This is a genomic window from Streptococcus parasanguinis (assembly GCF_047465465.1).
GTDB classification, from domain to species: Bacteria; Bacillota; Bacilli; order Lactobacillales; family Streptococcaceae; genus Streptococcus; species Streptococcus parasanguinis_AI.
The window spans coordinates 230,687-346,029 of the sequence record NZ_JASGZU010000002.1; the positions used below are offsets into that span (position 1 = coordinate 230,687).

At 44.0% G+C, this 115,343-nt stretch carries 93 protein-coding genes, 1 pseudogene and 1 riboswitch (1 of these 95 cut by a window edge); of the genes and pseudogenes, 38 read left to right on the forward strand and 56 right to left on the reverse strand.

All coding sequences use genetic code 11. From position 1 onward, the window contains the following. The 3 genes in view from QM351_RS05540 to uvrA are tightly spaced (at most 56 nt apart) and all read right to left on the reverse strand, a layout consistent with a single transcriptional unit that may run on beyond the window. On the reverse strand, positions 1-33 hold the beginning of the coding sequence (locus tag QM351_RS05540) for a TIM44-like domain-containing protein (RefSeq protein WP_414326892.1). Its footprint begins 936 nt before the window's first position; 33 of the gene's 969 nt are visible here — the first part of the coding sequence; its start codon is at positions 31-33; its stop codon lies beyond the left edge, outside the window. Between the two features lie 56 nt (positions 34-89). Next, complete coding sequence (locus QM351_RS05545; RefSeq protein WP_414326894.1) at positions 90-1,157, reverse strand: M24 family metallopeptidase; 1,068 nt, start codon at positions 1,155-1,157, stop codon at positions 90-92. Beyond that, positions 1,154-3,979: an excinuclease ABC subunit UvrA gene (gene uvrA / locus QM351_RS05550; protein ID WP_414326896.1), complete on the reverse strand. Its 2,826-nt coding sequence runs from the start codon at positions 3,977-3,979 to the stop codon at positions 1,154-1,156. Before uvrA ends, QM351_RS05545 begins: the two co-directional genes overlap by 4 nt. Before the next feature lie 121 nt (positions 3,980-4,100). Here uvrA and QM351_RS05555 point away from each other — a divergent pair, with 121 nt between their 5' ends. Together QM351_RS05555 and QM351_RS05560 are read left to right on the forward strand one after the other, a co-directional pair. Further along, on the forward strand, positions 4,101-5,045 hold the full coding sequence (locus QM351_RS05555; RefSeq protein ID WP_031576884.1) for a magnesium transporter CorA family protein: 945 nt from the start codon (positions 4,101-4,103) through the stop codon (positions 5,043-5,045). A gap of 28 nt (positions 5,046-5,073) precedes the next feature. Next, the gene (locus tag QM351_RS05560) at positions 5,074-5,751 is read left to right on the forward strand and encodes a DUF1129 domain-containing protein (protein WP_414326898.1); all 678 of its coding nucleotides are present in this window, start codon (positions 5,074-5,076) and stop codon (positions 5,749-5,751) included. Between the two features lie 34 nt (positions 5,752-5,785). Here QM351_RS05560 and QM351_RS05565 read toward each other — a convergent pair whose 3' ends face one another. From QM351_RS05565 to rpsF, 4 genes are all read right to left on the reverse strand, one after another. Beyond that, positions 5,786-6,307, reverse strand: a complete 522-nt coding sequence (locus QM351_RS05565; RefSeq protein WP_315377429.1) for a GNAT family N-acetyltransferase — start codon at positions 6,305-6,307, stop codon at positions 5,786-5,788. 179 nt (positions 6,308-6,486) lie between these two features. Continuing rightward, positions 6,487-6,726, reverse strand: a complete 240-nt coding sequence (gene rpsR, locus QM351_RS05570; RefSeq protein WP_000068664.1) for a 30S ribosomal protein S18 — start codon at positions 6,724-6,726, stop codon at positions 6,487-6,489. Between the two features lie 41 nt (positions 6,727-6,767). Beyond that, complete coding sequence (locus QM351_RS05575; RefSeq protein ID WP_049515946.1) at positions 6,768-7,265, reverse strand: single-stranded DNA-binding protein; 498 nt, start codon at positions 7,263-7,265, stop codon at positions 6,768-6,770. Between the two features lie 20 nt (positions 7,266-7,285). Further along, positions 7,286-7,576 carry a 30S ribosomal protein S6 gene (gene rpsF, locus QM351_RS05580; RefSeq protein ID WP_003005040.1) on the reverse strand — a complete coding sequence of 97 codons (291 nt, stop codon included), beginning with the start codon at positions 7,574-7,576 and terminating at the stop codon, positions 7,286-7,288. A 302-nt stretch (positions 7,577-7,878) separates the two neighbouring features. On the opposite strand from rpsF, the gene QM351_RS05585 reads away from it, so the two are divergent. Genes QM351_RS05585 through QM351_RS05595 form a run of 3 tightly spaced genes read left to right on the forward strand, consistent with a single transcriptional unit; the run spans position 7,879 to position 10,208 of the window. Then, positions 7,879-8,931: a GtrA family protein gene (locus QM351_RS05585; RefSeq protein ID WP_414326901.1), complete on the forward strand. Its 1,053-nt coding sequence runs from the start codon at positions 7,879-7,881 to the stop codon at positions 8,929-8,931. Further along, on the forward strand, positions 8,918-9,820 hold the full coding sequence (locus tag QM351_RS05590) for a phosphodiester glycosidase family protein (RefSeq protein WP_414326903.1): 903 nt from the start codon (positions 8,918-8,920) through the stop codon (positions 9,818-9,820). The genes QM351_RS05585 and QM351_RS05590 overlap by 14 nt, the downstream gene beginning before the upstream one ends. Then, complete coding sequence (locus QM351_RS05595; RefSeq protein ID WP_414327022.1) at positions 9,801-10,208, forward strand: hypothetical protein; 408 nt, start codon at positions 9,801-9,803, stop codon at positions 10,206-10,208. The genes QM351_RS05590 and QM351_RS05595 overlap by 20 nt, the downstream gene beginning before the upstream one ends. Before the next feature lie 64 nt (positions 10,209-10,272). Here the strand turns inward: QM351_RS05595 and QM351_RS05600 are convergent, their stop codons facing one another. The 3 genes from QM351_RS05600 to hutI form a co-directional block, all read right to left on the reverse strand. Continuing rightward, entirely contained in the window at positions 10,273-12,384 is a 2,112-nt protein-coding gene (locus QM351_RS05600; RefSeq protein WP_414326905.1) for a surface-anchored 5'-nucleotidase, read from the reverse strand. A gap of 235 nt (positions 12,385-12,619) precedes the next feature. After that, positions 12,620-15,004 carry a phosphoketolase gene (locus tag QM351_RS05605; protein WP_414326907.1) on the reverse strand — a complete coding sequence of 795 codons (2,385 nt, stop codon included), beginning with the start codon at positions 15,002-15,004 and terminating at the stop codon, positions 12,620-12,622. Positions 15,005-15,296: 292 nt separating this feature from the next. Then, on the reverse strand, positions 15,297-16,544 hold the full coding sequence (gene hutI / locus QM351_RS05610) for an imidazolonepropionase (RefSeq protein WP_414326909.1): 1,248 nt from the start codon (positions 16,542-16,544) through the stop codon (positions 15,297-15,299). Between the two features lie 199 nt (positions 16,545-16,743). On the opposite strand from hutI, the gene QM351_RS05615 reads away from it, so the two are divergent. The 8 genes from QM351_RS05615 to hutG all read left to right on the forward strand — a co-directional run bounded on the left by QM351_RS05615 (position 16,744) and on the right by hutG (position 26,899). Continuing rightward, positions 16,744-18,774: a urocanate hydratase gene (locus QM351_RS05615; RefSeq protein WP_414326910.1), complete on the forward strand. Its 2,031-nt coding sequence runs from the start codon at positions 16,744-16,746 to the stop codon at positions 18,772-18,774. A gap of 83 nt (positions 18,775-18,857) precedes the next feature. Next, positions 18,858-19,757, forward strand: coding sequence for a glutamate formimidoyltransferase (gene ftcD, locus QM351_RS05620; protein ID WP_003008641.1), 900 nt, complete (start codon positions 18,858-18,860; stop codon positions 19,755-19,757). Positions 19,758-19,769: 12 nt separating this feature from the next. Continuing rightward, complete coding sequence (locus QM351_RS05625; RefSeq protein WP_023919035.1) at positions 19,770-20,399, forward strand: cyclodeaminase/cyclohydrolase family protein; 630 nt, start codon at positions 19,770-19,772, stop codon at positions 20,397-20,399. Between the two features lie 35 nt (positions 20,400-20,434). Beyond that, on the forward strand, positions 20,435-22,108 hold the full coding sequence (locus tag QM351_RS05630; RefSeq protein WP_023919037.1) for a formate--tetrahydrofolate ligase: 1,674 nt from the start codon (positions 20,435-20,437) through the stop codon (positions 22,106-22,108). A gap of 15 nt (positions 22,109-22,123) precedes the next feature. Next, positions 22,124-22,702, forward strand: a complete 579-nt coding sequence (locus QM351_RS05635) for a HutD family protein (protein WP_003013270.1) — start codon at positions 22,124-22,126, stop codon at positions 22,700-22,702. A gap of 21 nt (positions 22,703-22,723) precedes the next feature. Then, positions 22,724-24,067, forward strand: coding sequence for an APC family permease (locus QM351_RS05640; protein WP_003008649.1), 1,344 nt, complete (start codon positions 22,724-22,726; stop codon positions 24,065-24,067). Between the two features lie 215 nt (positions 24,068-24,282). Then, positions 24,283-25,824, forward strand: coding sequence for a histidine ammonia-lyase (gene hutH / locus QM351_RS05645; protein ID WP_414326912.1), 1,542 nt, complete (start codon positions 24,283-24,285; stop codon positions 25,822-25,824). Positions 25,825-25,906: 82 nt separating this feature from the next. Beyond that, entirely contained in the window at positions 25,907-26,899 is a 993-nt protein-coding gene (hutG, locus tag QM351_RS05650) for a formimidoylglutamase (protein ID WP_024054987.1), read from the forward strand. A gap of 143 nt (positions 26,900-27,042) precedes the next feature. Here the strand turns inward: hutG and QM351_RS05655 are convergent, their stop codons facing one another. The 10 genes and pseudogenes from QM351_RS05655 to QM351_RS05700 all read right to left on the reverse strand — a co-directional run bounded on the left by QM351_RS05655 (position 27,043) and on the right by QM351_RS05700 (position 42,294). Continuing rightward, positions 27,043-29,979 carry an AAA family ATPase gene (locus QM351_RS05655; RefSeq protein WP_414326915.1) on the reverse strand — a complete coding sequence of 979 codons (2,937 nt, stop codon included), beginning with the start codon at positions 29,977-29,979 and terminating at the stop codon, positions 27,043-27,045. A gap of 132 nt (positions 29,980-30,111) precedes the next feature. Further along, positions 30,112-30,987: a methylenetetrahydrofolate reductase [NAD(P)H] gene (gene metF, locus QM351_RS05660; RefSeq protein WP_049490369.1), complete on the reverse strand. Its 876-nt coding sequence runs from the start codon at positions 30,985-30,987 to the stop codon at positions 30,112-30,114. 113 nt (positions 30,988-31,100) lie between these two features. Next, a complete protein-coding gene (metE, locus tag QM351_RS05665) occupies positions 31,101-33,350 on the reverse strand; it encodes a 5-methyltetrahydropteroyltriglutamate--homocysteine S-methyltransferase (protein WP_414326917.1) in 2,250 nt (749 codons plus the stop codon). A 588-nt stretch (positions 33,351-33,938) separates the two neighbouring features. Continuing rightward, positions 33,939-35,546, reverse strand: a complete 1,608-nt coding sequence (locus tag QM351_RS05670) for an alpha-glucosidase (protein WP_414326918.1) — start codon at positions 35,544-35,546, stop codon at positions 33,939-33,941. Positions 35,547-35,614: 68 nt separating this feature from the next. Next, the gene (locus QM351_RS05675; RefSeq protein ID WP_414326920.1) at positions 35,615-37,846 is read right to left on the reverse strand and encodes a TIM-barrel domain-containing protein; all 2,232 of its coding nucleotides are present in this window, start codon (positions 37,844-37,846) and stop codon (positions 35,615-35,617) included. Positions 37,847-37,993: 147 nt separating this feature from the next. Next, positions 37,994-38,752, reverse strand: a pseudogene (locus tag QM351_RS05680) (CPBP family intramembrane glutamic endopeptidase). Between the two features lie 122 nt (positions 38,753-38,874). Next, positions 38,875-39,540, reverse strand: a complete 666-nt coding sequence (locus QM351_RS05685; protein WP_414326922.1) for a potassium channel family protein — start codon at positions 39,538-39,540, stop codon at positions 38,875-38,877. A gap of 9 nt (positions 39,541-39,549) precedes the next feature. Then, positions 39,550-40,932, reverse strand: coding sequence for a TrkH family potassium uptake protein (locus QM351_RS05690; RefSeq protein WP_414326924.1), 1,383 nt, complete (start codon positions 40,930-40,932; stop codon positions 39,550-39,552). A gap of 31 nt (positions 40,933-40,963) precedes the next feature. Further along, positions 40,964-41,728 (reverse strand): nucleoside phosphorylase, encoded by a 765-nt coding sequence (locus QM351_RS05695; RefSeq protein ID WP_049471858.1) that lies wholly within the window; start codon positions 41,726-41,728, stop codon positions 40,964-40,966. Further along, positions 41,725-42,294, reverse strand: coding sequence for a sugar O-acetyltransferase (locus QM351_RS05700; protein WP_024055061.1), 570 nt, complete (start codon positions 42,292-42,294; stop codon positions 41,725-41,727). The genes QM351_RS05695 and QM351_RS05700 overlap by 4 nt, the downstream gene beginning before the upstream one ends. A 177-nt stretch (positions 42,295-42,471) precedes the next feature. Between QM351_RS05700 and QM351_RS05705 the strand changes: the two genes are divergently transcribed. Both QM351_RS05705 and QM351_RS05710 read left to right on the forward strand, forming a co-directional pair. After that, positions 42,472-43,215 carry a DeoR/GlpR family DNA-binding transcription regulator gene (locus tag QM351_RS05705; RefSeq protein WP_414326926.1) on the forward strand — a complete coding sequence of 248 codons (744 nt, stop codon included), beginning with the start codon at positions 42,472-42,474 and terminating at the stop codon, positions 43,213-43,215. 11 nt (positions 43,216-43,226) lie between these two features. Further along, positions 43,227-44,036 (forward strand): Cof-type HAD-IIB family hydrolase, encoded by an 810-nt coding sequence (locus QM351_RS05710; protein WP_024055063.1) that lies wholly within the window; start codon positions 43,227-43,229, stop codon positions 44,034-44,036. A gap of 90 nt (positions 44,037-44,126) precedes the next feature. On the opposite strand, the gene QM351_RS05715 is transcribed toward QM351_RS05710, so the two are convergent. Both QM351_RS05715 and QM351_RS05720 read right to left on the reverse strand, forming a co-directional pair. After that, positions 44,127-45,074 (reverse strand): AEC family transporter, encoded by a 948-nt coding sequence (locus tag QM351_RS05715; RefSeq protein WP_003008680.1) that lies wholly within the window; start codon positions 45,072-45,074, stop codon positions 44,127-44,129. 83 nt (positions 45,075-45,157) lie between these two features. Beyond that, positions 45,158-46,783: a malolactic enzyme gene (locus QM351_RS05720; RefSeq protein ID WP_414327024.1), complete on the reverse strand. Its 1,626-nt coding sequence runs from the start codon at positions 46,781-46,783 to the stop codon at positions 45,158-45,160. A gap of 393 nt (positions 46,784-47,176) precedes the next feature. Here QM351_RS05720 and QM351_RS05725 point away from each other — a divergent pair, with 393 nt between their 5' ends. From QM351_RS05725 to QM351_RS05740, 4 genes are all read left to right on the forward strand, one after another. After that, on the forward strand, positions 47,177-47,527 hold the full coding sequence (locus tag QM351_RS05725) for a helix-turn-helix domain-containing protein (RefSeq protein WP_195424364.1): 351 nt from the start codon (positions 47,177-47,179) through the stop codon (positions 47,525-47,527). A 111-nt stretch (positions 47,528-47,638) separates the two neighbouring features. Continuing rightward, entirely contained in the window at positions 47,639-48,514 is an 876-nt protein-coding gene (locus tag QM351_RS05730) for a LysR family transcriptional regulator (RefSeq protein ID WP_049522532.1), read from the forward strand. A 301-nt stretch (positions 48,515-48,815) separates the two neighbouring features. Next, complete coding sequence (locus QM351_RS05735; RefSeq protein WP_414326928.1) at positions 48,816-50,240, forward strand: vWA domain-containing protein; 1,425 nt, start codon at positions 48,816-48,818, stop codon at positions 50,238-50,240. A 155-nt stretch (positions 50,241-50,395) separates the two neighbouring features. Beyond that, complete coding sequence (locus tag QM351_RS05740; protein ID WP_414326930.1) at positions 50,396-53,110, forward strand: DEAD/DEAH box helicase family protein; 2,715 nt, start codon at positions 50,396-50,398, stop codon at positions 53,108-53,110. Between the two features lie 58 nt (positions 53,111-53,168). Here the strand turns inward: QM351_RS05740 and QM351_RS05745 are convergent, their stop codons facing one another. After that, positions 53,169-54,206, reverse strand: a complete 1,038-nt coding sequence (locus QM351_RS05745) for a zinc-binding dehydrogenase (protein WP_118095536.1) — start codon at positions 54,204-54,206, stop codon at positions 53,169-53,171. A 78-nt stretch (positions 54,207-54,284) separates the two neighbouring features. Beyond that, positions 54,285-55,190 carry a cation diffusion facilitator family transporter gene (locus QM351_RS05750; RefSeq protein WP_049497949.1) on the reverse strand — a complete coding sequence of 302 codons (906 nt, stop codon included), beginning with the start codon at positions 55,188-55,190 and terminating at the stop codon, positions 54,285-54,287. 132 nt (positions 55,191-55,322) lie between these two features. Here QM351_RS05750 and QM351_RS05755 point away from each other — a divergent pair, with 132 nt between their 5' ends. From QM351_RS05755 to QM351_RS05765, 3 genes are read left to right on the forward strand one after another with little or no spacing between them, the layout of a single operon-like run. Further along, positions 55,323-55,862, forward strand: a complete 540-nt coding sequence (locus QM351_RS05755; RefSeq protein ID WP_049497948.1) for a TetR/AcrR family transcriptional regulator — start codon at positions 55,323-55,325, stop codon at positions 55,860-55,862. 15 nt (positions 55,863-55,877) lie between these two features. Next, positions 55,878-56,348 carry an HXXEE domain-containing protein gene (locus tag QM351_RS05760; protein WP_024054601.1) on the forward strand — a complete coding sequence of 157 codons (471 nt, stop codon included), beginning with the start codon at positions 55,878-55,880 and terminating at the stop codon, positions 56,346-56,348. Positions 56,349-56,382: 34 nt separating this feature from the next. Next, positions 56,383-56,715 (forward strand): hypothetical protein, encoded by a 333-nt coding sequence (locus tag QM351_RS05765; protein ID WP_049497946.1) that lies wholly within the window; start codon positions 56,383-56,385, stop codon positions 56,713-56,715. Positions 56,716-56,763: 48 nt separating this feature from the next. Here QM351_RS05765 and QM351_RS05770 read toward each other — a convergent pair whose 3' ends face one another. Continuing rightward, positions 56,764-57,702, reverse strand: coding sequence for an AEC family transporter (locus QM351_RS05770; protein ID WP_414326933.1), 939 nt, complete (start codon positions 57,700-57,702; stop codon positions 56,764-56,766). 214 nt (positions 57,703-57,916) lie between these two features. Between QM351_RS05770 and QM351_RS05775 the strand changes: the two genes are divergently transcribed. Both QM351_RS05775 and QM351_RS05780 read left to right on the forward strand, forming a co-directional pair. After that, positions 57,917-58,078 (forward strand): hypothetical protein, encoded by a 162-nt coding sequence (locus QM351_RS05775; RefSeq protein WP_021153829.1) that lies wholly within the window; start codon positions 57,917-57,919, stop codon positions 58,076-58,078. A 14-nt stretch (positions 58,079-58,092) separates the two neighbouring features. Beyond that, positions 58,093-58,221, forward strand: a complete 129-nt coding sequence (locus QM351_RS05780) for a hypothetical protein (protein WP_002878297.1) — start codon at positions 58,093-58,095, stop codon at positions 58,219-58,221. Positions 58,222-58,302: 81 nt separating this feature from the next. On the opposite strand, the gene QM351_RS05785 is transcribed toward QM351_RS05780, so the two are convergent. The 6 genes from QM351_RS05785 to QM351_RS05810 all read right to left on the reverse strand — a co-directional run bounded on the left by QM351_RS05785 (position 58,303) and on the right by QM351_RS05810 (position 68,385). After that, positions 58,303-59,103, reverse strand: a complete 801-nt coding sequence (locus tag QM351_RS05785) for an energy-coupling factor ABC transporter ATP-binding protein (protein ID WP_414326936.1) — start codon at positions 59,101-59,103, stop codon at positions 58,303-58,305. Next, on the reverse strand, positions 59,090-59,926 hold the full coding sequence (locus QM351_RS05790; RefSeq protein ID WP_024054604.1) for an ABC transporter ATP-binding protein: 837 nt from the start codon (positions 59,924-59,926) through the stop codon (positions 59,090-59,092). The genes QM351_RS05785 and QM351_RS05790 overlap by 14 nt, the downstream gene beginning before the upstream one ends. Next, positions 59,902-60,693, reverse strand: a complete 792-nt coding sequence (locus tag QM351_RS05795; RefSeq protein WP_173018717.1) for an energy-coupling factor transporter transmembrane component T — start codon at positions 60,691-60,693, stop codon at positions 59,902-59,904. Before QM351_RS05795 ends, QM351_RS05790 begins: the two co-directional genes overlap by 25 nt. After that, positions 60,693-61,295: an ECF transporter S component gene (locus QM351_RS05800; protein ID WP_414326939.1), complete on the reverse strand. Its 603-nt coding sequence runs from the start codon at positions 61,293-61,295 to the stop codon at positions 60,693-60,695. The genes QM351_RS05795 and QM351_RS05800 overlap by 1 nt, the downstream gene beginning before the upstream one ends. A 332-nt stretch (positions 61,296-61,627) precedes the next feature. Then, positions 61,628-67,027: a Cna B-type domain-containing protein gene (locus tag QM351_RS05805; RefSeq protein ID WP_414326941.1), complete on the reverse strand. Its 5,400-nt coding sequence runs from the start codon at positions 67,025-67,027 to the stop codon at positions 61,628-61,630. 302 nt (positions 67,028-67,329) lie between these two features. After that, on the reverse strand, positions 67,330-68,385 hold the full coding sequence (locus QM351_RS05810) for an acyltransferase family protein (protein ID WP_414326943.1): 1,056 nt from the start codon (positions 68,383-68,385) through the stop codon (positions 67,330-67,332). A gap of 119 nt (positions 68,386-68,504) precedes the next feature. Between QM351_RS05810 and pabB the strand changes: the two genes are divergently transcribed. The 4 genes from pabB (at position 68,505) to QM351_RS05830 (ending at position 72,850) form a co-directional block, all read left to right on the forward strand. Further along, positions 68,505-70,232 carry an aminodeoxychorismate synthase component I gene (gene pabB / locus QM351_RS05815; RefSeq protein WP_414326944.1) on the forward strand — a complete coding sequence of 576 codons (1,728 nt, stop codon included), beginning with the start codon at positions 68,505-68,507 and terminating at the stop codon, positions 70,230-70,232. Continuing rightward, complete coding sequence (locus QM351_RS05820; protein ID WP_049506328.1) at positions 70,232-70,846, forward strand: alpha/beta fold hydrolase; 615 nt, start codon at positions 70,232-70,234, stop codon at positions 70,844-70,846. Before pabB ends, QM351_RS05820 begins: the two co-directional genes overlap by 1 nt. A 285-nt stretch (positions 70,847-71,131) precedes the next feature. Further along, positions 71,132-72,040 carry an ABC transporter ATP-binding protein gene (locus QM351_RS05825; protein WP_070505273.1) on the forward strand — a complete coding sequence of 303 codons (909 nt, stop codon included), beginning with the start codon at positions 71,132-71,134 and terminating at the stop codon, positions 72,038-72,040. Positions 72,041-72,097: 57 nt separating this feature from the next. Next, complete coding sequence (locus tag QM351_RS05830; RefSeq protein WP_006595651.1) at positions 72,098-72,850, forward strand: ABC transporter permease; 753 nt, start codon at positions 72,098-72,100, stop codon at positions 72,848-72,850. Positions 72,851-72,870: 20 nt separating this feature from the next. Here QM351_RS05830 and QM351_RS05835 read toward each other — a convergent pair whose 3' ends face one another. Together QM351_RS05835 and QM351_RS05840 are read right to left on the reverse strand one after the other, a co-directional pair. Continuing rightward, on the reverse strand, positions 72,871-73,758 hold the full coding sequence (locus tag QM351_RS05835) for a sensor histidine kinase (protein ID WP_414326947.1): 888 nt from the start codon (positions 73,756-73,758) through the stop codon (positions 72,871-72,873). After that, positions 73,758-74,447, reverse strand: a complete 690-nt coding sequence (locus QM351_RS05840) for a response regulator transcription factor (RefSeq protein ID WP_070586883.1) — start codon at positions 74,445-74,447, stop codon at positions 73,758-73,760. The genes QM351_RS05835 and QM351_RS05840 overlap by 1 nt, the downstream gene beginning before the upstream one ends. 203 nt (positions 74,448-74,650) lie before the next feature. Here QM351_RS05840 and QM351_RS05845 point away from each other — a divergent pair, with 203 nt between their 5' ends. After that, positions 74,651-75,184, forward strand: coding sequence for a hypothetical protein (locus QM351_RS05845; protein ID WP_371496234.1), 534 nt, complete (start codon positions 74,651-74,653; stop codon positions 75,182-75,184). A 126-nt stretch (positions 75,185-75,310) separates the two neighbouring features. On the opposite strand, the gene QM351_RS05850 is transcribed toward QM351_RS05845, so the two are convergent. The 15 genes from QM351_RS05850 to QM351_RS05920 form a co-directional block, all read right to left on the reverse strand. Beyond that, entirely contained in the window at positions 75,311-76,750 is a 1,440-nt protein-coding gene (locus QM351_RS05850) for a 6-phospho-beta-glucosidase (RefSeq protein WP_414326950.1), read from the reverse strand. A 201-nt stretch (positions 76,751-76,951) separates the two neighbouring features. Continuing rightward, the gene (locus tag QM351_RS05855; protein WP_414326952.1) at positions 76,952-77,299 is read right to left on the reverse strand and encodes a VOC family protein; all 348 of its coding nucleotides are present in this window, start codon (positions 77,297-77,299) and stop codon (positions 76,952-76,954) included. Between the two features lie 153 nt (positions 77,300-77,452). Further along, complete coding sequence (gene spxB, locus QM351_RS05860; protein ID WP_414326954.1) at positions 77,453-79,228, reverse strand: pyruvate oxidase; 1,776 nt, start codon at positions 79,226-79,228, stop codon at positions 77,453-77,455. Between the two features lie 348 nt (positions 79,229-79,576). Beyond that, positions 79,577-81,799, reverse strand: a complete 2,223-nt coding sequence (locus tag QM351_RS05865) for a heavy metal translocating P-type ATPase (RefSeq protein WP_414326955.1) — start codon at positions 81,797-81,799, stop codon at positions 79,577-79,579. 10 nt (positions 81,800-81,809) lie between these two features. Then, positions 81,810-82,181, reverse strand: a complete 372-nt coding sequence (locus QM351_RS05870; RefSeq protein ID WP_118227837.1) for a cupredoxin domain-containing protein — start codon at positions 82,179-82,181, stop codon at positions 81,810-81,812. A gap of 18 nt (positions 82,182-82,199) precedes the next feature. Then, positions 82,200-82,595 (reverse strand): CopY/TcrY family copper transport repressor, encoded by a 396-nt coding sequence (locus tag QM351_RS05875; protein WP_118227836.1) that lies wholly within the window; start codon positions 82,593-82,595, stop codon positions 82,200-82,202. 147 nt (positions 82,596-82,742) lie between these two features. Continuing rightward, complete coding sequence (locus QM351_RS05880; protein ID WP_118227835.1) at positions 82,743-83,375, reverse strand: SGNH/GDSL hydrolase family protein; 633 nt, start codon at positions 83,373-83,375, stop codon at positions 82,743-82,745. Beyond that, a complete protein-coding gene (locus tag QM351_RS05885) occupies positions 83,376-84,224 on the reverse strand; it encodes a Cof-type HAD-IIB family hydrolase (protein ID WP_118227834.1) in 849 nt (282 codons plus the stop codon). 139 nt (positions 84,225-84,363) lie between these two features. Continuing rightward, a complete protein-coding gene (locus tag QM351_RS05890) occupies positions 84,364-84,942 on the reverse strand; it encodes an HD domain-containing protein (protein ID WP_070675435.1) in 579 nt (192 codons plus the stop codon). Positions 84,943-85,302: 360 nt separating this feature from the next. Further along, a complete protein-coding gene (locus QM351_RS05895; RefSeq protein ID WP_118227833.1) occupies positions 85,303-86,019 on the reverse strand; it encodes a DUF554 domain-containing protein in 717 nt (238 codons plus the stop codon). A 22-nt stretch (positions 86,020-86,041) separates the two neighbouring features. Next, positions 86,042-87,706 (reverse strand): MutS-related protein, encoded by a 1,665-nt coding sequence (locus QM351_RS05900; RefSeq protein ID WP_118227832.1) that lies wholly within the window; start codon positions 87,704-87,706, stop codon positions 86,042-86,044. Between the two features lie 3 nt (positions 87,707-87,709). Beyond that, the gene (locus QM351_RS05905) at positions 87,710-89,053 is read right to left on the reverse strand and encodes a CapA family protein (protein WP_414326959.1); all 1,344 of its coding nucleotides are present in this window, start codon (positions 89,051-89,053) and stop codon (positions 87,710-87,712) included. Between the two features lie 426 nt (positions 89,054-89,479). After that, positions 89,480-90,415: a peptide-methionine (R)-S-oxide reductase MsrB gene (msrB, locus tag QM351_RS05910; protein ID WP_414326961.1), complete on the reverse strand. Its 936-nt coding sequence runs from the start codon at positions 90,413-90,415 to the stop codon at positions 89,480-89,482. A 272-nt stretch (positions 90,416-90,687) separates the two neighbouring features. After that, a complete protein-coding gene (locus QM351_RS05915; RefSeq protein ID WP_045759864.1) occupies positions 90,688-91,044 on the reverse strand; it encodes a hypothetical protein in 357 nt (118 codons plus the stop codon). A gap of 122 nt (positions 91,045-91,166) precedes the next feature. Continuing rightward, positions 91,167-92,102: a dihydroorotate oxidase gene (locus QM351_RS05920; protein WP_003016837.1), complete on the reverse strand. Its 936-nt coding sequence runs from the start codon at positions 92,100-92,102 to the stop codon at positions 91,167-91,169. A gap of 299 nt (positions 92,103-92,401) precedes the next feature. Here QM351_RS05920 and gdhA point away from each other — a divergent pair, with 299 nt between their 5' ends. Then, complete coding sequence (gdhA, locus tag QM351_RS05925; protein ID WP_414326963.1) at positions 92,402-93,748, forward strand: NADP-specific glutamate dehydrogenase; 1,347 nt, start codon at positions 92,402-92,404, stop codon at positions 93,746-93,748. Between the two features lie 281 nt (positions 93,749-94,029). Then, complete coding sequence (locus QM351_RS05930) at positions 94,030-94,347, forward strand: hypothetical protein (RefSeq protein ID WP_003016835.1); 318 nt, start codon at positions 94,030-94,032, stop codon at positions 94,345-94,347. 193 nt (positions 94,348-94,540) lie between these two features. Here QM351_RS05930 and QM351_RS05935 read toward each other — a convergent pair whose 3' ends face one another. Beyond that, positions 94,541-95,389, reverse strand: a complete 849-nt coding sequence (locus tag QM351_RS05935; protein WP_414326965.1) for a mechanosensitive ion channel family protein — start codon at positions 95,387-95,389, stop codon at positions 94,541-94,543. Positions 95,390-95,526: 137 nt separating this feature from the next. Here QM351_RS05935 and sstT point away from each other — a divergent pair, with 137 nt between their 5' ends. Then, positions 95,527-96,744, forward strand: coding sequence for a serine/threonine transporter SstT (gene sstT, locus QM351_RS05940; protein ID WP_201037321.1), 1,218 nt, complete (start codon positions 95,527-95,529; stop codon positions 96,742-96,744). Positions 96,745-96,797: 53 nt separating this feature from the next. Here the strand turns inward: sstT and QM351_RS05945 are convergent, their stop codons facing one another. From QM351_RS05945 to QM351_RS05965, 5 genes are all read right to left on the reverse strand, one after another. Then, a complete protein-coding gene (locus QM351_RS05945; protein WP_414326967.1) occupies positions 96,798-98,129 on the reverse strand; it encodes an alanine/glycine:cation symporter family protein in 1,332 nt (443 codons plus the stop codon). 102 nt (positions 98,130-98,231) lie between these two features. After that, positions 98,232-98,326: riboswitch (glycine riboswitch) on the reverse strand. A 129-nt stretch (positions 98,327-98,455) separates the two neighbouring features. Further along, a complete protein-coding gene (locus QM351_RS05950) occupies positions 98,456-99,874 on the reverse strand; it encodes a C69 family dipeptidase (RefSeq protein WP_414326969.1) in 1,419 nt (472 codons plus the stop codon). A gap of 306 nt (positions 99,875-100,180) precedes the next feature. After that, positions 100,181-102,520, reverse strand: coding sequence for an endonuclease MutS2 (locus QM351_RS05955; protein ID WP_414326971.1), 2,340 nt, complete (start codon positions 102,518-102,520; stop codon positions 100,181-100,183). Positions 102,521-102,593: 73 nt separating this feature from the next. Continuing rightward, entirely contained in the window at positions 102,594-103,148 is a 555-nt protein-coding gene (locus QM351_RS05960) for a CvpA family protein (protein ID WP_021153876.1), read from the reverse strand. A gap of 10 nt (positions 103,149-103,158) precedes the next feature. Next, positions 103,159-103,449 carry a hypothetical protein gene (locus QM351_RS05965; RefSeq protein ID WP_003005477.1) on the reverse strand — a complete coding sequence of 97 codons (291 nt, stop codon included), beginning with the start codon at positions 103,447-103,449 and terminating at the stop codon, positions 103,159-103,161. Between the two features lie 136 nt (positions 103,450-103,585). Between QM351_RS05965 and rnhC the strand changes: the two genes are divergently transcribed. The 3 genes from rnhC to QM351_RS05980 all read left to right on the forward strand — a co-directional run bounded on the left by rnhC (position 103,586) and on the right by QM351_RS05980 (position 107,639). Beyond that, positions 103,586-104,485: a ribonuclease HIII gene (gene rnhC, locus QM351_RS05970; RefSeq protein ID WP_414326972.1), complete on the forward strand. Its 900-nt coding sequence runs from the start codon at positions 103,586-103,588 to the stop codon at positions 104,483-104,485. A 3-nt stretch (positions 104,486-104,488) separates the two neighbouring features. Continuing rightward, positions 104,489-105,139, forward strand: a complete 651-nt coding sequence (lepB, locus tag QM351_RS05975) for a signal peptidase I (protein ID WP_070590042.1) — start codon at positions 104,489-104,491, stop codon at positions 105,137-105,139. A 67-nt stretch (positions 105,140-105,206) separates the two neighbouring features. Continuing rightward, positions 105,207-107,639 carry an ATP-dependent RecD-like DNA helicase gene (locus QM351_RS05980; protein WP_414327025.1) on the forward strand — a complete coding sequence of 811 codons (2,433 nt, stop codon included), beginning with the start codon at positions 105,207-105,209 and terminating at the stop codon, positions 107,637-107,639. An 8-nt stretch (positions 107,640-107,647) separates the two neighbouring features. Here QM351_RS05980 and dinB read toward each other — a convergent pair whose 3' ends face one another. Beyond that, positions 107,648-108,754 (reverse strand): DNA polymerase IV, encoded by a 1,107-nt coding sequence (gene dinB, locus QM351_RS05985; protein WP_414326974.1) that lies wholly within the window; start codon positions 108,752-108,754, stop codon positions 107,648-107,650. 260 nt (positions 108,755-109,014) lie between these two features. Between dinB and pflB the strand changes: the two genes are divergently transcribed. From pflB to QM351_RS06000, 3 genes are all read left to right on the forward strand, one after another. Beyond that, positions 109,015-111,330 (forward strand): formate C-acetyltransferase, encoded by a 2,316-nt coding sequence (gene pflB / locus QM351_RS05990; protein WP_049471905.1) that lies wholly within the window; start codon positions 109,015-109,017, stop codon positions 111,328-111,330. A 420-nt stretch (positions 111,331-111,750) separates the two neighbouring features. After that, positions 111,751-112,509, forward strand: a complete 759-nt coding sequence (locus QM351_RS05995) for a threonine/serine exporter family protein (protein WP_023919150.1) — start codon at positions 111,751-111,753, stop codon at positions 112,507-112,509. 4 nt (positions 112,510-112,513) lie between these two features. Then, positions 112,514-112,981: a threonine/serine exporter family protein gene (locus tag QM351_RS06000; protein WP_003005049.1), complete on the forward strand. Its 468-nt coding sequence runs from the start codon at positions 112,514-112,516 to the stop codon at positions 112,979-112,981. Positions 112,982-114,207: 1,226 nt separating this feature from the next. Here QM351_RS06000 and QM351_RS06005 read toward each other — a convergent pair. Next, positions 114,208-114,414 (reverse strand): hypothetical protein, encoded by a 207-nt coding sequence (locus QM351_RS06005; RefSeq protein WP_037608378.1) that lies wholly within the window; start codon positions 114,412-114,414, stop codon positions 114,208-114,210. Between the last annotated feature and the right edge of the window lie 929 nt (positions 114,415-115,343).

Consider the following 115,343-nt stretch of genomic DNA (forward strand, 5'->3'; position numbering starts at 1 on the left):
AAGAATTCCCAATACTAAAATTCGTTTTTTCATAGGCCTCATTTCTTATCTTTGTTTGTTACACAGGGGTTAAGAAAATACTGTCTATTTTATAGGACAATCAATTCTTTAGGAGCAAGAGTCAAGACTTCACAGCCAGTTTCTGTAATCAAGAGGTCATCTTCGATCCGCACGCCAGAGAGACCTTCGATATAAATACCTGGCTCATCTGTTAAGACCATACCTGCTTGAATCGCTTCTTTAGACGTTTGGCTGAAGTATGGTTCTTCATGGATATCAAGACCAATGCCGTGACCGATTCCATGAGTAAAGTATTGGCCATAGCCGGCTCTTTCGATCACATCACGTGGGATTTTGTCAAAATCACGGAAGCCAAGTCCATCTTTTGCAGCAGTAATCAAGGCCTGATTGGCTTTTAAAACCGTTTCGTAAATTTCTCTTTCCTTGTCGCTGACATGTCCAGCATAGATGGTCCGTGTCATATCGCTGACATAGTGGTCATACAAGCAACCAAAATCAAGGGTCAAGGCATCTCCTGCTGAAATCACCCGATCACTTGGAGTCGCGTGAGGCATAGCAGAGCGTTCACCAGCTGCTGAAATAATGTCAAAAGATACACCAGAAGCTCCCAACTCCCGCATTCTAAAATCGAGGAAAGTTGCTGCTTCCAACTCTGTCGTTTTCCCTACCTTGATATAGTCTAAAATATCATGGAAGGCTTGGTCAGAGATGCTACAAGCTTTTTTAATGGCCGCAATCTCTGTTTCATCTTTAATCAAGCGCAATTCCATCACAAAGTTCGCTAGGGATTGAAGGTTGATGCCACTGAAAATAGAAGCCATACGGGCATGGTAGGCCACCGTCACTTCGTCCTCAAAACCAAGTTCTTTGATTCCAAGATCCTTGACGATCTCTGCCACTGCAGTCAACTCATCGCGGGTTTCCACAATTTCTACAGAGGGGAAACAAGTCGCATGAGCATGAATGGTGTAGCGCGAATCCGTAAAGAGGACCACGCGTTCTTCTGTCACCAAAGCAGTCCCATTTGAACCCCAGAAATTGGTCAAATAGTAAACATTTTTCAAATTGTTAATCAATACCGCCTTAAGGTTTTGGGCTTTCATTTTGTTTCTTAAGTTGCTGATCCGTTGATTCATTGTAATTTTCCTTTCAAATATTGTCCTGTGTAGCTAGCAGGATTGGCTGCCACTTCTTCTGGCGTTCCGGTCGCAATAATGGTTCCGCCACCGATACCACCTTCTGGTCCTAAATCGATGATATGGTCTGCTGTCTTAATGACATCCAAATTGTGCTCAATCACAAGGACCGTATTGCCATCATCCACAAATCGCTCTAAGACTTTGATCAAGCGAGAAATGTCTTCGGTATGAAGTCCTGTCGTTGGTTCATCCAAGATATAGAAGGATTTTCCTGTAGAGCGCTTGTGCAATTCAGAAGCCAACTTCATCCGCTGCGCTTCCCCACCTGAAAGGGTGGTCGCTGGTTGCCCCAGTGTTACATAGCCCAAGCCCACATCTTGGATGGTCTTGAGTTTGCGTTCAATTTTCGGAATGTGTTTGAAGAATTCGACTGCCTTATTGACGGTCATATCCAGCACTTCTGCGATATTTTTTTCCTTGTAGTGGACTTCGAGAGTCTCACTATTGTAGCGACGTCCATGGCAGACCTCACAAGGAACAAAGACATCTGGCAAGAAGTGCATTTCAATCTTGATGATGCCATCTCCTGAGCAGGCTTCACAACGCCCACCCTTGACATTGAAACTAAAGCGACCTTTCTTATAGCCCCGAATTTTGGCTTCATTGGTCTGAGCAAAGAGATCGCGAATGTCATCGAAGACGCCTGTATAAGTTGCTGGATTGGAACGAGGAGTCCGACCGATCGGGCTTTGATCAATGTCGATCAAGCGATCGATATGCTCAATCCCCTGAATGGTCTTGTATTTCCCTGGTTTTTCCGAATTGCGGTTGAGCTTTTGAGCGATGGCTTTTTTCAAGATGCCATTGATCAAGGTCGATTTTCCAGAACCGGAAACTCCAGTGACTGCGATAAATTTGCCCAGAGGAAAACGCGCTGTAATATCTTGTAAGTTGTTCTCACTGGCCCCTGTAATTTCAATAGAACGACCATTTCCTGAACGGCGCTCTGTTGGAACCGAAATCTTGCGTTTGCCGGACAAATACTGGCCAGTGATGGATTTGCTGTTGCGAGCTACCTGCTTTGGAGTTCCCGCAGCAACGATCTCTCCCCCAAAGACACCGGCACCTGGGCCAACGTCGATCAGGTAGTCTGCTTCTCTCATGGTATCTTCGTCGTGTTCGACGACGATCAAGGTGTTGCCTAAATCGCGCATCTTCTTGAGACTGGCAATCAGGCGGTCATTGTCCCTTTGATGGAGGCCGATTGACGGCTCATCCAAGATATAAAGGACTCCAGAGAGGTTGGAACCGATCTGGGTTGCCAAGCGAATGCGCTGGCTTTCTCCACCTGATAGTGTTCCTGCTGAGCGTGACAAGGTCAAGTAATTAAGGCCTACATTGTTTAAGAAGGTCAAACGATCTTTGATCTCTTTTAGGATCGGTCTTGCAATCGTAGCTTCATTGTCTGTTAAGACCAACTGATCCACAGCTTTTAAGTGGTCCGCAATCGATAGATCTGACACTTCCCCAATATGCATCCCCTTTTCTCCTCCGACACGAACAGAAAGAGCCTGGTCATTGAGACGGTAGCCATGGCAGGTCGCACAGGTCAATTCGTTCATATAAGAGCGCATTTGGTTGCGGGTGAAATCACTATTGGTCTCACGGAAACGGCGGTGAATATTGGTTACGACCCCTTCAAAAGGAATCTCAATATCCCGAACCCCACCAAACTCATTTTCATAGTGGAAGTGGAATTCTTTCCCGTTTGAACCATAGAGAACCAAGTCCTTTTCTTCTTGAGAAAGATCTGAGAAAGGCTGATCCATATCAATACCAAAATGGATCATGGCCTGCTCCAACATCTGAGGATAGTAGTTGGAAGAGATCGGATTCCAAGGAGCAAGAGCTCCTTCACGAAGAGTTAAGCGATCATCTGGCACCACCAAATCTAAGTCCACCTCCAGCTTAATGCCTAACCCATCACAGTCTGTACAGGAGCCGAAAGGCGCATTGAAAGAAAAGAGACGGGGCTCTAATTCAGGAACGGTAAAGCCACAGACTGGACAAGCATAATGCTCCGAAAAGAGCAGTTCCTTTCCATCCATGGTATCAATCACCACATAACCGTCCGCTATCCGAAGAGCTGCCTCAATCGAATCAAAGAGACGCGAGCGGATGCCCTCTTTGATCACGATCCGGTCTACCACCACTTCAATCGTGTGCTGTTTGCTTTTAGACAGTTCTGGAACCTCTGTCACATCATAGATCTCACCGTCAACTCGGACCCGAACATAGCCGTCTTTTTGCACCTTTTCAATGATATTCTTGTGCTGGCCTTTTTTCTTGCGGATAATGGGAGCTAGAATTTGCAGGCGTTGGCGCTCTGGTAATTCCAAGACTTGATCGACAATTTGCTCAACCGAAGAAGCGGTAATAGCGCCATGTCCATTGATACAATAAGGCGTCCCTACACGCGCATAGAGCAGGCGAAGGTAGTCATTGATCTCTGTTGCCGTCCCCACTGTAGAACGGGGGTTTTTACTGGTCGTTTTTTGGTCGATGGAAATGGCTGGACTCAAGCCGTCAATGGAGTCCACATCTGGTTTTTCCATATTTCCCAAAAACTGCCGGGCGTAGGCCGATAAGCTCTCCACGTAGCGGCGCTGGCCTTCTGCATAGAGGGTATCAAAGGCCAGACTGGACTTTCCAGAACCAGACAAACCCGTCACCACGACTAATTTGTCCCGTGGAATTTCCACGTCTATATTTTTTAAATTATGGGCGCGTGCCCCATGAATGACAATTTTATCTTGCATATTCTTACTCTAATCACCTTTTTGTTAACCTCCATTATAACAAATTTTTTAGTATTCTTTTATCCAAAACCGTCCTTTTTCTGATATAATGTTAAGGTGTAAAAAAACAAGGGGAGGCACCATGAAACAGGTCTTTTTATCGACAACGACTGAATTTAAAGAAATAGAGACGCTGGAACCCGGTAGCTGGATCAACCTTGTTAACCCTTCCCAAAGTGAATCGATGGAAATCGCCTCTGCCTTTAATATTGATATTGCAGACTTGCGGGCACCACTCGATGCGGAAGAAATGTCCCGTATGACCATCGAAGATGAGTATACCTTGATCATCGTCGACGTTCCCATCAAGGAAGAGCGGAACAATCAGACCTACTACGTGACCATTCCGCTAGGGATTATCCTGACAGAAGAGGCTATTATCACGACTTGCTTAGAGAAATTACCGCTTCTAGATATCTTTATCAACCGACGCTTGCGGAATTTCTATACCTTTATGCGGTCGCGCTTTATCTTTCAGATCCTCTATCGTAACGCCGAACTCTACTTGTCTGCGCTTCGTACCCTGGATCGAAAGAGTGAACAGATTGAAAGCCAATTGCACAAATCAACGCGTAATGAAGAACTGATTGAGTTGATGGAGTTAGAAAAAACCATCGTCTACTTTAAGGCCTCTCTGAAAACCAATGAGCGCGTGATCAAGAAATTGACCAGTGCCACTAGCAACATCAAGAAATACCTAGAAGACGAAGATCTACTGGAAGATACCTTGATCGAAACCCAGCAGGCCATCGAGATGGCAGATATTTATGGAAATATCCTGCACTCCATGACCGATACCTTCGCATCAATCATCTCCAACAACCAGAATAACATCATGAAGACCTTGGCCATGGTGACCATCGTCATGTCCATCCCAACCATGATTTTCTCGGCCTATGGGATGAACTTCAAAGACAATGAATTACCGCTCAATGGAGAACCAAACGCCTTCTGGCTCATCATTTTCATCGCTTTTGCCCTGACCGGGTCTCTCGTCGTCTATCTCATCCATAAAAAATGGTTCTAACACCTACTAATAACACTAAGGAGTATTTATGTCTCAATTTGATTTGAATCAACTCAGCAAGAAAAACCAAGAATTTATCCGCATCGCCAAACACCAATTGCTTGAAAACGGAAAAACTGCTGAAGAAGCAGAAAGCCTCATCCAAGAAATCCTTCCAGCTATCCATGAAAACCAAGGAAAAGGGATTCCGGCACGGACTCTTTTTGGAGCTCCAACTGTTTGGGCGAATTCTTTCAGCGAGAAAGAACGCTATGAAAAAGAGCATCCGAAATTAAACGATGCTCCCTCTCTTATGATTTTGGATTCCTTCCTCTTTATCCTTGGTGTCTTTGCTACGATTAGCGCCTTTATGAACTTGGTCGCACCGCGTCGTACTGGCTATGGGTTGATCACCTTGATCCTTGGAAGTTTGACAGGGGCTCTGCTCTTGTATCTCATGTACTACTTCTTCTATCAGTATATGGATGGCACAAAAGATCGCAGTGAGCGTCCCTCTCTTTGGAAATCCATGCCGATTCTTGTCGGCGTCATGTTCCTTTGGGTCATCGTCTTGTCCTTTACCTCCTTACTTCCACAAGTCCTCAACCCAACTATTCCAGATGTTTTTGCCATCGTTTTAGGAGCTCTAGCGCTTGTCCTTCGCTTCTACCTCAAGAAACGCTTTAATATTAAAAGTTCGAGCACAGCACCTGCAACTCGACGCTAAAAAGAAACGGATGAAGTTTTCATCCGTTTTTGTTTTACTGTATTTCCTTGTTCAACCTTTTTGAAAAATAGAGGACTAAATCATCATTGTTTTCACAAGAACTGTAAGGGGCCAAGGGGCGATCCCTAAACCAAATTCCAGATCCATCTGGGATATAGCCTCGTTTAACATACAGTCTTTGAGCTGGGCCATAACCCGAGTGTAAACCAACCCCTAAAGTAACAATCTCTGATAGTAGCCGGACTCTTTTTTCCGCCTCTTCTAAGAGTTGATTCCCAATTCCTCGACTTCTAAATGGCTCAAAAACATTAAAATCAGTTAGTTCAGGATAGACTCCCACGAAAGGGCCGTGCTTGGCAGCAGGCAATATAGTGATATAGCCTGCCACAAATCCATCCGACTCAGCTACTAATACGTCCCTCTCTCTATTCTCCTGCTCCTGAAAATAGCTAGTCAAGATATCCTCTCTACCCGGCCACCCTTGGTGGATAAAGGCTTGAGAGATGTGCTCAATATCTGCCTTTATCATCCTCCTGATGATTACACCTTCCTTCATAGTTCTCTCCTTGATACATTTCTTCCCACATTATAACACGATTAGAGCTAGGGAAAGGTCAAAGAGGTCCACCGGACCTGAAAAAAAGACCCACCCGGGTCTTACTCGCTTTCTTGTTTTCAAGCTCGTGAAAAAGAGGTCCACTGGACCTGAAAAAAAGACCCACCCGGGTCTTTTTTTTAATCTTCGTTTACGAAAGGCATCAAAGCCATTACGCGAGCGCGTTTGATAGCTGTTGTTACTTTACGTTGGTTCTTAGCTGAAGTTCCAGTTACACGACGAGGAAGGATTTTCCCACGTTCTGAAACGAAACGGCTAAGAAGCTCAGTATCTTTGTAATCAACATATTCAATTTTGTTTGCTGCGATGTAATCAACTTTTTTACGGCGTTTGAATCCGCCACGACGTTGTTGAGCCATGTTTAATTCTCCTTTATAGTTTTAATTCGTTAAACCCATTCTTAGAATGGAAGATCGTCGTCTGAGATGTCCATTGGATTAGCTCCAAATGGATTTTCTTCACGACCAAAGTTTGGCGCGGCATTGCTTGGTTCAGATCCACCAAAGCTTGGGGCTGCATTTCCAGCAAAACCACCGTTACCTGATGAATAGCCACCAGCTGCATGCCCTTCGCGTGCTGCACGGCTTTCCAATAATTGGAAGCTGTCTGCTACGACTTCAGTGACATAAACACGTTGACCTTGCTGGTTTTCGTAATTACGTGTTTGAATGCGACCGGTAATCCCAATCAAAGCACCTTTCTTAGCCCAGTTGGCTAAGTTTTCTGCTTGCTGACGCCAGATCACACAGTTGATGAAATCGGCTTCGCGCTCTCCATTCTGACTCTTGAAGTTGCGGTTGACAGCTAGGCTGAAAGTAGCAACTGCTTGATTGCTTGGAGTGTAACGAAGTTCAGCATCACGGGTCATACGACCGACAAGTACAACATTGTTAATCATAAGTCACCTCTGATGATTTCTTACGCGTCAACTTTTACGATCATGTGACGAAGAATGTCACCGTTGATTTTTGAAAGACGGTCAAACTCGTTAAGAGCTACAGCGTCGTTCGCTTCAACGTTTACGATGTGGTAAAGTCCTTCACGGAAATCTTGGATTTCGTATGCAAGACGACGTTTTTCCCAATCTTTTGATTCAACAACAGTTGCACCGTTGTCAGTCAAGATAGAATCGAAACGTGCTACCAAAGCGTTTTTAGCTTCTTCTTCAATGTTTGGACGAATAATATAAAGAATTTCGTATTTAGCCATTGATAATGTTCCTCCTTTTGGACTAATGACCCCAAGTCTTTGCAAGGGGTAAGTGAGGTTTACTCACAAGAAACTATTATACCAGACTTTTCGAACAAAGGCAAGGATTATCTTTAGGATTTGAAACATCATTTTTTACATACCCTACGATATTAAAGGAAAACTTCCCCTTTAAAATGGAAATTATAGAAGGAAAGAGACTCCTTTCCTGTCCCTTTTCCTTAAAGAAAACTGATATCAGTTAGCTTTAAGCTTGAGTCTTTATACTAGCTACAACAAATCTCAAGAAACGAGGAACGATTATGAACTATCTTATCATCCCCGCCTATCAACCGGATCTGAATCTTGTCAAATTGGTTCGCCTGGTTCACGCTAAGAGTGATCTCCACATCATCGTCGTCGACGATGGAAGTGGCGCCGACAAGAAAGTGATTTTTGACAAATTGGACGGTCTTGCGACAGTCCTGACCCACGAGCACAATCAAGGAAAAGGGCAATCTCTCAAGACTGCTTATGCATACATCCTAGAAAGAGGTACCTATGGAAGCATTGTTACAGCTGATGCAGACGGTCAGCACAAAATTTGGGATATTTTCAGGGTTGTTAACCAATCTCAAGAGCATCCTGGAGCACTTATTTTAGGAGCACGCGCCTTTTCTGGCCAAGTTCCTTTGCGTTCTGCTTTTGGAAACAAATTGACCCGTTTCCTCTTCAAACAACAAACCGGAGTGGCAGTCAGCGATACTCAGACTGGCTTACGGGCCTTCACTACAAATATGTTACCTTTCATGCTTAAGGTTGACGGACAGCGTTATGAATATGAGATGAATGTTCTGCTGGCAGCTAGTAAGGCCTATCCCATCCTAGAAGTTCCAATTGAAACAGTCTACATCAATGACAATGAAGGTTCCCACTTCCGTCCTGTTCGCGACGGCCTCATGATCTACAAGGACATGTTCAAGTTTGCCCTCTCCTCTCTAAGTAGTTTTATCGTGGACTACTTGGTCTATGCCTTCTTCCTTTTTGTAATGATGGCCGTGCCCATTAGTCTTCGCATTCTCCTAGCGAACGGGATCGCTCGTGTGACGAGTTCCATTTTTAACTACTCTACTAACAAGCACCTGGTCTTTAAGAATAAAGATAGCGTCGCTAAAACAGGAAGTGGCTACTTTGGTCTAGCCCTCGGCCTCTTTATTCTCGATACGCTCTTGATTCGACTCTTCTATACTGCTTTCGGGCTCAATCTCCTGATCAGTAAAATTGTCGTTGGCTTCCTCCTCTTTCTGGTCTCATGGGTGATCCAGAAAAAAGTAATCTTCAAAGAAAGGACAGCTCCCCACCATGAAATTCTTTAAAAAATCCTATACCTATGCTGCCTGCTTTGGCCTTCTTTTGACCAGCAGTTTTAGCTACTCGATGCTCAAGACCTTTGTCTTATCCGATGCCATCCAAACCGTAAAAGCTACGACTACGGACACTAAGGCAGCCAAAAAAGCAGCTGCTTCAGCTACAACGACCGATACTAGCTATTCAGATGACAATATCCAGGTGACTTTAACAGAAAAAACAGTTGAAAACACCCAGGTTTACATCGCAGATATCACAGTCAGCTCGGCAGATTATCTCAAAACAGCCTTTGCACAAAACACCTACGGGACAAATGTAACGGCTAAGACCTCCGTCACAGCCGCCAACAACAGTGCTATTCTAGCAGTGAACGGTGACTATTACGGGGCTAACAGTACAGGATACGTCATCCGAAATGGAGTGGTCTACCGCGATACCGTTCGGGAAGATGCAAGCAATGGTGACCTGGCCATTTACAAGGATGGATCCTTCAAAATTATCTATGAAGATGAGATCTCAGCGGATCAATTAGTCAAAGACGGGGTCGTCAATCTCCTCGCTTTCGGTCCTTCCTTAGTTGAAAATGGAGAAATTACCGTCGATACCAACTCAGAAGTTGGACAATCCATGGCGTCTAATCCACGGACTGCTATTGGGATCATCGATGAAAACCACTACATTATCGTCGTGTCAGACGGACGGACTTCAGAAAGCCAAGGCCTGTCTCTCTACCAATTAGCAGAAGTGATGAAGTCTTATGGCGTCAAAACAGCCTACAACCTTGATGGTGGCGGATCTTCTACCCTCTACTTTAACGGAAAAGTCATCAACAAACCAACAACAAATGGTACTATCTCAGAAAGGGCGGTGAGTGACATTGTCTACATCGGTTACTAATCCTATTAAACAACGCTTGAAAAAGACCATCCTATGGTACATTCTTATCTTGGCTTTCTTCTTTGTCGGAAGTCGTATCTACGAACACTTTAGTTTTGGCGAAACCTCTGCCTTCATGCACTACCTCTTCTTGATTCCTTTGATCGGTGGCGCCCTACTAGTGCTTCTACAGTTGATGGTGAAAGGCTTCTCTCGCCTGAGTCTCAATCTTTGGAATTCAGGAGTGGCTACGCTCACAGCTGGAGCCCTCTACCGAGGGATTGTCAACCTCTCTGGTCGATCTACCACAATGGATCAACCCTATTATTATCTGGGAGTTGCCTTTCTAGCACTAGCTCTGATCAGCCTCTTCTTTGTCCGCAGTGTCTGGGTGGAGAAAACAGCCTAAGATCAAAAACGTCCGTTTCTCAAAAGAACGGACGTTTTTTAGGGTCAGTTAACGGATGAACGACTTAGCCTTCACGTTTTTTGCTAGCTACAAAGCCTGCTAAAGCTAGTGAGGTCATGCCAAAGAGGCTAAGGACTGTCGAAGCCAATTCTTCTTGACCTGTTTTTGGAAGACCTGTTGCTGGTGTAGCAGCTACTTCTGTTTGTCCACCCGTATGATAAGTGACAGCAACTGGTTTGTTTGTTGCCACTTCTTTTGTTTCGCTTGCAGCTGGTTGAGCTGGAGTTACTGAGCTTTCAGGTTGTGGAGTTGGGGTAACAGGAGTTACTGGAGCTACAGGATGAACTGGACTTACTGGATCAACTGGCGCTGGCTGTGGTTGTGGAGTTGGTTCTGGAGTTGGTTGAGGGGTTGGTTGTGGTTCTGGAGTAGGTGTTTCTTCTTCCACTTTTTCCACAAAGGTCTTATTGCCCAAGATTGAAGCAGACAACTTCTTCCCTGCCTTATTCACATCTTCGATGTATTGGATAAAGACTTCAGTATCTGGATTAATGGCACCGATCAATTTTGTATCACGGAAGACTGAGAAGCCATCTCCGCCACCATACAAGAAGTCGTTGATAATTGCCTTGTAGGTCTTGTTGCGATCAATTTCGGTTCCGTCTGCCTTGTAAGCTTTCACGACCTTATATGGATTTTCTTCTGTTGCATCAGCCGGTTTTGTATAGGTGTACTTGATCCCTGCCATTTGCAAGAAGTAGAGCTCTTTTTCATCATATTGTTGGTCCAAAGCTTTGTAGATTTGGTCCCCAGTGATTTCTACTACTTGGAGGATATTTCCAAATGGTTGCACTGCTTGAGCTGCACCCCAAGTTACTGTTCCGTCTGGTTTCACCACGAGGTCTGCACGGATTCCTCCATTATTGGTGAAGGCAAAGTCAACATCTGGATAACCTGATTTTTTGGCAATATCTAGTTGGGCGGCTGTGACCAGATCCCCAACAGCACTTTCTTTTTGCTCATTCAATTCACGAGTGATATTTTCTGCTTTTTCTGCTGAACCAATTTTCGCTTCTGTTACCTTTTTAACAGTCTTGTTGGCTTCATTGATGATCGCTTGAACCTTGGCATCTTTTGCTTTGCCTTTCGATGGATCTACCGCAATAATTTTAGCAGTTGGAGCTTTGACAAAGTCAGCTGTATCTGTATCTAGGACTCCGCGGACATCAGAGTAGGCCTTTCCTTGAGAAGTTCCTTGCACAATCAAGGTATTTCCGACCATTCCATTTGTATATTGGTGGTTGTGACCTGCAAAGACGATATCCACTGAGTTTTCAGGATAGATTTGGTTTAATTTTTTGATCATGTCTGCAGCTGGGCCTTCTGCTACACCATTCTTACTAGTGGCAGCAACGTGGGCCAAGACAGCGATAGCATGAACTCCTTGGTCATTTAATTCACGCGCATATTTGGCAATCGATTCTGCTTCATCCAAAACGCGGTATTGTTCATGATTTTTACGCAAAACAAGATTTGGGAATTCTGTCGTAACAACCCCGATAAATCCGACTTTAACAGTCTTATCATTGACTGGGATTTCTTTGATGGTATAAGGCTTCCAGTCAAATGGGATTTTGTTAGTATCCTTGTCGACCAAGTTGGCAATCACGACTTCTTGTTTGGAAGCTTCATGAGGATACTCATCGACGATCTTATTGAATTGACCAGGTGTTGGGGCTTCTCCCTTCATGATCCGGTTGAATTCACCAAGTCCTTCGTCAAACTCGTGATTACCAAGAGTTCCGTATTCAAAGTTCATTTCATTGAAGACTTTAACAGTTGGTTCATCTTGAAGGAGGGCAGAATTGGCTGGACTAGCTCCGACCATATCTCCAGCTTGCACACGGATGCTGGCATTTGGCGTTCCGGCATTCTCCGTTTCAAAGTCTTTTTGCGAATCGTTCAAATAGGTTGCCAAAAGTGGGGCTGTTCCTGCGTTTTTCACAGTTTCGCCTTCTAAACGAGCTGTCCCCGTTTGTTCCAAGGCACCGTGGAAGTCATTGACTCCCATGAACTGCACTGGCAATTCATCTGCGAAAACGCTATTGATCGCAAAAACACTAAGACCGGCAGCGACCGCTAGGATACTGCTTTTCAAGATAACTTTTTTCTTCATTGAATACTCCATTTTCTAATGTCGGACACTTCTCCAAAGAGGAGAATGCAGAAAAGTTGATTTGCTGCAATCAGCTCTTCCATTTTACTATTTTTTCGGTTTCACTTCAATATTTCTTTGAAAACTCTTCCATCTTTCTCTAGAAAGCGCTTGATTCCCGAACTTTTATCCCTGTATCTTTTATTCCCTACTGCATTCAAATCACAAAAAAGCCGGAGTAATCCGGCTCTTTTTCTTATTTATTTACGTTTTCCCATTTCCAGTTTTGAACTTCTGGAATGTCGTCTCCATTTTCACGGATATAGGCGTTGTGGAAGGCTACTGTTTCATCCATTTGAGCTGCAAATTCAGCTGCTTCTGCTCCAAGAGCTGCATTAGCAGCATCTTGTGCCAAGTGGAAGCGATCCAACTCAGACATGACACGCATATCGAATGGTGTTGTGATATCTCCGTTTTCACGGTAACCATGCACACGCAAGTTGTGGTTGTGACGGTTGAAGAAGATGTCACGGATCATGCCTTCGTAACCATGGAAGGCAAAGATCACAGGTTTGTCAGCGGTGAAGACCTTGTCGAACTCTTCATCTGAAAGTCCACGCGCGTCGACTGATGGGTGACGCAATTTCAAGATGTCTACAACGTTAACAAAGCGGATCTTCAATTCTGGGAAGGCTTTGTGAAGAATCGTTACAGCTGCAAGTGCCTCTAAGTTTGGCTCTGTACCTGCTGCTGCAATAACTAGATCTGGTTCTTCATCTGCTGAAACAGTTGATGCCCAATCGATCACCTTGTATCCTTCACGAACCAATTCTTCTGCTTCAGCTGCTGAGTAGAATTGAGGTCGCGGGTGTTTAGAAGAAACGATCAAGTTGATCACATCTTCTGCCTTGAAGGCTTGGTCCATCACTGCAAGCAACGTATTGGTATCTGCTGGCAAGTACTCACGGATGTATTTAGGAGTTTTCTCAGCCAAGTGAGTCAAGATACCTGGATCTTGGTGAGTGTAGCCATTGTGGTCTTGTTGGAAAACAGTTGAAGTCGCAATCAAGTTCAAGGCTGGGTAGTTTTTACGCCATGTCGTGTGAGTCTTAGATTTACGCAACCATTTGAAGTGTTGAGTAATCATAGAGTCTACAACACGAAGGAATGATTCGTAAGATGCGAAGAATCCATGACGACCTGTCAAGACATATCCTTCGAGCATTCCTTCTGCTTGGTGTTCTGACAATTGAGAGTCAATCACACGTCCAGCAGGGCTCAAAGCTTCATCGTAGTCTGGTTTCATACGTCCTAACCATTGACGGCTTGTACGAGTAAAGACTTCTTGAAGACGGTTTGATTTGGTTTCATCTGGTCCAAAGATACGGAAGTTGTCTGGGTTCGCATCCACCAAGTCTGCTGCATACTTACCAAATTCGATCATATCTTGCGCCATGATAGCACCTGGTCTTTCAATCTTGAAGGCATGTTTCTTCCAATCAGCTGTGTTCATTGGTTTGATCACACCAGCATTTGTGATTGGGTTCATCGCCATGCGACGGTCACCTTTTGGTGCGATCTCAGCAATTTCAGGAAGTAATTTACCAGTTTCGTCAAACAACTCAGCTGGACGGTAAGATTCCAACCATGAAAGAAGGGCATCCACATGCTCCATGTGGTGAGCATCTACTGGGATTGGAACTTGGTGAGCACGGAAGCCACCCTCGATTGGTGTTCCTTCCCAAGCTTTTGGTCCAGTCCAACCTTTAGGAATACGAGCAATCAAGACAGGATATACTGGTTGAGTTGCTTCTTCAGCAGAACCTTTACGAGCTTCTGCTTGGACTTTCTTGATTTCTTCAATTGCTTCGTCCAATTTTTCAGCGAACATAGCGTGTGCAGCTTCGTGGTCATCAGAAATAGCGGTTACGTTTGCAAAGATTGGTTTCCAACCAAGACCTTCAAAGAAGAGGGCCAATTCTTCGTCTGTTTTGCGTTCGAAAATCGTTGGGTTGTGGATCTTTCCTCCGTTGAGGTAGAAGATTGGAAGAACAGCTCCATCATTGACTGGGTTCAAGAAGGTATTTGACAACCATCCTGCCATCAATGGACCCGTTTCTCCTTCACCGTCACCGATCACTGTGGCAGCAATCACATCTGGATTATCCAATACAGCACCTGCAGCGTGAGAAAGGGCATAACCAAGTTCTCCCCCTTCATGGATAGATCCTGGTGTTTCAGGCGCCGCGTGAGAGGCGATCCCTCCTGGGAATGAGAAGATCTTACACAAGTGTTTGAAACCTTCTTCGTTTTGAGGGATAGTTGGATTCAATTCAGTATATGAACCATCTAAGTAAGAGTTCGATACCATTACTTGTCCACCGTGACCTGGTCCTTCAATGTAGAACATATCCAAGTCGTATTTGTTGATGGTACGGTTCAAGTGAGCATAGATAAAGTTTTGCCCTGGTACAGTTCCCCAGTGCCCGATTGGGTGAGCCTTCAAGTCATTTTCAACGACTTCACGCTTCAACAATGGGTTATCTTTTAAGTACATTTGAGCAGCTGAAATGTAGTTGGCTGCACGCCACCAAGCGTCTACTTTATCCAAGTAAGCTTTGCTGTTATAATCGACAGTCATCTTGTCTCCTCACAATTTCTAGACAGGTCTGTTGATCAACCTGTTCGTTTGATGAATAGTTTAAACACTCTGTTTTCAAGATCAAACAGATGATATTGAAAAAAATATTCAATATTACTTCTATTCTATCAAGAATTTCTATTTTTGTACATCACAAAGTAAGAAAAATATTCTTTGATGATCAAATTTTTATTATCCGATAAAGCATTCCCATTTACTGTGGAGATCTGATAGAAAAAAAGACCTTGCTGATTTTCACAAACCAGCAAGGTCTCGACTGAAATGGAGTAGTTTAAATGACTTTTTGACCTTTCTTGTAGACATCTGTCACTAGATTGGTCGCAAAGAAATAGAAGAGATAGTCTAGATTTGGCGCATCAAAGATGGTAATGTCAGCCTGCTTGCCAGCATCGAAAGAACCGATCGTTTTGGCACGATCTACTGAGTAGGCTGCATTGATGGTCACTGCATTGAGAATTTCCACTGGAGTTAGGCGCATCATGAAGCAACCCAGATGCATGGCAAACTGAAGATTGGCTGTTGGACAAGATCCTGGATTGCTGTCCGTTGTTAGGGTAATGGCCATGCCAGCATCCAACATCTTACGAGCCGGTGCATAAGTATCTTCCATGAGGCTAAAGGTTGTTGCAGGCAACAGATTTCCAATGACTTTTGCTTTTGCTAGTTTTTCGATCCCCTCATCGGTAATGACCATCAGGTGTTCTGCGCTGGTGGATTGCAATTCAGCCGCTACGTCAACACCTCCAATAGACTCAATTTCATCCGCATGGATCCGTAACTTGAAGCCCATTTCCTTAGCTTTCGAAAGAAGATAGCGAGATTCATCTGCTGTAAAGACCCCTTTTTCACAGAAGATATCACAGAACTCAGCTAACTGTCCTTCTTTCACTTTCGGAAGCATTTGTTCCACAATAAGATCTAAATATTCTTGGGAACGGCCCTTGTACTCTGTAGGAATCGCATGGGCTGCCATAAAGGTAGAAACCAGATCAATTTCATGGTCACGGTTCAAGGCAGCTACTACATCTAGTTGGCGTTTCTCCGTTTCCCAATCCAAACCGTAACCGCTTTTCGCTTCAACGGTTGTCACCCCATGGCGCAACATGTAGTCCAACAGTCGTTTGGACTTGTCATAGAGGGTGTCAAAAGAAGCTTCCCGTGTCGCCCGAACGGTGCTTAGAATCCCTCCGCCTTGGGCGAGGATGTCTAAGTAAGAAACACCTGCTAATTTTTTAGCAAATTCATGCTCCCGACTGCCTCCATAGACTAAGTGGGTGTGGCAATCAATCAGGCCAGGGGTCGCAACTTTTCCTTCACAGGATTTTACTTCCGTATGGTCATCGATCAGTTCTGGGTCTGGTTGCCCTGTCCCAACTGCAAGAATCTTTCCATCTTTAATGGCGATATAAGCATCTGAAAGAATTTTTGCCTCTGCCATCTCCTTACCATAGAGAGGATGACCCAGATCATTCGGACAAAACAATTGGTTAAAGTGGGTTAATAGGATATCAGCTGACATATGAAACATTCCTTTCTATTTCCATCGTTATTCATTTTACAATTCTACAGAAAAAGCGTCAAAAAAAAGTCAAAAAGTTTTCCCCTCATTTTTTTTTGCTTTATTAAAAATTATATTTTTTTTTGACTCTTTATTGACGTTTCTTGGATACAATAAAGAAAATACAAATTCACAGTCCAACTATAAGGAGGGTTCTGCTATGTCATTTATAGACGAGAAAGAAATTGCAGCTGCTATGTCTGTCAAACTTGACTTTGATGTCCTGCCTGAAAAGGCGACTTTTCAAGAAGGCATTCGTCGTGCACCGGATAGAGGCTTCCGCTTAACGCAGGCTCAGACCGAAATTGCCCTTAAAAATGCTTTGCGTTACATTCCTAAAAAATTCCACCAAGAGTTGATCCCAGAATTCCTAGAAGAACTGAAAACTCGCGGTCGGATCTATGGCTATCGCTTCCGTCCAAAAGATCGCATCTATGGAAAACCAATTGATGAGTACAAAGGAAAATGCACTGCTGCTAAAGCTATGCAGGTCATGATCGACAACAACTTGAGCTTTGAGATTGCCCTTTATCCTTATGAATTGGTTACTTATGGAGAAACAGGATCTGTCTGTGCCAACTGGATGCAATACAACTTGATCAAAAAATACTTGGAAGTGATGACAGAAGACCAAACCTTGGTCGTTGAATCTGGTCACCCTCTAGGCCTCTTCAAATCGAAACCAGAAGCTCCTCGCGTCGTCATTACTAACGGTCTCTTGATTGGTGAGTATGACAATATGCACGACTGGGAAATCGCTGAAGAAATGGGAGTAACCAACTACGGTCAAATGACGGCTGGTGGCTGGATGTACATCGGCCCTCAAGGGATCGTTCACGGTACCTTCAACACCCTTCTCAATGCTGGTCGTCTCAAACTCGGTGTGGCTGATGATGGCGACTTGACCGGTAAACTCTTCATTTCATCTGGTCTCGGTGGGATGAGCGGTGCTCAAGGGAAAGCAGCTGAAATTGCAAAAGCGGTTGCCATTGTCGCTGAAGTCGACCGCTCTCGGATCGAAACCCGTCACTCTCAAGGCTGGATTAGTCAAGTGACAGACAGTGCCGAAGAAGCTGTGAAATTGGCTCAAGCAGCCCTGGAAGCTGGTGAATCAACTTCGATTGCCTACCATGGTAATATCGTAGACTTGCTTGAATATGTCAATGAACACCAAGTTCACGTTCATCTCTTGTCTGACCAAACCTCTTGCCACAACGTCTATGATGGAGGCTATTGCCCAGTTGGTATCAGCTTTGAAGAACGGACACGTTTGTTGGCAGAAGACAAAGAAACCTTCCATCGTTTGGTCGATGAAACCTTGGCTCGTCACTTCGCAGTGATCAAAGCCTTGACAGCTAAAGGTACTTACTTCTTCGACTACGGTAATGCCTTCATGAAATCTGTTTACGACTCAGGCATCAAGGAAATTTCTAAGAATGGCTTGGATGACAAAGACGGCTTCATTTGGCCATCTTATGTAGAAGATATCATGGGACCTATGCTCTTTGACTATGGTTATGGTCCATTCCGTTGGGTCTGCCTCAGCGGTAAACACGAAGACTTGATTGCAACTGACCATGCAGCCATGGAAGCGATCGATCCAACTCGTCGCTACCAAGACCGCGACAACTACAACTGGATTCGCGATGCGGAAAAGAACCAACTGGTGGTTGGTACACAAGCACGTATCCTCTATCAAGATTGTATGGGCCGTGTCAACATTGCTTTGAAATTCAATGAACTCATTCGCCAAGGCAAGATCGGACCGGTCATGATCGGACGTGACCACCACGACGTATCTGGTACAGATGCTCCATTCCGTGAAACATCAAACATCAAAGATGGTTCGAACGTCACTTGTGACATGGCGGTTCAATGTTACGCTGGTAACGCTGCTCGCGGTATGAGTCTCGTCGCTCTCCACAACGGTGGTGGTACTGGTATCGGTAAAGCTATCAACGGTGGATTTGGTCTCGTCCTAGACGGTAGCCACCGGATCGATGAAATCATCAAGTCTGCCATTGCCTGGGACACTATGGGTGGAGTTGCTCGTCGGAACTGGGCACGGAATAACCATGCCATTGAAACAGCGATCGAGTACAACCGTCTCCATGCAGGAACAGACCACATCACCATTCCGTATCTGGCAGATGAAGATTTGGTCAAAGAAGCCGTTCAAAAATTGTTTTAACATCAAAAAATAAAAACTGAGAAAGGGGAGGAAAATGCAAAGACTCCTCCTCCCCAACTTCTCCTATAAAAAGAGGTAATCATATGGCAAAAATTGTTGAGTGTATTCCAAACTTCTCTGAAGGACGCAATCAAGCTGTGATCGACGGATTAGCAGCAACAGCAAAAAGTATTCCAGGTGTCACTTTACTAGACTACTCGTCTGACGCCAGTCACAACCGCAGCGTCTTTACACTCGTTGGGGATGAAGAAAGCATTCAAGAAGTGGCTTTCCAATTGGTGAAATACGCTTCTGAAAACATTGATATGACCAAGCACGAAGGCGAACACCCTCGTATGGGGGCAACAGACGTTTGTCCATTCGTTCCCGTTAAAGATATCACTACAGCTGAATGCGTTGAGATTGCTAACAAAGTAGCCGAACGCATCAATCGTGAATTAGGTATTCCAATCTTCCTTTATGAAGATGCTGCAACTCGCCCAGAACGGAAGAACTTGGCGAAAGTGCGTAAAGGACAATTTGAAGGAATGCCAGAAAAATTGTTGGAAGAAGACTGGAAGCCAGACTACGGTGAACGCAAGATTCACCCAACTGCAGGGGTTACAGCTGTCGGTGTCCGGATGCCACTCGTTGCTTTCAATATCAACCTTGATACAGACGATCTAGAGATTGCCAATAAGATTTCTAAAATCATTCGTGGATCAAGCGGTGGATACAAATACTGTAAAGCGATCGGTGTCATGCTAGAAGATCGCAACATCGCCCAAGTCTCCATCAATATGGTCAACTTGGAACAATTCCCATTGTATCGTGTTGTGGAAACCGTTCGTTTCGAAGCGCAACGCTATGGTGTTCGCATCATCGGAACAGAACTCATTGGACTGGCTCCTGCTAAGGCTTTGATCGACTCTGCTGAATACTACTTACAATTAGAAGACTTTGACTACAGCAAACAAGTCTTGGAAAATCACTTGTTGGGTTAGAAAGGGAGTTCTATGAAACTAGTTGACTTAAGTATTACGGAGTTTGCCAAGGTCCTTGGTTCGGATGCTCCAGCTCCAGGTGGTGGTTCTGCTGCTGCCCTATCCGCTGCAAATGGGATTTCCCTTACAAAAATGGTCTGTGAACTGACCATTGGTAAGAAAAAATACGCTGAATTTGAAGACCACATCAAAGGGGTTCACGAAAAAAGCGCTCAACTCCAAGACCAATTACTAGAAGCCATCGACAAGGATACAGAAGCCTTCAACGTCGTATCAGCTGTCTTTGATCTTCCAAAAGAAACGGAAGAAGAGAAAGCCGCTCGTCGTGAAGCCATGCAAAAAGCTTTGAAACACGCGACAGTATCTCCTTTCTCTATGATGGAGCTCATCGTTGAGGCTCTTGAAACCACCAAAGAAGCTGTTGGCAAGTCCAACACCAATGCGGCTAGTGACCTAGGGGTAGCTGCTCTGAATCTTAAAGCTGGCCTTCAAGGTGCTTGGCTCAATGTCTTGATCAACATTTCAGGAATCAAGGACCAAGACTTCGTCCAAGAATACCATAGCAAGGGACTCGAACTCCTCCAAACCGGTTCTGATCTTGCAGATAACATTTACCAAACCATTTTAGAAAGTCTATCTTAAACCTAGCAAACAAATATAAAGAAAGAAGGGATTCTATGGTTTTATCGGATATTGAAATTGCCAATTCTGTCCAAATGAAGCCCATCACCGATATCGCTGCTGAACTTGGATTGACCGAAGACGATATTTCGCTCTACGGAAAATACAAGGCAAAAATTGATAGCAACCAACTGGAAAAACTCAAGGATAAGGAAGATGGAAAGCTGATCCTCGTGACAGCCATCTCTCCGACACCTGCTGGAGAAGGAAAGACAACCACCTCTGTTGGATTAGTCGATGCTCTCTCAGCTATTGGTGAAAAAGCCGTCATTGCTCTCCGCGAACCTTCTCTTGGCCCGGTCTTTGGGATCAAGGGTGGAGCTGCCGGTGGCGGGTACGCCCAAGTGGTTCCAATGGAAGATATCAACCTTCACTTTACCGGAGACTTCCATGCCATTGGGATTGCCAACAACTTGCTTGCAGCCTTGATTGACAACCATATCCATCACGGCAATGAGTTGGGCATCGATTCTCGTCGCATCACCTGGAAACGGGTGGTCGATATGAACGACCGTCAACTCCGTCATATTGTCGATGGTCTTCAAGGAAAAACAAACGGAGTTCCTCGTGAAGATGGCTTTGACATCACCGTGGCTTCTGAAATCATGGCCATTCTCTGTCTCTCAGAAAATATCCTTGATCTCAAAGAACGTCTTGATCGCATCATTATTGGGTACAACTACCAAGGACAACCGGTCACAGCCAAAGATCTCAAGGCTGGAGGTGCCATGGCAGCTGTCCTCAAAGATGCCATTCATCCAAACTTGGTGCAAACCTTGGAGCATACTCCTGCCATCATCCACGGCGGACCATTTGCCAATATTGCTCATGGCTGTAACAGTGTGCTGGCTACTAAACTAGCCCTCAAATATGCAGACTATGTCGTGACAGAAGCTGGTTTTGGAGCAGACCTCGGTGCTGAAAAATTCATCGATATCAAGTGCCGCATGGCCGGGCTCAAACCTGCTGCCGTTGTCCTCGTCGCAACCATCCGTGCCCTCAAAATGCATGGCGGGGTTGCCAAGGCAGACTTGGCTACTGAAAATGTCCAAGCCGTTATCGATGGTCTACCAAACCTAGACAAACACTTGGCCAACATCCAAGAAGTCTATGGCCTACCTGTGGTCGTCGCCATTAACAAATTCCCACTGGATACAGAGGCTGAACTAGAAGCTGTCTATGAATCTTGTAAGAAACGCCATGTAGATGTGGTCATTTCAGATGTCTGGGCAAATGGTGGAGCTGGCGGCCGTGACTTGGCTGAAAAAGTCATTCAACTGGCTCAAGAAGAAAACCACTTCTCTTATGTCTATGACGAAGAAGACAGCATTGAAACAAAATTGACCAAGATTGTTACCAAAGTCTATGGTGGTAAAGGCATCAGCTTAACACCAGCGGCCAAACGCGAACTGAAAGAATTGGAAGCACTTGGTTTCTCCAACTACCCAATCTGTATGGCCAAAACACAATATTCCTTCTCCGATGATGCCAAGAAGATTGGAGCACCGACAGATTTCACTGTAAAAATCAGTAACCTTAAGGTAGCAGCCGGAGCTGGCTTTATCGTCGCTCTCACTGGTACCATTATGACCATGCCTGGCCTACCTAAAGTTCCTGCCAGTGAAAAGATTGATATCGATGCCCACGGCAATATCACTGGTCTCTTTTAAGAAAGAAGGCGTCCTATGGTGACTCTCCTTCATCTTACCCCCGCAGATTATCAAATTTCTACCTGGTCCGGTGGCCAAACCACCCAACTCTTTCTCTCCCCAGAGGGAGGAAGCTATCCAGATCGGACCTTTGACTTCCGCCTCTCTACTGCAACGGTAGAGGTTGAAAAAAGTAACTTTACCGATCTCACGGGCTACCACCGAATCTTGATGCCCTTGAATGCCTCCATTAGGCTCACCCATCACCATAAAGAAGTGGTTTTGAACCCCTTTCAAAGCTACTTCTTTGATGGGGGAGATCCTGTATCTAGCCAAGGGACTTGTCAAGACTTTAATTTGATTTACAAACCTTCTTATCAGGGGCATATGAGTGCTATATCCCCAAAAGAGAGTGTCAAAAGTCAGAGTCGCTATCAATTGATCTACGCTCTCTGTCCACTAACACTCGAATGGGGAACCAATCATTCTCAAACTCTCCAAACTCACGAGCTCCTGGTGATCGAACAAGCATCTCCTCTTCAAGAGATGACAATCACGTTTTTACCCCATCAGTCTGGGGAGCAACCGATTGCTATCTGGACTGGACTACAATAATGTTCACAAAGGAGAAACATTATGAACGGAGCACATAAACAGTCAATTGAGGAACAAGAAAAAGCGAAATTCAGCTTTAGCGGTGCCACTCTTTACGGTATCAACGCCGTAATCGGATCTGGTATCTTCCTCCTCCCTCAAAAAATTTATTCTGGCCTCGGACCAGCTTCTCTAGCTGTCATGTTCGGGGTTGCCATTCTCGTCATGCTACTATCAGCCTGTCTGGCTGAAACAGCTGGCTACTTCGACAAAAATGGTGGAGCCATGCAATACTCAAAAGCCGCTTTCGGAGACTTCGTTGGCTTTAACGTTGGGATTCTCGGTTGGGCCGTTACTGTTATCGCTTGGGCTGCCATGTTAGCCGGCTTTGCTAAGATCTTCATCATCACCTTCCCAGCATTTGAAGGCTACAACCTTCCGATCAGTATCGGTATGCTGATTCTCTTGAGTCTGATGAACATTGCCGGTCTGAAAACCTCTAAGATGTTTACTCTGACAGCTACTGTTGCAAAATTAATTCCAATTGTCCTCTTCTCACTCTTTGCCATCTTCTTCATTTCCGGTGGCGTGAGCAAAGGCAACTTCACACCTTTCCTTCAATTGGAAAGTGGAACAAACCTCTTCAGTTCTATTTCTAGTACAGCCGTCTACATCTTCTACGGTTTCATCGGATTTGAAACCATGTCTATCGTTGCAGGGGAAATGCGCAACCCTGAAAAGAATGTTCCCCGCGCTATTCTAGGTTCTATTAGTATTGTATCTGTTCTCTACATGTTGATCATCGCTGGAACAATCGCCATGCTTGGTGGTCGCATTATGCAAACTGGTGCACCAGTACAAGACGCATTTGTCGAAATGATTGGCCCTATCGGAGCTCCACTCGTTTCTTACGGAGCCCTCATTTCAATCGCCGGTCTAAACATCGGTGAATCCATCATGGTCCCTCGTTTTGGTGCCGCATTAGCAACTGAAAAACTCTTGCCAGAAGGGCTTGGAAAAACAAACTCTAAGAATGCCCCTGTCATTGCCATTATCATCTCTGGTATCTTCGCTTTCTTACTCTTGTTATCTGGCTCTTTCGAATCATTAGCAACATTCAGTGTTGTCTTCCGTTTCTTCCAATACATTCCAACTGCTTTGGCAGCCATCAAACTCAGAAAAATGTACCCAGACAAAAAGGTTACCTTCCGAGTACCATTTGGTCCCGTTATCCCAGTTCTAGCTGTTGTCATTAGTATCTTGATGATCGCAGGGGACAACCTGATGAACTTTGTTTGGGGTGCCATCGGTCTCGTGATCGCAAGTGGACTCTACTTTGTTTTCCACGGCGATAAACTACATAAATCGAAAACCCTTCCTCACTAATTTTCTTTACACAGTAGATGGGAACAGAGGCGGGAGCGAAGCTCGGTTTTGCTCCCTATCCCATCTAGGACTCCACGAATGTCAAACCTGAGCCCTTTTCTCTATGACTCTTTTCAATTTTTATGATCAATAGACAATGGGCCCATGTTTGGTATTCAAATTGAAGTACACAAACATACTTCTACAGAACAACTATTCATAATCGGAGGTTTTATATGACTCAATTGATTCATTTAGACGGCAATAGCTTAACACTCGAAGACGTCATCGCTGTAGCTCGCCATGGTGCCCAATGTGAGCTTGACGAACAAGCAAAAGAAGCTGTCGTCGCATCCCGTAAAATTGTCGATGATATCGTCCGTGAAAAACGAGTTGTCTATGGTGTGACCACTGGCTTTGGTTCCCTCTGTAATGTCAGCATTTCTCCAGAAGATACAGTTCAACTGCAAGAAAACTTGATCCGAACACACTCATCTGGTTTCGGTGATCCACTTCCTGAAGATGCCGTTCGTGCCATCATGCTGATCCGTATCAACTCGCTCTTGAAAGGCTATTCTGGCATTCGTTTGTCAACTGTTGAAAAGCTGTTAGAATTACTTAATAAAGGAGTCACTCCTTATATTCCTGAAAAAGGCTCTCTCGGAGCTTCTGGAGACCTCGCTCCTCTATCTCACATGGTTTTACCAATGTTGGGACTTGGACAGGCCTACTACAAGGGGCAACTCTTAAGCGGTCAAGAAGCTCTCGACCAAGCTGGTATTGAAAAAATCCAATTGGCTGCCAAAGAAGGGCTTGCCTTGATCAATGGTACAACCGTTCTAACCGGTATCGGAGCTCTTGCAACCTACGACGGTATTCAATTGCTTAAACTGTCTGACATTGCCGGTGCTCTCTCAATGGAAGTCCACAATGGGATTACCAGTCCATTTGAAGAAGACCTTCATACCATCCGTCCTCAAAGTGGACAATTGGCAACTGCTCGCAACATCCGTAACCTCCTTGAAGGAAGCAAAAACACAACCGTTGCAACCCAACAACGGGTCCAAGACCCTTACACACTCCGTTGTATCCCTCAAATCCACGGAGCCAGCAAGGATTCTATTGCTTATGTAAAAGAAAAAGTTGAAATCGAAATCAACTCTGTGACAGATAATCCAATTATTACTAAAGAAGGCCACGTCATCTCCGGCGGGAACTTCCACGGAGAACCAATGGCACAACCATTTGACTTCCTAGGGATCGCCCTTTCTGAAATCGGAAACGTATCTGAACGTCGGGTGGAACGCTTGGTCAACAGCCAGCTTAGTAAATTACCATCCTTCTTGGTTAAACACCCTGGACTCAACTCAGGCTTCATGATTACCCAGTATGCGTGTGCATCCCTTGCATCTGAAAACAAAATCTTGTCTCACCCAGCTAGCGTCGATTCTATCCCATCTTGTGAAAACCAAGAAGACTTCGTCAGCATGGGAACAACAGCAGCTCGTAAAGCGGCTGAAATTCTTAAGAACTCCCGTCGCATCGTTGCTACTGAAATCATGGCAGCCTGCCAAGCCTTGGATCTCAAACCAGAAAATCATGAACTTGGTAAAGGTACAAAACCTGCCTATGACCTGATCCGCAACAAGGTTTCCTTCATTGAATTTGACAAAGACATCGAAATCTTTGAAGAACTTAATAAAGCATCTGCTGTTGTCGAAAGCGAAGAATTCTTAGCAACCATCGAAAAAGCAGTTGACTTAAGCATTCAATACTGATACAGTAAGAATAAAGCAAAACAGAGGCTGGCGATCTTCTCAGCCTCTGCCTGCTTTCAGAAAAATAAGGGAGGCGACAAGCTTGCTCACAAACTACTATCCAATGACCTACAGCTACTACCAAGGTAGCATCGAGGACAATCCCTACACGGCCAAATGGGGAATGGTCACCAAATTTTTAGACCTAAACGACGAGACCCTCACTCCATTTGAGGGGATGACCTTTGGGATCATCGGCTTTAAGAGCGACAAAGGAGTCTATATCAATAATGGGCGTGTGGGAGCAGTCGAGGGTCCTACAGCCATCCGTTCTCAAATCGCTAAACTTCCATGGCACTGGGGAACCAATGTGACAGTGTATGATGTGGGAAATATTGACGGGCCTAACCATTCACTAGAAGAACTCCAAGAAAGTCTCTCACAAGCGATCCAGCGCATGTACCAATTAGGGATCCAACCCATTGTCCTAGGAGGCGGTCACGGAACTGCTTACGGCCACTATCTAGGGATTCAATCCAGTTTAGAAAAAGATGAACAACTGGCTGTGATCAATCTGGATGCCCACTTTGATTTGCGACCTTACGACCAAACCGGTCCCAATTCTGGAACAGGTTTTCGTCAAATGGCTGATCATGCTAAAGAAAAAGGTCAGGACTTCCCTTACCTCATCCTGGGGATCCAAGAGCACAATAATAACCTCTTCCTCTTTAATTACGTTGCTAAAACACCAAGCATTGATTTTTTAACTGGCCAAGATCTCTTCCAGATGAGCCACCAAGCCATTCTGGATCGAATCGATCAATTTTTAGAAAACCAAACCGCGATCTATCTGTCTATTGATATGGATTGCTTTGCGGTCGGCTCTGCTCCTGGTGTTAGCGCCATCCAATCACTTGGTGTCGATCCTAAACTAGCCCTCCTGCTTCTCCAACACATTGCTGCTAGTGGTAAGCTAATCGGATTTGATGTCGTGGAAGTTTCTCCTCCTCATGACATTGACAATCATACTTCAAATCTTGCTGCGACCTTTATCTTTTACTTGACCCAAATATTGGCGCAACAAAAACTGAACTAAGAAGATTTCTACACACATAAAAAGCATAGAAACACCCATTACTAGGGTATTTCTATGCTTTTTCTTCGTTTTCAGACACAATGATCTTTGTCTGAAAGGAGGCATGGCCTCTTATCCTTCACTTATGATTTAGATAAGAGACACTACAGGTCTTTTAATTTCTTAAGAAACTGACGATCTCTGTAGGGATTCAAGTGTTGCTCTGCCACCTTCTTGTAGTAATTCTTATCTTCTTTCAAGAAGGTGCTCAGGGCAGGAGCGAGCTCTTCTCCTTTCTCCTTTTGATCAGATAAGTAAGCTAATAGATAATGAACCATTCCCTTATCCCGAGAATTAGCAGATGGTTTCATCGTCATTTCTTTTCGAGCCAGATAAGCCGCAACCTTTTCTTGATCTCCTTGCTGACAAGCAATTAAGGATTGGTAAAATTCGAGCAATTCTTCCTTCCAAGGGAAGCGAACACTGGACAAAATCTTCTGAGCTCTGTCAAAACAGCGGCGAGCTTGGATCAAATCTCCCTTCCAATAATAGGCGATCCCAAGATCAATATCAAAGACGACACGGACGGAATCAACAGCTTGATCTCCCACCAAACGCAGAACCTCTTCTAAGTGGGTGACAGCTACTTGGAAATGGCCCCTAATTTGCTCGATTTCAGCGAGATAGGCCAAAGAAGCCGCAATTTGAATGGCATACTTGGTCTGCATACTATTGGTCAAACTAAAGCAATCAATGGAGCGATACAGATGCCGGGTCGCCTGCTCCTCATCCCCAACCATCAGATGATACAAGCCTTTCAAGCGCAACTGGATCGCGATGATCTCATGATTGTTAGCTTGGATAGCATCTTCCAGAGCCAAATCTGTATAATAGGCCATCTCAGAAATATTTTCTGTTTGAATGCAATAATAAATGATTTGCCGATAACCCTCTAAGAGGAAGTCTGACTGTTTGAGTTCCCGCGCATAGGAGATGACTTTTTGGATATCATGAATCCCCTTTTGATACTCCCCACTTCGAATAAAATAGCGACCTTCTAGGTACAAGTAACGCAGTTGCAAATACTTGTATTCTCTATCTCTTTGGTGCCTTGAAAATAGGTTATCTAATTCTTGGCGTAGGCGGGATAGCTCTCCCAAAATGTCCAAATGGCTATTTGTACCATCTGATAGGAGCCCCTCATCTGCCTTGGAATAAATCGGAAACAGTTCATGCTCCAGCTGAAGGATTTCTTCTAAGTAGGTCAACTCAAACGATAAGGAGCGCAAGGGATTTTGCGATTGTTTGTATTGGTAGGCAATTTCCTTATAAAAGAGAAGGTCCGTCGAATCTTCTAAGGTTTCTTCCAATTTTTGCGCAATTTGTTGGTGGAAGAGACGCCGTCTAGCTGGCGAGAGGAGATGGTAAAAGTACATGGCTACCAATTGCTTGCAAAATTGAACCAAGAGATCCTCCCCTTCTTCTACGATTGAGACGATCCCTCTTTCAGATAATGGTTCAACTAATTCTGTCAAAACAGGAAGCTCTGTAGCCGTCAATTCTGCCAAGATAGACAGGGAGATTGGCTTATGAAAACAAGATAAGTAGTGAAGAAGGGCCTCTTCCTCACTGCTCATATCTCCAAGTTCCTGAGAAAGATAAGCTTGAATGATATCAGGCAAGGGTTCTAAATTTTCATTTTCTTTCCACTCTTCGATATAGCTGGACAGCAAGAACGGACTGCCCTCACTCCATTCGACCATCTGCTCTATCACGGCCGGCTCTATTGCTCCCAGTTCCCCTTTCAAGAGAGCACGACTTTCACTTGGTTCAAAATTGGTCAACTCTAGTTGAGACAAGCGTTTCTCTACCTTCAAGCCCCCCAAGAAGTTGACAAAGAAATCTGGTAGGGGCTCTTCCGCTGTAAAAATTAGTTGCCATTTTTCCTGATTTCTTCGCTCTTCTAGTTGTTTCACTTTTTCTAGAGACACTGCATCGATCCACTGGGCATTTTCAAGAAGAATCAGGAGCGGTTTTTCTTTGCTAAGGCCTTGAAGCTGATTCCACACTGAAATGAGGTCATCCTCCCCTTCCAGAAATGGAATCCCCATCTCATCTCCCAGTTTCTCTAGAGCTTGTTTGAGATCATTCCAAATACTTCCTTCGTAGCGTTGACTAGTAGCTTTTCCTTCAACCTTGATAAAGTTAAAACTGCGATTGGACATCAAGACCAACTGTCGTAACAGACGTTTCTTACCTGTCCCAGATTGTCCCATCACGAGAAAAGGACCTACTGCTTCACCCGTCTCGACTAAGGAAAGGTATTCCTCAAGTTGTGAGAGTTCTTGTTTCCGGCCAAAAAAGGAAAGTTCACGGATATTCAAGCGATTCGTCAGTTTATGAGTTCGTTTGGCTTCCAAAACGGAGTGATAAAGTTCCTCAATCGCTCGACTGGGACGCACACCGAGCTCGCGATCCAATAAATCGACAAGTTTATAATAGGTCTCGAAAAATTTTCCTAACTGGTGATGGAAACTATAATACTCCATCAAGAGCTGGTAGTTTTTCTCTTCAAATTCATCCAGCTCTACCAAATGATGGAGCAAGAGTTCTATACTAGGATCTCCGAAACCGACCTTTTTAATTTTTTGATAGCAGCTTTCGACGTAGAGCTTCCTATAAGCATCCCGTTTGCGAGAAGCCCACTGATCAAATTCTTCATCATCTTTGACATAGAAGCCCTCTAAAAAGTCTCCCCGATATAGATCCAAGGCACTTAGTGGATCTCTTTCAAAGAACTGGACATCCAAAGAAAGACTCAAATCAGGATTAAGAGCCAAACTGCTCCGGTTTGGAGAGACAATGATATCTCCCTCAAAGATTTTATTGGCTTGGTAAACCGTATTCCGTAAGTTTTTGCGGGCTACTTGGTTTTCCTTAGCTCCCCAAAGAATACCGGCGATTTCATCACGGTTTACCTGGCCCATAACTGCTAAATAATAAAGTAAGGCCTCCATCTTCGAAAAAGAAAAACGAATATCTTTCTGATTAAAAACAACCTTAGGGGGTCCAAATAATTTCAGCTTAAGCTCTTTTTTCATTGCAAGCGCCTCCAAAAACTTCATATTAATACTATAAAAAAAAAGTTGGTTTTTAGCAAGTGATTGACCCGAATAAAAAGAGACTGAGAACTATTCTTTCTCAATCTCTACACTTCCTACTAAAAGTGTTGATTAATTCACTTCAAAATTCGGTTGATGAGCAAATAAGGCCTTTGTTGCTTGGTAGACGTGGTAAGCGACATCTTCATTGTTCATGGTGTAAAGATGGACACCTGCCACATCTTGAGTAACCAAATCAACGATTTGATCGACTGCATAAGCCAAGCCAGCTGCGCGAAGAGATTCTGGATCATGCTCATACTTGTCTAAAATCGCTTTAAACTTCCGTGGGATATGAACATTTTCACAAGTTTTGAGGAGACGAAGGGCCTGGTTTCTGTTAAGAATCGGCATCACTCCTGCATGAATAGGAACATTGATCCCAGCTAAAGTACACTTATCTTGAAAATCATAGAAACGCTCATTGTCAAAGAAAAGTTGAGTCACTAGGCTCGAACATCCAGCATCCACTTTCTTTTTCAGATTTTGAATATCTGAAATTTGATTTGGAGAATCTGGGTGACCTTCTGGGTAACAAGCACCAATCACATCAAAGTGAGGAGCTTCTGTTTTAATAAATTCAATCAAGTCCGTTGCATAACGAAAGTCTTTTAAAGGTTCCACACCAGGAATAATATCTCCACGAAGGGCCAAGATACGGTGAACTCCTACTTGATCTAACTCATGAAGGGTATCTGCTACCTTTTCCTTACTGAGATAGATAGCTGGTAAGTGGGCAATGGTCGGAATAGACAATTCATTCTGAATATGATTGGCTAAAGCAACCGTCGTCTCTTTGATATTGTATTTGTTATTGCTAGCGGTCACACTAATAAAGTGAGGGGCTAGCTCCTGCATATTTGCCAAGGCCCGGAGGAGTTTGGCATTGCCTACTTCAGGATTTGGAGGAAAAACTTCAAATGACAGAGACGGTGTGTGTTGTGACATATTCTATCCTTTTCTTTTGTTTCGTTGATCAAGAACTTTGAGCCACTGTTTCTAGGATAAGGGATGAGTCGAAAACCCTCTACACGATGATAGAAGGTCCTCGAAACATTTTCTTACAAGTGTTCACGCGCTTCTTTAGCAGCATTAACTAGTTTGATCAAGCTTTCTTTTGTTTCTTTAATTCCGCGAGTCTTCAAACCACAGTCAGGGTTGATCCAAACTTTGCCACTTGGTACTTTCGCCAAGATCGCTTCGATAGTGTGATCAATTTCACCGTCTTGTGGGACACGTGGTGAGTGAATATCGTATACCCCAGGTCCAACTTCTGTTTGGAAGTTTTTGGCTTTCAACTCATCCAAGATTTCAAGGTTTGAACGGCTAGCTTCAAATGAGATAACGTCCGCATCCAAGTTGTCGATAGCTGGGATGATATCTGTAAATTCTGAGTAACACATGTGCGTGTGGATTTGTGTATCTGGCGCTACAGTTGAGTGTACCAAGCGGAAGGCTGGAATCGCCCAATCAAGATAGTCTTCATACCAGTCGCTACGACGGAGTGGTAATTTTTCACGAAGAGCAGCCTCGTCGATTTGGATGATTTTCACGCCTGCAGCTTCAAGGTCAAGAACTTCATCCTTAATGGCAAGAGCGATTTGAAGAGTAGAATCCTTGATAGAGATATCTTCACGTGGGAATGACCAGTTAAGAATAGTAACAGGTCCAGTCAACATCCCTTTAACAGGTTTATCCGTACGACTTTGTGCGTAGCTAGACCATTTCACAGTGATTGGGTTGAGACGAGTGACATCACCCCAGATGATTGGTGGCTTCACTCCACGCATACCGTATGATTGTACCCAACCGTTTTTAGAGAAGAGGTAACCAGACAAGTTTTGACCGAAGTACTCAACCATGTCGTTCCGTTCAAATTCACCGTGTACAAGCACGTCAAAACCAACTTCTTCTTGCCATTTAATCCATTCATCAATTGTTTCAGCAAGGAAGGCATCGTATTCTTCTTGAGTCAATTCACCCTTACGGAAGGCCAAACGTTTAGCACGAACTTCTTTCGTTTGAGGGAATGAACCGATGGTTGTTGTTGGAAGAGCTGGAAGTTTGAAGGATTCTTTTTGGATTTCTTCGCGTTCTGCGAAAGCTGGCAAACGAGTGTAGTCTGCTTCTGTCAACGCTGCGATACGAGCATGAAGTTCAGCATTTGCTCCGACACGTTCGGTTGCGAAGAGTTCTTTGTTGGCAGCAAGAGCTTCTGCACCTTGACCATTGCGGATGGCATCCAAGTCACGCAATTCACCCAATTTTTCAACCGCAAAGGCGAAGTGGTCCAAAATAGCTGGTTCAAATTCTTCATTAGCCGTTGTAAATGGCACATGAAGAAGGGAGCAAGAAGTCGTCAAGACAACCTTTTCAGCTGGAACTTGATCCAAGATTTCTAAGCTCTTTTCATAGTTGTTGCGCCAGATGTTTTTCCCATTCACAATACCAGCATAAAGGGTCTTATCAGCTGGGAAGCCACCTTTCACCAATTCAAGTGTTTTCTTTCCTTCAACAAAGTCAAGACCAATACCATCTACTGGCAAGTTCACAAGGTCATTGTAGATATCACGAACATCACCAAAGTAGGTTTGAATCAAGACTTCAAGGCCTTTCTTGTCCGCCAAGAGTTTGTTGTAGAGGTTCAAGAAGAGAGCTTTTTCTTCAGCTGACAAATCTTTGACAAGAGCTGGCTCATCGAGTTGGATACGAGTCGCACCAAGTTCTGCCAATTTTGCAAAGACTTCTTGGTAAGCAGCAGCCAGGCTGTCGACGAAGTCTTCCGCTTTCACACCATCTTCAAAGTCAGATAATTGAAGGAATGTGAATGGTCCAACGACTACTGGACGAGTGTTAAGGCCCAAATCTTTAGCTTCTTGGTACTCATCAAAAATCTTGTGACCAGCCAATTTCACTTCTGTTGTTTTTTCAAATTTAGGAACGATGTAATGGTAGTTCGTGTTGAACCATTTTTTCATTGGAAGGGCACGCACATCCCCTTTTTCACCCTGGTAACCACGCGCCAAAGCGAAGTATTGTTCAAGGTCTGTCAAATCCAAGTTTTGAACAGATGCAGGCACGACGTTGAAAAGGAAGGCTGCATCAAGGAAATTGTCGTAGTGTGAGAAGTCATTTGAAGGAATCTCTGAGATGCCTTGTTCTTTAACAATGTTCCAGTGTTTAGCACGCAAGTCTTTAGCAGCTGCCAAGAGCTCGTCTGCTGAGATTTCTTTTCTAAAGTATTTTTCAGTTGTAAATTTTAATTCACGGAATTCACCCAAACGTGGGAAACCGATAATTGTAGTTGACATGTTGTGTCCTCCAAAAATTCTAATTGACACTATCATATCAGAAGATAGGCATCTTGTATAATTGCTTTTACACGAGTTTTGATATAGCCAAAAACTATAACACAGATTTAATGGGCCTTGAGACCAGAAATCAAAAGTAAAAACTAGGACTTCTTATAAATATTTCCTATAGCCCAAGCTTCCCTGAACCATTTCTGAGCGGATTTTGAGCGGATTCTGCTAGAAGAACCGCCCCTAAAAATAAAGCAGGCCTTCTCTATTGAGAAAGACCTGTGCAAGCATAAACAAACTGCTTCTGTTTGCAAATCTAAGAAATTCTATAAAAATGTATTCGTTAGAATGATTCTATCATCTACTGAAACTTTCCGCCGTAAGAAAAGTGCTAGAAACACTATTGTTTCTAGCACTCGGAATTATTGAGACCTAAGGCTCAATAATTAGTCTTGGAACTTCGTAGAAGTTCGCTGACGTCCGTCCTCACCTAAGGAAAGTTTTTTAGATGACGTCGTTCCCAATCTGACAGGCCTTCTCTACTGAGAAAGACCTGCTTCTACGAGGAAGTAATTTCCTCTATTTTTCTTACTTTTATTAGGCTAGTTTGACACAAAAGGCATCCCAAGGGGCCAACTTGCCTGATTCGAGGACTTGCTCTACCTTGGTATTGGCAATGAGAACCTCTTCAACCCCATTGACGAGCGGTAAGTCTTGCTCTTGACTGGAGAGATTGACAACCACCAAATAGGCTTGCTCTCCTTCTACCCGCTTGTAGGCAAAAACCTTGTCTGCTGCATCCACCAATTCATAATCAGCAGTCACAAGCCAAGGGTGTTCTTTTCTCAAAGCAATGAGGGCTTGGTAGGTATAGAAAATAGAGTCTGGATCTGCTAGGGCAGCCTCCACATTGATCTCTTTGTAGTTTGGGTTGACCGCAAGCCATGGACGACCTGTCGTAAAGCCAGCTTCTGCTTCATCATTCCACTGCATCGGTGTCCGGGCATTGTCCCGACCAATATGGCGGATTTGATCCATGATCACTTCGAGAGGAACCCCTTTTTCTAAGGCTTCATGAGCATAGTTGATCGACTCAATATCTTCTACGTCCTCAAGGCTCTTAAATGGAAAATTGGTCATCCCGATTTCTTCCCCTTGATAGATATAAGGAGTTCCCTTCATCAAGTGAAGCAGAATCGCTAAAGCCTTGGCAGATTTGACACGGTAGTCGCCATCATCCCCCCAAGTTGACACAATCCGTGGCAAATCGTGGTTGTTCCAAAAGAGGGAATTCCAGCCTTCCTCTTCTCCTAATTCCGTCTGCCACTTGGTGAAAATTTCCTTCAATTTAGGCACATCCAATTCCTTAGCGTAGTGCCACTTTGGTTGACCCGGTTGGTATTGAAGGCCGATGTGTTCAAATTGGAAAACCATGGACAATTCTTGATTTTTTGGATTGGAGTATTGCTTGGCAATCTCTGGAGTCGCTCCCCAAGTTTCTCCCACTGTGAGCAGATCCTTATCGCCAAAGGTCGCTTGATTCATTTCCTTCAAGTAAGGATGGAGCATGGGACCATTGCTGATGATTTCCTGATCTGGGATCTTACCGATCATATCGATCACATCCATACGAAAACCACCAATTCCCTTGTCAATCCAGAAATTCATCATGTCATAGATCTGATGACGAAGCTCCTCATTTTCCCAGTTAAGGTCTGGTTGCTTCTTACTAAAGTTATGCAGGTAGTATTGACCTGAAGCTTCATCGAATTCCCAAGCAGAGCCACTAAAAGCAGAAATAATGCCATTGGGCTCATCGCGCCAAATATAGAAATCCCGCTTTGGACTGTCTGGATTTTCACGCGCCTCGATAAACCAAGCATGCTCATCAGAGGTATGGTTGACCACCAAGTCCATGATGATTTTGATCTTGCGTTTCTGACCTTCTGCGATCAATTCTTCCATATCTTCCATGGTACCAAAGATGGAGGCAATATCCTCGTAATCCGAGATGTCATAGCCGTTATCATCCATGGGACTCTTGTAGACTGGTGAGAGCCAGATGGCTGTAATCCCTAGCTTTTCCAGATAGTCTAGCTTGCTCGTGATCCCCTTGAGATCCCCGATGCCATCGCCATTACTATCCTTGAAACTTTTTGGATAAACTTGGTAAATTACGGCGTTATGCCACCATTTTTGTTCCATTTTTTCTTCTCCTTTATGATTGTGAAATCACTTTCATCATACAAAAATAGGGGTGAAATTGCAAGAATTTACAAGTCTTCATTCTCTTCACTGGAATAAATCACTTCAAAGAGACGTTGGCGCAAGCCTTCCTCTAAAGGTGTGATGACCTTCATCAACTGTTTCCAATCCTTGGCTCTTGAACAAGCCGCAAATAATTCGTTTTTCCTATCGTAGGCCAGGTTGGCAGATTTTAAGAGCTCAAACATCCGATCTTCTTTGGCAATCGGATGCGATTGCAGCTCACCCATCGCAATTTCTTGACTTTGATTGTCCACTAAAATAGGGGCTGTCTCAAAGGTATGGAGCAAGAAACGGTGCTGTCTCTTTTCAGGAAGCAAGGCTAGATCACCTGTTAAATCCAGTCTAATCTTTCTTTCATCCCAATCGACTGTTACGCGGGTTTCAACCTTGCTAACTCCTTCTCCTTCGACGAGTACGAAGGAACGATTGTCGCCTGGGAAGAGATGCCAGTCCAGCATTTCTGGAAGGTTCACTCCTGTCTGTGGTTGTGCATCCATAGGGATGATGGCTCCCGCACGTGCAAAGACTGGAACATCCTGGCTAGTCCTAAAGACCGTAAGCTTGCCTCTTCCTTCATACTTCCAATCATGGAAGAAATCGTACCAAACGCCGTCTGGGAACCAAACGCTCACAGAAGCACTATGAAAGACAGGATCCAGCGCTTCGGTAATTGGTGCCACCATGAGTTCACTGCCAAAGAAATATTGATTCTTCGCTTCATAAGCCTCTTCTTCGTTTGGGTAGTGGTAATAGAGGGGTTGAACCAAGGGCAGCCCTTCTTCGTGCGTTGCCACATTCATGGTGTAGAGATAAGGCAGTAAGCTATGGCGCAGGCGCAAATACTGCTTCATAAAGCGACAGGTCTCTGGCGAGTAAAACCACGGCTCCTTGCTGTTAAAGGCATTACAAGAACTATGGAGACGATTGATCGGGCTAAAAACCCCAAACTGCAACCAGCGAAGAGCCAAGTCTTCATCATAGTAGCCCCGCATATGGCCACCGATATCATGACTCCACCAGGTGTAGCCGATATTGGAAGCTGTGCTGGTAAAATAGGGTTGAAAGGCTAGGGATTCCCAAGTTACAATAGTGTCCCCTGAAAAACCGATCGGATACCGATGGCTGCCGGGACCCCCATATCGTGATAAAATGAGACCAGCTTGGCCTTTTCGGCAATTGTCTAGATAATGATAGTGATTTAACAACCAAAGGGGATCCATCTTGCCATGACTACCTTGCTGCCAATCAATCCACCAAAAGTCCACTCCCTGATCTTCCAAAGGATGGTGGACATCTTCGAAATAAGCTTCGCGAAAGGCTGGACTATAAAAGTCAAAGCTAGCCGCTTCTTCTTTTTCCGCATCCAGTCCCAAGCGTTTTGCGACCATGGGATAAGCATCTTCAAAGGCGCGAATTCCATCTGCCGGATGGACATTTAAGGTCACCTTTAAACCACGTTCATGCAGACCATGTAAGAAAGCAGCTGGATCAGGAATCAAATCCCGGTTCCAACTATAGCCAGTCCAACCACTTCCAAAGCGAGCAGGAATCGCCGTCTTGTGCCAATCCATATCGATCACACTGACTGCTAGAGGCACCCCTTCTGCTTTGAAACGATCCATCAAATCTGTGTACTCCTGACTGGTATAAGGCCAATAGCGGCTCCACCAGTTTCCCAGAGCATAACGTGGCAAGAGGGGTGGCTGTCCTGTCAGATGGTAAAAATCTTTCAAGGCACCTAGATAATCGCGCCCATAACCGAAGAAATACAAATCCACTTCTGGATAGGGCCGTGCTCTAAACCCGCTTTCGTCATCATACAAGTAGGAAGCGGAATCGTCTAAAAGAGCATAACCGGCCTTGCTCAAGATCCCATCTTGCAACTCCATAGCCCCATCGACCTCGTCAAGCGTCCGACTGGTCCCCTTTAAGGTCTCCGGCTGATCTCCATAATGCCACCGGCTCCCATAGACTGCATACTGACCCTTGAGTTCGATAAAAAGCCGATCCGGTGCAAAAGGTCCTTTTTCAAAATGGAGGTGGAGATGCTCTGTATGAAGGTCGAGAACAGCTTCTGTCTCTACAACCTCACAGGCAACAGGTCCAAAATCTCGATTTTGTACAACTTGCGTCTGACCATCTTCAAAAACACCATCCTCTGAGTATTCCAAGCGCACCAAGGATTCCGTTAATACGGAGATCCGATAGTTTTCTCCCTTTATCACTGGTCCTGCCATTTGTCTGTCCTCCTCTTTTTATAGGGCATCTGACTAGCCCTCTTTTCATCTGGTTCGCCTCACTAGGTAAGCGCTTACGATTTTACTATAGCACTCAAAAAAAGGCCTGTCAACACTTGACAGAGCCTTTCCTAAAATTTTATAAGATCAACTTCCCCAATTGATCAAGAGATACATGAGACTCGAGCCAAACATATCTGCCAAGGCATGCATGAGGAAAAATGGCAAGAGATTCTTGACGACCTTCTTGTACATGACGTAATAAAAGAGTCCATAAATGACGCCAATCACAAGGGCCCAGAGAAGCCCTTGATAGGTATGGAAAGAAAAGCGGATCAGGGTTGAAAAGGCCAGCGCCTTCCACTTGTTCTTCTCACTTACCGAAGTCATTAAGCCCAAAAAGAAAAATTCTTCATAAAATCCATTGAGTAAGCCATAAGCAATCGCCATGGGACTCAAAACCATGAACTTATGGAGGATCTGCATAGGATCGATAAAAGGCCAAAGAGTCGGACTTAGGTAATTGTATTTACCCGAAACCGTTGAGATTACATCCCCAAAAAGTCCCATCGCTGCAAAGAGCAAAGGCACCCAGATCAAGGTGGACCACTTGAAGCGGATCGGCAATTGTTTAAAATCAAAGCGACGGAGCAGCAAGTAAAGAAGGGCTAGAGTCAGCAAGATCAACTGCAAGGTCATGTTGCTCGAATAAGCAGCTCCTTCACTTGCAGTACTGCTACTGCTTGTGGCTACTGCAGTCTACGCAACTAGCTGAAAACTGGCTAAAAACAGCTGGATCGAGCGGACAATGAATTGCCCAAAGAGAATGACAGTCACAATACCAATATCAAACCATTTGAGTTCTTTTAAGGGCTGTTTGGGTCGTATTCTGTTAAAAAATATCATCTTTCATCCTTCTATTCCCACAATGGAAGTATTTTTGTTTCTCTTACTTTAGCAATCAATGCTTAAAGAAGAGTTAACCGAGAGAAGAAAAAAACGACCTTTGGGCCGTTTCCATTACACTATTAGTCTAACAAATCTTGGATTCTATCTAAATATTGGTTGTCTGTCACCGCCATCACGCGCACCCCTTCTGGCCAGATAAAGTCAGGACCAATCTGACTTCGCAAAGGCTGGTCTTCCGCATCTCGATAGCCAATAATATTGAGTTGATATTGGTCTCTGATTTCCAAGTCTCGGATGCTTTTCCCTACCCAGCTAACTGGAACCGTAAACTCGACCACCACCACTGCTTCATCCAACTGGAAGACTTCAATCCCGTGTTGGAAAAGGATCATCTTAGCTAGAGACATCCCCGCTTCTACCTCTGGTAGGATGACCAAATCAGCCCCAATCTTCTCAAGGACTTCCTTGGTCACTTCATTCTTGACCTTGACAATGACTCGCTCAACACCAAGGGCCTTACAGTGCATGACCGCCAGCACACTGGACTCCAAGTTTTCTCCCGTCGCGATCACGACTGTGTCACAGGTACCGATATCAGCCGCATCCAAGAGGTCCATTTCTGTAATGTCTCCAACAATTCCAGTCGTAATCATGGATTCATATTGGTTGATCACATCTGCGTGATCGTCAATTGCAATAATATCCACATCCTGATCCTGCAGAGTTTTCAGGACACTCTGTCCAAAAATTCCTAATCCTAAAATTCCAATGGTTCGATTCTCCATAAGTTTCTCCTATCCAATAATGATGTCTGCCTTGGCATACTGCAAGGTATCTGCTTTCTTGGCTTGGTAATTGTTCAAGCTAACCATGAGGGTCAAAGGACCAATCCGTCCGATAAACATGAGGACCATGATAATGCCTAGTCCCGCTCCATTTAAGGTTGAGGTTACATTGGCGGTCACTCCCACTGTCGCTAGAGCGGATACCACCTCAAAGACCAAATAAATAAAGCGTTGGCCATCCGGCGTCACTAAACAGATTCCTAATAGACCCACTAAGAAGGTCAACTGGAAAATCACCGCCGTCCCAAAGGAACGTTGAACAATGTCTGGTGAAATCGTACGTTTTCCTAAATTGGTATGTGGTAGCCCCAATAGTTCCTTCCGAGCCAGAAGCAAGAGGACCAGGAAGGTGGTGATCTTCATCCCTCCTGCGGTACCACCCGGTGCTCCACCTAGGAACATCTGGAGGATATAGACAAAGAGCGTTACAGGTCGGACTGCTGTATAATCCAGTGAGGCAAAGCCAGCTGTCCGCATGCTGACCGTTTGGAAGAAGCTGACTAAAATTTTCTCTCCCAAGGGCAGGGAGCCAATCGTTGCAGGATTATCAAACTCTGTCAAGAGGCTGGTTACTGTCCCAAAGAGAAGGATAGCAGCTGTTAACCAGAGAACCACCTTAGTATGGAAACGAAGAGTCCGTCGTCCCGATTGGTTGCGGGCCTTGGTGGCTAGGTCAAACCAGACCATGAAGCCCAAGCCTCCGGTAATGATCAGAGCAGATAAGGTCATATTGACCAACCAATCGGTCTGGAAACTCATCATACTATCGCCCCCAAAATTATCAAAGCCTGCATTACAAAAGGCGGAAACTGCGACAAAGATGGAGTTAAAGATCCCATGGCCCCAGCCAAAGCGAGGAATAAAGCGAGTCATGAGGAGCAAGGCCCCGACACCTTCGATGGTAAAGGTGGTAATAAAGATGGAGCGGACAAAACGGGTCAAGCTTTGATTATTGCTAAAGCTAAAGCTGTCCCGAATAGTCTGCCGGTCCTTGAAACTGAGCTTTTGGCGACTTTCCATAAAGAAGAGACCAATAAAGGTCAAAATCCCTAGGCCTCCAATCTGAATCAAGAGCATACAAATCAATTGCCCCCAGCCATTATAGGTCGAAGCCACCGACTGGGTAAAGAGCCCTGTCACACAGACCATAGAGACCGCGGTAAAGAGGTGGTCGATGTAGCCTGCTGTTGAGCTTACTTGCTGGACAAAGGGCAAACTCAGTAAGAGAGAGCCTATCAGGATAACCAAGGCAAAGCTGAGAAAGATCCGCCTTGCTGGAGACAAGCGAGTCAATTTGGCCCGCCATTGTTTAAAATATGATTTCACTAACATAGCTTCATTGTATCATAAAAAGAGAATAGACCTACAAGTAATGAACCATTTCTAGGCATAATTCTAAGGCCTTCTCAAATGCTTCAGAGCCCCAGTCACGCTGGTCATAATTTTCCAGATCTGCAAGAGAATCTGCGGTAAAGAGAAGCAAGCCCCAAATTGCCTCACGAAGCTGGGCGACTGCTGCAAGCGATGCACACTCCATCTCCACCACACTACACCCTTCTTCAATCCGATAGGCCACCTTGTCAGGCGTTTCCCTATAAAAGCCATCGGTCGACCAGGTCATGACCTCTTGATAAGGAATTTCTTTTCCTTTCAAGACCGTTTCAATAGCGGTCAGTGCACGACTATCCACTTCGATATAACGGGAAGGCGCTACATAATGGTAACTAGCTCCCTCATCTCGCAAGGCCTTGGTAGGGATCAAGAAGGCATTTTCTTCTATGTCCACCAAGACCCCACAGCTACCTGCCGATATAATCTTCTTCACCCCATAGCCAATCAACCAATCCATGAATTGGGCAGCAGCTGCAGATCCAACTGGCGCTTGGGCCAAGCAGATTTCCTCTCCTTGGTGCTCCATGACATAGACCGGATAGGTCTTGGTAGCTGAGACAAAGCTAGCTACTTGTTTGGCTCCGACAGCTTTGGCAAAGCGCTCAATCTCATCCTCCAGGAAAGCATACACACATTTTTCAGGTAGGTGCAGATCAAGTCCCTCATGGGTCGGCATAATGACTGCCTGCGGGTTGTCATCAAACTCTAAAATAGGAATTTCATGTTTATGGATCATCGTTTCTCCTTTTTGACGGGTATTTCTTTGATGACACGGGCTGGATTTCCTGCAAGGACCACATTGTCTCCAAAGGATTTTGTGACCACTGCTCCTGCGCCAGCGACCACATTGTCACCCAGCGTGACACCAGGGAGAATGGTGACCCCTCCTCCTGCCCAGAAATTGTCCCCAATCGTAATCGGAGCTCCGTACTCGAGACCAGAATTGCGCTCGTCTGGATCCAGTGGGTGCAAGGGTGTCAAAAATTGGCAATTGGGACCAATCATGGCATTCTTTCCAATCGTAATGGGACAGATATCCAACATGGTCAAATTGTAATTGGCATAGAAATTTTCTCCCAGATGGATATTGACCCCATAATCTACAAGAACCTGTCGATTAAGATAGAGGTTTTCACCGGTTGATCCAAACCACTCTTTGATGATAGCTGCCCCTTTTTTAGGATCCACCTCTTGGTTAAAAGCTTCTTGTTTCTCCCGAGAGGCTTTTGCCAAAGCCCGTAATTCAGGGTCCGCAGGTCTATAATAGTCACCCGCAATCATTTTTTCATATTCACTGGCCATAAGGAAACCTCCACGTTATTTTGACATATTATAGCAGAATTTCCCCTTTAAAACAAACGTCAGAATAAGGCTTTACAAGAAAAACGATCATAAATACTTAAAGATAATTAAAAACACTTGCATTAACTTAATAAATGATGTAGAATATAGGCAAGAACAGAAACAAGGAGCGATCTCATGTATCAGGAACAACGACTCGAAAAAATATTAGAACTCTTAGAAGAGCGAAAACAGCTATCGGCTAAAGAAATGGTCGACTATTTCAAGGTCTCAAAAGATACTATCCGCAGAGACTTTGCCCTTCTGAGCCAACGCCAGCTGGTCCGCAGGACCCACGGTGGGCTCCTTCCCTTAAACAAAGAACCCGGCCCTTCTTACCTAGACCGTAGTCAAAAGGCTAACAAGGAAAAGACTACCATGGCTCAAAAGGCCCTGCAATTGATCCAAGATGGACAAGTGATCTTTCTCGACGTTTCCACCTCGATGACCCTGCTTGCTGGCATGCTGAATAAGGAAGTCACGGTCTATTCGCATTCCCTTGACAATGCCATCCAGCTCAGTAGCCATTCCCAGGTTGACTTTCATCTTTTAGGAGGAAAATTCTACCCTAAAAACCGCTTTTACTATGACGCGAATCAAGCACAAATACTGGACAATCTTCGCTTTGATCTCGCTTTTTTTGGAGCGAGTAGCTTAGCCAATGGTGAAGTCACCTTTGAGGATGCTGAAGACGTTGCAGTCAAATCCCTCGTCTTTGAACGATCTCGCACCAAGATCCTTGTGGCAGAAACTTCTAAATGGACGAAAAATGCCAACTACTATCTCGCTCGTCTCAAACAATTTGATTATTGGATTACCGACCAAAAACCAAGCCCTGAAATCCTGAAACAAGTCGGCAACGAAACCAGTATTCTCTACTAGGAGGTAAGTTTATGTCTCACATTCGTCTCATCATTAGCGATATCGATGGCACTATTTTAAATGATCACCATCAGATCGATCCAGAGTTGGCATCATTGATCCCGGATTTAAAGCGCGAAACCATTCCTTTCGTGCTGGCCTCTGCTCGCTCTCCAAAAGGGATGGCTCCTATTGCCAAAGAGCTCGGCATAGAGGACTGTCCTATGGCCTGCTACAATGGAGCCTTAATCCAAAAAGGAGAGCAGGTTCTGTTTGAGCATCCCTTAGACAAGATTGAAGCCCGTCAATTTATTGATTGGGCCAACCAACACTTCCCTCAAGTTTCGATCAACCTCTATAGTGGAAAAGACTGGATGACCGATCATCTCGACCAATGGAGCCAAGAGGAAGCCCGGATTACAGGGGAAAAACCTCATATTCTCCCCCTATTGGATCCTTTGCTGGATACGACAAAGCCCCTCCACAAATTGCTCTTAATTGGAGAACCAGAAGAGATCCAAGCCCTCTATCGCACGATTTCTACCAACGACTTCCCTTCTACCGCCTTTTATCTCTCCAAAGCCAACTACCTAGAAGTTACTGCTAAGCACGTCTCTAAAGAAGATGCTCTGGTTGAGCTCGCCAATCACTACCACTTAAGCTTAGAAGAAGTCCTCACCCTGGGGGACAACTTCAATGACCTTCCTATGCTCAAAAAAGCAGGCATCGGTGTCGCTATGGGCAACGCTCCGCAAGAGGTGAAAGACGGAGCAGCAGTCGTGACAAAGACCAACAATGAAAACGGGGCTGGGCAAGCGGTTGAAACCTATGTGTTGATCTAGTCATCCGTTTAAAAAGGACGTCGAGTATAATACCCGACGTCCTTTTTAACGAATGTATAGCACTAAAACTACATCCTTTTCATATAAATGCTATCCCAACAATGTCTGCAGAATTGGAACCACAATCACAAATAAGACTGTGCTGAGAGTGACCACATTCGTTGAAAACTCAACATCGCCTTTACCTTGATTGGCAAGGATAGGAAGAACTGCCAAGGCTGGTGTTGCTGATTGAATCATAAAGGTTCTAAATTCTGGTGCCACCATATTTGGAGAGAAGAACTTCAGAACCAAGAGCATGATGACCGGTGCAAGAATAAAACGACCAACCAGTGTGATAATGGTATCTTTATCAAAGCGAATGGTGTTCAAACCTGCCTTAGCTAGGACGATACCGATATAGACAAGAGATAAGGGCGTTGTTAAACTGCCAATATAAGTCAAGGTGCTTTCCGCAAAACTTGGAACAGGAATACGCAACACCAAAAAGACGAGGGCTACGAGAAAACCTAATAAAGGAGCTGGGAAAAGCTTCTTCCAATTAAATTTTTGAGCCTGTTTTGAAGCCCCTTCTTTACTATCAGAAGTCATTAGATAGACACCTAATGTCCAAGTAGATACTGTATTTGTAATATAATAAACCAAGAAGTAAGGAAGGGCTTGATTTCCAAACAAAGCGATATTTAAAGGCAAACCAATAAATATGGTATTGGCATTAACAAAGGTATTAATCATGGTTCCTCGACGACCCGGGCGCACTTTAAAAACTTTCACTGCGATAAAGGCCGCTAGGTAACCAAGAATGAAGGCGATAAAGGTATACAACAAACCGCCAGACAAGCTAATCAATTTATCTAAAGTTAAATATTTAAGAACAGAGGTAAAAATTGCAACAGGCATAGCCACGTTCATAATCAGTTTAGATAAGTCATTTCCAAAACTCTCTTGAAACCAACCACGGACTTGCAAGAAATAACCAAGAATGATGATGACGATAATGGGTACAATACTCTGAATTGACGTTAAAAAGATTTCCATAGTCTCCCTTTCTATATAACAGGACATACAAGAAAAGGTGTACGAGGCATCCAGTCGCACTCGTACACCTCCAGAAAATTTACTTATTTATATTCTGGATACCATTTCAAATCACGAACCGCTTTAGCCATATCTGTTTCTTGAGCACGCGCAAGACCTTGTTCTTGCGCTTTTTTAGCAACTGCTTCTGCTACTTTGATAGAAACATCAGCTACATACTTGAATGGAGGTAAGACTGGTGCTCCTGGTTCGCCTGGATTGACAATACCACTCAATGAATGTGCGGCTGCTCCAATCATTTCATCCGTCAACAGACTCGCTTCAGAAGCCAGCATACCAAGTCCAAGACCTGGGTAAATCAGGGCATTATTCGCTTGACCAATCACATAGCCCACCCCTTTATAGGAAATCGTACCAGCTGGAATTCCTGTTGCAACAAATGCTTTTCCGTCTGACCATTCGATCAAATCTTTGGCACTTGCTTCAGCTAGTTTGGTTGGATTTGACAATGGGAAAATGATAGGACGTTCAGTGTTTTCACACATAGCTTCTACAATTTCTTTTGTGAAAGTATTTGGCTGAGTTGAAGTTCCCACAAGAATCGTTGGCTTAACCGTCTTCACTACTTCAAGAAGGTCCGTCAACTGATCTGCATTTGCAAAATCAGAACGTTTCTTAGCAAATGGCTTTTGTTGCGGCGTTAAGTCATCCATATCATCAAAAAGGAGACCTTGTTTGTCCACCATAAAGAAGCGTTTATAGGCTTCTTCTTCAGGCAAGCCTTCACTGACCATTTCGCGAAGGACACGAGAGGCGATTCCTGCACCAGCAGTTCCACCACCATAGCAGAGATAAACTTGATCCGTTAATTTTTCTCCTGTAATATCCAATGAACCAAAGATCCCTCCAAGAGTTACAATACCAGTTCCTTGGATATCATCGTTAAATGTTGGGATTTGTTTTCGATATTTTTCAAGGATGTTGGCAGCGTTTAAGCGACCGAAATCTTCCCAGTGAAGGTAGAGTTTAGGGAAAAGACGTTCTGCAGTTTGGACAAATTGATCGATAAAATCATAGTAACGATCACCACGTACACGTTCGTGACGATTTCCCAAGTAATTAGGGTTGTTACGCAATTCTTCACGGTTGGTACCTGCATCAATGACCAAAGGAAGTACCATTGAAGGATCGATTCCTGCAGCTCCAGTATAGACCATCAGTTTCCCAACAGAAATATCGACACCATTTGTTCCCCAGTCTCCAATACCAAGAATACCTTCTGCATCTGTCACAACAATAAGACGAATTTCACGGTCCCCTGCTGCATTTTTCAAAGTTGCTTCGATATTTTCAGGATGATTAATATCAAGATATGCGGCATATTGTGGATCTACAAAGAGGTCGCTATAACCCTCAATGGTATCAGCAATGGTTGGGTCATAGACAATGGGATTAAACTCTTCCAAATGTTGAGCAAATAGGTAGTAAAAAAGAGTACGATTTGTATTAAAAATTTCCATTAGGAACAAACGTTTTTCCAAATCGTTAACCTTCGTTTGCATTTGCGCATAAGTTTGCGCTGCTTGTTCTTCAATGGTTTGAACGTAAGGTGGCAGGAGTCCAATGAGACCTAGTTGCTGACGTTCCTCCAAGGTAAAGGCAGTTCCTTTATTGAGGAAAGGGTTGTTTAAAATATCATGTGCAGTCATCATGTGACCTCCTTATTTAGTTTATTCAATTATAACACTTATTTTCTTTAAATGACACTTTGTTATGTATATGATACAATATGAATGAATCAGGCAATGAAAGTTCAGGCGATACAACCGAAAATGATGCGATTTCAAAAGATAACAAAATAATAGGTTTATCCATCACTTCCTAGATAGTCATGGTCATCTCTTAAAAAAGCCTGTTCCTTTCCACCTTTTAGAAGGTTATTCTCATCAAAAGATCCACTGTTTTCAGGTATTCTTTTTTCTTCTTATGATGATCAATCCCTATAAAAGCCATAGATAATAAATCTAAAATATGTTTGTTATAAGATACTTTGTTTTGTTTAAGGTGTTATTTTTGTCATTTAAAACTTGTATTCTGGTTACATGAAAACAAAACATTATTTACAACGGTATATAGCGCAAAAGGTCAAATATTTGCGAAAAAAAGAAAACATGAGTCAAGAGGAGCTATCGGAACGGGCAGATCTTGGATTAAAATACATCAATCAATTGGAAAATCAAAATGTGAATCTGACCATTCACAGTCTTGAAAAAGTTATTTCTGCTCTTGAGTTAACGCCTGAAGAATTCTTCAATTTTGATTCACTCGAAGCGTCTTCAGATCCTAATGACAGCCTTTCACTTAAGAGAGTCAACATGAAAATTAAGCAACTTCCAGTTGGAAAAAGGGAAAAGATCCTGACGATTTTCGAAAATCTTCTAGATAACCTCTAATTGTCCTCTGACTCACCTCAGATTGTAACAAACAAAAAATCATATAGTCAAATTAGCTATCACGGATAATTTTTGCTTATCCATGTCTGTCTATTTAGAAGAGGGAGCCCAATGAATCTTAAGGACTTTTATTATTTTCTTGATCTTAGTCAACAGCAATCCTTTACTGGGGTTGCCCAAAAACACGGGATCAGTCAACCATCCGTTTCCTATGCGATTAAACGACTAGAAAAGGAATTTCACTGTCCATTAATCGCGCACGATCCTTCTCATCGTACTTTCAAATTGACGCCCCAAGGAGAAATCTTGCTACGACATATTCAAAAGGTCTTACCTGAGATTCAAGGGGCCAAAAAAGAGATCCTCCGGAGTCTCTCTCAATTCAATACGGTTGGTTTCCCACCAATCATCATTGACTATCTTGTCCGAAAACAACCCGCCTTTATCAGTAATGTTGCAGCTCTTCAAAGTATCCATCCTGTTCAAGAAGGATCTGTTGAACTTTTAGAAATGCTTTCCAAAGGAGAACTAGATGCTAGTTTTTTAGGGAGTTTAGAACCGATTAAAGATCATCGCTTCCAGGTAAGAGAAATGGCCAAACGAGATCTCTTCTATATCCTTCATCACAACCATCCACTAGCCTCAAAAAAAGTATTACAGTTTTCAGACGTCATCGATGAAGATTTTATCATTCCAGATGAGCACTTTGTTCATTTAAAAGCCTTTGAACAGTTGAATGAGCGCTATCACCATGAGGCTACGCCCTTCTTTCAGACGGATGATATTCAGCTTCTAAAACAACTCCTTCGTAAACAAGTGGGGATCAGTTTACTAGCAGATCTTGCACTAACAGATGGTGAAGAAGAACTGATCGCGATTCCGATGGCAGAAAATGAACGGATCAGCTTTTACGTTTCATTAGTTGAACCAAGAGAAAGTAATCTCAAACCAGAGGTCATCCAATTCTTTGAAAAATTACTAAACTAGTCGTAGTCTTTGTTCTTAGTGCTAATGCAGAAACATAAAAAAAGTGACTAGCTAGTATTTTTTACGACTAAAAAATATAGTAGAAATGCCGATAAAATAAGGATTCCTGGAAATTTGTGGGAATCCTATTTTCTTTCGCATATTTTGTATAATTAAATTATTTTGTGTATATTTTTCTTATTCGGATTTTTATTAATAACTAGAGATATAAAAAGCTCGTAAACCCTTGATTATTATACCGTTGACAAGTTTTTCAAAAACCTGTATGATAGAAAAAAGTTTATTAAAAAGGGGACGTATTTTGAAAAAATATACTATTTCACGTAAACAAACTTTAACTTTAGCATCCGTTGTTTTAGGAACTGTCTTCACAGGAACGACTATTGCTTCAGCTGATGACGTTGCACCTAGCACAACCCAAGCTGCTCCTGCAGCTACTACAGCCGCAAAATCACCTATCACGGCTGCAACAGAAGAAATCAACGCCAAAGCCAATACACCAGTTGTTCCTGCTGATAAAGCAAAAACTGGGGATATCATCGCTGTGGACGTCAAAAAAACTGGCCCATCTGCTAAAACAGACGGTGCAGACACCACCACTACTTCAACAGCAACCATCAAAACGACTAGCTTAGCAGATCCAAACACACCTGTTGGCACTTCAAAACCGGTCTCATCTACTAAGACAGCTACATCAACCAAGGAAACAGCGGACTACACTGAGACAACAACTGAAACAGTTAATAAAACAACTGTAGTCGAAGTGACAAAAGAAGCAGATGTCATCAATAAAAAAGAAGTCCAAGGAACATCAGACATCGTCTTTGTCATTGATAAATCGTTCTCAATGGACGACCATATTAATAATACGATGAAAAATGTTGAGACCTTCGTTCGCAATCTTTCTGCTAAAAATATTCAAGCCCGTTTAGGATTGGTTGAATATGAACGATCAGACCGTACAAAATACCATGATTTTAATGGATCAAAATTCACAACAGATCCAGAAAGTTTCATTTCTGCTCTGAAAACCATCAAAACTTTTGGTGCTGATGAAAATGCTACTGTTCCATTGCACCACATCGCTACTTCAGCGGACTACAACTGGGGGACTGGGGCAAACAACCATCGCTTTGCTTTCTTGATTACAGACGAGGACATTGATCTTACAAAAGATACACCAACGAAAGAAGCGACTCTGAAGGCCCTTCAAGATGCAGGTATCTCTTTGACCGTAGTTGGTAAAACATATAAATCTATTAAAACAGACTTTGATCCATTGGTCAATGGAACAAATGGTCTTTACCTAAATATTAACAAAAACTTTGCTGACTTGTTGAACGTTCAATTTGCCAATAAAGTCGTTGAAACCGTCCAAAAAGGTCGTGTCTTCAAAGTCCAAACAGACAAGTATGAGTTGATTTCAAAGACCCACCGTGTAGCGAAAGCAAAACCACAAACTCCTAGCATCCAAACGCCTGCAACACCGACTCCTACTCCTCAAAAACCAGCTGTTGTAACCCCTGCGAAACCGACCGTATTCACACCTGCTAAAAACGAGCCTGCCAAAACAGCAGTCTATATCGCACCTGCAGCTCTTCCTCAAAAAGAAGCAAGTCTTCCAAATACAGGAAGCAAGACCTCAACTGCTTTGACAACTCTTGGCCTTGGTCTTCTTAGCATGAGTGCTGCCTTCGGCCTCTCTCGTAAAACAAAGAAAGACTAACATGAAAAAGCCTAATCATCTGATTAGGCCTTTTTAGCTCTGTACGAATGATTCCTGTTTGCCATTTTCATCAGGAATGTTAAAATCTTCAACTTCAACCAAGGATTCTTGTCCTCCGCTATGATATAATGGGGACAGTACAAGGGAGGAAACCTATGTTACAAGAACTAGCCTTTACAGGCCAATGGAGACACTATCAAGAACGCGTTCTCGATAAGAGTGACGCTTTTATGGCGGATGGCCACCTGCATTTGGTAGCAGCTCCTGGCTCTGGAAAAACAACCCTGGGAATTGAATTTATCAGACGCTTTGGTCAGCCAACCCTGATCTTAGCTCCTACGGTCACCATTCGTCAGCAATGGGTGGACCGGATTATCCAAGCATTCTTGAAAAATGAAAGCCAAGCGGAGCAATTGATCTCTCAGGACCTCAAACATCCTAAGCTGATTACTGTGGCTACCTATCAGGCCCTACACAGCGCCATGAACCAAGTCGTCGGTCAATCACAAGCTGAAGATACTGATGACCAGGCAGAGATTGAAACATTTGATTTCAAAGGCTTTGATATCTTTACTACTTTCCAAGACATCTCACTCGGGACTCTCTGCTTGGATGAGTGTCACCACCTGCGCAATGAATGGTGGAAGAGCTTGGAAGCCTTTCGTCAGGCTTTCCCTGACTTAAAGATGATCTCCCTCACCGCTACCCCTCCCTATGAAGGGGATCCTGCCCTTTGGGATCGCTATATCCGCATGTGTGGTGAGATTGATGAGGAAATTACGGTTCCCGAATTGGTCAAGGAAGACACCCTTTGTCCTCACCAAGACTATGTCTACTTTGCCTTTCCAACCAAGGAAGAGCAAGAGCAGTTGGATGCTTTTAGCCAACAAAAGAATGCTCTCTTGCAACAACTGACTTCCGATCCCCTCTTTTGCCAACACCTCCAAACCTGCCAGGCCTTATCGGGTCAGATCAGCGATGATGAATTGCTCAATGAGCCCCAGTATCTCTCTGCTACCCTGATCTTTCTTCGAAGCAAGGGAATTGCCTTTCCCCAACGTTTCCAAGACCTTTTAGGAGCCAAGAAATTACCTGCTTTCACCCTGGACTGGCTTGAAATTCTCCTGCAAGGCCTGCTCTTTCAGGTGCCTCACTGGTACAATCTACCTGAGGAATACGAGAAGCAACTGCTTCATGAATTAAAAGCAGCCAGCTTGATCGATCGAAAACAAGTCAAACTGGTCCGCAACAAAAAACAAGACCTTCTGCTCAACCAATCCCTCGGAAAACTCAATGCCGTTCGAGAAATTTTCAAGGCGGAATACCAGGCGCTTGGAAGTCAACTGCGCCAACTGGTCCTAACAGACTATATCCGCCAAGATTTTGAAGTTCATCTCGGGGATAAAGATGCCCAATTCACTCAATTGGGAGTTCTCTCCTATTTTGAATCTATTCGCAGAGAAAGCATAGAGCTAACTACTCCTCCTGCCATTGCTGTCTTGACCGGTAGCATCGTCATCATCCCGACAGTTGCTAAGCCAAGACTAGAAGAGCTACTTGGAGGGAATCGACTGACTTACCAAAACGTCGGCCAATTATCTCCAGATGACTTTCTCAAGGTTCGCTTGGTTGGTTCTCAACATGATTTGGTGACAGCCGTGACCCAGCTCTTTCAAGAAGGGCTCATCCAAGTCGTCATTGGAACCAAGTCACTTCTAGGAGAAGGCTGGGATGCTCCTTGCGTCAATTCCCTGATCCTAGCGAGCTTTGTCGGCAGCTTTATGCTCAGCAACCAAATGCGAGGTCGTGCCATCCGAGTGTGGCCTGAGGATCCAGACAAGACCAGTAACATCTGGCACCTGGTCTCCATCAATCTTTCCCTAAAGAAATGGTATGAAAAGTCCGATCTTGAAAAGGAAGAGATCGAAGCCCTCACTGATCAGTTGAAAGAATACAGTCCTGATCTGGAGCTCTTAGAAAGACGGATGAAGCAATTTTTAGGTCTCCATTACAAGGAGCCCTTCATCGAATCCGGTATCGAACGTCTAGCCTTTGACAATATCCGCTATACCAAAAAACAGTTGCAAAAACTCAATGAAGAAACCTTAGAGCGCTCCACTCATCGTCAAGAGCTCCGAGACGGCTGGCAAAAAGCCCTGCCAATTCTGGAGAATATGGAGATTGCAAATGAGGTCCAAGTGGATAAACACTTCCTGCCCTTGGCCCTATTTTTTGACGCTAGGAAGCTAGCTCGTTGGCTGACGGCCGCCACTTTGACCGATGCTTTCGCCAACCTTTTTTACTATTCACATAGAGGAGGAGGGAATAAAGCGTCTCTAATTCTTCTAGTCGTTTTAGCTGTTCTCGCTCTCCTTGCTTGGCTCCGCTACTATCTCTATAAGAGCCCTTATAAACGGCTAGAAGTCTTTGGTCAGGCTATTCACCAAGCCCTACTCCTCTTTGGGCATATTCAAACTCAGGAGACCCGCATCCAAGTCGTACGAGACAGAAAGGATGCCATCAACACGCTGATCTATTTGAAGGGCGGAACCATGCGGGAGAAGGAACTCTTCTCGCAAACTATGATCGAGTTTTTCGCACCGATTGAAAATCAGCGCTATATCCTGAAAGCACAGGAAAAGGTGTCCGATCAGACAGAATATTTCGCAGTGCCAAGCCTCTTTGACAAACGGAAAGAGGATGCCCAAGCCTTTGTGGCGCAAATTCGAAAGAGTCTGGGCAAGTATGACCTCGTCTATACCCGAAGTGCCGAAGGCCGTGCCATTCTCCTAGATGCGCGCATTAAGGCCCTAGCCAACAAACAAGAGCGCACCTTCACCAAGAAACAAGTGATGTCGAATTTGAAATAAGAATTTATTTCACAATAAAAGAAAAGTCTAGTAGTTTCATTTCTACTAGACTTTTTCATTACTCAAGCACAATCATAGCCTTAATAGTCTTGCGTTCATCCATATCTTTGTATGCCTGATCAATCTCGTCCAAGCTATAACTATGAGTGAAGACGCGACCTGGATTGATATCGCCATCAAGGACAGCCTTAAGCAAGAACTGTTTGTCGTAGGTAGTGACCGAGGCTGCTCCACCTGCCACCGAGATGTTTTGAGCAAAGGTCGAACCAAGGGCACGATTATTGTAATGAGGCACGCCGACAAAACCTAAACGTCCTCCATTGTGAAGAACCCCAAGGGCTTGATCGACAGCTGCTGCGGTACCGACACATTCAAGGGCCGCATCTGCTCCACCTCCGAGGATTTCACGAACCTTGGCAATGCCTTCTTCACCACGCTCAGCGACAACTGCTGTCGCGCCTGACTCCAAGGCCATCTGTTGACGGTCTTGGTGACGGCTCATAAGGACGATTTGTGATGCTCCCCGCATTTTGGCTGCGATCACTGCACATTGACCAACGGCACCGTCCCCGATGACCACTACTTTGTCACCAGGCTTCACGTCTGCTACACGCGCTGCATGGTAGCCCGTCGGCATGACATCAGCCAGCGTCAAGAAGGATTTGAGCATAGCTTCTGTATAATCAGATGGTTGACCTGGAATCTTGACAAGGGCCCAATTAGCAAAGTGGAAACGGATGTACTCTGCTTGCACCCCGTCAGACCAGTTGGTGCCAATATGGCGGTCACAAGTCCCATCATAGCCAGCACGACAGGCATCACACTCCCCACAACCATGGGTGAAAGGCGCAATGACAAAGTCTCCTGGCTTAACCGTTGTAATGGCCTCACCGATTTCTTCCACGATCCCAATAGCTTCGTGGCCACTATTTTGATGACCTGCTTCAATATCCGGATTGCGGTAGCTCCAGAGATCGGATCCACAGACACAGGTGCGAACGATGCGGAGAATGACATCATCTGGCGCTTCGATGCGTGGACGTTCTACTTCTACTAGACCCACTTGCCCAGCTTTTGTATAAACTGTTTTCTTCATAGGAACAACCTACTTTCTATTGCTTACTTACCTACAGTATACACTTTTTCTTAGGCTTCTGCTCGTACCAACTCGTCATTAATGATGGTGATGATCATGCCCATGACCTTGATCCACTTCCAGTTCTTCGATATTTCGCTTGTGGGCGCGGTGGGTCGCCAAGTCTTCATCCACTTCGATGGTAACATTTTGAAATCCACTCTCTTTGAGCAAGGTGCGGATAGACTCTTTACAGACCTCCATATGCTTGACATGCTCCAGACAAACATGGACAATGGCGTTTTTTTCCAAACCATCCATGGTCCAAAGATTGAGCTGATTGATACTAGCGACATGGTCCAACCGCTCCAAATCACTCTTGACTTGCTGGATATCTACTCCTTCTGGCACGGCATCCAAGAAAATCTTGAGCGTGCTCCAAAAACGTGGAATGGCTTTTGACAGAATAAAGATGGAAATGGCAAGAGATAAGAGCGGATCCAGAATATACCAGTCGGTAAATCGGAGGACAATGGCCATTAGGATGACAGCCACCCAGCCCAGAGTATCTTCCAGAAAATGCAGGCTGAGAATGGATTCGTTCTTGGTTTGCCCCTTGCGAATGACGAGACTCGCTAGCACATTGATGCTGACGGCTATGATTCCAAGCCAGAGAATGCCCTCATCGTTGACAGGTTGTGGGTGAAATATTTTCGTTATATTTTCTAAAATAACCAGAACGGACCCTGTCATGAGAATCACTGCCGTTACCATGGCCCCTAAAAGGCTAAAGCGCTTGTAGCCCAAGGTATAGTGGCTGTCTTCTTCACGGTTAGAAATGCTCTCCAAAAAGGCGGAGATCCCAATAGCGATCGCATCCCCCAAGTCATGGACCGAATCCGCAAGGACAGCGCTGGATCCAAAAATCCCTCCTGCAATAAACTCAACAATGGCATAACTCAAATTCAAGAAAAAAGCGATCCAGACCGCATGTTTTGTCTTCATAATCCTATTTCCTTTGTTATAATAGATTCATGAACATCATGTTCATTATCATTATCTAACATTCACAACAGAAAGGATAGGGGCAAACCGTTTAGGGTGTACGTTACTGAACAGTTTGTTCAAAGTGTCCATATGACTGCTCAGGATCGTCGTATTACTAAGACTCGAAAAGCCATCTATAATGCTTTTTTACAACTACTCAATCAAAAAGACTACGAGGCTATCACGGTTCAGGAAATCATAGACCTTGCTGATGTTGGGCGCTCGACCTTTTACAGCCATTACGAGAGTAAGGAATTATTGCTAGATGAACTCTGTCAAAAGCTCTTTCACCATCTCTTTGAGCGTGCTGAACACCTCTCACCACAAGACTATCTAGCTCATATCTTTCAGCATTTCAAGAAAAATCAAGATCATGTGACCAGTCTCTTGCTCTCTAAAAACGATTATTTCATCCGGCAACTGCGAAAAGAACTAGAACACGATGTCTACCCAATGGTAGCCGACGAACTCATCCAATCGTACCCTAACATTCCCCACTCCTATCTCAAACACCTGGTCGTCAGCCATTTCATCGAAACCCTCAGCTGGTGGTTGAAAAAAGGCAAGTCCTACACCGAACAAGAAGTCATCCAATTTTATTTGGAGATTCTAAAAGTGGGCTCGAACTAGAAGGGAGTATTTTCAATGACCAGCGTGCAATTTTACTTTCTATTTCCATCACTCTTCATGCTTCACGAACTCGAAGAAATCGTTTGGATGCCATCCTTTGTCAAAAAAATATCAATCCAGTATCCAAACAATCGAATCCTAACTTATTACACTCCTTTTGCTTTCAACTTTATTGTCTTGGAACAATTTCTCATCCTAATGACGTCGCTATATCTTAGTTACCAGTTTAATAACTATAGCATTTACGCAAGCATCATAATCGCTTATATCTACCATGTATTCGGACATCTGATTCAAACAATCGTTATACGAAAATATGTGCCTGGGTTGTTAACGGGCATTTTAACAAGTTTGTTTGCTCTTTGCAATCTCAAAAATGAATTTCCAATTAAACTTTATGGTTACTCTCTTTTTACCTTATTGGTTATTATTTTAAATCTTGTAGTATCATTTATGATTCTTCATAAAATCAGTCATAAAAAATAGTACTCAGGCAATCATATCTTAGAAAGGAAACCCTATGTTCTTCCCAATTCTTCTCGGCTTTTTTACAGCCTTCTTTGCCCTTGCTTTTGTTCTTCTTCACTTATTGGCCTCCCTTTCAGAATTTAAAAAGGGAAATCACACTTTAGGAAATACATTTCTCCTCATCGGAAGTAGCCTTGCGACCTTATCTCTCATCCTCTACTTCTTTTTACCGATTGTCTCTCTAGCCCTTTGGCTGATCGGATGTGGTTTGATTTGCTACGGAGCCTATTGGAATGGAAAACACAAAGGAAACTTCCACCCAGTCCACCACCTGATTCGGATGGGCATCGCTCTGGTGATTACAATTTTATTAGCTCTCATATAAGAAAAGCTCAGGTTTTCAAAAAACTTGAGCTTTTGTAGTTTCTATTTATTATGCCATCAACAGCATGAGAATAGGGATCACCACCATGGTTGCAAGGGTTGTCTCTGTCACCATGACCGCTGCATAATCACTATCAGCTCCGTAGAGTCTGGCAACAACTGGCGCATTGGTCATCACAGGCATGGCAGACTGGATGATAAATACTTGCTTCATCAGGCTTGGAAGAGGCATCCAGTAAACGATAGTCGCCATCAAAAGAGGGGCAACCAGGAAGCGACCTAGTAGAATCAATAGCTGATCTTTTCCCAGAACCAACTGCTTCACGCCTACATGAGACACCGACAAGCCGATGAATATCATGGATAAAGGGGTTGTTAAATTGCCCAGATACTGCAAATCACTGGCTAAAAAGGTAGGGAGCTTGATATGAAGTATCACCAAGACTAGCCCTAAGAGAAAGCCCATGAGAGGAGGAGAAAAGACTTTTTTCAGACTGGTTTTGAGATCAAACTGCGCTTCTCCCTCACCATCCTGCTGGATGAGATAAGTTCCCAAAGTCCAGAAAAAGGTCGTATTACACATGTAATAGATCAAAACATAGGGAATGCTGGCATCTCCAAAGAGGGCTTGGTTAATGGGAAGCCCCACGAAAATCGTATTGGAATTAAAAAACATGGAAATAAAGAGGCCACGACGGTCTTGTCTTACTGCAAAGATCCTTGCTACCCCTGTCGCGATGCCAAGCAAAATAACCATAGACAGGGCAGGAAACCGCAAGGCTGGCAACATTTTAAGTAGATCTGCTGCTGTGAAGCGCTGCGTGATGGTGTAAAGCATATAGCAGGGAAGAGCAACTTGAGTGACCAATTTAGCAAGTAGGCCACGCGACATGTCATCGAACCAGCCTTTTTCACCAATGACAAAGCCCACTAAAATCATGCCCAGGATGACGAGGATACCTGATATACTCCTCAAAAAGATCTCCATGTTTTCTCCTTTTACTTCTTTGAAATGAGAGTTTTTCCACAAGGTCTCAAAAACTACTCTAGTATATCACAAAAAGAGGTGAAGCAACATGCCCACCTCTTGTATTTTATTGATTGTTACTAGTAGCCTTTCTTAGCTGCCTTACTCCATTGGTACCAACCAACTAGACTGTTGATAAGGTAAATCAAGAAAAACCAATAAAATGGTGGGGACTATGGCGAAAATAGATGATTCAGTTAAAAAGAAAGTTCCAGAATTGCGATTTAAAGGATTCGCGGATGAATGGGAACAGCGTAAGTTGGGAGACGAAGTTCGAATAGTGATGGGACAGTCTCCTAATTCAGAAAATTATACTGATGATCCTAATGGGCGCTAAAAATGCGAAGACCTATGAAGACCTATTTTGTATTAGTCAAACAAAAGATCCAAAAGAAATGGTATATGATTATGACCATGAAACAAAGTAAAATCAAACCGAGTGATCTGAGGAAGCACCCGATGATCATGAAACGTTATTAAACACAAAAGTCACCCATGTGAGTTCTTGCCAGAAGCTGAAGTTAATCCTTCAACCTGGAAAACCCGCAGAGGTGACTTTTTCTATACATCTCGATTTTTCTGGCAATAATCATTAACCGATAAATATGTCTGTGAATCACCCAACGACTCCGCTATGTCCATAATCCGCGGTGGTAGTAATCCCACTCGCTGGACAAGTTCGTGATCGCTGAACAATTCCCGTGGACTGCCGGCGAAGCCAAACTTCCCGTGTTCCATAACATACACCGACTCAAACTCGGCGGCGACCCAATCCATGTCATGGGTGATGGTCACAACTTGGTGGCCCGAATCAGCCAACTGATGGAAAATTGCGGTCAACTTGCGCCGGCTTTCCCAATCAAGCGACATCATCGGCTCATCAAATAAATAAATCGCCGGATCCACTGCCAAAACTGTGGCAACGCTCAACAGCTTGCGTTCCGACAATGACAGGTCATATGGACTTTCAGCTGTTTTATCATCCAAGCCAACTCTTTTTAGAGCCGCTAAAGCCCGCCTCGTAATCGTGTCGTGGTCATCCATGACCTGCGCGACACTCCACTCCACCTCTCGTTGAACGGTCGGGTTGAAAAGCTGATCGTCAGGATTCTGAAAAGTAATCCCAACCTTCAGTAACTTTTCGACTGGTTTAAGATCATTAAAATTTTCTCCATCGATCTTAATCACACCGGTTTGTGGTGTCAGCAAGCCCGTCAACAATTTGAAGAGCGTTGATTTGCCGGCACCATTTTGGCCGACAATCGCCACCATCGGATCGGCGAAGAGTTTGTCTTCAACATCCAAGCTAAAGGACCGTTCCGGATAAGTGAACGTCAGGTCGTTCAGTTCAATTGTGGACATAACAAACCTCCTTCAGTTCAGCGTCATTCACCGGATACCGGCCATCAGCCAAGTGCCAATCCATTTTTTGAGCAAGTTGCTGGATTGTCGGGGCTGGAATCTGCCAGTCAGCTTCCAAATGATTAAACACCTCACCCGGCCTGCCCTGGGCTACCATTTGACCCTCATGCAGCACCCACACAACGTCGGCGACTTCGCACAAATCGTCAATTTCACTGGTGACAATGAAGACAGTCGTCTCTTTGACTTGGGCCAACCATTGGAAAAATTGTCGGCGGCCAAGGGGATCCATCTGACTGGTTGGATCATCCATAATCAAAACAGCCGGGTTAGCCGCAATCGCCGTGGCAATTGCCAACCGCTGGCTCTGACCACCGGAAAGGCTCTCGGGACGCAAATTCAGCTGTTCAATCAGCCCCATTTGCGTGGCAACTTCTTCAACCCGTTTTTGAATCAGTCCTTCAGCCATTCCCTGATTAATCAAGTCAAAGGCGATTTCATCGGCAACCGTGTCTGCCAACCCGCTTAGTTGGCCAGCTGGATTTTGCAATACAACTCCATTCATGGCATTATAAACCGGCCAATTGTCGGACACTCGCTGGCCAAACATGTGCCAGTCGCCCTCAATCTCAGCAGACACAATTTTGGGAATGACTCCTGCCAGCACACGGCACAAAGTCGATTTGCCGGAGTGGCTATTCCCGATAATCCCAACCACCTGGCCGGTATGAACCTCCGCGTTAATTTGACGCAGTTGTGGTTGCTCAGTACCCGGATAACGGGTGGTCAAATTTTCAATTACAATCCGTTTATCTTCGTCCATATCTTCCACCCAATCAATAAAATTGCCAATCCAGTCAGACCAATGTGCAGCGTCCGCGACAGGCGATACACGCGCTGGGAGGTTCTGACAGTCCGGTTGGGATTATCAAAACCTCTCAGTTGGAGAGAAATCGACCGCGCCATCGATTGATCCAAGGTCTTAATCACCAATGGAATTAGAACCGGCAGGACTGACTTTAATTTCTGAATCAACGTTTTTTGCGGATTGGTTCCGCGAACTTTTTGTGCCTGCTGGATTTTCCGCATATTGCGCATCATTTCCGGCAAAATATAACAGACCGACATCAGAACGTAGACGGTTTTATAAGACAATCCGGACAGTTCCAAATAGGCCGCGTTTTCTGAAATACTCGTGGTCACCATAAAAAAGCCACTGGTCAAAATAATCACCAATACTCGACAACCCAGAGTGGTGGCGTAAATCAGGCCTTCTTTGTAGAACGATACCCCAAGCACAGAAAACAGCACAGTTTGATTCCGACTGTAAAATAACCCTTGGATGATCAGCATAGTGCAAATCAGAAACAGGCTGAATCCTAGCGCCTTAAAGGTGGTAGAACTCAATTTGGAAAATAACAATAGCAGTGTTGCGACAAGAATTAATCCGGCCTGAAGCAATAAATTCATACTTGCAAAGCTCAACAACGTCATATCCAAGATGAACAAGAGCTTAGTAATCGGATCGATCACCTGGTACCACTTGAGCTTGACCCGTGGCGCTCCAGAAATCAATGTTTGATCAGTCATCATTTATCACCGCTAAAGAAGTGCACCATCCGCTTCGGCAGCTGACGATAGATGAAGAATGCCAGGTAGGCCACGCAGACTTTATCCAAAATATCCAAGACAAACTCATCGATAAATGAGGCCAGCCACACTGGTGCATGATTGGCGACCATTACCGCAAACAATGAGTCACCCCAAGCGATACCGGTCTGACCACCCCAAAAGATGACGTTGAGTGGCGTTGAAATGACAGCTGAAACGATGGCAATAATAATAGCAGAAACAAATACTCGTCGCACTGACGAGAACCACCCATTGGCGTGCAAAACTCCGACAGCAATCCCAATTCCGATGCTGGTAATCGCATACACGGTTGAAATTGGCGATAAGGTCAGCCCATAGATCACGTTGTTGATGAAACCACTGATGGCACCGGCAACCGGCCCAGCCAACATACTGGCAAGAAAGGTTCCCAAAGACCCCAGCCAAACGGGCAACTTTAACCCCTCCGCCAAGGCTTTGGCAACATAGTTAATCCCCACGGCAGCGGGAATCAAAGTCATGGTGGCAGCACTTAACTTAAATTTCCACATACTGGTACGATGAATCGGTTCTGTTTTCATAATCTTCTCCTTTTGTTTTTAAAGAGCCGTGTCTGTTTAGACTTTCGGACGCAACGCTCTATAGATTTTCGATTTGAACCGCTTCTCCTTTCACAGATCCCTTAGTCGACATCAGGGATTTTCTTGAAAATGATTGTTCAACAGTTCACAACTAATCATACTCCGATTTTCATAGAAGTCAAGAATTTTCTGAATTTTTTTTGAAAACGTTCGGGAATTAAAAAATAGAGCAAGCGCCCATGAGAATGATCGCAAGACAATTATAAGAGGCCACTATAAAAAAACAAACACCATCTCTGGTGTTTGTTTCATTTTATAAAGGAAGCACTAGCTTATTTTTTCTTTTTCTTCAAAATATAAGCTGCAATGCTTGCCAAGACAAAGGCTAAAACTAGGCTAATAATAGAGATGGTCGTACCCGTATTTGGTAAGAATCCTAAGAATTTGCCTGGTTTCTTCGGCTCTGGTTGGCTTGGTTTTTTAGGTTCAGGTTGACCCGGTTTCTTTGGTTCAGATGAACTTGGAGGAGTTGGTTGTTTTGGAGTTTCTTTTGGAACATGCTTGTTAGTAATCACAACATTTCCTTTACCATCCTCGTCGTTACGAGCTTCATAGCCCTTTGGAACACTGACTTCTCTCACTGTATAAGTGATGGTGTTTCCATTTGCTTTTTCATCTAAATCTGCAAAGGTATGGGTCCACTTGTTTTCAGCTGACAATTCTACTTCTTGACCGACTTTTTGATCATTGGCATAGAGTTGAACGCGAATACTCTTCGGACGAATTCCATCCTTGTCATTCTCATCATCCCACTTCTTAGTGACCGTGACGCTTGTCTTACCAGGTGCATGGGTATTGGTAATGGTATAAGCAGCCTGATCAATTGTAGTCGTATATTCAGCTACCTTCTCTTCTTGAAGAGTATAGACGATTTCTTTTCCATCCTTGAATTTTGGTAGACCTGTGAAACTTTCTTTCCAATCTGTCGCATTCGTGAGTTCTTTTTGAGCAACTTTTTCACCATTGGCAAGAAGATTCACAACGATACTTGCTGGACGAAGACCATCTTGATTGTCTTGGTCATTCCAAATCTTGGTCACTGGAATATCGATCACCGCTGGCGTATGCGTATTGGTCAAGATCGTATGAGCAGCGTCAGAGGTATCGGCAGTGACTTGGTAGCCTTCAGGAACAGAGACTTCTTCCACACGGTAGCTGATAGCTTGACCAGCTTTCTTTTCAGCTAATTTGCTAAAGGTATGAGTCCATTGATTGTCCGCTGACAATTCAACTGGGTCTCCTACTTTTTCATCCCCAGCATAGAGTTGAACCTTAATGGATTTTGGACGAAGACCATCTTGGTTGTTGGCATCTTCCCATTTCTTCGTGACTTTCATCTCTGTCAAAGCTGGTTCATGCGTATTGGTCAAGACAACATTGGCCTTGTCCTTATCATTTACCGTTACTTTGTAACCATCTGGGACAGTTACTTCTTTGACTGTATATGCAATTGCTTTTCCAGCTGCCTTGGCATCAAGGTTTTCAAATGCACCTTTCCAGTCATTCGCAGCTGAAAGTTCTAATACTTGATCGGTCGCAAGACCATCTTTGTACAATTGAACTTGAATGCTGGCTGGACGAAGGCCGTCTTGGTTGTCTCCATCTTCCCACTTCTTGCTCACTTCTACTTTGGTCTTTTCTGGTTCGTGCGTGTTGGTCACGACTACTTGACCTGGATTGCTTGCTTCGACGGCTTGTGTGTAGCCTTCTGGAACATCGATTTCTTTGACTGTATAGTTGATAACTTGGCCAGCTTTCTTCTCATCTAGGTTTGAGAAGGTATGGGTCCATTTGTTATCTGCTGACAATTCAACAGCCTTACCAACCTTTTGATCACCAGCATACAATTGAACCTTGATTGTTTTTGGACGAAGGCCATCTTGGTTATTGGCATCCTTCCAGTTTTTCGTAACAGTCAGGCTTGTCTTACCTGGTTTGTAAGTATTGGTAATTGTAGTGCCATCAATCTTAGTGGTGTAATTGTCCACTTTGTCTTCTGTCACTGTGTAGACAACTTTTTGTCCATCTTTATAGACTGGTAGATCTGAGAAGGTATGAGTCCATTCATCTCCTTCACCAGTCAGATCAAGAGCTTGAACCTCTGTTCCATTTGCCAAGAGGTGAACTTTGATGGTAGATGGGCGAAGACCATCTTGGTTTTGTGCATCATCCCAGACTTTCTTGACTGTAACCGTCGTGGTCTCAGGAGTGCGCTTGTTAGTGATGGTGGCTTTTCCATCTGTGAAGCTAGCTTCTTCTGTATCGACCGTATAATGAGTCGGAACTTTCACTTCTTTAACAGTGTAGGTATTGAGTTTGCCATCACTGTCTTTATCTGGAAGGTTCGTAAAGTGAGCTTTCCAGTCTGTTGCAGCCGAGACCGTGACTGGTTTTCCTTCCGCTTTTCCATTCTTATAGAGTTGGAATTCGACACTTTCTGGGCGAAGCCCTTCTTGGTTGTCTTGGTCATCCCAAACTTTTGAAGCTTCAAGATCGATATACTTGATATCTGCTTCATTCGCGATTTCTAGAGGAAGAGCTTTTGAGCCGACAGCTTTTCCATCCACCGTGACGTGGTAGATTTGCTTGTCTGCATCATAGGTCACAACCACTGCATGTTCTGTTTCATCCAACTTGTAATTTGCAGGTGCCTGTGTTTCTTTGAGCGTATAGGTTCCTTCTGTCAAGGTACTGAATGAAAGTTTTCCATTCTTATCAGAAGTTGCCGTCGCAACAACAGCTCCATTTGCATCTGTTAAGGTAAATTCAGCACCTTCAAGGACTTTCTTCGGATTGTCCTTATCCACTTTCTTGACTTGGAAAGCAGCTGAGAAGATTTGTGCAGTTACGGTATTGGATTCACGGTTTCCTTCGTGGCCTTTGGCCTTGTAACCAAATTGGTTATGGGCTTGGACTACACCTGAACGACCACCGTTGTCTTCATTATCTTTGGTGCGTTTTTGCATCAAGGCTTTGACGTCGTCTGTCAACTCCGTTGGGTTAACAACTGGGACACCAAAGTTTGCTTCGCTACGGGCTGGAATGGTCGTTCCTTTATCCGCCACAAACTTGATACCCGTCACTTGACTGTAATCTGCTACGGCTGTCGTCCAGATATCCTTATCTGCTGCCTGCTCCATGGTATCACTTGTGACGCTAGAGTCTGTCGTGTAGTAGACTGTCCAGCCTTCAGGGGCAGATACAGGTCCACGGAGGCTAACCGTATATTCAGTCAAACGATTCGACCCATCTAGGGTATTGACATCGTGTACTTTTGGTAGAGCATCGTAAACAACTCCGTCTTCGACTGGCTTATCTGTATTGTTTTTAATGGTGATCTTGTAGTTAAAGGTTTCACCAGGCTTGAAGGTACGAGTAACAGTAGATGCATCGGATAGATCATCATTTTTAGCGATGTATTTGCGGGCATAGATCCCTTCAGCTGCGACAATTGTATAGTTTGATTGAGCATAAGGAATCTTATCCGTTGTTGAACCATTCCCGTTTAGGTCATACACGTCTTCAGTAACTCGATCAGGGTTGGCATTTTCAAGATCGTGGATTCCGTCTCCTGCCACATATACTTTATTGGTGAAGGTCCCACCGTCATCTTTTCCTTTTAAATCGGCCACGATAAACGGTAAACGCACACGATTAAGATCCATAAGAGAAGCTTTAATAAACTCTTTTTGGTCCAAATGCATCACAATAGCGGTTCGACCTGAATTGTGGTAATTTTCAATGACCTCGTAGCTCTTAAGGAATTTCATACCTTTTTCACTAGAGGCAAGGTTTCTCTCAAAATCTTTAAAATCGACTTTAAGGGTATTCGGATCATAAAGATCAATAATCCGTAGGTCTCCATAATTCTTATCAGGATCTAAAACTACTTTGGTTGCCATCAAACCAAAACGAATATTTTGTCCATCAGTATAGCGAACATCATTGTAATCAGTCCTTTTTGCGATTTCAAAACTTTCCTTCATAGGGATCAGCTTGAAAGTCCAATCTGCTGACTGATCTTTGGCAACATTTGACTGTGTTTTATAGGTCACACGGCCTGTGTTCTTGTAGACATTTTTGGTCGCATCCGTTTCATCGTAACGCGTCTTTTCAGGATCCTTGAAGCTTGTATAGCTATTGAGGGTAATTCCCTGACCAGATTGAAGGACAAAATCATCCTTCATTTCCATCCGCCAGCCCACAACGGTTCCATACTTGGTCAAATCAATTAGACCGTTCCCGTCTTTATCTGCTTCTGACTGAATTTCTTTCGTACTACCATCTTCTAAAGTAAGGATCAAGCGTTTTACGTATTTACTGATATACTCACCAATACCGTAATTTCCTTGCATAAGACGAGCGTAATCAATCTTGGTGAATTTTAACCGAGAGTCCACTGTCTCATCATAGAAAACAAAATTCTTTTGTGTCGAAGGAGTTTTATTATCAAAAGCGATGATCCATTTATAGTTTGCTGCCTTGTATTCAGTTGAATCATAGACATCACCATCTGCTTTTTTGGCAAAACTTCCAGCCCCTTCCAGGTCACGAGAGGTCAAGCGGAAAATAAGAGAATCTTCAGCTGTAATATCCGGTTCTCCCTCTCCACGGTTAGCAGGGATCCCAACAACACTACCTGTATTTGTCAAATCCTTACTGAGAACATCCTTCAGCGTTTGATCCTTCTCTAATACTAAATCCGGGAATTTCAAGTAGAGGTAACTTGTATTCTTGATTTTTGCCATGAATTCTTGGTGATAAGCTGCTGGATTACCGTTTGCATCTGCTGTAAACGTCTTAGAAACGGTGCCATCTCCATTATCTACCCAGCCTTCAGACTTAGCTGTATCTAAAACTGCTGTCCGGGTATTGCCATTTTTATCTGTATAGGTTGGCAACTTATCGGTAAGCGTTACTGATTCTAATTGACGATATTGTCCCCCATACTGTCCTTGCATTCCCTCCAATTGAAATGCAAATGGAACAGATGATGGGGTTTCAATATAATTTTTTCCGTCAGCCCCTTTGACAATACCTGGCATTGCTTCCGCATAGTCCTTGGACATGGCTTCGTTCAAGTTTTGGTTGATATACTTGGTTAAGCGATAGTCATTGTACTTGGGTTTCCAAATGATATCATTGAGTTTTGCTTCTTGACCATTGATATTCAAGGTACCCGTAATATCCAATGAATAATTGGTCGGTGCATAACCGACTTTAAATTTTCCAATAAATGGTAGAGTTAGGACCTCTGACTTTTGGTAATTGTTAAAGTGAAGTGTGACTTGATAATCATCCCCAACTTTTGTAACTGTTGGTTTGTCATGCTCTGAAGCACTATTGAAGTCAGGGAAACTAACTTCTCGTAAGTACTTTCCAGGAACCTTCAAGGTCACCGTTACTTCATTAATATCCGTTGTCAAATTCTTAGGGGTGATCTGGATATAGCCAGACATGGTATCCCCTGTAAAATAGGACATGCCACCTGGATGGTCTTGTTTATCCCCATACAAGAGGGTAACATCCAAGGCCCCGTTATCTCCAACTGCTAGCTGGTTGGCATAGGCAGTTACAGCCCCTTGACCAAGCTGGCCTAGCATCATGAGAATCGTTAAAATGGCAAAACCTTTTTTCAAAAAGTTTTTCCATAATGAACTAAGCTTTTTCATGTTTTATCTCCTTACTTTTGTTAGCCTTCCAAAAAGGCCCTCCCTTTAATTTTATCAATTATTTTTTAGAATATCTATTGCTTTTCAAATTAAATAATAAATATTTAATAATATAGACATTGTTTGCGCTAATGTCTATATTATAAGTCACTATCTGGTAATGATTTCCCCTTCCTTCTATCCAAGGGCAATCAAATGAAACATCTATAAATGAGGTGAAGCAGGCCTAACAATCCTTATCCTCCCTTAATTTGTCCATACAAAAAACCTCAAACACAACTGTTTGAGGTTTGTACACCCTACTATTGGTCGGTTATTTCATCTAACTCTTCACCATTTGAAGGAATCTTTTGTTTTTCCCTTCTATCTCGTACCCACAGCATGGCCACTCCAAAGAGATGGCTTCCAAACAAGGCCACCACAAAAATCAGCTTGCCCCTATCGGGATAAGAAAGAGGGAGAGTCCTAAAGCCATAGCGTGCCAACTCGATAAAGATCGGATGGGAAAAGTAAAGGGCCATACTCATCTGTTTTAAATACTGCAAATCATAGCTTTTCAAAAAGGACGATCGCAGGCAGGCATTGACAAAATAAACGGTCACAAAGGGAAGGAGAAAGAAAAAGTTCTTATCGATTCCTTCATGTTGAAAAATGATGATCCCTTCTAGACAGAGCAAACCAAAGGCAAGAGCTACTTTTTGCCAACGGTGAACCCTAAAGCTTGGTGAATCAAAATGATCATACAGATAATAACCCATAAAGATAAAAATAGGCGTATAGAAGAGACCATTTCGCGCTGTGAAAAATAGGTTGCTATAGAGCTGGTAGCCTTTTAGAAGACTCGTGGTGTCCAGGTAAGCCGAATAGGTCTCAATCAAGCCCCAGCAATAGAGGAGCAAGGTGATCACCCCTGTCCAAACCATGCCCAAGCGTTTAACCAGTTGATTGACCAAAAACCAGCCCAGCAAAAAGGCTGGGATATACCAGAGTTGGTAGCACATCCCCAGGTAGACTAGAGCAATCAAGACTCCTGCTGGAAAGAGATAGACAGGGAGTTGGAGACTAGAAAAAAAGATCCAGGCATAGGGGAGATAGACACAACTCCAAAATACATAGGTTTTAACGATTCTAACCAGATAGGCTTTCATTTTCCTTGCATCCTTTAGGGATTGCTTGAGAAAAAAGCTAGCACAGATGATAAAAAACGGCACCGCTAGCCGTCCAAGGATGCTCTTGAGTCCAAAATGCAGTGGTTCATAGGATGTTAAGCGACCACTATGCACCAAAATCACTGCAATCGCAAAGAGGTATTGAAACAGACTAATACTGGAAGTGTTATAGAGGGAATTCTTTTGCATGTTCCTACTCCTTGCAAAATGCAGATTCTATGGTTATTTTAGCATGAAAGAGAGGCCTAGGCAAGGAATCTTTAGAACCTGATCTACCTTTTTTCCTCTATTTTTGATATACTCAAAGCATGCATAAACAAACGATTATTGATTTTAAAGAACTTGGATTGAGACATCTTTTCACCAAGCCCATAAAGGAATTAAAAACCAGAGACATCGACCAGGTAGAGACTCTTCTAAGAGAGGTAGAAGCCTATCAGGAGGCTGGTTTTTATGCCGTTGGCTATGTCAGCTATGAGGCTGCTCCTGCTTTTGAGAAAAAATTAGCTGTCCATCCTGCACCCCTCATGGGAGAGTATCTCCTCTACTTCACCATCCACCAAGAGGTCGAAACCCTTCCTTTCCCAGAGGACTACGAGGCTGTGGACCTTCCAGCCAATTGGAAGGAAGAGGTCGAGGCTCCTGCCTACCAAGAAGCGATCAAGACCATCCATCACCACATCCGCCAGGGAGACACCTACCAAGTCAACTACACCGTCCAGCTTTCTCAAGAGCTAAAGTCTGATCCTCTCGCCATCTACAACCGCTTAGTGGTAGAGCAGAAGGCCCATTACAATGCCTTCATCCAGCACGATGATGTCTCCATCCTCTCCATCAGTCCTGAGCTCTTTTTTGAGCAAGACGACCGGCTACTGACCACGCGCCCCATGAAGGGAACAACTCGTCGCGGTCTCACCAACCAAACGGATCTTCAAGAGGCAGCATGGCTAGAAGCAGACCCCAAAAATCGGGCGGAAAACATGATGATTGTGGATCTCCTGCGCAATGACATGAATCGGATTTCGGAGATTGGAAGTGAGCATGTGACCCATCTCTGCCAAGTCGAGCAATACTCCACTGTTTGGCAGATGACCTCGACCATTGAAAGTCGCTTACGAGCTGAAATCGACCTGATCCAAACCTTCCGAGCTCTCTTTCCTTGTGGCTCGATTACAGGAGCACCGAAGATCTCCACTATGGAAATCATCCAAAAGACGGAGAAGTCTCCTCGAGGTGTCTACTGTGGAACGATCGGCATCCTTCTTCCAAAAGGGAAACGGATTTTTAATGTAGCCATCCGGACCCTTCAAATGCAGGGGAATCAAGCCATCTATGGCGTGGGAGGAGGCATCACTTGGGACAGCAAATGGGAAGGTGAATACCAGGAAACCAAGCAAAAATCGGCTGTCCTCTACCGGCAAGAACCTCGCTTTGAGCTCCTGACGACTGGCTGCATCCACCAAGGAGAGTTGACTTTCCTCGACCAACATGTAACACGCTTGAGAGAAGCTAGTCGCTACTTTGCATATCCTTATGATGAGTCGAAGCTCCTGAAAGAACTTCAAGAAGAACTCGCTCATTTAGATCTCAACCTTGACTATCGTTGTCGGATTGCCTTGCAAAAAAACGGGACCTTCCACCTAGAGATCACGGAGCTGACCGACTTGCCAGCTAGCTATCTACAGGCCCAACTGACCGAGCAGAAGCTTGATTTAGCGACGCCATTTACTTATTTCAAAACGAGTCAGAGAGACCATCTAGGCCAGTCAGATCACGAGCAAATTTTTCATCTGCCAGACGGAAGCTTGCTAGAGACGACGATTGGCAATCTGGTGCTGGAGATAGAGGGACAACTCTATACCCCACTAGCTCACCTCCCCTTACTCGATGGCATTTATCGGCGCCATCTTCTTGAGACCCAGCAGGTTGAAGAAAAACTCTTAACTCTGAACGATTTAATAGACGCCGATCGTATTTATGCCTGCAATGCTCTTCGTGGTCTCTACGAACTCGATTTTCAAAGAAAGGATTCCTGATGAAACTGATTTTTTTACATGGACTAGGACAGGATGTCCTCTCTTGGCAAGGAGTCCAATTTGCACTTTCACCCTTGCACTCCAAAACTTTTGATATTTTCTCCCATCCAAAAGAAAGCTATCAGGAAGTTAAAGAAAGGTTGATGGAGCGCCTCCAGCAAGAAAGCGAACCCTTTATTCTGGTAGGACTCTCACTAGGTGGCGTGCTCGCTCTTGATCTCTCCAGACAAGACTTCCCGCAACTCAAGGGCTTGGTCCTTGCAGGAACTCAATACAAACTCAACACCAACCCCCTCTATCGGCTCCAGATCCTTCTCTTTCGTCTACTTCCCAAGCATGTCTTTGAAAAACAAGATGCCAATAAACAACAGATGCTTCAAATTTTGACCGAATTAAAAGGGCTCAATTTAACCGATACCGTTAAAGCTTGCTCTCTCCCTAGCTTGGTTATTTGTGGCAGCAAAGATTGGGCCAATCAATCTTCTTCTAAAAAATTGGCCAAGCTCCTGCCAAAAGGCCGCTATCAAGAAATCGCAGACGGAGGTCATCTACTCAATACCGAGAAACCCTATGAACTGGCCCAAGCCATCAAGGAGTTTGTCGCTGGGTTTTAAAATGAAGAGGCTGGGACAAAAGTCCTAGCCTCTCAATTATTTTTGGATTGTCGAGCAAGACGCAGTGGTTGAGTGGGCTCTACTATGCTGATTTCATCAGCTTTTACAGCCCTACTCAACTGTGCGGAGGTGGGACGACGAAATCGAATTCTAACGAATTACCGATTTCTGTCCCACTCTCTTTTTTTAGAAATATTTGAGAATTGCTTGATAGTTATTTGAAAAGCAAGCTGTATACTAAGAGTGTAAAGAAAACAACTAGTCATTTGGACGAAGGAGAAAACCATGGAAAAAGTATTAGAAATTTCCCATTTGAGTAAAAAATTTGGTCATCAATACGCCTTAAATGATGTGAATCTCACCATTCGCAAAGGCGACGTCTACGGCCTGATCGGCAAAAATGGTGCAGGGAAAACCACCCTCATCAAGGTCATCACCCAGCTGATTCAAGAAACTGATGGAAGCGTCTCTCTCTTTGCTTCTACAAATCGCTCCCAGTGGACCCAAGCGCTTAAACGGGTTGGATCCGTCATTGAGAGTCCCGTGGCCCATAAGCATATGACCGCTTATCAAAACCTGGTCTACTATTGCAAGGCTCGCCATATCCCCAATCCCGACCAGGTCATCAAAGAAACCCTGAACTATGTTGGCCTGAATAATACGGGTAAGAAGAAATTCCGTGACTTCTCACTAGGAATGAAACAACGGTTGGGAATTGCGATTGCTCTCATTGCTAAGCCAGATTTCCTTATTCTGGACGAACCCATCAATGGCCTTGATCCAGTCGGAATCAAGGAATTCCGTCAGATGATCAAACGCCTCAATGATGAACTCGGCATGACCATCCTCATTTCCAGTCACATCCTCTCCGAACTCTATCTGGTTGCCAATCGCTTTGGTATTGTCGACCAAGGACGCCTGATCAAAGAAATTAGCAAGGCTGAATTCGAAGAACAAGGAGAAGACTACATCATCCTCAAGACTAGCCAGCTAGCCCTTGCGAGTCAACTGATTCAGGATCAACTCCATCACCGCATCAAGGTCATCGATAAGGATGGAGAAATCCATATCTTCGGACAGACTCACGATATTAAAGTCATTGTCAAAGCCCTCGTTCAAGCCGATATTGACGTGGACGAAATCTACTATGCCCGCCAAGATCTGGAAAAATTCTTTACGGACTTGGTAGACTAGTCCAATCACCGTCTTCCTCTATTACCTATCCCACATATTTCATTTAGGAGATTTATCATGTTGCATACCATTCAAGCAGATTTTTACAGACTTTTTCGCTCCAAAGGTTTTTGGATTACAGAAGCCATTCTCGTTCTCAACATCCTGTCTGGAGTCATCTTTGGAGCTACTGGCCACGTCGGCGTCAATACGGAATCCAAATTGCCCCAAGCGACCGAAGTTTGGACAGGCTTTAAAGCTTTGACCAACTACTCTTCCAGCATCAGTGTGACCATCCTCTTTACCATTATTGTCATCACCTTGGTCCTGGGAACAGACTTAACGCAAAACTTATACAAGAATAGTCTGGCCTATGGCGTTTCTCGCACCAGTTACTACTTTGCCAAAAGCGCCGTTGTTCTGACCATTGCTCTCTTCCAATTTCTTGTTTCTTATGGTCTCGTCTTCTTGATCGCGACGCTCTACAATGGACTTGGCACCATGCCAGAGCACTTCTTGGCTCATTTTGGACTGACCGTGCTGATTCAGTTCCTTTCCACCTTGGCTTGGGTCAGCATCATTTCCTTCCTTCTTTATGCCAGCCAATCCATCACCTTGGCCTTCGTTGGCTACTTCATTGGAAATATCCTCTTAAGCCTTCCTGCGCTCTTCCTTAAAGATATTGATATTCTCCACTATCTAAACTTGGAATTCCAATATTCCATGGTACAGAGCACAACAGCAACAACCAACACCCTCTCGATCGCCCTTGGATTCATCCTTGTTTTCGGCTTCCTAGGACTGGCTACTTTTAAACACAAAGATTTATAACAAAAAGACTTGAGCAGTGCTCAAGCCTTTTTTCTTAGTGTAATGGTCAAGATAAACCAGTCTGCCTCCGTTGCCAGTTGCAAGTCTCCCCCTAAGATCTCTACAAAATTTTGAATAATGTAGAGACCCAAGCCAGAAGACTCCTCTGTATCCGAGAGATTTTCAGAGTAGAATCGACTAGCCAATTGGTCTAAGTGCTGGATCGGTTGTTGCACAATATTGCGCAGCTCGACCCGAATCGTGTCCTCATCCGACATCAGGGTCAAACGCGCCTGCTCCTTCCCATGCTTGAGGACATTGCTGAGCATATTTTGCAAGAGGCGCTCCCAGAGCTCCGGATCCGTAGCGTAATGAAGATGCTCTTCTAACTCTACCTCTAAGGCAATCCCCGCCTCAGACAAGCTATCATAATACTGGAATAACTGCTGGGTTAGCACTTGGCTGAGATTGACGTCTGAAAGCCGAGGCTGGATGGCTCCCTCCATCAAGCGTCTGTACTCCAAGAGAGATTCCAAGCGTTTGGAGACGACTTGAAGATTGGAAGCAATTTTCTTCAGCTTTTCCTCTTCTTGCGTCCCTCCTTTTATGATTTGTTGGGTATAGCCCGAAGCAATGGTCAAAGGTGTCCGAATATCGTGTGCAATATTACTGATGGCCATATCCAAGGTTTTCTTCTCTTGAAAGGCAATCCGATTGGTCCGCTCGATCTGTTCAAAGAGATCACTGACCTGCTTGGTCAAGGCGACCAATTCTTTTTTTGAAACACGTGACGTTAACCGTACTCCACTCCCATTTTGGAGCTTCTGTTGAATCTGCTCCTGCAAATCTTTGAGAGCAGAGAGTAGGCGAAGGTAGCCCAGTCCCAAGAGAAGGACAAGGACGACAAGAATTAGAACTAAAACCCACATTACTTGTCTCCTTTCAAGCGAACACCCAAGCCCCAGACCGTTTCAATATAGTCCTCATCTGGGTCAAGCTGGGCAATTTTCTTTCGAAGATTGCTTAATTGGGCATTGAGGGTATTGTCTCCAGGCAGATAGACTTCTTCCCAGACAGCTTCATACAATTCTTCTTTGGTGAAAATCTTCTTTGGATGCGCCAGCAAGGTCTCAAAAATTTGAAATTCTTTTTTGCCCAATCGAAGCGTCTGTTCGCCGGACTCCAGTTCAAAGGTTTCTGGATTTAAGACCAAATTCTTAAAGGATCGCTTTTGCGACGCTTGAGATTCCTGTGCTACCGTCGGTTGATTTCTCAACTGCACCGTCACCCGAGCCGCCACTTCGTCCAGATTAAAGGGCTTGACAATATAATCATTGGCACCTGCAAGGAGATACTGGCTAATGAGGTGTTTGTCTCCCAGAGCGGTCATCATGATAACCGGTGTCTGACTCTGCAAACGGATCTCCTCAAGGACCTGATCCCCATTTTTCCCTGGAAGCATGATATCCAGAAGGACCAAATCAACGGCTTCTTGCTGGAAGAGCCGCAGCCCTTCTGTACCTGAAAAAGCCTGAAGGACCTCATGATCTTCACTTAAGAGACTGTATAAAATTTCTTGGATATCATTATTATCCTCGATTAATAAAATCCGTGTCACTTGCCTCGCTCCTTTTTTCTTTTCTTGCGAAATCAGTTCTATTCCCCTAGCCTATCAAATAAAGGGACCTTCGTCAATGAAAATCTGATAAAATTCTATTGTACCCAGCTAGATCTGCATGTTAGATCATCACAAGATGAACTTGACGATCTTTTCTTTCAAAGGGTATAATAGGACCAATGACACAATAGGGAGACTCATCTATGAAAAATCATGCTAAAACTAAAATCAGTCTTGTATCCATCCTTGTCATCCTGGGCGTTGCTGCAAGAATGATGCGAGTCATCCACCGCCAGCAAATCAGGGAGCAAAACAGACAAACCATTCAAACGACTAAAAAGGTTGCAGAGTTTCAGAAAACACTAGACGAGGAAGAAACGAAGAAACGCAACGAAACCTTCAACAAGATTTATAATGAATCCCTTGTTCGGAATAAGTTTGAGAATTGGCAAAAAGTCGATGAACTCCATGGTTTGGGACAAAGAACTGGGCAATTTTATATCTATAACTTTGAAAAAAAAGAAGAGATTCTCTTAGAGAATACTGATCAAGCATTTGTTCTACCTATTCGAGACAAGAGTGATAACGTCACATTTCAGGCTATCTTTGCCCACAAGGACGGTCAGTGGCACATCATGAAGCCAGACGGAAGTTCTCAGTTGCAACTAGGAGAAGCCAACATTTCCGCTGAATCTAAGTTTGTCATCGAGAACAATGTCTTAGATTACGACCAGTAAATCCGTAATGACTTGGCTAAACTACATACAAAAAGCTTAGGCCCCCAGCTTGTGGTTGGGATTCTAAGCTTTTTAGTTTACTATCAGTGAGTCATCCAGAAGATGGTGAAGCAGTACAGGAGACGTCTATTCAACAGAAGCCCCATTGGTCGCAATGACTTCTTTGTACCAATAGAAGGATTTCTTACGGGAGCGATCCAAGCTTCCCTTGCCTTCATTGTCCCTATCCACATAGATAAAGCCATAGCGCTTCTTCATTTCTCCAGTCCCGGCAGAGACCAGGTCAATACAGCCCCAAGTCGTATAGCCCCAGAGGACAACACCATCTTCATGGATAGCATCTCGCATGGCCTTGACATGGGCAGCCAGGTAGTCAATCCGGTAATCATCAGCTACATAGCCATTTTCATCTGGAGTATCCACTGCACCAAGTCCATTTTCCACGATAAACATCGGCTTTTGATAACGATCCCAGATGGTGTTCAGCGTAATGCGGAGACCAAGAGGGTCAATCTGCCAACCCCATTCCGAGCTTTCTAGATAGGGGTTCTTCAAAGAGGCAAAAATATTACCCGCTGTTTTCTCCCTTTCAGCTGGATCCCCTGAAGCGACCCGACTGGCATAGTAGGAGAAGGAAATAAAGTCCACTGTATGATCTTTCAACAATTGCAGGTCCTGCTCCGTCATCTCAACCGTGATTCCCTGACGTTCCCACTCTTTCTTAGCATAGTTAGGGTATTCCCCACGCGCCTGCACATCGATAAAGAAATAGTTCTTGCGGTCTTCTTCTAGACCAGCCCAGACATCTCGCGGAGCACAGGTATGCGGATAGTTTTGCCCAGCTGCCAACATACAGCCCACCTTATTGTTGGGATCAATCTCATGGGCTAGCTTGGTAGCAATGGCTGAAGCGACCAACTCATGGTGAGCCGCCTGGTATTTGACCTGCTCCTCATTCTCCCCTTCTTCAAAGCAGAGACCTGCTCCCATAAAAGGCGCATGAAGGATCATATTGATCTCATTAAAGGTTAGCCAGTATTTGACCAAGCCCTTGTAGCGAGTGAAGAGGGTCCGGCAGAGACGTTCATAACATTCCAACATCTTACGACTGCGCCAACCTCCATACTCGGTAATCAAATGCATGGGACAGTCAAAGTGGGTAATGGTCACCAAGGGTTCAATGCCATACTTATGGCACTCCTTAAAGAGGTTTTCATAGAACTGTAGACCTGCTTCGTTTGGCTCTAGTTCATCTCCTTTTGGGAAAATCCGAGACCAGGCAATGGACAAACGATAGGTTTTAAAGCCCATTTCCCCAAAGAGGGCAATGTCTTCCTTGTAGCGATGGTACATATCAATGCCATCCTTAGCCGGATAAAAATAGCCCTCTTCAAAATCGAACATCTTTTTCTGACCCGTAATAATGGCGTGACGATCAGGCCCAATCGGCACCACATCCACATTGGCCAAGCCACGGCCATCTTCAGTATAAGCTCCCTCACACTGGTTAGCAGCCGTCGCTCCACCCCAAAGGAAACCATCTGGAAATTGAAGTTTGTCGGTCATCTCCCCACCTCACTTGATTTGATAGTTCTATTATACTCTTCTCTCTCCAAAAAATCTTACAAGATCCTAGGAAAAAACTGATACTATACTAAGAAAACTCCTATACATGCGCAACACAAAAAGACCGGATGACTCCGATCTTTTATTAGTTCATATTCTGTTTTAAGAATCATTATGGTTAACTTCAAATGACTAAGCATCCTACTTCATACGATAAAAATCAATGACTAGACCGGCAGGGCCTTCAACTAGCAGACTTTCTGTTCCCCAATCTGTTACAGCTGGTCCGTTTAAAACCTGGATACCAAGATCTTTCAACCGTTGGTAATTCTGATTTAGATCCTCAACCTCGACATGAAGAATGATTCCTGACTGAAAATTTTCCAAAGGAATCAAATGATTTTGGGACAACATGAGACAGTGACTGCCAATCGTAAACTGAGCAAAACTGTCGTCAACATAATCGGCTTTTTTATCCAAAATACGCTCCAAGCTAGCACAAACTTGGGTAACATCTGAAACGATAATATCTAATTGATTTAAATTCATTTCTTATCCTCCACAAAAAGACCGGATAGCTCCGATCTTTTATGTTTTTCTCTAAGAAAATCTAAGAATAAACAAGGCATCGAACCGCAGGCAGTACTAGAGTACGGAAAGGTGAAGATAACGCAGTTTACATTTGATTTTCGACAAGAAGAATTATTTAATTGCGCGTGATTGCAATCCTTCTTCTTCCAAGAAGAGACGGAATGGTACGAGTTCTTCTGCTTCGTATTTTTCCTTGAAGGCTTTGATTGCTTCTTCTGAGTGTTGTTTTGGATCCAACTCAAGTACCTCTACTGGAAGTGGACGGTGTGGTGTGATGTGAGCATCAATAACAACAGTTTTACCTTCTTTGTTCAATTTAACAGCTTCTGCAACAACTGCATCGATATCTTCGATACGGTTTACAGTGAACCCTACAGCACCTTGCGCTTCAGCGATTTTCGCATAGTCAGCATTAGGGAAGTCACAACCAAACAAGTGTTTGTTTGTGTCTTCGTATTTGTCCTTGATGAAGGCATATTTACCATTTGAGAAGACAACGTTGATAACTGGAAGGTCGTATTGAACGTTAGTGATCACGTCTGGGTAGCACATGTTGAATGCACCGTCACCCATGATGTTCCATACTTGGCGATCTGGATTGTCTTTCTTAGCAGCGATACCACCAGGAAGGGCAATACCCATTGTCGCAAAGAGTGGAGATGTACGCCACATGTTCTTAGGTGTCATGTGAAGGTGACGAGTAGATGTTTGAGTAGTGTCACCTACGTCGATTGAATAGATAGCGTCTTGATCAGCATGTTTATTGATTGCATTGTAAACTTGATACAATTGCAATTCACCCTCAGTTTTACCTTCGAGTTTGTTCATGTAATCACGCCAGTTTTGGTTATTCTTAACGTTTGCACGCCACCATGGAGTAGATTCAACTGGATTCACTTTGTCAAGGATAGCTTTAGCTGCTTGACCTGCATCTCCAAGGATTGAAGCGTCAAGGGCATGTCGTTTCCCAAGTTTGTAAGGGTCGATATCCACTTGGATGAATTTTTCAGTGTTCTTGAAGGCTTCGTATACTTCAGCAAATGGGAAGTTTGAACCAAGGAAAAGAACTGTGTCCGCTTCAAAGACTACTTCGTTGGCTGGTTTCCAACCAACACGGTATGCAGAACCTGTCAACCCTTCGTAGTTCCATTCGAAGGCCTCGAAGTTTTTACCAGTTGTAATGATTGGTGCTTTAATCTTGCGTGACAATTCAGTGATGACATCACCCGCACCAACTCCACCGAAACCAGCGTAGATCACTGGACGTTCAGCATTGTTCAAGATTTCAACTGCTTTGTCAATTTCCACTTCGTTCAAGGCAGGAGCGATAAAGTGACGTTCATAAGAACCTGATCCGTAGTATGAGTTTTCGTCGATTTCTTGGAAACCAAAGTTTACTGGAATTTCAACAACGGCTGGACCTTTTTTAGAAACGGCAGCACGGCAAGCTTCATCGATTACTTTTGGCAATTGTTCTACGTAAGCTACACGTTTGTTGTAAACAGCGATACCGTTGTACATTGGGTTTTGGTTCAATTCTTGAAAAGCATCCATGTTCAATTCATTAACTGGACGTGATCCAAGAATGGCAAGGAATGGAGTGTTATCCATAGCTGCATCGTAAACACCGTTGATCAAGTGAGTCGCACCAGGTCCACCTGAACCAACTGCAACCCCGATAGAGCCACCAAATTTAGCTTGCATAACCGCTGCAAGAGCACCAGTTTCTTCGTGACGAACTTGCAAGAAACGGATATCTTTGTCTTCAGCCAAAGCGTCCATAAGTGAGCTAAGTGTTCCAGATGGGATACCGTAGATCGTATCTACGCCCCATGTTTTCAATACATTAAGCATTGCTGCAGATGCAGTAATTTTCCCTTGAGTCATTCTAACTCTCCTTTAATTCTATTTTGATCCCTTAAAATGCAGCATAGCGCTTCTACTTCATCTTTGTGATCATCTCGCCTTGAAAATGAGTTTTTTCTGACTTTTCTCATGAAAACGATTTACAAAACGATTACAGTATTAATTTATCACAAAGAGATTCACATGTATAAGGATCTGCTCAGAGATGCTCAATCCCTATTCCATAACAGATGCTCTTTTTGAGAAATTTTCACAAACTATCCTACAATAGGGTATTTTACTATAATTTGATACCTCCTCTTTTCCCTCGTCGCTCTAGGTAAAAGAGAAAAAGAGTGATACAGAATTCTGTATCACTTCTTATTTTCGTTAATCAATTTTCGCAACATTGAGAAGCAGCGAGCTAGTCAAAACAGACACAGAACTAAGGGCCATAGCAAGACCTGCTAGTTCTGGATTGAGGGTCAATCCCAGTCCTACAAAGACTCCAGCAGCAATTGGAATCCCAAGGATATTGTAGATAGAGGCCCAGAAGAGATTGAGTAAGATGCGACGGAAGGTCTTTTGACTCATGTCAAAGGCGCGCACAACTCCAAGCAAATCATTTTGCGTGAGCACGATGCCACCGGACTCGATCGCAATATCCGTTCCAGATCCCATAGCAATTCCGACATCGGCGATCGAAAGAGCTGGAGCATCATTGATCCCATCTCCCACAAAGGCTACCTTACTGCTTTCTTGCAGTTTTTGGATGGCGCTGGCTTTTTCTTGAGGGAGCACATCAGCGATCACGGTATCAATGCCCACTTGCTTAGCAATAGCTTGGGCCACCCGTTCATTATCCCCTGTTAACATGACCGTTTTCAAGCCCCGTTCTTTGAGCTTTTTGATCGCTTCTTTTGAGCTGGCCTTCGGAGCATCTTGAATGGCAATCAAGCCAATCACTTGCCCATCCACAGACAAACTGATCACTGTTTTGGCCTGCTCTTGCAACTCTACCATCCGTTTTTCAAGCTCCGGATCCATCGCTGTCCCGTCATGAAGTTTGCCATTTCCCAAGGTCACCAACTGCTGGTCGATCTGACCTTGGACCCCTTTTCCTTCGATCGCTTGGAAGTTTTCCACAGGGGTTAGCACCAAACCTTTTTCTTCTGCTCGTGATAAGACCGCTTGCGCTAGGGGATGTTCTGAAAAAGTTTCAAGACTAGCAGCCAGTGTCAAGACACGCGCTTCATCTCCTACAACATCGGTTACAAGTGGTTGGCCAATGGTAATAGTCCCTGTCTTATCAAACACAACGGTTTGAATCTTTTGCACTTCTTGAAGAACGGTTCCATTTTTAATCAGAACCCCCATCTTGGCACTACGGCCGGTTCCGACCATCAGGGCAGTCGGCGTCGCCAAACCAAGGGCACAAGGACAGGCAATAATGAGGACAGAGACTGCATAGAGCATGGCCTCTTGAAGCGACGCGCCCAGAAGCACGGACCAAACCCAGAAAGTCGCAATGGCCAAAATCGTCACCACTGGAACAAAGATACCTGAAATCTTATCCGTTAAATCTTGAATGGGAGCACGACTGGATTGGGCCATTTTGACAAAGTCCACAATTTGAGATAAGAGGGTCTCACTACCGACTTTTTCAGCCTTAAAGAGAATGGTCCCATTGCTGTTGATAGTGGAGCCGATAACTGCATCACCAACTGATTTTTCCACAGGCAAGCTTTCACCTGTCACCATCGACTCATCAATGGTCGTACTTCCTTCTACAATCGTCCCATCAACCGCAATCTTTTCCCCAGGACGGACCCGAATCAAGTCATCAATTTGGATATCTTCTGCCGCCACCTCGACATAGTTCCCATCACGGAGAACTTGAGCCGTTTTTGCCTGCAAATCCAACAACTTTTCCACAGCCTCGGAGGCATTGTTACGCATCCGTTCCTCAAAGATTTGCCCTAAGAGGATAAAGAAGATGATAAAACCCGCAGTCTCAAAGTATACTGGCTGACCAGTAAAAAGGGCAAATACACTATAGACATAGGCTACCAGGGTTCCCAGAGCTACCAAGGTATCCATATTGGAATGGTGCTTCTTAAATGAGGCCCAGGCACTCTTGATAAAAGGAACTCCTGCCACTAGCATAATCGGCGTTGTCGCTAGAAAAGTCCCCCAGCGACTGACTGGATGGGATACAAATCCTGCCATCATCCCGATCATCAAGATCAATAAGGGAAGGGTAAAGATACTAGTAATCCAAAAGCGACCCAGTAAACCTAAGACACGACGGCGTTTTTCCACAACCGTGTAGGAACCCTTTTGCATCTTCATTCCACATGAAAACTCGAAGTCCCCTGTTTCTGTCGGGGTAAAAGATATGACCTTATCCACACCGACTTCCAAAGGCTCTAAAATCCCCTGATCTTCAAACAAAATTTCCTTGTAACAGCCGGAAGGATTGACCCGATGGAAGGTGATTTCAGCAGGGATCCCTTTTTGAAGTTGAAATTCCTTTGGACTATAGCCTTTTTCTGCTGTAATACGGATCTTTTGCACTCCGTTTTCCACAACTGCTTTTTGTTTTTCTACCATACCTACTCCTTTATTCCACAATCATGTGACCATGCATCATGTTCATTCCACATGAATACCCATATTCGCCCGCTTTTTCTGGCGTAATTTCAATGACATGTTTTTCACCTAAAGGCAAATCTTCATGAACGCCAAAATCCGGAAAGATCACTTGAGCCAGACATGAAGATGGATCCTTGCGATTAAAGATGATCCGGGCTGGAACATTCTTTTTCAGAACGATGGTTTCAGGCGAATAGCCCCCCATGACTTCGACTTCAATTTCTTGATAACCTGATTTCTGACGAGCGTGGTCGCTTACCTTTTCATGCTCTGCAAAGAACCACCAAGCAATAAAAGCAACCCCAAGTAAACAAACAATACTAATTAACAATCCAAACATGGAATTTCCTTCTTTCTATTACATACAATTGCAAGGGACTGTTTCGACAGCCTCTGCTTTCTTTTCTTCCAGGACCTGCTGCAGCTGATTAAGATCTGCCAGCGTAAAGTCACTCTCCTGAATTAAGTTTTCAAGCACCTGGACAATTCTTTTTGAGCAAACCTTGTCTTTCACCTCCTCAACCACCAAGTCTAAACTCTGGTCCTGCTTCAACAAAGCCGAGTAGACAAAGGCTTTGCCAGATTTTTCTCTGGTCAGACAGCCCTTTTCAATCAAGCGCGTCAAGAGGGTCTTGATGGTCGACTTCGACCAGTCAAAGCGCTCGGACAAGACGGCGATCAAATCCCTGCTGGTCTGCTTGCCTTCCATCCAGATAATTTTCATGATGCGCCATTCCGCATTGGAAATTTGCATGGCTTCTCCTTTCTAAATCTACATTTGTAAATCTTATGATGCTATTCTACTCCTAAGATTTACATTTGTCAACCAAAAGATTTAAAAAAAACAAATCTTCCTTTGAAGATTTGTCTGATTGGGCTTTTTCGCTCCCTATTTTTATCTCTATACTATCTCCTGCAGAGCTTGGGCTAGAATGCGGTAACCAGCCACACTTAAATGAAGGCCATCTGTCGTATAGGCTTCTGCCAACTGCCCCTCTTCATCCAATAAAGACGAATACACATCGACATAGCTGACCTGGTGGTAGGCCTGAGCCAATTCGCGATAGGCCAGATTGAGGGCCTGAATTTTTTCATTGGTCCGCACATAGACCTTTTGTTTGTAGCGCTCTTCTTGACTCACCGGTAGAACCGAGATCAGGTTGATGTGGGTCAGCGGAAAATCTCTCATAATTGCTTGTAAGACCGTTTCTACGTTGTCCAAGGTTTCCTTTTGAGGAATTTCTTTTCCGATATCATTGGTCCCGATCAAGAGAAAGATCTGATCCACCGCCGTCCCAAAAACATGGGCGTCTAGATGCTCACGAAGGAGATCCGTCTTATAGCCTCGTACTCCTCGATTGACCATGTGTTTGGGACTTTGTAATAGTTCATGAATGGGGAAATACTCTACGATGGAGTCTCCGATAAAGATCAAACCAGGCTCCTTTAGAGGGGCTTGATTGAGCTCCCGATAGGTTGTTAAAATTTTCTCCTGCTCCTTTAAGAGCCAGTCTTCTAACAGTTGTACCGCCATCTACTTCTTTCCTTTCACTTGTTCCCAGGGGGTCAATCCTAGATACTCTTCGATCACCTGGTAGACACCGCCTTCTTGATGGCTCGGCGCTAGGTGTTTGGCAACAGCCTTGACAGCTTCTTCTGCATTGGCCACCGCATAGGAGTGACCCGCCATTTCAAGCATTTCGATGTCGTTTCCGCTATCTCCAAAGGCCATAACCTGACTAGCATCAAGCTGCCATTTCTCCATTAATTGAGCCAGTCCCCAAGCCTTGTGAATACCTGCTTGTAAGAGATCCATGCTCCCGAAACCGCTCGAAACCGCCATGAGCTGATCTCCAAAAGCCTGTTGGACTTCCCGACTCACTTGATCAAGACGATCCAAGCCAACCACCAAGCTCATTTTAAGCACCTGGTCAAACAAATCGGCTGTCAATTCCGGAACAAACTTCATTCGCTTGTACAAGGCTTCAATCACTTCCGGCTGCATGAATTTTTCAACTTCTGTAAAGACCGTGCCTTCCTTGACAAAGCCACCATTGACAGCTGATACAACCAATTGATCTGAAATTTCCCGGCCCTTAAAATAAGCAAGAACCGCCTCCACCAATTCCCGATCCCAGAATTTTCCTAGAACCATCTGGTCATTCTCAAAAATCCGAGCTCCGTTAGCGACGACCAGGGTCACCCGCTTGACCAAGGGACCCAAGAGCTGGCGCATGCGATGGATTTCATTTCCCGTCGCAATGACAAAGCGAATCCCTTTTTGATCCAAGTGGTCCAACAGCCTTTCCAGACGCGGAAGGTCCACCTCTCCTCGTTCATCTAATAAGGTTCCATCCATATCTGTTGCAATCAACTTAATCATACAATCTAACCTTTTCCCTTTCAAAGGGTGTAAATTATCTGGTTCCATTATACCACAGATCAAGCCAGTCAAAACCACCCGTGAAAACAGGTGTCTACCTCTTGGGCTGAAGGTTCCTACTAAAGGACAAGGAATCTTCTTATAAATATAAGCCCTTTTCTACACTTTCCTGAATTAACTCTTCTGTCAGTTTCCATAATTCTTCCGATTCACTTTTTATGAACTTTTTCTTTTCTAATACCATCTCTGAACGGATATGATCGGGATTATAATCGACTTCTGATACTTCCAAGTGATTGATCAGTGGTACCAATGCGTCAATCACTCTTGCATATCTTGCCTCAGGACTCTGCCCTTTTTCAAACTCCAACCAAGAATTTTTCATATTCAAATATGTTTCTTCTGGAAGGAGGCTCATTGTTTTTTCTATAGATGCTAGCTCTCTATCATGAGCATGAAGCTTTTTTTCATCATCAAACACCCAAGTATCTCCAGCATAAATCTCACCTAAATCATGGATCAGTAACATAGAAATCACCTTTTCCATATTCAATTTTTCAGGATAATAATCTTGAAGAACCATCGCAGCTATCGCACCCTGCCAGGAATGCTCAGCGCTATTTTCAAACCGTCCATCAAGGGTTCTATTAAACCTTGTTACCGACTTTAATTTCTCGATTTCTTTAATAAATTTAACTGTCTGATTCAAATCACTCATGGCGACTCCAACCTCCCTATTCGAAATTACGACTATCATACCAAAAATCGGATTTTCCATAAATGAATTCCCGTATTTGCAAAAGAAAAGGAAAATAATTCAGATTGGATACAAAATTATCTTAGAAACTTTCCGTTGTGAGAAAAGTGCCTGAAACAATAACGTTTCAGGCACTCGGAATTATTGAGAGTAAAACAGTTTGGGAAACTGTTTTAGCCTGAGCCCAGAAATTAAAGAGCGAAGGGGCTCAATAATTAGTCATGGAACTTCGTAGAAGTTCGCTGACGTCCGTACTCACCTAAGGAAAGTTTTTAATATGACTTTGTCTTAAATCTGAAGCTACTGCTTAGCTTCTATTTTTCAGCCAACAAAGGCCCAAATAATGGCAATCAGCACTGCTGGCAGGAGATTGGCAACCTTGATGCGTTTGCCCCAGATGAGGTTGATCCCCACACAGAGAATAAGGCTGGAGCCAACCAGTGAGAGATTGGACAGGGCTTGTGGGGTCATGATCGGTGCGATCAAATGAGCCAAAAGTGTGATCAAGCCCTGAAGGATCACGAGTGGGACCACCGCAAAGATCGCGCCCTTTCCTTTTGAAACGGTCAAGACCAGAACAATAACCATATCGAGAATAGCCTTGGCCAACAAGGTCGAGGTATCGCCTGTCAGGCCATCCTGGACAGCTCCGACCACCGCCATAGCCCCAATACAAATGGTCAAGGCCGTGGTCATAAAGGCATCAACAAAGCTGGTATCGCCTTGGTTGCCCGTCTTTTCCTTCAGCCAGATCCCGAGGTGCTCCAAGCCCTCCTCAATTTTCAAGAGCTCCCCAAGCACCGTCCCGATCACTAGACTCAGAATCAACATCATACTGCCGTGACTTTCTACATGACTTCCATGCACCACCAGCATCTTTTCCAAGGTCCCTGCGATGCCCAAGACAAAAACAGCAACTCCTGTCACTTTCAGAAGGGTCTCATGAAAATCTTCTGACAAACGTTGACCGATGAGCAATCCTAAAAGCCCACCAAATACGACCCCTAAGGCATTATAGAAGGTCCCCAAACCGATCATTTACAAACTCCTTCGTTCATTTTCATTCTTTTTCAATTTCTTTCAAAGACCAGTGGCCCGTCTCTTCATACTGGTCAATCAAGTCCTTGGCTGTCTGCGTAATCTCCTCTGGATAATGCAGGCTTTCTAGCGTATTGACCGCATTCTTGGTCACGGCTGACCCTGGCTTGATCTGGTAGTCAAAGACGATCTTGCCATCCACATAGCGACTGTCAAAATGATAATTATCATTGACCTCACCAGAAGCTGCGACCAGCTCAATATCATGACTGGAGATCATGTAGAGGCAGTTTTGGGCAGCTAACCAGCGGACAATCCCAAGGCCTGATCCGATCCGCTCGATGGTATTGGTCCCTTTAAAGAGCTCGTCAATAAAGAAGTAGTGAAAGCCAGGCTTTTTCAGATGCTGAATCATACGCAAAATAGCTTTACTTTCGGTGATGAAGTAGCTATCTCCAACTTCAATATCATCGCTGACATCCATAGCCGTTAGGACATGACCGTAAGGAAGGGCCAATCTTTCTCCATAGGCAAAACCTAAGCCTTGAGCCAGAATGGCATTGATGGCGACAGTTTTCAAATAGGTCGATTTCCCAGAAGCATTGTCTCCACTGATGACCATGTTTTTTTGAAAATGCACATCATTGGCAATCGGATTAGACAGCAAGGGATGATAGAGCGTCTCGCCCTCAATGCCACCTGTCTCCATAAAGACCGGCTCACAGACCACTTCTAGATCCCGCTTATGGCGCAAGAGACTAATGGCGACTTCCATCTCTCCAAGGAGATCCAGAAGCTTCTGGGCCTCTTTTTGATGAGCCTTCACCTGATTGTAAATATAAACCTGAGCGATCTGCGGGAGTAAAAAGAGGACGTTGAGGTAGAGGAGAATAATTTCCATTTCCGAAGTCCCCGTTGGACTCTGCAAGACACTGGCAAGGATCCGCGTTTTCTTAAAGGGTTTGACCGCTTGCTTCAATTCTTCTTGTTGTGGCAAGGCTAGATGGCTCAAGCGTTCTGCCGAAGCAAAGATGCGGACCAAATAGCTAACATTGTCCAGACGGATTTTGTTGGACCAATTGCGCAAACTCGAAAAGACGATATTAAAGACCACACTGATAATCAAGAGGGTAATGGCCCCAACTGGTTCAAAGGGAATGGCAAAGAGGCAGACAATGGGAAGACAGGCCAAGGCTAGATAGAGGGGTAAACCTGCATAATGCTTGCCGGGATTTGCGACAATGCTCCGCGCCATGTTGTGGTTTTTCTTGCCCAGTTGGTTGAAAATGACCTGGACCTTGAGGCGCAAATCAGGATGCTCTTCAAAGAAGGCTTCTACGTCATGAAGCTGGTCCTGAGGCTGGAATTCCAGCAGGCGCATCTTTTGATAGAGAGCCTCTGCTCCAAGGCTCGATTGGGTATAGTTGAGCTGATCAAAGACCGCATCCAAAGCCAAATCATGCCAGGTCTGATCATCCACTTGGCTATCGATCGTCTTTCCCTTAGCTGGATAAGCCAGACTATCTATCAAACTTTCTTCTGTGTCTTTCTTGCGAAAGAAAGGCGCTCCATCCCAAGCCTTCTTCAGCTTTTGCTTGAGGCGGATGGCTGTAAGAAATTTGGTTGCCCAAATCACCACGATCAATCCTAGGATCCCAAGCGGGATCCAGTTCACATTTCCTTCCATGCTCTATTCCTTTCCACTCTGAGGCCAGTCCAAGTGGACATGTTCCTTCATTTCTCGGTATGCCGTGTCCACTCTCTCCTTGGTCTCCTCATCCAGCTTGTCGCGGTATTTGCCACCCTGGATAAAATCTTCCAAAATATAGGTCTGGTACTTGTACAACTCATAACCTTCAGGAGAATAGGTGCCCTTCGGAGTCCGACTGACCCAGGTTGGATGAGCAGTAGCTGTCTTGATCTTTGTCTTGCGGCCGACCTTTTCGATGGTCACATCCATCAAGACTCCTCGCTCTGTCCATTGGGCAGTCTCCACATCTCCCATAGTTTCCAGACGCTGATTGGACAGGAAATTCCCCATCGAGTAGATAATGAGCTTGTTTTGACCATCTTTATTGACCACTTCAGCAGGCTCCACAACATGGGGATGCCCACCAAAGACGATATCAGCTCCCCAAGAAACCATCTTATGATAGAGCTCTTTTTGCTCTTCTGTCGGCTCCAATTGGTACTCGATTCCCATCTGGGGCATGACAATGGTGATATCGGCCTCTTGCTCCGCCTTTTGGATCTCCGCCTTCATCCGTTCTTCATCCAGATCAGACAAGACATCTGCTTGCTCTTCTGGAGTAAGGGTCGTTTCCATTCCATTAAACCCATAAGCGTAGGCTAGAATAGCAATCTTGATGCCATTCACTTCCTTGATCACCAAGGGGGCCTGGCCTCTCTTTTCATGCGTATAGACACCGATAGGTGTGATGCCGGCATCTTCAAAGGCCTTGGCTGTCGAATAGACCCCTTCTAGACCTGAATCCAGGATGTGGTTGTGTCCCAAATCCATGACATCATAACCAGCATCCTTGATGGCTGGTACGACTTCGCTCGGCGCATTAAAGAGAGGATAACCTGACAAATAGTAATTCGGGTTAATGGTTCCCTCAAAATCGCCCAAGGCCAGATCCGCCTTTTGTAGCCAGGGTTTGACATACTCATAATTTTCATGAAAATCATAAGTCCCATCTTCTTTTTGCGCACTCATATAGACCAGATCGTGATAGAGCTGATCTCCATTGGCCATGATCCGAGCTGTATGAGGAATCTGATCAGCCGGTGTCTTGGCCTTGTACACAAGCTCTGGCCGTTCCGTTGCGGTGATCGGAAAGCCTTGAAACTTTTGCACCCACAAGATAGCATTGGCCACGATGAAAACAACAGACAAGAGCACGTAGACAAACTGTTCATTGGTCAGCTGAATCCTTGAAAAGAGACGATCAAAAGCCCAGTCAAAGGCTGCCGATAGCTCTTTTCCCATCGTTTTGATAGTCCCTTTCACACTCTCCCACTTCTCTAACATTCCTACCTCTTCTTCGTACCTAGTTTCTCCAATGATCCGCCAACAAATTGAGCTGTCATTGAAATACTTTCTCTTCATTGTATCACAATTTTTAAGAAGAGAAAAAAGAGAGCAGAACAGAAGCGCCATTGTTTAGAACCGCTTCTTTGTCCTGCTCCTGCACAGTTATTCATGTAAATGATCGATCATCACTTCTTATCGTTTGATTTGGACAAGCTGATTGCAACCATGACAAGACTTAGGAAAAAAGCCGAAAGTAACCCTTTTGTCGTCCGATTCATAAAAGGTTGATGGAATACAAAATGATTATAGGCAGTAAATCCTAATCCAATCAGAGTTACCATAGCTGAAAGTGAAAAAATCGTTAACCACAAATTTCTTGTTTTCATCATTAACTCCGTTTTTTGATCTACTAGAAAGGCCCTCTTATTTCAAAGCCTTTAACAAATTTCCATAACCTTCTTGCTCCATTTCATCTTTTGGAATAAAGCGCAGAGAGGCCGAATTGATACAATAGCGTAGGCCACCTTGGTCTTTTGGTCCATCGGTGAAGACATGTCCGAGATGGGCATTGCCTGAGCGGGAACGAACTTCGATCCGCTCCATCCCGTGGCTATGGTCCTGGTAATAGTGGACGACATCTTTGGCAATGGGACGAGAGAAACTTGGCCATCCACAGCCAGACGCAAACTTATCCTTGGCAAAGAAGAGAGGCTCTCCAGTCGTAATATCCACATAGATCCCCTCTTCGAAGGTCTGATCATAGGCATTCTGGAACGGACGTTCCGTCGCACTTTCTTGGGTGACTTGATACTGCTCTGCTGTCAATTTTGCCTTTAAGGTTTCTTGATCTGGCTTCTGATAGGCTGACGGATCAATCAAGGGCTGCTCAGCATCCGTCACATCGATATGGCAATATCCTCCGGGATTCTTCTTAAGGTAGTCTTGATGATAGTCCTCAGCTAGGATATAGTGGCGCAAAGGCTCTAGCTCAACAGCTATTTTACTGCCCAGTTGCTTCTCTTCTTCCTCAAACACTTGGGCAATCACCTCATGATCTCCCTCGTCTGTATAATAGACACCGGTTCGATATTGGCGGCCTCGATCATTTCCCTGTTTGTTAATGGACAAGGGATCAATCACACGGAAATAGTAGAGCAGAATCGCTCGTAGGGTGATTTTATCTGGATCGTAGATGACCTGTACAGTTTCTGCATGATCCGTTTCCTTGATCAGTTGGTAGTTGGTCGTTTCTACCTGGCCATTGGCATAGCCCACCGTCGTCTCTTCTACACCGGGGATCCGTGAAAAATATTCCTCTAAGCTCCAAAAACAGCCACCTGCTAGATAAATCTCTGCCATCTTTTTTCCTCGCTTCCTGCATTCCCCACAAGGAACGCTTCTTACTATTAGCTCCATCATAATCCAAGAGCCTCAGATTTTCAAGGATTCTGCATCAAAAATCCCTTCTACTATATGTAAAAGGGATTCAATCCTTCTTATTTTTCAAATAAGAAAAAGAGCGAGTAATAGAAGTTCCAAAACGATAGGGTTAACTGATGTAGAAAATCATGAAGGACTACCATGACCAACACCTCCTCTGAATATCTGTGGACAAACTCAAGGCACATCAACTACAAAACCACCGTCGGTCCGTAGACCTGTAACTGAGGCTTCACAACCTCGTAATGCCAGTGATCATAAGCTCGCCAAGCTTGAAAGGCTTCTTCGTTCAATGCTAGCCCGCCCAGACCAATCAATAGACTGGCGGTCTGATAAAACTTTTCTAACTCAATCAACAGACGATTGTCTACCCGCCTAGCCTTTCGTAAACCTTTCAACATCTGATCTAGATTTTCTCGAAATCGAAGGGTATCTGAACTAGGGGTGAATCCCTTAGAAAAGGCTGTTTGAAGAAGGGTGATCGTCGTCCTTGCCTCTTGAATCACATCCCTTTCTTCCATAGAAATCACCTTCCTTTTCACCTCCATTGTACACCTTTTTCTCTCTATAAAAATGGAAAATTCCTAAAACTAGGAACAGAATGTTCTCTCTTGACAAGAAACCATAAAAAATCCCCAAGTTTTCACTTGAGGAAGTTTTTTTCGAAAGATTAGTCAATGTAGTGCAATTTCCCTCGGAAGTCTTCTAGGCTTTGGTAGCCTTTTTCTTCCATGATAGCTTTGAGCTCCGCAGTGATGCGGTCAAAAGCTCCTACTCCTTCTTTATGCAGCGTCGTTCCGATTTGCACCATACTAGCCCCACAAAGGATATGCTCAAAAGCATCGCGACCAGTCAAGACACCACCTGTCCCCACAATCTGAATTTCTGGGTTCAGACGTTGGTAAAAGGCATGGACATTGGCGAGAGCCGTTGGCTTGATGTATTCTCCACCAATCCCGCCAAATCCGTTCTTCGGACGAATCACCACGGATTCATCCTCAATGTAGAGGCCATTTCCGATCGAATTGACGCAATTGACAAACTTGAGCGGGTATTTGTTAAAGATCGCTGCTGCTTGGTCGAAATGAACGATATCAAAATAAGGTGGTAACTTGATCCCTAGAGGTTTGGTGAAATAGGCAAAGACCTCAGACAAGATCCGATCTGTCGTATCAAAATCATAGGCAATCTGAGGTTTCCCAGGGACATTGGGACAAGATAGGTTCAACTCTGTCAAGCCTTTAAAATCACTGTCTTGCACCTTTTTCAAGATGGTATGGGTTTCCTCAGGAGACATGCCGACGAGAGATAAGAAGAAGGTCCGATCTGGATCCGTTTCTTGCAACTCCAATAAGTAATTCAAATAATAGTCCAACCCTTGGTTAGGTAGCCCCATCGAATTGATCGAACCAAGCGGCACATCTTGGTAGCGTGGCTCTGGATTACCAGCACGGAATTCTAAGGTCGCTGTCTTGGTCACAAAGGTTCCCGCAGCTGAGTTCTTCACTTCTTCTAATTCCTCAGTGGTCATACAGGCTACACCTGCCGCATTCATCAGGCAGTTGTCAAATTCAAAACCAGCAATTTGCGTTTTTGTCGATACCATCTTGTACTCCTTTTTTGAAACACCACCAACAGAATCGTTCGGGATGCTCTCTATTTTCTTCTTTCATTATACCATCACTTGGAAGCTTCCGGACAATCAAAGCTAAAAATTCTTCCAAACATTCGGACTTTCCTAGTCGCGATAAAATTTTCAGAAAATTCAACTTTTTTCTTTACAAGCCAAAAAAAGTCTGCTATAATGATCCATGTAATAAAACATGACATTGTTTGTCAACTGTCTCAAAGCCACTCCCCTAGCGGGTTTGCTGGTTTTCGTTTCATTCACAAAGGAGAATTAACATGACAACTGCTAAAGAATATATCCAAAGCACTTTCGAAACTGTAAAAGCTCGTAACGGCCACGAAGCTGAATTCCTTCAAGCTGTTGAAGAGTTCCTCAGCACTTTGGAACCTGTTTTTGAAAAACATCCTGAATACATCGAAGAAAACATTTTGGCTCGTATTACAGAACCTGAACGCGTGATTTCTTTCCGTGTTCCTTGGGTTGACCGTGAAGGAAACATCCAAGTAAACCGTGGTTACCGTGTTCAATTCAACTCTGCTGTAGGTCCTTACAAAGGTGGTCTTCGTTTCCACCCAACTGTTAACCAAGGGATCTTGAAATTCCTCGGATTTGAACAAATCTTCAAAAACGTCTTGACTGGTCTTCCTATCGGTGGTGGTAAAGGTGGATCTGACTTCGATCCTAAAGGAAAAACAGACGCTGAAGTGATGCGTTTCTGCCAAAGCTTCATGACTGAATTGCAAAAACACATCGGTCCTTCTCTTGACGTCCCAGCTGGTGATATCGGGGTCGGTGGACGTGAAATCGGATACCTTTACGGTCAATACAAACGCCTTCGCCAATTTGATGCTGGTGTCTTGACTGGTAAACCTCTTGGTTTCGGTGGTAGCTTGATCCGTCCAGAAGCTACTGGTTATGGTTTGGTTTACTACACTGAAGAAATGCTCAAAGCCAACGGCGACAGCTTTGCTGGTAAGAAAGTCGTGATCTCAGGTTCTGGTAACGTTGCCCAATACGCTCTTCAAAAAGCAACTGAACTTGGTGCAACTGTTATCTCTGTATCTGACTCAAACGGTTACGTGATCGACGAGAACGGTATTGACTTCGACCTTCTTACAGACGTGAAAGAAAAACGTCGTGCACGTTTGACTGAATACGCTGCTGAAAAACCAACTGCTACATACTACGAAGGTTCTGTATGGACTTACGCTGGTAACTATGACATCGCTCTTCCATGTGCAACTCAAAATGAAATCGATGGCGATGCTGCTAAACGTTTGGTCGCTCAAGGTGTGAAAGTTGTCTCTGAAGGAGCAAACATGCCAAGTAACATTGATGCCATCAACGTATACAAAGAAAATGGTATCCTTTACGGACCTGCTAAAGCAGCCAATGCTGGTGGAGTTGCTGTATCTGCTCTTGAAATGAGCCAAAACAGCCAACGCCTTTCATGGACACGTGAAGAAGTGGACGGACGTTTGAAAGACATCATGACCAACATCTTCAACACTGCTAAAACAACTGCAGAAACTTACGGACTTGGTAAAGATTACCTTGCAGGTGCCAACATCGCTGCCTTTGAAAATGTCGCAAACGCGATGATTGCACAAGGTATTGTATAATCAATCGATATTTTTCTTTGAGACCTTCGGGTCAAAGCCTCTCAACTCCTGAAACTAGTGTGTTTCAGGAGTTTTTTGTAGCTACTGATCTCTTTAAGGACAATTGGTCTCAAGGGAAGAAAGACATTTTTAAAGAAAGGAATCTTAACCATCATTAGTGATGAGAGATTTGAGCCATCTCTTTTTCTGTATCTTTTTCTAAAAAAATTTTATTTTTTTTACTTTACCCCCTTGCATTTTTAATAAATTAGTATTAAACTATAGCAAAAGGAGGTGTGCTTATGTTTCTTTTAGCTCAAGAAAAATCAGATACGATCGAATTCCTTAAGTCTGAATTGGTCCAATTACTCTCCAATATGCGACAAGAAATCGCAGCTAGCCGTCAATCACAGACCGGCGCAGCTTGCCATCATATTGAATATTGCATGGACAAGATCCAAAGGGCAAAAAGTTCCGTAGCCATTGCCCTCCCGATCGAATCCTTAAATCTTGAAATCACGACTATGTTGCGCCAGCAACTCATCGTCTTGCCACCAGAGGCTCGAAAAAATTGGGACCAGATTAAAAAGCTGGATTTCAAATACTGCCACTTAAAATAGACCAAAAAAGAGAGTGGGACAGAAATCGGTAATTCGTTAGAATTCGATTTCGTCGTCCCACCTCTGCACAGTTGAGTAGGGCTGTAAAAGCTGATGAAATCAGCGCAGTAGAGCCCACTCAACCACTGCGTCTTGCTCGACAATCCAAAAATAATTGAGAGGCTAGGATTTTTGCCCCAGCCTCTTTTTTGTATTACATGATCCCGTTCTTTCCTGTCGGTAGGTTAATCCCTGCTTCCATCAAGGCATCATGGTAGAGTTTATAGTAGGTATGATAGACAGTCGTCTGGGTTCCATTTTGCGCAGTCATCGCGATGCGGAAGGAATAACGACCATTTTTTTCGATCTGTGGGCCTAAAATCGTAGGACCTGTCAACACTTCTGGGTGTTTGTTTTGTTCAGACTGATTGACCTGAGCAATGATCTGATAGATCTTATCGAGATCGGTATTCGCATCTAGCGGAATATCCACCAGCACGCGCATATCTCCACGCGAGAGGTTGCTGACGACAGTGATATTGCGGTTTGGGACAAAGTGGAGAGTCCCGTCAAAATCACGTACTTGAGTTGTCCGAATTCCCACACTGCTAACGATGCCGGCAATATTAATAGAACCATTGGTAAGTCGGACATTGTCCCCCACATCCAGCTGGCGTTCTAAAAGGATAAAGAAACCATTGACCAAATCGGAAAGGAAGCCCTGGGCTCCCATCCCGATCGCCACCCCAGCAATCCCAGCACCAGCCAATAGACTAGAGACTGGAAGACCGAGGATCGACAAGATCCAGTAGATCAAGATAAAATACAAGCAGTAGTTCAAGAGACTCTCTACTAAACGGAGAATGGTTTTTTTACGGGCTTCATCCTGCACCGTATACTTAAAAGAAGGGGTTAATATCCGCTTGACCAGGCTATGGATGACCTTTTTAGCGATAAAAAATAAGAGAAAGACAAAAATCAGAGAGATGCATTTTGAAATTAGGTCATCAAAAATCTTTGTCCAGTCTATTTTACTGAAATAACGTTGGAAAGCTTGACTCATTTATTCGGGCCTTTCTAACAAAGAATAGTATGATTATATCAAATATTCGGAAATAAGGCTATTTTTTAAAAATTTCATTGCTATTACCCCCTAACTATCGTATAATATTCCTTAATTATTTTTTAAGGAGGCCTTACATGATTCATCGACTGATTACCACTTGGAATAAAACCAACCTTATGAAAAGAATCGCAATCGGAATTGTACTTGGTGTCGTTCTAGCACTTGTATTTCCGAAAGCAACTGGGATTGGACTCCTAGGAGAGTTCTTCGTTGGAGGGCTCCGTGCCATCGCACCCCTTCTAGTCTTTGCACTCGTCGCAAATGCTCTCTCCCAACACCAAAAAGGAACAGAGACCAATATGAAAAAGGTCATCGTCCTCTATCTCCTAGGAACCTTTGCAGCTGCCTTCGTCGCTGTTTTGATCAATTACATCTTCCCCATCACCATTACCCTGACTGGAAAGGCCGCTGAAGGATCCTCTCCAAACGGGATTGGCGAAGTGATTAGTAACCTCTTACTCAAGATCGTCGACAACCCGGTCAACGCCTTGCAGCAAGCCAACTACATTGGGATCCTTTCTTGGGCCACTGTCTTTGGGATCGCCATGAGAGAGGCCAGTGAACATAGTAAAGACCTCCTGCAAACCCTAGCAGATATCACTTCAAAAATTGTCGAGTGGATTATCAACCTAGCTCCATTTGGGATCTTGGGCTTAGTCTTCACGACCATCGCTGGCCAAGGACTCAGTGCCCTTAGTAACTACGGGATTCTCTTGGTAGTATTGGTGGGAACGATGGCTTTTGTCGCTCTGGTCATCAATCCATTGATCGTCTTTTTCATGATCCGCAAGAATCCCTATCCCCTTGTTTTTAAATGCCTTCGTGTCAGTGGGGTAACAGCCTTCTTCACCAGAAGTTCTGCAGCCAACATCCCTGTCAACATGCGTCTCTGTGAAGAATTGGGGCTGAATCCAGATACCTATTCTGTCTCCATTCCGCTTGGTTCAACCATTAACATGGCAGGCGCAGCCGTGACGATCAATATTTTGACGCTAGCTGCTGCCAATACCTTACACATTCAGGTTGACTTTGGAACGGCGCTCATTCTGAGTGTCGTAGCGGCTATCTCTGCTTGTGGAGCATCTGGAGTTGCGGGAGGATCTCTCCTTCTCATCCCTGTTGCTTGTAGCCTCTTTGGCATCACCAATGATTTGGCCATGCAAGTCGTCAGCGTCGGCTTTATCATCGGGGTCATCCAAGACTCTTGCGAAACAGCCCTCAACTCTTCGACAGATGTGCTCTTCACCGCCATCGCCGAAATGAGCAGCTGGCCAAAAGAAAAACGCTATTAAATGATTCTATCTCAAATAGACAAGAAAACCCAGACCTCGCGATCTGGGTTTTCTTATTTCTTAAAGTAGCGCTTGCTTTCTTTGATGATGACAGGTGAGAGAGCTAAAAGGGCAATTAGGTTAGGCAAAGCCATCAGCCCATTAACGATATCCGCAATGACCCAGACCAGATCTAATTTTAGGAAACCACCTAGTCCAACCATTAAGACAAAGAAAGTCCGGTAGAGGTTGATATGTTTGACACCAAATAGGAATTCGAAACACCGTTCTCCATAGTAAGACCATCCAAGAATGGTCGTTGTCGCAAACAGCACCAAGCACAGCGTTAAGATAATGCCTCCAACTGGGCCAAAGACACCTGTAAACGTATCCTGGGTCAAGGTGCTCGTGCTGCCCTTGGCCATCCACTCATCTGAAACCAAGAGCGAAAGTCCTGTCAAACTACAGATGATAATGGTATCAATAAAGGTTCCTGTCATCGAGATCAAGCCCTGCTCGACAGGTTCATTGGTCTTTGCAGCAGCTGCTGCAATGGGGGCCGATCCGAGACCCGATTCATTGGAGAAAACCCCACGCGCCACCCCTTTTTGGATGGCCATTTTGACCGTTGCTCCTGCAAAACCTCCCATGGCTGCAGTCCCTGTGAAGGCACCTGAAAAGACCGATTTTAAGGCTGGAAGCAATTGATCAAGATGCAAAACAATAATTGCAACCGTCGCAAAGATATAGGCAGCAGCCATAAAAGGAACCACTTTTTCAGAAACTTTTGAAATCCAGTGAATCCCACCAAAGATGATGGTCGAAACCACCAGAGCAATCACTACACTGGCCACTTCTGGAGCCGTACCAAAACTCGCTTGGAGAGATCCCGTAATGGAATTGACCTGGGTCATGGTTCCGATCCCAAAGAGAGCCACCAGAACACCTGCAACCGCAAAGAAAATAGCTAGGGGTCGCCACTTCTCCCCCATCCCGTGAAGAATGTAGTACATCGGACCACCTGAGATGTGGCCATTGTCATCCTTGGTCCGATAACGAATGGCTAAGAGCCCTTCTGCATACTTGGTCGCCATTCCAAAGAAGGCCGCCATCCACATCCAAAAGAGGGCCCCTGGACCACCTGTCTGAATCGCTGTCGCTACCCCTACGATATTGCCTGTTCCCACTGTGGCAGCTAGGGCCGTCGCAAGGGCTCCAAAGCTCGAGATATCCCCATGCCCCTCATCTTCTGTAAAGATCAAGCGAAAGGCTTTTGGAAGATAGCGTATCTGAAGCAAGCCCAAACGAAGGGTCAGGTAGATCCCTGTCCCTACCAAGAGCACCAAAAGTGGGGCGCCCCATACTAAATTATCGAGCTGCTGAAAAAACTGCAATACATGATCCATTTTCTGTCTCCTTTTTCATCGACCGCTCGACAGAAAAGAGAAAAAGAAAGAGCACATGTCAAACATGTACTCTGGTCCTGCTTAAAATAGGGGGCTTTCCCTATCTTTCGCTCTGTCCTTTTACCTGAGAGTTTGAGTAGATGCATCCTCTACCTTGCCCCTTCGGTGCCATTTCTGGTCTCTCCAGAGTTCCGTCCATTCACAGTCACTCACGCTCCTGCAAACTTCATTCGGTCGTATGTAATTTTCTCTATTTTAATCGATTTTCAAAAGTTTGTCAATCATTTCTGAAAATATCTTGTAAACTACCTGAAAATATGCGGTTTTTAATCACTCAAGGAGAAGTGATTGGTCATGAGGTTGCTAGCATCGAGCAAAATCTTGTCCAAGAGTTGATCTGTCGCTTCCTGGATTTGATCACTCATAGCTTGGTTTTCCGCCTCAAAATCAACGGTTTCACCTGCTGCAAGTGCACGATCGACTTTATTGATGCGCGCATGTCCCCAGGACATTGTCGTTTCTTGGTAATCGTCCAAATCACCAACATGGTGAGCATAGTGAGGATCTGCTAGTCCTGCAATAATCCGGTTGGCCCAGTAGAAGGAATCCGTAGTTACCTTAGCCGTCGTATTGGCAAAGTAATCAGGTGTCGTATCCACTTGGGTAAAGAAAGGAACAGCTGTATTGTATGGCATGGAGCCATAAGAAATCCATTGGATACCTGTCGTTTCTTGTGGTTTATTGGGACGCAATTGCAGAATCGCTGTCTGGCTGGTCCGGTTGATCCCGATCGTCCGGAAGGTCCGTTGACTCACGTGATCTCCTTCAGGACCATAAGGATCGTAGATAGTGTCTTGGTAGTGGTTGCTCAAGACATATTTGACATCTTCAATCGTCACCTTGCGATAAGGTTTTTGACACCAAGGGATCTCGAAGCTCCGTGGATCCTGTTCGATTTCAGGATTGAGGAAACGCTGGATGGCCCAAGCCCGCGGTGTATTGTAGTGACGGTCCTTGTCTTTTTGGCTACCAAAGGCATAGCGTGGATTAAAACCTTTCCCTTCTTGATCCAGAATCAAATGGTGCTCTGTGACAAAACGTTCAAGATCCGGGTCACAAAGAAACTCATCTGGATTGCCAAATTCAAAATAATCACTTCCCAGTTGGTTTGGGTTGGTCACATAGGCATCATCTGGAACACGGCGCGCCATCCAGTGGTGACCTCCGATTGTTTCCAACCACCAGATTTCATTCACATCTGAAATCGCAATCCCGTTAGACTCATAAGTTCCATACTCTTCCAAAATCTTTCCGAGACGCAAGACCCCTTCGCGGGCGGTCTTAACATAAGGCAAGACCAAGGTCAGCATGTCTTCCTCACCGATGCCACTCTCTACAAGAGGATCTGCCCCTAGCACACGGCTATTGGTCGTAATGGTCTCTGTCTCACTCATGGCTACATTATAAACATTGATCCCAGCTTCTCCCCAGATCCCGTCTTTAGGAATCGCATCTGGGACCGCTGTATAGCGAACTGGATTATCTGGCAAGTCGATTTCAAAAGTTGATAAAACAGACTTGTAATGACGCGGTTGATCTTCTGGTTTGACCACGATCAATTTCTTGGGCGTAAAAACGCCATTTTGAGAATCCTCTGTTCGTGCTACAATGGCCGAACCATCATAGCTAGCATTTTTTCCGACTAGAATCGTTGTACACGAATCTGCACTTTCACGTTTACGCATGCGTATCCTCCCAAATCATTCATTGCCTCTATTATAGCACTTTTAAAAGGGAGGACCTACTGAAAATCAGATTTAAAAGCGAATCCTTTTCAACAACTTTCAATCATTTTCATTTTATATAATTTTAAAAACCCTAGCTGTTTATCAGCTAGGATTCAGATTGAAGAAAAAGTTTCTGTATTTTCTTAATTCATTCTAAGAATTGGAACATATTTATATTTCTATGCAGAATTACTTAACTTATTTTTCTTTAAAAAAATTTAGTCTACATTCTAAACCCTAGCTAATGAAAAGCTAGGGCTTGACTTATCCTTTAAACGTAACAATGGTTGCGCCACTTCCACCCGCATTTTGGGGGGCATATTCAAAACTTTTGACGTGTTTGTTGCGACGGAGGTATTTGGTCACCCCTTCACGGATAACTCCCGTCCCAATCCCGTGGATGATATCGACTTGGGCCATGTTGTTGAGTAGGGCCTGATCGATAAAGCCATCTAGCTCTTGCATAGCCTCTTCATAGCGTTTTCCACGGAGATCCAGACGCGCTCTTGGCCCACTCGTATTCGATCGTTTGACGACATTCACCTGGCGTTTCTTAGGTTGAGCCGCTTCTTTTTCAGCCTTGATGAGGTTGAATTCTTTTTCTTCCAAGGTCATCTTGATCAAGCCGACTTGCGCCTCCCAGCGACCATCTTTGAGTTGCTTGACCAGGGTTCCGCGTTGGCCATAGCTGATAACCAAGATTTCATCACCTACCTTAGGAGCACGCGCCTTTTTGGCTTTTTTCAAGACCTTGTTTTTAGAAAGGTCGACGGTCTCAGGCGCTAGTTTTTTCAACTGAGCCTTGGCCTCAATGATCTCATGGGGTTTCAACTGGGATTTGGCGTGAAGGCCCTGAAGGATACGGTCACTCTCTGAGAGGGCCATGTCCACAATTTCCTTGGCCTCTTCTCTCGCCTTATTGAGCTCTGTTTCTCTCTCTCGGGTCAATTCGTTATAGAGTTTTCGAAGAGCACGGTTGAATTTGAGATTTTCTTGTTCGACCTCTTGAATGGTATCCAAGCGCTTGCGACTTTCTAAGGTCTGCGCCTCCAATTTTTCAATAATTTGATTAACATCATTATCCGTATTGGTCATCTTCATGGCATCCTGGATAATGGTCTCAGACAAGCCCAAACGGCGGGCAATTTCAAATGCATTGGAGCGGCCAGGAACTCCTTGCATGAAGCAATAGGTCGGACTCAGACTCGCTGTGTCGAACTCCATGCTGGCATTTTGCACCCCTGCAGTCTCAATCCCGTAAGCCTTGAGCTCTGGATAGTGGGTCGTCGCCATGGTCTTAATCCCGCGTAAGCGCAGGTCTTCTAGGATGGCAATAGCAAGGCCAGCCCCCTCTTGAGGATCGGTTCCAGCCCCCAACTCATCCAGAAGGATCAAGGAGGCGGTATCTACTTGATTCAAGATAGATACGATATTGGTCATATGACTGGAGAAGGTCGACAAGCTCTGCTCGATCGATTGTTCATCTCCAATATCTGCAAAGACCTGTGAGAAGATGCCCACACGACTACCTGGATCCGCTAGGATGGGAAGACCAGACTGGGCCATAATTTGCGCTAGTCCCAGCGTTTTTAGCATGATGGTTTTCCCCCCTGTATTGGGACCGGTAATCACGATTTCTGTCAAGTCCTCGGTAAAATGCAGGTCATTCGCGACGGCATTTTCAATCAAGGGATGACGTAGTTGCAAGAGCTGAATGGAACGATTGCTACTTACCTCTGGTACCACTGCCTTACAATCGCGCATAAACCGATACTTGGCCTTGATCAAGTCTAAGTGACCAATAATCCAAGCGTTATTTGCAATCTCTGCTGCATGAGGGCGCAGGGTGTCAGATAATTCCTCCAGAATCTGAATGATTTCATACCGTTCATCTGCCCGGTGGTTGGCAATTTCTTCATTGAGATTGACGACTGCCCGAGGCTCTATATAAACGGTATTCCCGCTGGCTGAGATATCGTGGACCACCCCTGCAATCCGGTTGCGATAGGTGTTTTTTACGGGTAGAACATTGCGGCCATTCCGACTAGCAATCACAGCATCCGCCAACATATCGGCCTTGCTTTTCAGCAGATCTTGTAGAATCTCTCTGACCTGGTGTTCATTTTCTTGGATGCGACGACGGATTTTGGCCAATTTTTCACTGGCAAAAGACTCGACAAAGCCACCTTCGTTGATAGCTTGAAGCCCACCTTGTAGGCGAGGAAGATCCACCAAGTTGTCAAAGAGGCGATGGAGCCTTTCCAGACGGACATTTTCCAAGTTGTCGTAGAAATCCTTGAGCTCATGTGTCACCCGAAGAACAGCTTTTAGCGCTAGTAATTCATCGATATTGAGGGCCGCCTCCATCTCCAAACGCTTGGCCACTGGACGGACATCTTGAATGGTCGACACGGCAAAGCGAGGCTCTTCCAAGAGAATCTGCTCCATATCTTCTAGCTCCATAAAGGCCGTTTCGATACTTTCTTTTTTATCAGTTGGAGTAAGGGCTGCTAGCTCCATCTCCCCTTGTTCTGTCTGTAGATAGGGTTCAAAGAGTTGCTTGACCTTGTCAAACTCCAGAATATCTAAGATTTTTTTATTCATGTTTCTCCTACAAAAAAAGTGAGCGTCCTTCCTTGAATCGGACTTGTCTCACTCCTTTCTTCATTTTTGCTCCTTAAGCTCCGATAATCGCAGTCACCCACAAGTTGTGGAACAGACTGGAACTGATCGGGGTATGAAGGATAATAAAGCGGATCAATCCACTTGCATTGAGTCTATTTTGGATGGAAGCCATGGGAACCGTTGAGAGGACAGTCAAGCCCATCTGGATGACCAAGAGAGTTATCACGACGGCGATCACACCCGCTCCAATTTGATACTTGCGATCCTCCAGTTTTTCTGGCTGAGGTACCAAGTGCATAAAGATCCCAATCACACGACCAATCAGGTAGATCATCGCAAAAATCAATACATATGCCAAACCTGCATAAAAGATGTCATCTAATTGAAATAGGTAGCGGTTGGCATAAAAATAATTCACCGATTGCTGGGTGGGACTCGAAAAAGGAACCCATAGAGACAACACCTTGGCCAGTCCCTTGTAGCTGCCACCTGCAATCAAGAGGGCCACTAAGGTCACTAGAAAGTAATAGGACTGGAGGATAATCCCTCTTGCATAGCCAATATAAAAGCTCCATGCCAAAATCAATAAGATTAAGAAAGTTAACATGTATCTCCTCTTATTTGGATGATTTATCCTTTAAGTCGTCTAAAGCCTTGCGACGAAAATCATCTAATTCTTTTTCTTTGTCGTCAAACTCAATCTCGCGATTCAGTTGCATGGACAAACTGTTTACTGCCAATAAGATCGCGATGGTTTCATCATCTGCCTCTGGCATTTGTTCCTTAATTGCTTGGTATTTTTCTTTCGCAACACGTTCGACTTCTTCCATAAACAAATTATCATGGTTGGTTGTTAAAGTGAGCGCTTTGTTTCCAAATGTAAATTTATATCTATTTAAGCTCGCCATAAAAATCACCTCACGGTATTATACCAAAAAAGGCTAGCTTTGTCAGTAGCAAAGCCCCTCTTCACAGGGATTTTCCAGTGGATTCTTTCTTTCTTTTTGCTCCCTCTCTCCCTGAATTTGTGGTACAATAGTGGTTATGGAAAGTATGACACTCACTCCAACACAGGAGCAAATCCTTGATTTTGTCCATACCTATCGCAGTTCTCTCTCTCAAAGCAAGAATCCTCATATGGATTATTTCTTTCGACTAGAGGGAGCGACCGTTTCGATCTACAAGTCTGGAAAAGTCTTGCTTCAGGGCAATGACCTTACTCCTTACCTGGCCTTTTTCGGGCAAGATGCTGGGAACCCTAAAGGTTCTACCACTTCATCTGCAGGACAAGATCTAGCCATGATCGGAACCGACGAGGTTGGAAACGGCTCTTATTTTGGTGGACTCACCGTCGTCGCATCCTTTGTCACACCTGACCAGCACGACTGGCTCAAAAAGCTCGGTGTTGGGGATTCAAAGACCTTGGATGATCGAAAAATTCAGCAATTGGCTCCTCTCCTTGAGGAAAACATCCAGCACCAAGCACTCTTATTGTCTCCAAAGAAGTACAATGAAGTCATTGCTTCTGGCTACAATGCTGTTTCGGTCAAAGTGGCTCTGCACAATCAGGCCATCTATCTTCTATTAAATAAGGGAGTCCAAGCAGAGCGAATTGTGATCGATGCCTTTACGACGGCTAAAAACTACCAAAAATACGTGAAAGCTGAAAAAAATCAGGTCACCCAAGCCATTGATTTGGAAGAAAAAGCAGAAAGCAAGTATTTAGCTGTTGCGGTTAGTTCCATCATCGCCCGCAATCTCTTCCTTCAAAATCTGGAAGATCTGGGCAAGGAACTGGGCTTTAATCTCCCTAGTGGAGCAGGGGCGAAGTCAGACCAAGTCGCTGCTAAACTGCTTCAGACCTACGGGATGAAAGCTCTGGATTATTGTGCCAAACTCCATTTTAAAAACACAGAAAAAGCAAAGAAATTACTAGAAAGATAAGTTATGTCAAAAAGAAGTTCAAAACAGTCATCTAGCTCACCAGTGGTGAGATTCCTTAAAGAATGGGGCCTCTTCAGTATTATTGTTGGTCTCATTATCGCCTCTCGCATCTACCTCTGGGCTCCGGTCAAGGTGGACGGCCATTCGATGGATCCAACCCTAGCTGATAGCGAGTACCTCCTTGTGGTCAACCACCTCTCGATTGATCGTTTCGACATTGTCGTTGCCAGTGAAAAAGACGACGACGGTAAAACCAAGGACATCGTCAAACGGGTCATCGGTCTTCCTGGAGATACCATCCAATACGATAACGATACCCTCTACATCAATGGGAAAAAGACCAATGAGCCCTATTTGAAAGACTACATCGCTCGTTTCAAAAAAGATAAATTGCAATCGACCTACACTGGAAAAGGGTTCGAAGAAAACGGAGAACTCTTCCGCCAATTGGCCAATACAGCCCAAGCTTTTACAGTAGACAAGGATGGCAATCCTAAATTTACCTTGAAGTTGCTCGACGATGAATACCTCCTACTTGGAGATGACCGGATCGTTTCAAAAGATAGCCGTCAGGTCGGAGCTTTCAAGAAAGAACAAATCAAAGGGCAAGCCGTCTTTAGACTATGGCCGATCTACCCTTTCAAAACTTATTAGTATAGATTAACAGACTGAGGCTGAGACAAGTATGTCCCAGCCTTGCTTTATAAAAAGGAAAGAAATGATGGAATATTATTTTTCTGGTACTATTGAGCGCATTATTTTTGAAAATCCTAGCAGTTTTTTTCGAATCCTCTTGCTCGATATCAGCGATACCGATGCCGAAAACTTTAATGATTTTGAGATTATTGTGACGGGCACCATGGCAGATATCATGGAAGGCGAAGACTACACCTTCTGGGGGGAGCTGGTCCATCATCCTAAATACGGAGAACAGCTCAAAATCAGTCGCTATGAACGTGCCAAACCCTCTAGCAAGGGCTTGGTGAAATATTTTTCCAGCGATCACTTTAAAGGAATTGGTCTCAAAACAGCCCAAAAAATCGTGGACCTCTATGGGGACGATACCATTGACAAAATTTTGGAGGCCCCTGAAAAATTAGAAGAAATCACAGGTCTCTCCAAGAAAAATCGCCTGGCTTTTGTAGAAAAACTCCGTCAGAATTACGGAACGGAGCGCATTCTCGCCCAACTAGCCAACTATGGCATTCCCAATAAATTGGCCTTTCAGATCCAAGATTTTTATAAAGAAGAAACCCTCCAGATCGTGGAGCAACAGCCCTACCGATTGGTGGAAGATATCCAAGGCATGGGCTTTAAAATCGCGGACCAACTAGCCGAAGAATTGGGGATTGCAAGTGACGCCCCTGAGCGTTTCCGCGCGAGCCTGATCCACAGCCTTTTTAGCTACTCTATCGAGACTGGAAATACCTTTATCGAAGCCAAGGACCTCCTGCGCTATACCATTGACCTTCTAGAATCCGCTCGTCCAGTAGAATTGGATCCTTCCACTGTCGCCCAAGAATTAGGACGCCTCATCGAGGAAGACAAGGTCCAAAACGTGGACACCAAGATCTTTGACAACAGCCTCTTCTTTGCGGAGGAAGGGATTCGCAGTCATATCGGTCGATTGTTGGAAAAAGGAAAGCAAGCTTCATTTGATCCTGAGAAAATCAACCAGGCGATTGAGGCGGTTGAAAAAGATCTGGGAATTCGCTACGATGCGATTCAAAAAGAAGCGATTCACCAAGCGATCCAAAACAAGGTCTTTATCCTCACAGGGGGTCCGGGGACAGGAAAGACTACCGTTATCAATGGGATGATCAGCGTCTATGCCCAACTCCACCAACTGGATCTTTGGAAGAAACAAGACCTGCCGATCCTCTTGGCTGCCCCAACAGGACGGGCAGCTAGGCGCATGAATGAGCTGACCGGACTTCCGAGCGCCACCATCCACCGCCATTTGGGGATGACAGGGGATGATGACACCAGCCACTTAGAGGACTACCTAGATGCAGACTTTATCATTGTGGACGAATTTTCCATGGTTGATACCTGGCTGGCTAATCAATTACTTAGCAACATCGCAACAGATACAAAACTCTTGATTGTGGGAGATGCCGACCAATTACCATCTGTCAGTCCTGGTCAGGTCTTGGCTGATCTCTTGCAGATCCCAAGCATCCCTCAGACCAAACTGGAGCATATTTTCCGTCAGAGTGAGGACTCGACCATTGTCTCACTAGCAGGAGACATTCGCCAAGGCAAGCTCCCTCAAGATTTCACAGAACGAAAAGCTGACCGCTCTTATTTTGAAGCCGGAAGCGAACACATCCCTAAGATGATCGAACAAATCACTTCTGCTGCCCTTCGCAGTCAGATTCCTGCTCGAGATATCCAAGTCTTGGCACCTATGTACAAGGGCCAGGCCGGCATCGACAATATCAATACTCTCATGCAAGACCTTCTCAATCCAGCTGTCAAAGATCAGGTGGTTTTTGACACGCCAGACTGCCAATACCGCGATGGAGACAAGGTCATCCATCTGGTCAATGATGCAGAAAGCAATGTCTTTAACGGAGATATCGGCTACATCACCGATCTTCTCCCAGGAAAATATACAGAATCCAAGCAAGATGAATTGACCATCCAATTTGATGGCAATGAAATCGTCTATCCGCGCAATGAATGGTACAAGATTCGCTTAGCCTATGCGATGAGTATTCACAAATCGCAAGGAAGCGAATTTCCGGTGGTGATTTTACCCATTACCAATCAAAGTCACCGGATGTTGCAGCGCAATTTGATCTATACCGCCATCACGCGCTCTAAAAGCAAACTCATCCTCTTAGGGGAATACAGCGCCTTTGATTACGCCACTAAAAATACCGGTACTGCCCGCAAGACCTACTTGGTGGAACGCTTCAAGGACCTGGACGGAGGCGAGACAACCAAAGACTCTTCTTCATCCGTTGCCACGGATTCCCCTACAGTCGAATCTGCGCGAAGCAAGGAAGAAACTGTTGAAAGGAAGACTGAGCCTGATGAACCGACTGTCTATTGGCTGACAGAAGACAATCTCCACACCATCTCTCCTATGATCGGACTGACTGAAGAAGAGATTGCAGCCTTTTTTGACATCAAAAAATACGACTAGTGAACAGACTAGTCGTTTTCTTTTTCTTCCACCAAAGGCAACTCGGTATGATCGACGAAATTGGTCATGATGACACCCAAGAGGCGGATTCCAGTATTTGTCGAATCGATTTCTTGAAAAATATGGCGAGCGGAACGATTGATCCGCTCAGCCTCTCGTGTTGGCTCCGTCAGTGTCATTCGCTTGGTCAGGGTGGTGAAGTCTCCATAGCGCACTTTTAAGACCAAGGTCTTGCCTTGCTTGCCGTGTTTTTCCAGCGATTGGGCCACCTTACTGGACAGATTGGCAATTTCTTCTAAAATATCATCCTCAGCATAAAGGAGCTTGCGGTAGGTCCGCTCTTTTCCGATCGACTTGCGGATCCGATGGCTCTTGACAGGGCTATTGTGAATCCCTCGCGCCTTACGAAAGAGATCATAGCCAAAGCGCCCAAATCGATCGATCAAGGTCATCTCCGGGATAGCTAAAAGATCCGCGCCAGTATAGACCCCCATCTCATGCAGGCGCTCCACTGTCTTCTTTCCTACCCCGTGAAATTTGGCAATGTCCATCTGGCTCAGGAAATCCTCGGCATCCTCCGGCAAGACCACCGTTAGGCCACGGGGTTTCTGGTAGTCACTCGCCATCTTGGCCAAAAACTTATTATAAGAGACACCAGCTGAAGCTGTGAGATGTAGCTCTTCCCAGATCGCATGCTGAATCAAGCGGGCAATCTTGACAGCGGATTTGCTCTGGATTTTATTTTCCGTCACATCTAGATAGGCTTCATCAATACTCATGGGCTCGATGAGATCTGTATAGCGCTTAAAAATCTCACGAACCTGTTCGCCCACTTCTCGGTATTTTTCATAATTTCCAGAGATAAAGATCGCGTGGGGACAAAGGTCTAGCGCTTCTTTGGAACTCATAGCCGAATGAATGCCATATTTCCGTGCTTCATAGTTACAGGTCGAGACCACACCTCTCCCTCCCGATTGACGAGGGTCCTGGCCAATTACGACAGGCTTCCCCTTTAAACTAGGGTTGTCTCTTTCTTCGACGGCAGCAAAAAATGCATCCATATCAATATGAATAATCTTGCGACTCGTATCATTCACCAATGGAAATATCAGCATTTTTCACCCTCCTTTTTTCTATTATAAGAAGAAAATTTTAGAATTGCAAAAATCGGCCCTTCCTAAAAACATGAAAATTGATGGAAAACCGTATTTGTTTTCAAAAATGTAGTACAGTATCACAGAAGAGTTGAAACTGTATTATAAAAGAATCTGTTGTTTTTCGCAATTTGCCTTTGTGTAACCGGTTTCTGTGTGGTATACTACTATTGTAAGTGCAACAGATATAGTTGCTAGAAAGACAATAGAGGAAAATAAAAATGGTTGTTAAAACAGTCGTTGAAGCACAAGATATTTTTGACAAAGCCTGGGAAGGCTTCAAAGGTGAAGATTGGAAAGAAAAAGCAAGCGTTTCTCGCTTCGTTCAAGCTAACTATACACCTTATGATGGAGATGAAAGCTTCCTAGCTGGTCCAACTGAACGTTCTCTTCACATCAAGAAGATTGTTGAAGAAACAAAAGCTCATTATGAAGAAACTCGTTTCCCATACGATAACCGTCCAACATCTATCGCTGATATCGCAGCTGGATATATCGACAAAGAAAACGAAGTCATCTTCGGTATCCAAAATGATGAATTGTTCAAATTGAACTTCATGCCTCGTGGTGGTATCCGTATGGCGGAAACTACTTTGAAAGAAAATGGATACGAACCAGATCCAGCAGTTCATGAAATCTTCACAAAATACGTTACAACTGTAAACGATGGTATCTTCCGCGCTTACACTTCTAACATCCGTCGTGCTCGTCACGCTCACACTGTAACTGGTCTTCCAGATGCATACTCTCGTGGACGTATCATCGGGGTTTATGCACGTTTGGCTCTTTACGGTGCTGACTACTTGATGGCTGAAAAAGCAAACGACTGGAACTCTATTACTGAAATCGATGAAGAATCAATCCGTCTTCGTGAAGAAGTAAACCTTCAATACCAAGCACTTCAAGAAGTTGTTAAATTGGGTGACCTTTATGGTGTAGACGTGCGTCGTCCTGCCTTCAATACAAAAGAAGCAATCCAATGGACAAACATCGCCTTCATGGCTGTCTGCCGTGTGATCAACGGTGCTGCTACTTCTCTTGGACGTGTGCCAATCGTTTTGGATATCTACGCTGAACGTGACTTAGCTCGTGGTACATTTACTGAATCAGAAATCCAAGAATTCGTTGACGATTTCGTTATGAAATTGCGTACTGTTAAATTTGCTCGTACAAAAGCTTACGACCAATTGTACTCAGGTGACCCAACCTTCATCACAACTTCTATGGCTGGTATGGGTAACGACGGACGTCACCGTGTTACGAAGATGGACTACCGTTTCTTGAACACTTTGGACAACATCGGTAACTCTCCAGAACCAAACTTGACAGTTCTTTGGACTGACAAATTGCCATATAGCTTCCGTCGCTACTGTATGCACATGAGCCACAAACACTCTTCTATCCAATACGAAGGTGTAACAACAATGGCCAAAGACGGATACGGTGAAATGAGCTGTATCTCATGTTGTGTATCTCCACTTGACCCAGAAAACGAAGAACAACGCCACAACATCCAATACTTCGGTGCTCGTGTTAACGTGCTTAAAGCTCTTCTTACTGGTTTGAACGGTGGTTACGACGATGTTCATAAAGACTACAAAGTATTTGACATTGATCCTATCCGTGACGAAGTTCTTGAATTCGAATCTGTTAAAGCAAACTTCGAAAAATCTCTTGACTGGTTGACAGACACTTACGTAGATGCTTTGAACATCATCCACTACATGACTGATAAGTACAACTACGAAGCTGTTCAAATGGCCTTCTTGCCAACTCACCAACGCGCTAACATGGGATTCGGTATCTGTGGATTTGCCAACACTGTTGATACATTGTCAGCAATCAAATACGCTACTGTTAAACCAATCCGTGACGAAGATGGCTACATCTACGATTACGAAACAATCGGTGAATACCCACGTTGGGGTGAAGATGACCCACGTTCTAACGAATTGGCAGAATGGTTGATCGAAGCTTACACTACTCGTCTTCGCAGCCACAAACTTTACAAGAACGCTGAAGCAACTGTTTCACTTCTTACCATCACTTCTAACGTTGCTTACTCTAAACAAACTGGTAACTCACCAGTCCACAAAGGGGTATACCTCAACGAAGATGGTTCTGTGAACTTGTCTAAATTGGAATTCTTCTCACCAGGTGCTAACCCATCTAACAAAGCTAAAGGTGGATGGTTGCAAAACTTGAACTCACTTGCTAGCCTTGACTTTGGTTATGCAGCTGACGGTATCTCATTGACTACTCAAGTTTCACCACGTGCTCTTGGTAAGACTCGTGACGAACAAGTTGATAACTTGGTAACCATCCTTGATGGATACTTCGAAAACGGTGGACAACACGTTAACTTGAACGTTATGGACTTGAACGATGTTTACGAAAAGATCATGTCAGGTGAAGACGTAATCGTACGTATCTCTGGATACTGTGTAAACACTAAATACCTCACTCCAGAACAAAAAACTGAATTGACACAACGTGTCTTCCACGAAGTTCTTTCAATGGATGATGCCTTGAACTAAGATTCAAATAGATCTTAAAAAACCAGTCGGAAACGGCTGGTTTTTTTCATCCCCATCGCAAGAGTATTCTGAATTTTGAAAGAGTTTAAGAGCTTACTATATAGGGTTTGACAGCGCTTTCTCCAAGTGTTATAGTAGAGCTGTAAATAAGATAGAAGGGGTGATCCTATGTTTTTAACATTTATTTTCGCTATTATTTGGCTCTTTATCCTGATTGCACTGATCTTTTTAGCAACCCTTCTCGTCCAGGATAGCACCGTGCAGCACCACCACCCGAGTTAACGAATGATAAGCCTAAACAATAGCTATTCTAAACGAATTCAGAAAGGATAAGAAACAAACTAGAATTGTCAAATTTTAGTTCTGTCTCTCGTCCTTTTTTGCTATAATAGAAACAGATTATTTAGTAAGAAGGAAATTATGGAAGAGTCAAAACAGATCAACCAAGTGATCGACGTCCTGATGTTAGCTGGAACCCTCCTGATAGAGAGCGGTTCTGAGATTCACCGGGTCGAAGATACCATGATCCGGATCGCCCATTCACAGGGAATCGTCGATTGCAATGTTTTAGCGATGCCAGTCGCTATTTTCTTTTCAATCGAGAATGCCAATGTCACGCGCATGAAACGGATCTTGCGGACCAATTACAATATCGAAAAGGTCTGTGATGTCAATCAGATCTCTCGTCAACTCGTCTCTGGAGAGATCGATCTCGAGCAAGCCTACCAAGCCCTGAGCGAGTTGAAAATGAAGCGAGTTCCTTATACCAATCTCCAGTTGACCATTGCAGCAACTCTCAGTGCGCCTTTCTTCTCCATCATGTTTGGAGGAAATTTCTATGATGCGATTGGAGCGGGTATTGCGACTGTCTTTGCCTTTGCTTTTTCTCTTGTCGTTGAGAAATACGTTCGCATTCCTTTTGCCACTGCCTTTGCGGCCGCCTTTGTCTTTGGTTTTTTGGCCCATATCTGGACGCGCTATAGTGGTTTTCCTTCCAATACCGATCTCATTATCGCAGGCTGTGTCATGCCTTTCGTTCCTGGAATCGCCATGACCAATGCTGTCCGAGATCTGATGAATTACCACCTCAACTCTGGGATGAGCAAACTCTTTGAGACTCTCCTCATTACTCTTGCACTTGGTGCCGGTACAACCGTTGCCCTCGTCCTTATGAAATAAAATCATGAACCTAACTGAATTTTTAATCCAAGCGGTGGCCAGTTTGATTGCCATCATCACCTTTTTAATTGTCCTAAATGTGCAGCGCTCCATGTTGATTCCTGGAGGAATCCTAGGCATGGGCATCTGGCTACTTTACTATATCCTAAAAGGGCCTACCAATGTCATCGTTGCAACCTTTATCGCAGCCATTGTCGGCTCCTGTATCAGTCAGATTTTAAGTATCATTCTCAAGACGCCTGTCGTGGTCTTTATGTTGTCCATTCTCGCACCCTTGGTTCCTGGATATATTTCCTATCGGACCACTTCCTTCTTTGTCAGTGGGCAATATCGCCAAGCAGTAACCAGCGTGACCCTGGTGGTTATTCTTGCCTTGGTGATCTCCATCGGGATGGCTAGTGGATCTGTTGTCTTGAAACTCTACCATTCTTACCAACGCCATCAAAAAAGAAAAATGACCAATGCCAACTAGCATTGGTTATATTAGTGACAAAGTCTTCTCAAAAACTTTCCTTAGGTCCAAAACTCCCGAGTGCTAGAAACAATAGTGTTTCTAGCACTTTTCTCATGGCGGAAAGTTTTTTTATTTTCTTGATTCATTTTAAAAATTGGAACTCATTTTTATTTTTTGAAGAAAACTAAAAGTTTATGTACAATTGACTAAACTAAAGCTAAACCATTGATTCAACTGAATTTGATGCATAAAGTACATTCTTTAAAAAGTGTACTTTATTTTTGTTTTGTAAATTATTCTGAAACTACTTTCACATATTAAAAATTGAATCTAAATTGCTGTAGGCCTATAATAAAGATAGGGATAAAAAGAATTCTTCCTAGAAAGGAGTATACTGTATCATATGTGACAGTATTATTAATGAATCATGAAAAAAATAATTACTATAGTACAGTGTATTTTGTTTCCCGTGTCTCCTTATATAGCTAGAGAACTATGCTTGATGAGTAAAAATCTGGTCGATAATATGTTCCTTACATTCTTTATCATGCTAACAATTTCTTTTTGGCTTGGTATTTGGAAGTTGGGAGATCTTGTGGGAAATCCAAAATAGAAAGTAAAAAGTTGTGCTATAGATGAGATTTCTATTTATTTTAATTATTTATATGCCTTATTTCTTTTATTTAAATTGGAAGGATAAGCCTAAACAAAAAAATAAGTCCTTTTGCTATCTTTATAAGTTTTACATGATTTACTTGTGGTTTATCCTCATAATTTCCATAATGGCTATCGGTATTTTATCCCTTGCAGTACTAGCTATTAGAGACGAAAAACTTACGTTTGGTTTCTTTGTTTTATCTTTTTTAGGTGTAGTTCCATTTAGTTTCTATATTTTTAGTATTCTAAAAGAGATAAAGGAATTAAAGCAAATAAAAGGTAAGTAAATAGATAGACATAATCTAATTTGAATTGTCTTTATCTGGACTATACATCCGTATCTTGAACAGGTTACTAAAAAGGTGCTAAATTATGAAAAAAGTCCCATTGTTAGTCTAAGTTGTTAGTATTTTAAAAAAAGACAAGGTGTTTTATCCTTGTCTTTTCGTTTTAGTATTGCTTTTGTTTCAATGACAATAAGTGTGTTCTTTTAATATTAGGTTTTGAAGAACCTTGATATTATGCGTTTTATTGTGGGGAGATTTACTTTATTTTCTCCTGAAATTGAGTTTTTACCTAGTATCGTTTTACTTCCGATTAGAGATAACAAATTTATCAATGAATAGTAAGTGATATAATGCAAGTACAAATCCCCAGAAACTACCACGAAGAGAGAATTCTTGATGATTAAGAGGAAGCAAATCACGGTTTCCTATATAGATGCATGTCAAAATCACAAATAGAATCCAAAATAAATCAGTCCATTTATATTTTGAAAAATATTTTTTTAGCATAAGAACACCTTCTTCCTTTACTACATTAGTATTATATGATAAAATGTAAGCGAATACAAATAAAAAGGAGGATTGACCTTATGAATGAAAAAAATCGTACATATTTTATTTGTGCAAGTATTATTATTTCATCTATAATTTTAGGACTCTTTATTTATTACGGAATTTATAACGGATTTGACGTTTTGGGTCAATTTGTACACGATGGCCTCAGGATAATTAGTAGTAATCTTAATAATACTAGTAGTATTCAGTAGTTAATAGCAATAGAGTTCAAATGAAAAAACGGTAGTTTAGTGAATGCTGAACGCCGTTTTTCTTCAAAAACAACTTTCCGAAAAATCGTTCTTTTTCCGAAAGATGTTGAATGAACTAAAAAACAGCCTAAACCGTTGGGGCTGTAAGGAATTTTAGCGATAGATTGTCCGCCCTCTAAACTTAAATCAGCTCAGAATGGCTATCTCAGCATGATTTTTTAACATTTTATGCAAAAAAATAACTATTCGGTATCAAAATTTCGAGAATTTTACCGAATAGTTAAAAAAAGAGCAGAATAGAATTTTTTTATCGTATCTAATTTATAGAGTTTGTTGGGATTGTTGCTGAGTTTTTTTGTTTATCATTTGAACTTTATTATTATATCATAAAAATGATTAGAAAAACAGACTTGAATTATTTTGAAATTGGTATATGATGAAGGTATAAAAACTATTAAAATAGCCTGATAGAAAGGGGAATAAAAGAATTAATCAGGCTATATAAAATTGGTGATTGGTATTTAATGTTGTAAAACAAGAAAGGAAAAGGTAAAATATGCAATTACATAAAAAAATTTTTATAGTGGCGTTGGTTTTATCCATTTGTATCTCACTTTATTTTCTTATCAATCCGTCTAATATCTTCACCTTTCCGATCCGTGTGCATTCATT

Excerpts from the sequence above, each read along its gene's own strand:
- QM351_RS05545 (WP_414326894.1), bottom strand. The coding sequence starts at position 1,157 with ATGAATCAACGGATCAGCAACTTAAGAAACAAAATGAAAGCCCAAAAC.
- uvrA (WP_414326896.1), bottom strand. The coding sequence starts at position 3,979 with ATGCAAGATAAAATTGTCATTCATGGGGCACGCGCCCATAATTTAAAA.
- QM351_RS05555 (WP_031576884.1), top strand. The coding sequence starts at position 4,101 with ATGAAACAGGTCTTTTTATCGACAACGACTGAATTTAAAGAAATAGAG.
- QM351_RS05560 (WP_414326898.1), top strand. The coding sequence starts at position 5,074 with ATGTCTCAATTTGATTTGAATCAACTCAGCAAGAAAAACCAAGAATTT.
- QM351_RS05565 (WP_315377429.1), bottom strand. The coding sequence starts at position 6,307 with ATGAAGGAAGGTGTAATCATCAGGAGGATGATAAAGGCAGATATTGAG.
- rpsR (WP_000068664.1), bottom strand. The coding sequence starts at position 6,726 with ATGGCTCAACAACGTCGTGGCGGATTCAAACGCCGTAAAAAAGTTGAT.
- QM351_RS05575 (WP_049515946.1), bottom strand. The coding sequence starts at position 7,265 with ATGATTAACAATGTTGTACTTGTCGGTCGTATGACCCGTGATGCTGAA.
- rpsF (WP_003005040.1), bottom strand. The coding sequence starts at position 7,576 with ATGGCTAAATACGAAATTCTTTATATTATTCGTCCAAACATTGAAGAA.
- QM351_RS05585 (WP_414326901.1), top strand. The coding sequence starts at position 7,879 with ATGAACTATCTTATCATCCCCGCCTATCAACCGGATCTGAATCTTGTC.
- QM351_RS05590 (WP_414326903.1), top strand. The coding sequence starts at position 8,918 with ATGAAATTCTTTAAAAAATCCTATACCTATGCTGCCTGCTTTGGCCTT.
- QM351_RS05600 (WP_414326905.1), bottom strand. The coding sequence starts at position 12,384 with ATGAAGAAAAAAGTTATCTTGAAAAGCAGTATCCTAGCGGTCGCTGCC.
- QM351_RS05605 (WP_414326907.1), bottom strand. The coding sequence starts at position 15,004 with ATGACTGTCGATTATAACAGCAAAGCTTACTTGGATAAAGTAGACGCT.
- hutI (WP_414326909.1), bottom strand. The coding sequence starts at position 16,544 with ATGTCAGCTGATATCCTATTAACCCACTTTAACCAATTGTTTTGTCCG.
- QM351_RS05615 (WP_414326910.1), top strand. The coding sequence starts at position 16,744 with ATGTCATTTATAGACGAGAAAGAAATTGCAGCTGCTATGTCTGTCAAA.
- ftcD (WP_003008641.1), top strand. The coding sequence starts at position 18,858 with ATGGCAAAAATTGTTGAGTGTATTCCAAACTTCTCTGAAGGACGCAAT.
- QM351_RS05625 (WP_023919035.1), top strand. The coding sequence starts at position 19,770 with ATGAAACTAGTTGACTTAAGTATTACGGAGTTTGCCAAGGTCCTTGGT.
- QM351_RS05630 (WP_023919037.1), top strand. The coding sequence starts at position 20,435 with ATGGTTTTATCGGATATTGAAATTGCCAATTCTGTCCAAATGAAGCCC.
- QM351_RS05635 (WP_003013270.1), top strand. The coding sequence starts at position 22,124 with ATGGTGACTCTCCTTCATCTTACCCCCGCAGATTATCAAATTTCTACC.
- QM351_RS05640 (WP_003008649.1), top strand. The coding sequence starts at position 22,724 with ATGAACGGAGCACATAAACAGTCAATTGAGGAACAAGAAAAAGCGAAA.
- hutH (WP_414326912.1), top strand. The coding sequence starts at position 24,283 with ATGACTCAATTGATTCATTTAGACGGCAATAGCTTAACACTCGAAGAC.
- QM351_RS05655 (WP_414326915.1), bottom strand. The coding sequence starts at position 29,979 with ATGAAAAAAGAGCTTAAGCTGAAATTATTTGGACCCCCTAAGGTTGTT.
- metF (WP_049490369.1), bottom strand. The coding sequence starts at position 30,987 with ATGTCACAACACACACCGTCTCTGTCATTTGAAGTTTTTCCTCCAAAT.
- metE (WP_414326917.1), bottom strand. The coding sequence starts at position 33,350 with ATGTCAACTACAATTATCGGTTTCCCACGTTTGGGTGAATTCCGTGAA.
- QM351_RS05670 (WP_414326918.1), bottom strand. The coding sequence starts at position 35,546 with ATGGAACAAAAATGGTGGCATAACGCCGTAATTTACCAAGTTTATCCA.
- QM351_RS05675 (WP_414326920.1), bottom strand. The coding sequence starts at position 37,846 with ATGGCAGGACCAGTGATAAAGGGAGAAAACTATCGGATCTCCGTATTA.
- QM351_RS05685 (WP_414326922.1), bottom strand. The coding sequence starts at position 39,540 with ATGGAGAATCGAACCATTGGAATTTTAGGATTAGGAATTTTTGGACAG.
- QM351_RS05690 (WP_414326924.1), bottom strand. The coding sequence starts at position 40,932 with ATGTTAGTGAAATCATATTTTAAACAATGGCGGGCCAAATTGACTCGC.
- QM351_RS05695 (WP_049471858.1), bottom strand. The coding sequence starts at position 41,728 with ATGATCCATAAACATGAAATTCCTATTTTAGAGTTTGATGACAACCCG.
- QM351_RS05700 (WP_024055061.1), bottom strand. The coding sequence starts at position 42,294 with ATGGCCAGTGAATATGAAAAAATGATTGCGGGTGACTATTATAGACCT.
- QM351_RS05705 (WP_414326926.1), top strand. The coding sequence starts at position 42,472 with ATGTATCAGGAACAACGACTCGAAAAAATATTAGAACTCTTAGAAGAG.
- QM351_RS05710 (WP_024055063.1), top strand. The coding sequence starts at position 43,227 with ATGTCTCACATTCGTCTCATCATTAGCGATATCGATGGCACTATTTTA.
- QM351_RS05715 (WP_003008680.1), bottom strand. The coding sequence starts at position 45,074 with ATGGAAATCTTTTTAACGTCAATTCAGAGTATTGTACCCATTATCGTC.
- QM351_RS05720 (WP_414327024.1), bottom strand. The coding sequence starts at position 46,783 with ATGACTGCACATGATATTTTAAACAACCCTTTCCTCAATAAAGGAACT.
- QM351_RS05725 (WP_195424364.1), top strand. The coding sequence starts at position 47,177 with ATGAAAACAAAACATTATTTACAACGGTATATAGCGCAAAAGGTCAAA.
- QM351_RS05730 (WP_049522532.1), top strand. The coding sequence starts at position 47,639 with ATGAATCTTAAGGACTTTTATTATTTTCTTGATCTTAGTCAACAGCAA.
- QM351_RS05740 (WP_414326930.1), top strand. The coding sequence starts at position 50,396 with ATGTTACAAGAACTAGCCTTTACAGGCCAATGGAGACACTATCAAGAA.
- QM351_RS05745 (WP_118095536.1), bottom strand. The coding sequence starts at position 54,206 with ATGAAGAAAACAGTTTATACAAAAGCTGGGCAAGTGGGTCTAGTAGAA.
- QM351_RS05750 (WP_049497949.1), bottom strand. The coding sequence starts at position 55,190 with ATGAAGACAAAACATGCGGTCTGGATCGCTTTTTTCTTGAATTTGAGT.
- QM351_RS05755 (WP_049497948.1), top strand. The coding sequence starts at position 55,323 with ATGACTGCTCAGGATCGTCGTATTACTAAGACTCGAAAAGCCATCTAT.
- QM351_RS05760 (WP_024054601.1), top strand. The coding sequence starts at position 55,878 with ATGACCAGCGTGCAATTTTACTTTCTATTTCCATCACTCTTCATGCTT.
- QM351_RS05765 (WP_049497946.1), top strand. The coding sequence starts at position 56,383 with ATGTTCTTCCCAATTCTTCTCGGCTTTTTTACAGCCTTCTTTGCCCTT.
- QM351_RS05770 (WP_414326933.1), bottom strand. The coding sequence starts at position 57,702 with ATGGAGATCTTTTTGAGGAGTATATCAGGTATCCTCGTCATCCTGGGC.
- QM351_RS05775 (WP_021153829.1), top strand. The coding sequence starts at position 57,917 with ATGGCGAAAATAGATGATTCAGTTAAAAAGAAAGTTCCAGAATTGCGA.
- QM351_RS05780 (WP_002878297.1), top strand. The coding sequence starts at position 58,093 with ATGAAGACCTATTTTGTATTAGTCAAACAAAAGATCCAAAAGAAATGG.
- QM351_RS05785 (WP_414326936.1), bottom strand. The coding sequence starts at position 59,103 with ATGTCCACAATTGAACTGAACGACCTGACGTTCACTTATCCGGAACGG.
- QM351_RS05790 (WP_024054604.1), bottom strand. The coding sequence starts at position 59,926 with ATGGACGAAGATAAACGGATTGTAATTGAAAATTTGACCACCCGTTAT.
- QM351_RS05795 (WP_173018717.1), bottom strand. The coding sequence starts at position 60,693 with ATGACTGATCAAACATTGATTTCTGGAGCGCCACGGGTCAAGCTCAAG.
- QM351_RS05800 (WP_414326939.1), bottom strand. The coding sequence starts at position 61,295 with ATGAAAACAGAACCGATTCATCGTACCAGTATGTGGAAATTTAAGTTA.
- QM351_RS05805 (WP_414326941.1), bottom strand. The coding sequence starts at position 67,027 with ATGAAAAAGCTTAGTTCATTATGGAAAAACTTTTTGAAAAAAGGTTTT.
- QM351_RS05810 (WP_414326943.1), bottom strand. The coding sequence starts at position 68,385 with ATGCAAAAGAATTCCCTCTATAACACTTCCAGTATTAGTCTGTTTCAA.
- pabB (WP_414326944.1), top strand. The coding sequence starts at position 68,505 with ATGCATAAACAAACGATTATTGATTTTAAAGAACTTGGATTGAGACAT.
- QM351_RS05820 (WP_049506328.1), top strand. The coding sequence starts at position 70,232 with ATGAAACTGATTTTTTTACATGGACTAGGACAGGATGTCCTCTCTTGG.
- QM351_RS05825 (WP_070505273.1), top strand. The coding sequence starts at position 71,132 with ATGGAAAAAGTATTAGAAATTTCCCATTTGAGTAAAAAATTTGGTCAT.
- QM351_RS05830 (WP_006595651.1), top strand. The coding sequence starts at position 72,098 with ATGTTGCATACCATTCAAGCAGATTTTTACAGACTTTTTCGCTCCAAA.
- QM351_RS05835 (WP_414326947.1), bottom strand. The coding sequence starts at position 73,758 with ATGTGGGTTTTAGTTCTAATTCTTGTCGTCCTTGTCCTTCTCTTGGGA.
- QM351_RS05845 (WP_371496234.1), top strand. The coding sequence starts at position 74,651 with ATGAAAAATCATGCTAAAACTAAAATCAGTCTTGTATCCATCCTTGTC.
- QM351_RS05850 (WP_414326950.1), bottom strand. The coding sequence starts at position 76,750 with ATGACCGACAAACTTCAATTTCCAGATGGTTTCCTTTGGGGTGGAGCG.
- QM351_RS05855 (WP_414326952.1), bottom strand. The coding sequence starts at position 77,299 with ATGAATTTAAATCAATTAGATATTATCGTTTCAGATGTTACCCAAGTT.
- spxB (WP_414326954.1), bottom strand. The coding sequence starts at position 79,228 with ATGACTCAAGGGAAAATTACTGCATCTGCAGCAATGCTTAATGTATTG.
- QM351_RS05865 (WP_414326955.1), bottom strand. The coding sequence starts at position 81,799 with ATGGTAGAAAAACAAAAAGCAGTTGTGGAAAACGGAGTGCAAAAGATC.
- QM351_RS05870 (WP_118227837.1), bottom strand. The coding sequence starts at position 82,181 with ATGTTTGGATTGTTAATTAGTATTGTTTGTTTACTTGGGGTTGCTTTT.
- QM351_RS05875 (WP_118227836.1), bottom strand. The coding sequence starts at position 82,595 with ATGCAAATTTCCAATGCGGAATGGCGCATCATGAAAATTATCTGGATG.
- QM351_RS05880 (WP_118227835.1), bottom strand. The coding sequence starts at position 83,375 with ATGGCGGTACAACTGTTAGAAGACTGGCTCTTAAAGGAGCAGGAGAAA.
- QM351_RS05885 (WP_118227834.1), bottom strand. The coding sequence starts at position 84,224 with ATGATTAAGTTGATTGCAACAGATATGGATGGAACCTTATTAGATGAA.
- QM351_RS05890 (WP_070675435.1), bottom strand. The coding sequence starts at position 84,942 with ATGAGTGATTTGAATCAGACAGTTAAATTTATTAAAGAAATCGAGAAA.
- QM351_RS05895 (WP_118227833.1), bottom strand. The coding sequence starts at position 86,019 with ATGATCGGTTTGGGGACCTTCTATAATGCCTTAGGGGTCGTATTTGGT.
- QM351_RS05900 (WP_118227832.1), bottom strand. The coding sequence starts at position 87,706 with ATGGAAGGAAATGTGAACTGGATCCCGCTTGGGATCCTAGGATTGATC.
- QM351_RS05905 (WP_414326959.1), bottom strand. The coding sequence starts at position 89,053 with ATGTTAGAGAAGTGGGAGAGTGTGAAAGGGACTATCAAAACGATGGGA.
- msrB (WP_414326961.1), bottom strand. The coding sequence starts at position 90,415 with ATGGCAGAGATTTATCTAGCAGGTGGCTGTTTTTGGAGCTTAGAGGAA.
- QM351_RS05915 (WP_045759864.1), bottom strand. The coding sequence starts at position 91,044 with ATGGAGGTGAAAAGGAAGGTGATTTCTATGGAAGAAAGGGATGTGATT.
- QM351_RS05920 (WP_003016837.1), bottom strand. The coding sequence starts at position 92,102 with ATGGTATCGACAAAAACGCAAATTGCTGGTTTTGAATTTGACAACTGC.
- gdhA (WP_414326963.1), top strand. The coding sequence starts at position 92,402 with ATGACAACTGCTAAAGAATATATCCAAAGCACTTTCGAAACTGTAAAA.
- QM351_RS05930 (WP_003016835.1), top strand. The coding sequence starts at position 94,030 with ATGTTTCTTTTAGCTCAAGAAAAATCAGATACGATCGAATTCCTTAAG.
- QM351_RS05935 (WP_414326965.1), bottom strand. The coding sequence starts at position 95,389 with ATGAGTCAAGCTTTCCAACGTTATTTCAGTAAAATAGACTGGACAAAG.
- sstT (WP_201037321.1), top strand. The coding sequence starts at position 95,527 with ATGATTCATCGACTGATTACCACTTGGAATAAAACCAACCTTATGAAA.
- QM351_RS05945 (WP_414326967.1), bottom strand. The coding sequence starts at position 98,129 with ATGGATCATGTATTGCAGTTTTTTCAGCAGCTCGATAATTTAGTATGG.
- QM351_RS05950 (WP_414326969.1), bottom strand. The coding sequence starts at position 99,874 with ATGCGTAAACGTGAAAGTGCAGATTCGTGTACAACGATTCTAGTCGGA.
- QM351_RS05955 (WP_414326971.1), bottom strand. The coding sequence starts at position 102,520 with ATGAATAAAAAAATCTTAGATATTCTGGAGTTTGACAAGGTCAAGCAA.
- QM351_RS05960 (WP_021153876.1), bottom strand. The coding sequence starts at position 103,148 with ATGTTAACTTTCTTAATCTTATTGATTTTGGCATGGAGCTTTTATATT.
- QM351_RS05965 (WP_003005477.1), bottom strand. The coding sequence starts at position 103,449 with ATGGCGAGCTTAAATAGATATAAATTTACATTTGGAAACAAAGCGCTC.
- rnhC (WP_414326972.1), top strand. The coding sequence starts at position 103,586 with ATGGAAAGTATGACACTCACTCCAACACAGGAGCAAATCCTTGATTTT.
- lepB (WP_070590042.1), top strand. The coding sequence starts at position 104,489 with ATGTCAAAAAGAAGTTCAAAACAGTCATCTAGCTCACCAGTGGTGAGA.
- QM351_RS05980 (WP_414327025.1), top strand. The coding sequence starts at position 105,207 with ATGGAATATTATTTTTCTGGTACTATTGAGCGCATTATTTTTGAAAAT.
- dinB (WP_414326974.1), bottom strand. The coding sequence starts at position 108,754 with ATGCTGATATTTCCATTGGTGAATGATACGAGTCGCAAGATTATTCAT.
- pflB (WP_049471905.1), top strand. The coding sequence starts at position 109,015 with ATGGTTGTTAAAACAGTCGTTGAAGCACAAGATATTTTTGACAAAGCC.
- QM351_RS05995 (WP_023919150.1), top strand. The coding sequence starts at position 111,751 with ATGGAAGAGTCAAAACAGATCAACCAAGTGATCGACGTCCTGATGTTA.
- QM351_RS06000 (WP_003005049.1), top strand. The coding sequence starts at position 112,514 with ATGAACCTAACTGAATTTTTAATCCAAGCGGTGGCCAGTTTGATTGCC.
- QM351_RS06005 (WP_037608378.1), bottom strand. The coding sequence starts at position 114,414 with ATGCTAAAAAAATATTTTTCAAAATATAAATGGACTGATTTATTTTGG.